Annotated in this window: 81 protein-coding genes, 1 rRNA gene and 1 pseudogene; 40 read left to right on the top strand and 43 right to left on the bottom strand. The window is 40.8% G+C overall.

The window, feature by feature from the left end; all coding sequences use genetic code 11:
- Positions 1-236 precede the first annotated feature (236 nt).
- From H6G75_RS18415 to H6G75_RS18405, 3 genes are all read right to left on the bottom strand, one after another.
- The gene (locus H6G75_RS18415) at positions 237-1829 is read right to left on the bottom strand and encodes a heme peroxidase family protein (protein ID WP_190981455.1); all 1593 of its coding nucleotides are present in this window, start codon (positions 1827-1829) and stop codon (positions 237-239) included.
- A gap of 209 nt (positions 1830-2038) precedes the next feature.
- Complete coding sequence (locus H6G75_RS18410) at positions 2039-2785, bottom strand: prolipoprotein diacylglyceryl transferase (protein ID WP_190981454.1); 747 nt, start codon at positions 2783-2785, stop codon at positions 2039-2041.
- A 93-nt stretch (positions 2786-2878) separates the two neighbouring features.
- A complete protein-coding gene (locus H6G75_RS18405) occupies positions 2879-3391 on the bottom strand; it encodes a hypothetical protein (protein ID WP_190981453.1) in 513 nt (170 codons plus the stop codon).
- Between the two features lie 889 nt (positions 3392-4280).
- On the opposite strand from H6G75_RS18405, the gene H6G75_RS18400 reads away from it, so the two are divergent.
- From H6G75_RS18400 to H6G75_RS18385, 4 genes are all read left to right on the top strand, one after another.
- Positions 4281-6263: an amylo-alpha-1,6-glucosidase gene (locus H6G75_RS18400; protein WP_190981452.1), complete on the top strand. Its 1983-nt coding sequence runs from the start codon at positions 4281-4283 to the stop codon at positions 6261-6263.
- 199 nt (positions 6264-6462) lie between these two features.
- Positions 6463-8088 carry an AAA family ATPase gene (locus H6G75_RS18395; RefSeq protein ID WP_190981451.1) on the top strand — a complete coding sequence of 542 codons (1626 nt, stop codon included), beginning with the start codon at positions 6463-6465 and terminating at the stop codon, positions 8086-8088.
- 110 nt (positions 8089-8198) lie between these two features.
- Positions 8199-8573, top strand: coding sequence for a DUF1257 domain-containing protein (locus H6G75_RS18390; RefSeq protein WP_190981450.1), 375 nt, complete (start codon positions 8199-8201; stop codon positions 8571-8573).
- Between the two features lie 340 nt (positions 8574-8913).
- Positions 8914-9321, top strand: coding sequence for a DUF1257 domain-containing protein (locus H6G75_RS18385; RefSeq protein ID WP_190981449.1), 408 nt, complete (start codon positions 8914-8916; stop codon positions 9319-9321).
- An 88-nt stretch (positions 9322-9409) separates the two neighbouring features.
- On the opposite strand, the gene H6G75_RS18380 is transcribed toward H6G75_RS18385, so the two are convergent.
- The 3 genes from H6G75_RS18380 to recN all read right to left on the bottom strand — a co-directional run bounded on the left by H6G75_RS18380 (position 9410) and on the right by recN (position 12722).
- Positions 9410-10198 carry a GUN4 domain-containing protein gene (locus H6G75_RS18380; RefSeq protein WP_190981448.1) on the bottom strand — a complete coding sequence of 263 codons (789 nt, stop codon included), beginning with the start codon at positions 10196-10198 and terminating at the stop codon, positions 9410-9412.
- An 8-nt stretch (positions 10199-10206) separates the two neighbouring features.
- The gene (locus H6G75_RS18375; RefSeq protein ID WP_190981447.1) at positions 10207-10809 is read right to left on the bottom strand and encodes a hypothetical protein; all 603 of its coding nucleotides are present in this window, start codon (positions 10807-10809) and stop codon (positions 10207-10209) included.
- Positions 10810-10976: 167 nt separating this feature from the next.
- Entirely contained in the window at positions 10977-12722 is a 1746-nt protein-coding gene (gene recN / locus H6G75_RS18370) for a DNA repair protein RecN (protein WP_190981446.1), read from the bottom strand.
- A 313-nt stretch (positions 12723-13035) separates the two neighbouring features.
- Here recN and H6G75_RS18365 point away from each other — a divergent pair, with 313 nt between their 5' ends.
- Complete coding sequence (locus H6G75_RS18365) at positions 13036-15027, top strand: AarF/ABC1/UbiB kinase family protein (RefSeq protein ID WP_190981445.1); 1992 nt, start codon at positions 13036-13038, stop codon at positions 15025-15027.
- A gap of 120 nt (positions 15028-15147) precedes the next feature.
- Here H6G75_RS18365 and H6G75_RS18360 read toward each other — a convergent pair whose 3' ends face one another.
- Positions 15148-15525 (bottom strand): colicin V family bacteriocin, encoded by a 378-nt coding sequence (locus tag H6G75_RS18360; protein ID WP_190981444.1) that lies wholly within the window; start codon positions 15523-15525, stop codon positions 15148-15150.
- Positions 15526-15540: 15 nt separating this feature from the next.
- Positions 15541-17115 carry a GMC oxidoreductase gene (locus H6G75_RS18355; protein ID WP_190981443.1) on the bottom strand — a complete coding sequence of 525 codons (1575 nt, stop codon included), beginning with the start codon at positions 17113-17115 and terminating at the stop codon, positions 15541-15543.
- Positions 17116-17796: 681 nt separating this feature from the next.
- Here H6G75_RS18355 and H6G75_RS18350 point away from each other — a divergent pair.
- Both H6G75_RS18350 and H6G75_RS18345 read left to right on the top strand, forming a co-directional pair.
- On the top strand, positions 17797-18702 hold the full coding sequence (locus H6G75_RS18350; RefSeq protein ID WP_190981442.1) for an SMP-30/gluconolactonase/LRE family protein: 906 nt from the start codon (positions 17797-17799) through the stop codon (positions 18700-18702).
- Positions 18699-19268, top strand: a complete 570-nt coding sequence (locus tag H6G75_RS18345; RefSeq protein ID WP_190981441.1) for a DoxX family protein — start codon at positions 18699-18701, stop codon at positions 19266-19268. The genes H6G75_RS18350 and H6G75_RS18345 overlap by 4 nt, the downstream gene beginning before the upstream one ends.
- Position 19269: 1 nt before the next feature.
- Here the strand turns inward: H6G75_RS18345 and H6G75_RS18340 are convergent, their stop codons facing one another.
- Positions 19270-20313, bottom strand: coding sequence for an AI-2E family transporter (locus H6G75_RS18340; protein ID WP_190981460.1), 1044 nt, complete (start codon positions 20311-20313; stop codon positions 19270-19272).
- A gap of 187 nt (positions 20314-20500) precedes the next feature.
- Here H6G75_RS18340 and H6G75_RS18335 point away from each other — a divergent pair, with 187 nt between their 5' ends.
- Positions 20501-20719, top strand: coding sequence for a hypothetical protein (locus tag H6G75_RS18335; protein WP_190981459.1), 219 nt, complete (start codon positions 20501-20503; stop codon positions 20717-20719).
- A complete protein-coding gene (locus H6G75_RS18330) occupies positions 20716-20985 on the top strand; it encodes a hypothetical protein (protein ID WP_190981440.1) in 270 nt (89 codons plus the stop codon). Before H6G75_RS18335 ends, H6G75_RS18330 begins: the two co-directional genes overlap by 4 nt.
- Before the next feature lie 196 nt (positions 20986-21181).
- On the opposite strand, the gene H6G75_RS18325 is transcribed toward H6G75_RS18330, so the two are convergent.
- From H6G75_RS18325 to H6G75_RS18300, 6 genes are all read right to left on the bottom strand, one after another.
- Positions 21182-22153, bottom strand: coding sequence for a VOC family protein (locus H6G75_RS18325; protein ID WP_190981439.1), 972 nt, complete (start codon positions 22151-22153; stop codon positions 21182-21184).
- A gap of 32 nt (positions 22154-22185) precedes the next feature.
- The gene (locus tag H6G75_RS18320; protein ID WP_190981438.1) at positions 22186-22854 is read right to left on the bottom strand and encodes a heme-copper oxidase subunit III; all 669 of its coding nucleotides are present in this window, start codon (positions 22852-22854) and stop codon (positions 22186-22188) included.
- Positions 22855-22984: 130 nt separating this feature from the next.
- Complete coding sequence (locus H6G75_RS18315; RefSeq protein WP_190981437.1) at positions 22985-24670, bottom strand: cbb3-type cytochrome c oxidase subunit I; 1686 nt, start codon at positions 24668-24670, stop codon at positions 22985-22987.
- Positions 24660-25604, bottom strand: a complete 945-nt coding sequence (locus H6G75_RS18310; protein WP_190981436.1) for a cytochrome c oxidase subunit II — start codon at positions 25602-25604, stop codon at positions 24660-24662. Before H6G75_RS18310 ends, H6G75_RS18315 begins: the two co-directional genes overlap by 11 nt.
- Positions 25605-25715: 111 nt before the next feature.
- Positions 25716-26321, bottom strand: a complete 606-nt coding sequence (locus tag H6G75_RS18305; protein WP_190981435.1) for a DUF2231 domain-containing protein — start codon at positions 26319-26321, stop codon at positions 25716-25718.
- Positions 26318-26812 carry a DUF2231 domain-containing protein gene (locus tag H6G75_RS18300; protein ID WP_190981434.1) on the bottom strand — a complete coding sequence of 165 codons (495 nt, stop codon included), beginning with the start codon at positions 26810-26812 and terminating at the stop codon, positions 26318-26320. The genes H6G75_RS18305 and H6G75_RS18300 overlap by 4 nt, the downstream gene beginning before the upstream one ends.
- A gap of 522 nt (positions 26813-27334) precedes the next feature.
- Here H6G75_RS18300 and H6G75_RS18295 point away from each other — a divergent pair.
- The 6 genes from H6G75_RS18295 (at position 27335) to H6G75_RS18270 (ending at position 35291) form a co-directional block, all read left to right on the top strand.
- Positions 27335-28147 (top strand): SDR family oxidoreductase, encoded by an 813-nt coding sequence (locus tag H6G75_RS18295; protein ID WP_190981433.1) that lies wholly within the window; start codon positions 27335-27337, stop codon positions 28145-28147.
- 105 nt (positions 28148-28252) lie between these two features.
- Positions 28253-30382 carry an amylo-alpha-1,6-glucosidase gene (locus H6G75_RS18290; protein WP_190981432.1) on the top strand — a complete coding sequence of 710 codons (2130 nt, stop codon included), beginning with the start codon at positions 28253-28255 and terminating at the stop codon, positions 30380-30382.
- A 115-nt stretch (positions 30383-30497) separates the two neighbouring features.
- Positions 30498-30968, top strand: coding sequence for a cupin domain-containing protein (locus H6G75_RS18285; RefSeq protein WP_242051565.1), 471 nt, complete (start codon positions 30498-30500; stop codon positions 30966-30968).
- A 416-nt stretch (positions 30969-31384) separates the two neighbouring features.
- Entirely contained in the window at positions 31385-32614 is a 1230-nt protein-coding gene (locus tag H6G75_RS18280) for a zinc-dependent alcohol dehydrogenase (protein WP_190981431.1), read from the top strand.
- Positions 32615-32832: 218 nt separating this feature from the next.
- Positions 32833-33645: an alpha/beta fold hydrolase gene (locus H6G75_RS18275; RefSeq protein ID WP_190981430.1), complete on the top strand. Its 813-nt coding sequence runs from the start codon at positions 32833-32835 to the stop codon at positions 33643-33645.
- A gap of 29 nt (positions 33646-33674) precedes the next feature.
- Positions 33675-35291 (top strand): alpha/beta hydrolase, encoded by a 1617-nt coding sequence (locus tag H6G75_RS18270; protein WP_190981429.1) that lies wholly within the window; start codon positions 33675-33677, stop codon positions 35289-35291.
- A gap of 85 nt (positions 35292-35376) precedes the next feature.
- Here H6G75_RS18270 and H6G75_RS18265 read toward each other — a convergent pair whose 3' ends face one another.
- A complete protein-coding gene (locus tag H6G75_RS18265; protein WP_190981457.1) occupies positions 35377-37968 on the bottom strand; it encodes a chloride channel protein in 2592 nt (863 codons plus the stop codon).
- A 1326-nt stretch (positions 37969-39294) separates the two neighbouring features.
- On the opposite strand from H6G75_RS18265, the gene H6G75_RS18260 reads away from it, so the two are divergent.
- Positions 39295-41547 (top strand): di-heme oxidoredictase family protein, encoded by a 2253-nt coding sequence (locus H6G75_RS18260; RefSeq protein WP_206757376.1) that lies wholly within the window; start codon positions 39295-39297, stop codon positions 41545-41547.
- 148 nt (positions 41548-41695) lie between these two features.
- Positions 41696-44077: a calcium-binding protein gene (locus H6G75_RS18255; RefSeq protein ID WP_190981427.1), complete on the top strand. Its 2382-nt coding sequence runs from the start codon at positions 41696-41698 to the stop codon at positions 44075-44077.
- 107 nt (positions 44078-44184) lie between these two features.
- On the opposite strand, the gene rppB is transcribed toward H6G75_RS18255, so the two are convergent.
- The 3 genes from rppB to H6G75_RS18240 all read right to left on the bottom strand — a co-directional run bounded on the left by rppB (position 44185) and on the right by H6G75_RS18240 (position 46974).
- Positions 44185-45513: a two-component system sensor histidine kinase RppB gene (gene rppB / locus H6G75_RS18250; RefSeq protein ID WP_190981426.1), complete on the bottom strand. Its 1329-nt coding sequence runs from the start codon at positions 45511-45513 to the stop codon at positions 44185-44187.
- A 5-nt stretch (positions 45514-45518) separates the two neighbouring features.
- Positions 45519-46253 carry a two-component system response regulator RppA gene (gene rppA / locus H6G75_RS18245; RefSeq protein WP_190981425.1) on the bottom strand — a complete coding sequence of 245 codons (735 nt, stop codon included), beginning with the start codon at positions 46251-46253 and terminating at the stop codon, positions 45519-45521.
- A 244-nt stretch (positions 46254-46497) separates the two neighbouring features.
- Positions 46498-46974: a molybdenum cofactor biosynthesis protein MoaE gene (locus tag H6G75_RS18240; protein ID WP_190981424.1), complete on the bottom strand. Its 477-nt coding sequence runs from the start codon at positions 46972-46974 to the stop codon at positions 46498-46500.
- A gap of 256 nt (positions 46975-47230) precedes the next feature.
- Here H6G75_RS18240 and H6G75_RS18235 point away from each other — a divergent pair, with 256 nt between their 5' ends.
- The 4 genes from H6G75_RS18235 (at position 47231) to H6G75_RS18220 (ending at position 53682) form a co-directional block, all read left to right on the top strand.
- A complete protein-coding gene (locus H6G75_RS18235) occupies positions 47231-49684 on the top strand; it encodes a PAS domain-containing protein (RefSeq protein ID WP_190981423.1) in 2454 nt (817 codons plus the stop codon).
- A gap of 300 nt (positions 49685-49984) precedes the next feature.
- Entirely contained in the window at positions 49985-50482 is a 498-nt protein-coding gene (locus H6G75_RS18230) for a response regulator (protein WP_190981422.1), read from the top strand.
- Entirely contained in the window at positions 50448-52376 is a 1929-nt protein-coding gene (locus H6G75_RS18225) for a response regulator (RefSeq protein WP_190981421.1), read from the top strand. Before H6G75_RS18230 ends, H6G75_RS18225 begins: the two co-directional genes overlap by 35 nt.
- Before the next feature lie 658 nt (positions 52377-53034).
- Positions 53035-53682: a TetR/AcrR family transcriptional regulator gene (locus H6G75_RS18220; protein ID WP_190981420.1), complete on the top strand. Its 648-nt coding sequence runs from the start codon at positions 53035-53037 to the stop codon at positions 53680-53682.
- 353 nt (positions 53683-54035) lie between these two features.
- Here H6G75_RS18220 and H6G75_RS18215 read toward each other — a convergent pair whose 3' ends face one another.
- The 6 genes from H6G75_RS18215 to H6G75_RS18190 form a co-directional block, all read right to left on the bottom strand.
- Positions 54036-55406, bottom strand: coding sequence for a cytochrome P450 (locus tag H6G75_RS18215; protein ID WP_190981419.1), 1371 nt, complete (start codon positions 55404-55406; stop codon positions 54036-54038).
- A gap of 479 nt (positions 55407-55885) precedes the next feature.
- Positions 55886-56077 (bottom strand): hypothetical protein, encoded by a 192-nt coding sequence (locus tag H6G75_RS18210; protein ID WP_190981418.1) that lies wholly within the window; start codon positions 56075-56077, stop codon positions 55886-55888.
- Positions 56078-56150: 73 nt separating this feature from the next.
- Positions 56151-56780, bottom strand: a complete 630-nt coding sequence (locus H6G75_RS18205) for a PAP/fibrillin family protein (protein ID WP_190981417.1) — start codon at positions 56778-56780, stop codon at positions 56151-56153.
- Positions 56781-56832: 52 nt separating this feature from the next.
- Positions 56833-57369 carry a bifunctional pyr operon transcriptional regulator/uracil phosphoribosyltransferase PyrR gene (gene pyrR / locus H6G75_RS18200; protein WP_190981416.1) on the bottom strand — a complete coding sequence of 179 codons (537 nt, stop codon included), beginning with the start codon at positions 57367-57369 and terminating at the stop codon, positions 56833-56835.
- Positions 57370-57415: 46 nt separating this feature from the next.
- Complete coding sequence (gene cbiB, locus H6G75_RS18195) at positions 57416-58375, bottom strand: adenosylcobinamide-phosphate synthase CbiB (RefSeq protein WP_190981415.1); 960 nt, start codon at positions 58373-58375, stop codon at positions 57416-57418.
- Between the two features lie 78 nt (positions 58376-58453).
- Complete coding sequence (locus tag H6G75_RS18190) at positions 58454-58897, bottom strand: RrF2 family transcriptional regulator (RefSeq protein WP_190590751.1); 444 nt, start codon at positions 58895-58897, stop codon at positions 58454-58456.
- Positions 58898-59333: 436 nt separating this feature from the next.
- Here H6G75_RS18190 and H6G75_RS18185 point away from each other — a divergent pair, with 436 nt between their 5' ends.
- Entirely contained in the window at positions 59334-59747 is a 414-nt protein-coding gene (locus H6G75_RS18185; RefSeq protein ID WP_190590752.1) for an AbrB family transcriptional regulator, read from the top strand.
- Between the two features lie 58 nt (positions 59748-59805).
- On the opposite strand, the gene H6G75_RS18180 is transcribed toward H6G75_RS18185, so the two are convergent.
- On the bottom strand, positions 59806-61704 hold the full coding sequence (locus tag H6G75_RS18180) for a chloride channel protein (protein ID WP_190981414.1): 1899 nt from the start codon (positions 61702-61704) through the stop codon (positions 59806-59808).
- Positions 61705-62292: 588 nt separating this feature from the next.
- Here H6G75_RS18180 and H6G75_RS18175 point away from each other — a divergent pair.
- On the top strand, positions 62293-62661 hold the full coding sequence (locus H6G75_RS18175) for a hypothetical protein (RefSeq protein WP_190981413.1): 369 nt from the start codon (positions 62293-62295) through the stop codon (positions 62659-62661).
- Between the two features lie 104 nt (positions 62662-62765).
- On the opposite strand, the gene H6G75_RS18170 is transcribed toward H6G75_RS18175, so the two are convergent.
- Positions 62766-64385 carry a glycosyltransferase family 39 protein gene (locus tag H6G75_RS18170; RefSeq protein WP_190981412.1) on the bottom strand — a complete coding sequence of 540 codons (1620 nt, stop codon included), beginning with the start codon at positions 64383-64385 and terminating at the stop codon, positions 62766-62768.
- 254 nt (positions 64386-64639) lie between these two features.
- On the opposite strand from H6G75_RS18170, the gene H6G75_RS18165 reads away from it, so the two are divergent.
- On the top strand, positions 64640-66217 hold the full coding sequence (locus H6G75_RS18165) for a hypothetical protein (protein WP_190981411.1): 1578 nt from the start codon (positions 64640-64642) through the stop codon (positions 66215-66217).
- Between the two features lie 577 nt (positions 66218-66794).
- Positions 66795-67592 (top strand): sulfite exporter TauE/SafE family protein, encoded by a 798-nt coding sequence (locus tag H6G75_RS18160; protein ID WP_190981410.1) that lies wholly within the window; start codon positions 66795-66797, stop codon positions 67590-67592.
- A gap of 42 nt (positions 67593-67634) precedes the next feature.
- On the opposite strand, the gene H6G75_RS18155 is transcribed toward H6G75_RS18160, so the two are convergent.
- Complete coding sequence (locus H6G75_RS18155; RefSeq protein ID WP_190981409.1) at positions 67635-68300, bottom strand: cadmium resistance transporter; 666 nt, start codon at positions 68298-68300, stop codon at positions 67635-67637.
- 23 nt (positions 68301-68323) lie between these two features.
- Between H6G75_RS18155 and H6G75_RS18150 the strand changes: the two genes are divergently transcribed.
- Entirely contained in the window at positions 68324-69007 is a 684-nt protein-coding gene (locus tag H6G75_RS18150) for a cadmium resistance transporter (protein ID WP_190981408.1), read from the top strand.
- Positions 69008-69224: 217 nt separating this feature from the next.
- On the opposite strand, the gene cysK is transcribed toward H6G75_RS18150, so the two are convergent.
- Both cysK and H6G75_RS18140 read right to left on the bottom strand, forming a co-directional pair.
- Entirely contained in the window at positions 69225-70175 is a 951-nt protein-coding gene (gene cysK, locus H6G75_RS18145) for a cysteine synthase A (RefSeq protein WP_190981407.1), read from the bottom strand.
- A 78-nt stretch (positions 70176-70253) separates the two neighbouring features.
- Positions 70254-70709: an Rrf2 family transcriptional regulator gene (locus H6G75_RS18140; protein WP_190981406.1), complete on the bottom strand. Its 456-nt coding sequence runs from the start codon at positions 70707-70709 to the stop codon at positions 70254-70256.
- Positions 70710-70940: 231 nt separating this feature from the next.
- On the opposite strand from H6G75_RS18140, the gene cysE reads away from it, so the two are divergent.
- A complete protein-coding gene (cysE, locus tag H6G75_RS18135) occupies positions 70941-71675 on the top strand; it encodes a serine O-acetyltransferase (protein WP_190981405.1) in 735 nt (244 codons plus the stop codon).
- A 136-nt stretch (positions 71676-71811) separates the two neighbouring features.
- On the opposite strand, the gene H6G75_RS18130 is transcribed toward cysE, so the two are convergent.
- Positions 71812-72819 (bottom strand): ferritin-like protein, encoded by a 1008-nt coding sequence (locus H6G75_RS18130; protein ID WP_190981404.1) that lies wholly within the window; start codon positions 72817-72819, stop codon positions 71812-71814.
- 208 nt (positions 72820-73027) lie between these two features.
- A complete protein-coding gene (locus tag H6G75_RS18125; protein ID WP_190981403.1) occupies positions 73028-73414 on the bottom strand; it encodes a hypothetical protein in 387 nt (128 codons plus the stop codon).
- A 174-nt stretch (positions 73415-73588) separates the two neighbouring features.
- On the opposite strand from H6G75_RS18125, the gene H6G75_RS18120 reads away from it, so the two are divergent.
- Positions 73589-74452 (top strand): Tab2/Atab2 family RNA-binding protein, encoded by an 864-nt coding sequence (locus H6G75_RS18120; protein WP_190981402.1) that lies wholly within the window; start codon positions 73589-73591, stop codon positions 74450-74452.
- 171 nt (positions 74453-74623) lie between these two features.
- On the opposite strand, the gene H6G75_RS33550 is transcribed toward H6G75_RS18120, so the two are convergent.
- Positions 74624-74752: a hypothetical protein gene (locus tag H6G75_RS33550; protein ID WP_256364362.1), complete on the bottom strand. Its 129-nt coding sequence runs from the start codon at positions 74750-74752 to the stop codon at positions 74624-74626.
- Between H6G75_RS33550 and H6G75_RS18115 the strand changes: the two genes are divergently transcribed.
- The 5 genes and pseudogenes from H6G75_RS18115 to H6G75_RS18095 all read left to right on the top strand — a co-directional run.
- Positions 74751-76064 (top strand): TldD/PmbA family protein, encoded by a 1314-nt coding sequence (locus H6G75_RS18115; RefSeq protein ID WP_190981401.1) that lies wholly within the window; start codon positions 74751-74753, stop codon positions 76062-76064. The two genes, H6G75_RS33550 and H6G75_RS18115, sit on opposite strands and share 2 nt — an antisense overlap.
- 128 nt (positions 76065-76192) lie before the next feature.
- Entirely contained in the window at positions 76193-76903 is a 711-nt protein-coding gene (locus H6G75_RS18110) for a class I SAM-dependent methyltransferase (protein WP_190981400.1), read from the top strand.
- A gap of 183 nt (positions 76904-77086) precedes the next feature.
- On the top strand, positions 77087-77926 hold the full coding sequence (locus H6G75_RS18105; RefSeq protein ID WP_190981399.1) for a TIGR02452 family protein: 840 nt from the start codon (positions 77087-77089) through the stop codon (positions 77924-77926).
- Between the two features lie 272 nt (positions 77927-78198).
- Positions 78199-80844, top strand: coding sequence for a chloride channel protein (locus H6G75_RS18100; RefSeq protein ID WP_190981456.1), 2646 nt, complete (start codon positions 78199-78201; stop codon positions 80842-80844).
- 3 nt (positions 80845-80847) lie between these two features.
- A pseudogene (locus tag H6G75_RS18095) lies at positions 80848-81393 on the top strand (DUF4351 domain-containing protein); the annotation flags it as partial.
- Between the two features lie 81 nt (positions 81394-81474).
- On the opposite strand, the gene H6G75_RS18090 reads toward H6G75_RS18095, so the two are convergent.
- Together H6G75_RS18090 and H6G75_RS18085 are read right to left on the bottom strand one after the other, a co-directional pair.
- Positions 81475-81639, bottom strand: coding sequence for a hypothetical protein (locus tag H6G75_RS18090; protein ID WP_190981398.1), 165 nt, complete (start codon positions 81637-81639; stop codon positions 81475-81477).
- Positions 81621-83624 (bottom strand): serine/threonine-protein kinase, encoded by a 2004-nt coding sequence (locus H6G75_RS18085; protein ID WP_190981397.1) that lies wholly within the window; start codon positions 83622-83624, stop codon positions 81621-81623. The genes H6G75_RS18090 and H6G75_RS18085 overlap by 19 nt, the downstream gene beginning before the upstream one ends.
- 343 nt (positions 83625-83967) lie before the next feature.
- Here H6G75_RS18085 and H6G75_RS18080 point away from each other — a divergent pair, with 343 nt between their 5' ends.
- From H6G75_RS18080 to H6G75_RS18070, 3 genes are all read left to right on the top strand, one after another.
- The gene (locus tag H6G75_RS18080; RefSeq protein ID WP_190981396.1) at positions 83968-85266 is read left to right on the top strand and encodes a PPC domain-containing protein; all 1299 of its coding nucleotides are present in this window, start codon (positions 83968-83970) and stop codon (positions 85264-85266) included.
- Positions 85267-85355: 89 nt separating this feature from the next.
- Positions 85356-85853: a hypothetical protein gene (locus tag H6G75_RS18075; RefSeq protein WP_190981395.1), complete on the top strand. Its 498-nt coding sequence runs from the start codon at positions 85356-85358 to the stop codon at positions 85851-85853.
- A gap of 6 nt (positions 85854-85859) precedes the next feature.
- Positions 85860-86342, top strand: coding sequence for a protein tyrosine phosphatase family protein (locus H6G75_RS18070; RefSeq protein ID WP_190981394.1), 483 nt, complete (start codon positions 85860-85862; stop codon positions 86340-86342).
- A gap of 56 nt (positions 86343-86398) precedes the next feature.
- Here H6G75_RS18070 and H6G75_RS18065 read toward each other — a convergent pair whose 3' ends face one another.
- Together H6G75_RS18065 and H6G75_RS18060 are read right to left on the bottom strand one after the other, a co-directional pair.
- Positions 86399-87244 carry a metal ABC transporter permease gene (locus H6G75_RS18065; RefSeq protein ID WP_190981393.1) on the bottom strand — a complete coding sequence of 282 codons (846 nt, stop codon included), beginning with the start codon at positions 87242-87244 and terminating at the stop codon, positions 86399-86401.
- A 44-nt stretch (positions 87245-87288) separates the two neighbouring features.
- Positions 87289-88113, bottom strand: a complete 825-nt coding sequence (locus H6G75_RS18060; RefSeq protein ID WP_190590353.1) for a metal ABC transporter ATP-binding protein — start codon at positions 88111-88113, stop codon at positions 87289-87291.
- Between the two features lie 89 nt (positions 88114-88202).
- On the opposite strand from H6G75_RS18060, the gene H6G75_RS18055 reads away from it, so the two are divergent.
- Entirely contained in the window at positions 88203-89252 is a 1050-nt protein-coding gene (locus tag H6G75_RS18055) for a metal ABC transporter substrate-binding protein (protein ID WP_190981392.1), read from the top strand.
- Positions 89253-89525: 273 nt separating this feature from the next.
- Positions 89526-89885 (top strand): hypothetical protein, encoded by a 360-nt coding sequence (locus H6G75_RS18050; RefSeq protein ID WP_190981391.1) that lies wholly within the window; start codon positions 89526-89528, stop codon positions 89883-89885.
- A 43-nt stretch (positions 89886-89928) separates the two neighbouring features.
- Here the strand turns inward: H6G75_RS18050 and H6G75_RS18045 are convergent, their stop codons facing one another.
- The 4 genes from H6G75_RS18045 to H6G75_RS18030 form a co-directional block, all read right to left on the bottom strand.
- Positions 89929-90192 (bottom strand): hypothetical protein, encoded by a 264-nt coding sequence (locus H6G75_RS18045; protein ID WP_190981390.1) that lies wholly within the window; start codon positions 90190-90192, stop codon positions 89929-89931.
- A 57-nt stretch (positions 90193-90249) separates the two neighbouring features.
- On the bottom strand, positions 90250-90795 hold the full coding sequence (locus H6G75_RS18040; protein ID WP_190981389.1) for an imm11 family protein: 546 nt from the start codon (positions 90793-90795) through the stop codon (positions 90250-90252).
- 469 nt (positions 90796-91264) lie between these two features.
- Positions 91265-94453 carry an efflux RND transporter permease subunit gene (locus H6G75_RS18035; RefSeq protein WP_190981388.1) on the bottom strand — a complete coding sequence of 1063 codons (3189 nt, stop codon included), beginning with the start codon at positions 94451-94453 and terminating at the stop codon, positions 91265-91267.
- 215 nt (positions 94454-94668) lie between these two features.
- On the bottom strand, positions 94669-96066 hold the full coding sequence (locus H6G75_RS18030) for an efflux RND transporter periplasmic adaptor subunit (RefSeq protein WP_190981387.1): 1398 nt from the start codon (positions 96064-96066) through the stop codon (positions 94669-94671).
- Positions 96067-96399: 333 nt separating this feature from the next.
- Here H6G75_RS18030 and H6G75_RS18025 point away from each other — a divergent pair, with 333 nt between their 5' ends.
- Positions 96400-97146, top strand: a complete 747-nt coding sequence (locus tag H6G75_RS18025) for a DUF561 domain-containing protein (RefSeq protein WP_190981386.1) — start codon at positions 96400-96402, stop codon at positions 97144-97146.
- A gap of 206 nt (positions 97147-97352) precedes the next feature.
- Here the strand turns inward: H6G75_RS18025 and H6G75_RS18020 are convergent, their stop codons facing one another.
- Positions 97353-98501 carry a DegT/DnrJ/EryC1/StrS aminotransferase family protein gene (locus tag H6G75_RS18020; protein WP_190981385.1) on the bottom strand — a complete coding sequence of 383 codons (1149 nt, stop codon included), beginning with the start codon at positions 98499-98501 and terminating at the stop codon, positions 97353-97355.
- Between the two features lie 491 nt (positions 98502-98992).
- Between H6G75_RS18020 and H6G75_RS18015 the strand changes: the two genes are divergently transcribed.
- Positions 98993-99769: an ABC transporter permease gene (locus H6G75_RS18015; RefSeq protein ID WP_190981384.1), complete on the top strand. Its 777-nt coding sequence runs from the start codon at positions 98993-98995 to the stop codon at positions 99767-99769.
- Positions 99770-99898: 129 nt separating this feature from the next.
- Here H6G75_RS18015 and rrf read toward each other — a convergent pair.
- Positions 99899-100015, bottom strand: a 5S ribosomal RNA gene (gene rrf, locus H6G75_RS18010).
- Positions 100016-100023 lie beyond the last annotated feature (8 nt).

The raw sequence follows: 100023 nt of genomic DNA, 5'->3' as shown, positions 1-100023 counted from the left end.
ATCAATTGAAGACCTAGAATATTTATTACATCAACTCTTAAATGAAGGAGCGTTAATTATTAAATGGGGACGAAAACTCAAAAATAAAGGCGATACTATTATCACAATTTAAATGCACAAGAGCTTAATCGAATTTGAGTAACAATTAATACTTATACTAAGTTGCTTTCAAAAATAGTATTCCTACTCCCACCCCAGCTACTATCTTGGGCTGCAACTTAGTATCAGCACTTTCTCTACTGTCCGCGATGAGCCGGGTCTACACCAGCAAAAGTCAGAAAGTCAATCATCCGAAAGTCTTCTGGTCTGCCCGTTCTAGTAGGTAGAGTTGGCACCCAAGAAGGATTAACATTCAAATAAGATTTTGGATCTACCTGAAGCAAACCAATAATCACTTCACCGATAATGCGGCTACCCAGAGGGCCTAGACGTAGACCTCTTTCCATCAGTTCAGCTTCTTTGAGAATGTAGTACCAGAGTGGTGTGGAGGTATCGAAGCCTGGATAGATGTTTCGGAGTTCTGCTAAGTCATTCGGGCTGAGGACAGATACACCAATTGCACGGGCTAGAGTCTGACCAGACGGTAACTGCCAAGTTACGTGTCGGAGCAAGTTGCGCTGTAAGAGTGAAGTCGGCGGTGTCCCTTCTACGATCGCCTGGAGTGGTAAGTTAAACAATGCGCTAGAAATTTTCGTATCGATTAACTTGTTGCGCCTGATTTGAGTGTCATTAAAGTCAAAAAATGTCTGCCAGCCAATAAAACGCCTCGGCGCTCTAGCACGACCACGCAAATCACCAGGATCAGCTTTTCCTTCTTGGGAAGGGTCGAAAATAAAAGCAAAGAAGGGTTGGCCATTGTCACCTGCCAAGTTAGCCCGATAAGACGGACGCACCATGCTGTGACCAAAACGATAGCCCACTTGAAATTCAACCGGAATAAAGCCTCTACCTGGCAAGGGGGTGTAAAATCTCCGACCATTCCTTAAAATTTCGTTCACCCGATCCTGACCAATAATTTGGGGGAGAAATTCGTGCAGAATGATCCATTGATAATGCCAAGTGGTCAGCCTGCGAGCTTCGTTAAAAGCATTCACGTTGTTGATGGATGGACTCTGGGATCTCACCAAATCAACTGCATGGTTGTGAAAGAGGTGAAATGCACTCAGCATTCCTGTGAGAATTAAGTGCTGGTCGTTACGTGGGTCAACCACGAGGGCGCGGTTGTTTGCGTCGCGGGGTAAGTCTTCAAACAAACCGCCATTTTCCAGTCTTAGTTTGATTGGGTCTGTTGGGTCATAAAAAGTAGGTGATGCAAACGGCCCATCACCGTAAACTGTATCCAGGTCAAAAGCCGGAGTCCGACCATTTGGTGCAGATACTGGAGGTGTAACCCTACCCAGCCGAGATGACAAATCAAATGTGATGTCATGATCCATAAACTGGCCAAAGAATGTTGTGCCAGCTGTATGGTTAGGGTTGTTGGGGTTATTAACATTGAGAGCCGGATCGACAATCAAGGCTAGAGGCCCTGCGGCTAAATTGTCTTTGGCATCTAATATCCCGCCTGCTTTGCCCATTTCTAAAAGAGCCGCTCTGACAGCATCGGTTGGTGGCGCAAAAGAAGGCTGATTCCGAAACATCCGACCAAATCTGCTGGGCAGAATTGCATCATTTGTATCTGCCTGCGCTACTCTATTCAGCAAGATACCTACCATTATGCCAACAATCATAATGGCAGTAGCAACAATAGCTAACAATGAAAGTACTCTTTTTTTCGAGATGTTTTTATGTTTTAAACTTCTCGTTTTTCCCCCGTTCAAAGCTTTCATAATATTTCCTTAAACAAGGCATTAGGTGTTAGTAAACTTGGTAATAAGCCACGAAAAGACTATACATGAATTCTTTAGCCGAAAAAATCATGTAGGGCTTTGATTTTTGTGAATGTGGTTATTAAAAGTAGATAATTATTTGGGAAAATTTAAAGTTGTGTGCAAATGAGTTAAAAAGTAATAAAAATATTTAAGAAAAAAATTAACTTTTATTTTTGGTCTGAAATATAAAACACCTGCGGAATGCTGGGCAAATAATATAGGATAGCCAATACACAAGCAATTTGAATTGCACTTAAACCAAATAAAAAATGAAAATCTGGTTTGAGAAAGTCAATAAAAAACCGAAAAATTACGTAGGAAATTAAATAAAATTTAAACAAGTCACCATTGCGATATTGATAACGGCAGCGAAGATTTAATAAGAACAATAAACAAACGCAAAATAATATTTCATATAATTGTGTGGGATGACGCAAAATCCCATCACCAAAATCCACGCCCCAAGGTAAAGTGGTGGCAATGCCATAGGTGCGATCGCTCAACCCAGTCAAAAAGCAACCTATCCTGCCAATTGCTGTACCAATAATCAAAGGATAAGCAAAAACATCACCTGTTGATTGATGAACACCAATAATTTTTTTAGTGATTTCTACACCGATTAAGCCACCTAAAAGTGCGCCAACTACGGTTTTACCTTGTAACAGCAGTAAACCTAATTGCTGGGGATTTTGCCAAATTAAATCTAGATGTTGCACAGCGACTAACAATTTAGCACCAATTAAAGCCCCCAGCATACCGCCAACGATGACAGAACTGCGTTGACGAGGAGCGATCGCATCTTTGCGGACATTGCACAATAGTAAACGGAAAGCCACAGCATAAGCTAAAGATTCAAATAAAATATGCGGATGAATCCGTAATGAGCCTAACCAAAAATATACCGGGAAATTCATAGTTTGCCTGTGGAGACAAGGGAACAGTAGGAGAACAAAATTATGCCTTCCCCAAGCAGTATTGGGAAAGGCACAAGAAAAAAGCTGGAATTATCAGTGTTTAATTTCTAAATTGAGGATGTAGCATCCTAGTTGGACTTTTTCTGCCCACAATTCATACTCTAGGCGTAAGTGTTCGGGGAATTGTTTACCCGTGAGTGTTAATGTTTTTGTAAAATTTCGTAAGCGAATCGGATTATTCGGTTGTAAAGATTCCGCAGGCAACCAATAACGGCTAACACCGTATATTCCTTTTTCCCAGAAGTGGCGGTAACTTACTTGACCATTCCCTTGCATAGTCATAATCACCCGATATGGAGAAATTTCCAGCCACAAAACTCTGGGACTACTGGGAACGTAGGCAGTGTTTGTTCTGTGCGGCAAAATTTCCTCTGTATTCAGGGAAGTTTCCACTTCACAAGTAATGAGAGGCGGTGCAGTTAACAGTAAATGAAATCGTTCCGTATCTTTCTGATACAATGTTCCGGCAGTTTCAACCACTGACCAGAACGGCAGGTCAGTGGAAATTAGTGATAAGCACACAGGCTTGCGATGATAGGTCAGCATGGGAGCAGTATGGGCTAACAACTATTGAATAACAAGATGAAATTAATCCAGGGAGTCTAGCAGTCCAGAACCAGCAACTAAATAGTAAAACATGCTTAATCTTAACTGAATATGCTAATTTGGTAAGCTAAATATCTCAACATAAAAATAAGTTAAATCTCAATTGAAGTATTGAAAACAACATTTTTTCCGATCAAGGTAACTTTAAACACAGTGAATAAATACTTATAGTTTGATGAATGTTATATTTTGCAACAAATCATGAAAATCCTACAGTCGTTCTGACAACAGTAGATACACTGTTTGGAATGGATTCTATGGTCATTCAGTGAGATTTTTGCAATTATTTGTCAAGGCTAGGAGTAGGTAGGGGTGGGTTGAGTCAATGAATCTGTCAGTTGACGAAATTCTTCGTCAACTCGCCAGTGTAGGAGTAAGAAGTAGGAAAGAGCATTTTTTGGGTTTTGTATTGTTTTCAGAAATCAAATAGGAGTCTTAATAGTCAGGAAGGATTTCTCTAGCCACGGAAAGAAGGGATTTGGCAAACTAAAGATGCAATCATGACGGCAGTTGGACACAAACAGCAATTGCCAATCCGTAAGAGAGAATGCTGTTACTTTGCATTCAAAAAAACACAATACATAGTTTGAGTATCTCTTAAAAAGGTAAATTTTCTCAAAATAAACATTGAAATTTATGATGCAACTGTTTAAGTAAATTTAATATGACAAAATAACGATGGGATACTAGAGAAAAATTACTTACAGTAAAATTCAGCATCAAAAAACACTAGAAATAGAGTTGAGACTTGTGACCCTGTTATCTGTCATGAAACAAATTTGTAGTCAATAGATTTTGGTGTCACCTCAAAAATCACGCAATTTGCCTTATGTGTATGGAATTTGGGCGGGAAATCTGCGGCAATCTCGACATCGCAGAAACACGGGAATGGTTAGTGACTAATGGCATCGGTGGTTATGCTTCTGGAACGGTGGCAGGGTTATTGACTCGGCGGTATCACGGCTTACTCATTGCGGCTTTACACCCACCTTTAGGTCGTACTTTACTGTTAGCAAAACTAGATGAAACTGTATTGTATGGCGATCGCACTTATCCCTTACATACAAATCGCTGGGCAAATCAAACTGTTAGTCCCCAAGGTTATCGACACATTGAATCTTTTGCCTTGGAAGGGACAATTCCTCTATGGCGGTTGGCGGTGGCTGATGCTTTGCTAGAAAAGCGCATTTGGATGCAGTTAGGCACAAACACCACATATATCCAATACACTCTGCACCGTGCAACCCAACCTTTGCAACTCACCCTCAAAGCAATGGTCAACTACCGCGATTATCACAGCGACACCCACAGCAACGGTTGGCAAATGTCGGTGGAAGCAGTCGAACAAGGAATTTGTGTGGCGGCTGATCCCAGTGCGACACCATTTTATTTGTTGAGTGACAAAGCCAGTGCCACAACCGTTCACAACTGGTATTATGACTTTGATTTGGCAGTAGAGCGTTATCGCGGTTTAAACGACAAAGAAGATCATCTCCACGCTGCCACCTTCGCTGTAACTCTCCATCCTGGGGAAGCAGTGACTTTTGTTGCCAGCACTGAAAAACAAATTGATTTGTCTGGTGAAACGGCACTCAAATTACGCCGCACTCAAGAACAGAAACTATTGGGAATTTGGCAGAGTAATCGACCCATTACAGCACAGGAGTCTCCCGCCTGGATTAAACATTTGGTACTGGCGGCTGATCAGTTTATTGTTGACCGTTCTGTACCAGAAGAATCTCACGGCAAAACCATCATCGCTGGTTATCCCTGGTTTAGTGATTGGGGAAGGGACACCATGATTAGTTTACCTGGGTTGACAATTGCCACTGGTCGCCAAGAAGTAGCACGGGCAATTCTCCGCACTTTTGCCAAGTATGTCAATCAGGGAATGCTACCTAATCGCTTTCCTGATGTGGGCGAAGAACCAGAATACAATACAGTCGATGCGACACTGTGGTATTTTGAAGCTATTCGCGCCTACGACAATGCCACAAACGACGATCATTTACTAAGTGAACTGTTTCCCGTACTGGCAGATATTATTTATTGGCACTGTCGCGGGACACGCTATGGTATTCATCTTGATCCCACCGATGGTTTACTTTATGCAGGTGAAACAGGTACCCAACTTACTTGGATGGATGCCAAAGTCGGAGATTGGGTAGTCACACCCAGAATTGGCAAACCAGTAGAAGTCAATGCTTTGTGGTATAATGCTCTTCGCACAATGGCTAAATTTGCCCGTCAACTGGGTAAACCACATCAAGAATATGAAGCAATGGCAGACCGCGCCTTAGCAAGATTTTCTCGCTTTTGGAACGAAGCTTTGGGTTACTGCTATGACGTGATTGATAGTCCTGATGGTGATGATCAGGCGTTGCGTCCGAATCAAATTTTTGCTGTATCGTTACCAGAAAGCCCCCTCACCCCTGCCCAACAAAAGAGCGTGGTAGATGTTTGTGGCAGAATGTTGCTGACTTCTCATGGATTGCGATCGCTCTCACCAGAACATCCCCAATATCAGGGAATATACGGTGGTAATCAGTATCTGCGGGATGGTTCTTACCATCAGGGAACAGTTTGGGGGTGGTTGTTGGGGCCATTCGTCCTCGCCCATTTACGTGTTTACAAAAATCCACAACAGGCACGGCAATTTTTAGAACCGATGGCAAATCATCTCACAGCATCCGGTGTTGGCAGTCTCAGCGAAATTTTTGATGGTGATGCACCAATGACTCCACGTGGCTGTACTGCCCAGGCTTGGACGGTGGCGGAGGTTTTACGTGCTTGGTTGGCGACGGAGGGGTAGGGGATGTGGGAGACAAGGGAGACAAGGGGGACAAGAGGAGATTGGGAGTAACAGAATCAAGCTGTTTGCTGTTTTTGTTTGTATAATCAGATACAGAGAAAATGCTATAATGAATGAAGGCTGGAAGATTTGAGGAATCAATTCAGTAATTAGCGTTTCATCCCCCTTACACCCCACACCCGAATACCCCTAAAGAGAGATGAGCAATTTTCAACAATCGGGAAATCATAGCAGCGAAAATCAGCAATACGCTTCTTTGATCGAACAGCTTGATTTGATGATTCGGGCGCGGTATCCCTTACTGTATGTGATTTCTGTGGAAGAAGAACCTGTAGAAGAAGTGCTGTTGCAAGTTGCAGCGCGTTCTGCGCCCCAGCGACAGGTGTTATTTTGGGATATTGTGCGGGGTTGGAGTGATAATGGTGCAGATAAAGGTTCTGTGATGGCGGCTTTATTACGCATTGCCAAAGCTGACTCGCAAACAGCAGCAATGTTTGTGCTGCGGGATTTGCATCCGTTTGTGAAAAATCCTACCACCGAGAAGAATGCGCCGATTGTTAGAGAATTACGAAACTTAGCACGGGAGTTAAAGCGATCGCGTAAAACTATCATCACCACCAGTCATACTTTAGAACTTCCCGATGAATTACTGCAAGAGGTGACAGTTGTTGATTTTCCCTTACCCAGCGTCAGCGAAATCGATTATTTAATTACTCAGCTAGTCGTCCCAGATAAATTAAATATTGCTGGCTTGGCGCGTGAACAATTAATTAAAGCCTGTCAAGGTTTAAGCCGCACTCGCATTTCTAGGGTTTTGGCAAAAGCTTTAGCCGCTAAACAGCAGGTAAATGAGTCTGATATTGATGGCGTATTAGAAGAGAAAAAGCAAGCAATTCGCCAAACCGGCATTTTAGAGTTTTTCACACCCCAAGAATCACTCAAGCGTGTCGGGGGATTAGATCAACTCAAACAATGGGTATTGATGCGCCAAGATGCTTTTACAGAAGAAGCTAGACGCTACGGTATTCCTAATCCCAAGGGGATGTTATTGGTGGGGATACAGGGAACGGGTAAATCTCTTTCCGCGAAAACTATTGCCCATGAATGGCGTTTACCCCTACTGAGGTTAGATTCTGGACGTTTGTTTGGTGGAATTGTCGGTGAAAGTGAAAGCCGTGTCCGCCAAATGATTCAGATAACCGAAGCAATGGCCCCTTGTGTATTGTGGATTGATGAAATTGACAAAGCCTTTGGCAATATTACCAATGGGGTTGACGGTGATTCCGGGACATCGCGGCGGGTATTTGGCAGTTTAATTACATGGATGCAAGAAAAAACCAGCCCAGTTTTTATTGTCGCCACCGCCAATAACGTACAGATATTACCAGCCGAGTTGTTACGCAAAGGCAGATTTGATGAGATTTTCTTTTTAAATTTACCGACAGAAACAGAACGCCAAGAAATTTTTAAAGTGCATTTGCTAAGGTTACGTCCCAACCGCCTGCGAGAATTTAATTTAAATTCCTTGGCGAAGCAAACACAAAACTTCAGTGGTGCGGAAATTGAGCAAGTAATTATTGATGCTATGCACCAAGCATTTTCCACAAGAATAGAAGGGCAAAGACGAGACTTCAATACTGAAGATATTTTACAGGCAATAGCCCAGACTGTACCCTTAGCTGCGATCGCCCGTAACCAAATTGAAGCCTTAAAGCAATGGGCAGCAGAAGCCGGTGCTAGGGCAGCTTCCAACGATATTCAATTAGTGGAGGAATTAAAACAATACTCAAACCAAAAAGGCATCGGCCCATTAGAGGTTGATTAAAATAGAAAAACTCTGCGTTCTCTGTGTCTACCCTTCGGGAAGCCGCTTCGCGTCTAAGGCGGTTCGTTTTTTCATCCAAAATCCCAAATCTAAAATCCAAAATTGGAATTATGTCTCATTTCACAACCATCAAAGTACAAATCAAACGCGGTGAAATTCTCCATGAAGTTTTGCAAGAATTAGGTTATCAAGTTGAGTGCAATACTAACGTCCGGGGATATGAAGGAAATACTACTCAAGCCGAGTATGTAATTCGCCAACAAAACGGTTATGATTTGGGCTTTCGCCGCAATGGAGAGAATTACGAAATAGTAGCCGACTTTTGGGGCGCAGAAATTAATCAACCACAGTTTGTTAACTCCATCAGCCAAAAATATGCTCATAAAACCTTGATGGCAACAGTCCAAGAACAAGGTTTTAATGTTGAAGATGAAGAAGTATTAAAAGATGGCACTGTGCGGGTAGTAGTTGGGCGTTGGGTTTAATTATATTCGTGAGAATCAAGATACCCGACTTCTCGAAAAAGTCGAGTATCTGAACCTCTACCAAATTCATCCGCGTCCATCTGCGGTTAATTATTTTGGCTCTCCTAGACTAGCTATAGCAAATTAATACTTAATATCAGGTTAAATCCTTACATAGTCTGGGATTCAGGAGTAATAAAGTAAATTTTTATTAAATCATTGTTTTTATATTAGCGAAACCTTGTTATATCAATCATTTGAGCCATTTTTTAGTGTTAATTTATCAACCCAAGTCTGGGAGAGCCATTATTTTTCCTCTCGCTGACTGTATTGAAAACTGCTATATATTCATCACAAACATATGTCACACTTTACTAGCATCAAAACTCAAATTAAAAATCCAGACGCATTAATTAAAGCCTTGGCAGATGTTGGCTTTAAAAATGTTGAACATCACCAAGTAGCACAGCCATTATATGGTTATCAAGGTGATGTGCGTCCTGAAAGTGCAGAAGTGATTATTCGCAAACAATATATTGGTTCTTCAAGTAATGATATTGGCTTTAAGCGGCAAGAAAATGGTCAGTTTCAAGCAATTATTTCTGAGTACGATCGCAGAAAATATAATGAGTCTTGGTTAAATACATTGATGCAGCGTTATGGATATCACGCCTTAATGGCATCAGCCGAGGCGCAAGGGTTTACGATTGAAGCAGATGAAGTGATGGAAGATGGAACAGTTAGAGTTGTTGTGGCAAGATGGACATAATTAAGACTTTACTCTGATATAGCCTACCATCACCACATCATATTGCTGGAATTATTTTTCCTCGACACCAATACCAGTGTTCCCAAATTCAGATGATGTTACAGCTGGCTAATTTCTCTGCAAGTGCAGACAAGGTTCTGCAACCTGTCCAAAAGTCACCTAAACCCCAACCAATAAATGCACCACCACGGGGTAAATGTCCGACATTAGCGTTTAAATCAAATTGCAAATCGTTCCAATAACGCCAATTACCTTGAGAAAACCATCCCACACCTTTACCAAAGCGACACCAAGCTTCCCAATCAGGATTAGCTGTACCGCCAACTTTTTGCCAAATATAAGCTTGGACTGCAAAGCCAAAGCGTCCTTGACTAGATTTTTGCCAGAGAGTTTCAATGGTGTTTAAGTCTGCACAGGGAAATTTTTCAATGTCTGTTGGATCTAAACATCCTTGTTGTGTGCGATCGCAAATTTGCAGCATCATGGCGGCAGTTTCTTGATCTGCATCTTGCCATTTTCCCGCAGCCAGCAATTTTTGTAAATTACTGTAGTTTACGCCAACCGCAGAGATTAAGGCTGGTTCTGTGTCTAAAGAAGATTGTAATTTTGCTAATGCTTGTTGTCCCAGCAGTGATGATATTGTTAATTGCAGTTTTTCAGATTCAGGATTGATAATTTCAAATACCAGCCTGATTCCCGCCTCACCATATTTTAAAGCTTCCGCAACAGCTAGAGTTTGTTCTTCTACAGAGACAGCACTAGTCAAACGCCGTTTCACACCTGCAATACCGCCTAAAACCACTCCATTTTTTGGCGGTGGGATTTTTCCACCCAGAACTGCATCATATTCTCGCGGTTGATTGAAATTTTCTGACATTGCGGTTGTTATTTGGAGAAGGCTTGCACTCTATCAATACAGCCCCGGCTTACTGCTTCTCGTAAAATATCTGTGATACCCCGTCGTTTAAAGTAAAGTGCTGCATAGTTACGTTGTATCTGTGTACCGTTAAACAGGTAATGTCGGATTCTGTCTTTACCTTCATGAGTATCAACTAAGCCAAGTGTAAAGTCAATTAACTTGCAAGTGGCGCTATTGCGGTCATGTTCCAAATTATCCATCAGTATATCAATATCAGACACGCCACCAGCACGCGCCATCGCCACAAACGCATTATATCTATCAAGTTTATGGTTATATTCCTGTAGTATTTTCTGCACTACAGGTTCTGGTCGAGAAGCAAGTAGGGAATAAGCTGCACAGCGTACTTTCCATAATCTATCTTCTAACGCCGAGATTACCAGTTCTAAACCTGCTTCGCCATACTTGAGTGCTTCTTCTAGTGCTGCAATTTTTTGTTCAATGATTGGACTTGCCAAACGTCTTTTGACACCTTCTATTCCTCCTAAGACTACAGCACCAGGAGGAGCTTTTTCTTGACCACCAAGAACAACATCATAAACTCTGGGGCGATTATTATTTTCTGTCATCAGGTTTTTAGTATTGAGCTTACTACTTAGTATTCCCAATCACTGAGGTTAGGCGATCGCAATTTTCAATATTATCCCCTTCCCATCATTCAGACCGCAGAGAAAGCAGATGAGATGGGTTGGGGATGAGGTCAAAAAGCACTCATCGAACTCACGTTAACCTCTAGTTAGGTTTCGCTGCGGCGGTGGTTGGCTGCTTGTAACAGCAGAGACTCCGCAAAAGCGATCGCCTCTGTTGCAGATTTACCCCCGGCTAATTGCGCTAGTTCTTCCCGACGTGTATTGATGTTATCTAAATAAGTAACTCGGACAACAGTACGTTGTTCTGTGCTGCCGTTGTTAGCTTTTTTACCTTTGCCTTGTGTAATAATTTGCTTGTCCACCCGGAAATGACGGTCAGCCATCGCTGCTACTAAAGGTTGGTGCGTCACGCACAATACTTGATGGTGTTGACCGAGTTGGTATAATTTTTCCGCGATCGCTTGAGCAACTCTGCCAGAAACACCGACATCGATTTCATCAAACACCAATGTCTCGGCGGAGTCTGCTTGGGAAAAACAAGCTTTTAAGGCTAATAAAAAGCGGCTCATTTCCCCACCAGAAGCGATTTCGGTTAATGGTTGCAATGGTTCGCCAGGGTTGGGACTGAACACAAAGGTAATTTTATCTGCACCCGCCGCCGTGGGAACGATGGGTACTATTTCCACTTGGAATTGGACTTTTTCCATCGCTAATGGTTTGAGTTCTGCAATCAACCGCGACTCTAAATTATTCGCAGCTTGACGGCGCAATTTAGTTAATTTTTGACAAGCTTGGGTCAGTTTATCAAAACAAGTTTTTTCTTGCTGTTCTAAACTTTCAATCGATTGTTCACTATCGTTGAGTTCGGCTAATTCTTGTTGGATACGTTGATAATATGCGATCGCTTCTGTGAGTGTCGGCCCGTACTTGCGGCAAATTTGCTTTAATTCTCGGATTCTTTCTTCTACTTCTTCCAATCTTTGCGGGTCAGCTTCTAAACTATCCCCGTAGGCGTTAATTTGTCGTCCAACTTCCACAACTGCCGTTTGAGCATCTCTGACCAATTCTAATAATGATTGCAGTTGGCTATCATATTCCACCATATCGTTTAAGGTGGCTTCACTATCTCCGAGTAAGTCGGCTGCGGCTGGTGTATCACCGTCGTTTTGATACAAAGCTTGATAGATTTTGTAACTCATCTGTTGCAAGTCAACGACGTGATTTAAACGTTCCCGTTCTTGGGTGAGTTGTTCTAATTCTTGCGGTTCGCTGAGGTTAGCGGTGGATAACTCTTGTACTTGATAAGTCAGCAAGTCGAGTTGTTGTAAACGTTCCCGTTCGGATGTGCGGCGTTTTTCTAAGGCGAGATGGGCTTGTTGGTAAGCATGATAAGCTGTGGCAATGACTTGACGCTGCTGAATTAAAGCATCGCCACCATACACATCTAACCATTCCCGAACTTGGGCTGGTTGTCCGACTTGGACTGTTTGACCTTGGGCGGTAATTTCCACGAGGCGATCGCGCAATCCTACCATGATTTGCCGATTCACTAATACACCATTCACCCGCGATCGGCTACGGACATTACTACCTGTAGCAGTAATTTCTCTACTAATTACTACTGAGTGATCATCAATTAAATCTATTTCCTGTTCCGTTAACCAAGCGGCTAGGGCATGATGAGATTTAAAAGTTGCTTCTACCATTGCGCGGGTTGTTCCTGTGCGGATAACTCGACTGGAGACTTTACCACCCAAGGCTGCATCAATCGCATCTAAAATAATCGATTTTCCCGCGCCGGTTTCACCTGTCAAAACATTTAACCCAACGCCAAATTCTAGTTCCAGTTGGTCAATCAGGGCAAAGTTTTCAATTCGCAGACCAAGCAACATCAAGCTTCTCCCTCTTTAGTGCTGAGTGCTGAGTGTGCTATTGAAAAAAGAATCTTGAATAGGGAGTACGGTAAGCACTCACTGTCTTGACTCAGCACTTTCAACTCAGCACTTAAAATGGAACTAGTACGTTTTCAGTGTAGCAAACCTAGCCTTTGCCTCTGCTGGTGTAAATAAATATTTTGAGTCTTAGTAGCCACAGCTATATTATGCGGAAAATGCTAATTAAGCTGATCCCCAATTTTAGGGATGTGGACAGCTAAACATATTGTTACAATACTTAACATGTTTCATTCGACTGGTGGCTTTCTTCATGATGGTTAAGACACTTCCCCCGACCTCCCAAACGATTGAGGGTGAAATATATAAGACTGAAGTAGTATCAGACAATGGTACATCAGCTTTAGTTGTGCGATCGCCCAATCGGCTGATTCCCAGCGCCGAACCTGAAGCAGTGAAATATAACGCCGCAGAAATAGCGGAACATTATCAAAGCCGACCTCTACAGGTTTTACAACGAATTATTACTGTACTGCGTCCGACCTTGGCTTTTTTCTTCGGTTTGTGGTGGGACAGCAAACGCGGAATTGTCGTCAAAAATGACCGTCGTCGCGCTGTGCAGTTACGGGAATTGTTAACGCGATTGGGGCCTGCTTACATTAAAATTGGTCAAGCCTTATCTACCAGGCCAGATTTAGTTCCGCCGACATATTTAGAAGAATTAACCAGACTCCAAGACCAGTTACCACCGTTCCCTAATGAAATTGCTTACCAGTTTATTGAAGAAGAACTGGGCGCACCCCCAGAAGACATTTATGTAGAATTATCAGCACAGCCCATTGCTGCCGCTTCCTTGGGACAAGTTTATAAAGGTAAACTGAAAACAGGTGAAGAAGTTGCTGTCAAAGTGCAACGCCCGGATTTAAGAGAAAGAATTACGATTGATTTGTATATTTTGCGCCGCATTGCTGGTTGGGTACAAAGAAACGTCAAACGAGTGCGGAGTGATTTAGTCGGTATTTTAGATGAATTAGGCGATCGCATTTTTGAAGAAATGGATTATATCCATGAAGGTGAAAATGCCGAGCGTTTCTTTCAGTTATATGGTCATATTAAAGACATATACGTCCCGAAAATTTACTGGGAATATACCAATCGTCGCGTACTGACGATGGAATGGATTAACGGCACAAAATTAACCCAAACAGCCGAAATTGCTGCCCAAGGTATAGATGCACGTTATTTAATTGAAGTTGGTGTACAGTGTTCGCTGCGACAACTTTTAGAACATGGCTTTTTCCATGCTGACCCCCATCCAGGGAACTTGTTAGCCACACCCGATGGAAAATTGGCGTATCTCGACTTTGGGATGATGAGCGAGATTAAGCCGCCCCAGAGATATGGTTTAATTGAGGCGATCGTTCACGTAGTCAACCGTGATTTTGAAGGTTTAGCGCAAGATTACGTCAAACTAGACTTTTTAACACCAGACACAGACTTAACGCCAATTATCCCCGCATTTGCCAGAGTATTTGCTGATGCTCAAGGTGCGAGTGTCGCCGAACTCAACATTAAAAGCATCACTGATGAACTCTCAGCTTTGATGTATGAATATCCCTTCCGCGTTCCTCCCTACTACGCTTTAATTATTCGCTCTCTGGTCACATTAGAAGGAATTGCAATCTTTATTGATCCTAACTTCAAAGTTCTCAGCGAAGCTTATCCTTACGTTTCCAAACGCCTGTTAACTGACCCCGCACCACAACTGAGAACATCATTGCGAGATTTACTGTTTAAAGAAGGCAAATTCCGTTGGAATCGCTTAGAAAATCTGTTACGAAATGCCCGCAATAATGAAGATTACGACTTTAATTTAGTTTTAAATCAAGGTTTAGATTTTCTCTCTTCTGAACGAGGCGCATTTATTCGTGACAGATTAGTAGATGAATTTGTCAACGGAGTTAACGCTTTAGGAAAAAATGTGCTGCACAACTTCACCTATTTACTGCGCGAACAGGTAGGTTTAACAGCAGTCAACGAAACACCAGCCGCCACCGTTGAACAACAGCAGACCTTAGAGCATGTCAAAAACATCTTGAAAATTCTACAAGAAACCCGTGGTTTTGACCCTGTACGTATGGCTCCTCAGTTGGCTCAATTATTAGTCAATCCTGGGGTGCAGCGTTTAGGTCAACAAATCGGGACACGTTTAGTTCAAAAATCTTTAGCACATCTAATTCGGGAGTTATTAGCAGCAGAAGATATCGAACAAATTAGAACACCAAGACAAGGAGTTCAAGCTTAATCCACATTTTGCATTTGCACCCAGCGACTTCAGTTTTTGGGTGCAATATATTTGTATAGCAATCTAAATGATGGACAAGCATCTCCCTTGTCTCTTTTGTTCACATATCAAATAATACTGCTACACATTGTTTAATTGCAGTTGAATCGCTCCACCTTCGGGTTTTGATAGTGCTTTGAGTTCTTCCCAACTGTAATGACGGGGTAATTCAACGGGCTTGTGATCTGCGCCTAATCCCAAGCCAGTTGTTGGTTGAAGTTCTTCAATAAATTCCCCTGCGTATTCTGCTAATTTATTACCTGCAACACCACCAGTAATTGCTCCTGCAACACCACCAATCGCCGCACCTACCTTACCACCAATTGAGCGACCGATCGCAGCCCCGGCTACACCACCACCCACAGCACCTAAACCTGTAGCTAAGGGATGAGATGTGGTTTGTGAATCATTATGTGAAGATTGCTGTTGGGGTGTAATTTGTCGTTCTTCGTTTGTCATGATTTTTATCCTATATCACTTCAATCGTTCAGCGAGATGATCGCCAACGCGCAAGGCATTCGCCATAATTGTGAGTGTGGGGTTAGCACCAGAATTGGACGGGAAAAAACTACTATCGACAACGTAAAGATTATCGATATCATGGGTGCGACAATTGAGATCAAGGACTGAAGTTTGAGGATCTGTACCAAATCGACAACTACCGCATTGATGAGCTACTGCTTGTTCTGGTAGATGAGTGCGGGGATAAATACTAAATGGTAGGACGTGTTTAGCAGAATGGGGAATTGATTTGAGTACAGATGTCCAACGATGGATGAGGCGATCGCTGGCTTCGGTATTATTTAAGGTATAGTCAATGTGAATCTTTTCACCCACTACCCGAATCCGATTATTGGGGTCTGGTAAATCTTCTGTTTGCAACCACCAACCAACCGACCTCTCGGCTAATAAATGACGCTCAAAATGAGGAATCAATTTCACAAAAGGAGCCATCAACGGCGGTGCTTCGGCGGGAATCATATCTGCAAGCACATTACCAGTATTCTGCACCATACCCATCGGATAAGGAAAATCTGGTTCTCCCCAGTAAAAATCGTTGACAGCGATGGTTTTTTGAAAGTTGGCGTGATTTACCTCTAAATGTATGGAAACTATCGCAGTTTCCAATTGTTTCATGAAATTCCGCCCTACCTGATCAGAACTATTTGCCAATCCATTGGGATGTTGATCGTTAGCGGAACGTAACAACAAAGCAGGTGAGTTGACAGAACCACAGGCAACTACCACAATATCACCAGCAAACCAATGTTTTTCGCCAGCAATTTCCGTTTCTACACTTGTTACCTCTCGTCCTGACTCACTGGTATGTAATCGCACAACTTTAGCATTGGTTTTGAGGGTGAGATTGCTATACTTTTCACGAGCCGGATGAATAGCATTCACCTCAGCATCAGCTTTGGCTTGTACCAGACAAGGATAGCCATCAAAAGTATCGCATCGAATACAGGGACTTTTGGTGCGATCGCTTTCATTCAGCTTTAACCCCAATGGTAAGTGAAATGGATAATAACCCAGTTCATGAATCCCATCAACAAGAGACTGCATATCCGGTTCATGACTCACAGGCGGATAAGGATAAGGTTCACTCCGGGGTGGTTCGGTGGGGTCTTCTCCTGCTTGACCATGCACGTCATACAGCTTTTCTGATTGGCTGTAGTACGGCTCAAAATCTTGATACTTCAAAGGCCATTCTGGCGAAATTCCTCCCTTGTGAATTACCTTTTCAAAATCTCGCTCTCGTAATCTGACTAAGGCTGCACCATAAAGTTTAGTATTACCACCCACCCAATAACCTGTTTGGGGTTGAAAAGCTTTGCCCTCCTTGTCATACCATTCTTCATCAGTGTGGTAGCGATGTTTTTGATAAACTTCTTTGGGATTCCAATTATCTTTTTCTCTCGGTAAAAAGTCACCTCGTTCCAAAACCAAAATTTTTTTACCTGTAGGTGCAAGGCGATAAGCTAACGTACCTCCACCTGCTCCGGTTCCGATAATAATAATGTCGTAATGTTCTGTAATTCTCGTCATAACTGCATACTTATTCCGAGTTCATCTCCGCAGATTTGCAGCTTCTAGAAAGTCCGATAACTCTAAAGATAGATTCTTATATTTAGGCTAAAACTAGAATTTAATTATTGCTTCTATCTAATGGTTTAGTAATTCCTCTACCTAAGGTTAGGCAAATTTTTCATCTTTTTTTCACATATTTTATGTTTATTATTATTTCTAAATTTCTGCATTATTTTCGCTACTATATTGTGCTGTAACTAAGAATTGGTATCATATTAATTTGGATAGTCAACTTCCCACAGAAATCAGTTATATTGTTGTTCACAAATAATTTAAAGCTTATTTATAAAATAAAATTGCCGTATGGTGCGTTAGGCTGAAGCCAAATAGTTTCTTAATAGTTCCACTAAATTAAGTGAGAAATTTTTTCTCGTAAAAACTTTAATTTAAAATTCATATTTACTCAAAGATGAATACAAATATATATCTTTGGTTTGAGGTAAATAACCACTATTGAAATAATAATTATTCCTATTCAAAGTTGTTGGCAAAATATTTAGTACAGCTTTATATGGCAGTCCTAAATTATTCACAAACAACAATATTTCTAAATAATCAAAAAACTTGGGATTTGAGCCAAATATTAACCTAGACCTGCAATTTTTCGTCAGCTGCTAAGTTAGATAATGGGAGAATCTGATGGCTGAAACTATAGAGATTTATGACGATCGCCTGCGTGCAATTGTACCAACTGATGCCTCACTGGAAAAACTAGCCAACGGTGCAGTTCACAGCGAAGGCCCTGTTTACATCCCCGAAGATGACAGCGTAATTTGGAGTGATGCACACGGAAACCGACTTCTGCGGTGGAGTCCTGCTGATCATGTATCCGTTCTCCGTGACCCATCCGATTACCAAAGCGGTAATTACCGCGACTTGGAAGGTCGTATAGTTGCTTGTTCCTCTGGTTTACGCGCCATCATTCGCCGCGAACACAATGGCAAATGGAAAGTTTTATGCGATCGCTACAATGGCAAACGCCTTAACAGTCCTAATGATTTGGTAGTCAAAAGTGACGGTACAATTTGGTTTACTGACCCGCCTTATGGAATCACCGAGCCAAATCAAGGTTATGGCGGTGAACAAGAACAACCGGGAAGCTATGTATATCGCTTTGACCCAGTCACAGATGAGATTTATCCTGTAGTTACAGACATGGTACGCCCTAATGGACTGGCTTTTAGTCCTGATGAAAGCCTTTTGTATGTTTCCGATACAGCTGCGTTTAATATTCCAGACGGGGTGCATCATATTCGTGTGTACGATGTGATAGATGGTCGAGAAACCAAAAATGGTCGTGTTTTTGCCATCATCGAACCGGGATTACCTGATGGATTGCGGGTTGATGAAGTAGGTAATATTTTTACGAGTTCTCAAGATAGTGTGCAAGTATATACACCGGACGGAACGCTGTTAGGCAAAATTCTTGTACCAGAAACCTGCGCTAACCTGACTTTTGGTGGTCAAGAACGCGATCACCTTTTCATCACCGCAGGTAAATCTTTATATGCTATCGACCTGAAAACTCGTGGTGTGCAGCTATGATTTATCAATTTGTGCTAGGTCTTGCGATCGCTGTATTAGTATTACCGCAGGTCATCAACTTTAGATTAGCTGTAGTTTATTATCCATTTTTGGGCTTTCATCTGGTGAGTTCTCTAGTTCATACATACCCTGGCGGACTCGCTGGATTAATACTTTTACTACTGAGAGTTAGCGTTGGTGGGTTGTTTTTAATTCACGGCTACCCCAAAGTATTGCATCTGAAGCGATGGGCTGACTCCATCAATACACCCGTGTTTCTTTGCTTTATCTCTGCATGGACGATGTTGGGTGGGGGATTTTTCCTCATTTTGGGATTTCTCACACTTTTAGCAACTTTACCAATTTTGGCTTCGATGTTGTTTGCAATTTTGTTGCACCTGATTCAAGGTAAGCCGTTTGTCGCCACAGATCCTTACTTAATTCCCGAAGACCAGTATAAAGGCCCACTCGGCAAAGCTGAACCACCTAGTTGGGAAAAAGCCTTTATGTATTGTGTCTTGCTAATTGCGATCGCAGTTTTAGGCCCTGGTGCTTATTCCATAGATGCAGCGATTTTTGGACGTTGATTTATGTAGGAGGTACTTCCGTTTCAGACTTAAGAGCGAACTCATCGATGAGTGTCACAATAATAGCGGCGGCTGGAACTGCAAGTAATACACCAATAAATCCGAATAATTTCCCCATAACCAGAAACGTCACAATTACCATCACAGGATGTATATTAACTTGCTGCCCCATTACCAATGGTTGCACAATATGAGCGTCTATTTGATTCATAACTAAAAATAGTATGAGAACAAATACTAATTTTATTGGTGAAATACTTAAGGCTACTAAGGCTGGTAAAAAAGTCCCAATAATAGAACCAAAATAAGGAATAATTTCAAATAAGGCTGCAATAATGCCGAAGGCAAAAGCTGACGGAATCTGCAAAATCCACAATCCCAAGGCAGCGCCTACACCAAGAAATATCATCGCAATTCCTGTGCCGAAAATCCAACCACGTAGTCTGGTTTGACAAGCTTTGAGGACTCGTATAAACCGTTGGTGGTGTCGGCGAGGAATTAAACGTAAAATGCCATTTACTAAAGATTTGGGGTCGTAAGCCATATACAGTGCTAAGATGACTGTCGCCACTAATTCCAGAGTAAAGTTAAAGGCTTGACCGAGAAAAATAGGTACTCCGCCTAGTAACTGGTTGATAAAGTTCCGTAATTGTATTAGTGATTGGGAGATATCAGGAATAAAGGGAAATTTATGGCGTAGTTGCTCAACATCTCCTGTCAATGTATTAAGATAAGCTGGCAGTGTAGTTAATAGATTTTGAACCTCAGATATAGCATTAGGGATAACTACAGTAGTCAGCAATACACCAAAGCCAATTATCAATCCAATTAATACAATAACTGCAACATCTTGTGATTTAACTAGCTTTTGCAAAAAGCGCAATAGGGTACGTAAGACTAAAGCAATTAATGCTGCAATAGCTATTAGTTCTAATACTGGTAGAAGTTGATATAAAATGTAAAGTCCGGCTGCAAGAATTACAGCTAAAGGTGCGCCACGAGTGAAGCGAGAACATTCATTGTCTCCATCTCTAAAATTTGCCATTTTTTGATCATCACTCATCTTCTATATGAAGATAAATATAGTTACAGATAGTTACTTGTAGATATCTTTGCTCTGTCGGTCATCCTCCTAAAGGTAGTAGTTTGTGTACGATAAAATTCTGGGATAATAAATCATAGGCAAATTAATGAGAGATAATTGGACATATCTCTTATTTATTGCATTCGTGATGACCGAATTACTCGAAAAAGCGATCGCTAAACTCAAAACTTTGCCTCCTAAACAACAGGATGCGATCGCGTCCTTAATTCTTGAAGAACTGGAAGATGAAAACATTTGGGATCAAGCTTTTGAACAATCTCAAGATGCACTCGCTAAACTTGCAGCAGAAGCAATGGCTGAATATCAAGCAGGTAAAACACAACCGCTAGATCCAGAAACACTTTGAAATCAAGGACAACAGTTAAGTTCCGTAAAGCTTTTGCCGATTTGCCCCAAGAAGTTCAAGAACAAGCACGCGAGGCTTATTGTCAGTTTAAGCAATATCCTTGGCATCCAAGTCTTCGTTTTAAACAGGTGCATCAGGAATTACCTATTTACTCTGCTCGTGTCAGCAAGAATTATCGAGCAGTCGGACAACGTGACGGAGATTTGATTGTGTGGTTTTGGATTGGTTCACACGCAGATTATGACAAATTGTTATATCAGTTGTAGGCGAAGTTAAGATTGTTCTCAAGTTGCTTGCTTGAGTTCATTAAATATGCGTTAATCTTTTATTTCATACGAAGCTCGCCTTATACTTCACACTCAGAGTATAGAAGCTATCATTGATGCTCTACTTGAAAAACAAGAGACGCTTTACTCACAATACTCAAAGGCACAAATAATTACAGTTGTATTATTTTGGATGTTATGATTTTGTAATTAACAATATTGCGTGTGCATCAGGATCTTTAACTAAACAACCCTGCTGGTAAGGAAATAAGTTATTTGTAAATTTTACAACTCCTGGTGATATAAGTTGCACTTGATTACGCCGTAACTTATCAACTAACAACTCAAGATTATTCACAACAAGCTGAATCTGCACGTTCGCAATATCGCAACTTTTCCAGTCACTCGGTATAGGACGACCTTTACCCGGCAAAATATAATCTAGCAGTTCAATTCCTACACCACCTTGAGTTGGTCGCAGTGCGGTAATTTGGACTTCGTCCCCTGGTAAATTATCCATACGCGCTTGAGTTGCACGCCAGTTGAGGCTGTGGCTATCAACTTGCATTCCTAAAAGGTCGCGGTAAAAGTGTAGACTTTGTTCAGTATTGGAAATTGCGATCGCACTATGGTCAATTCCCAAAAATAAGCGGTTTGTGTTTTGATGCCATTTATCTTGTCCCTTATCAGGCGGAAACCAAATTAACTCTAAATCATGTCCGTCAGGGTCTTTAAACTTGAAAGCGCGAACACCACCAGAGGCTTGATTATCGGCTGGTATTGTTTGTGGTGCAGATGATATCGGTTGAATTGGAAATGAACTTATATGTGCATAAGCCCTATCCATATCACTCACCACAATTGCTAGATGTTGAAACCACAAGTCATTACTTTGAGAATCTGGGGGAATAGGTTGAGAGTCAATGTTGATATATTCCATCAACTCAATGATTTCATCACCTAAACGTAAAGTTACAATGCGAATTTCTGCATCAATGACACCTTCTAAGTCGCTGTAATCTTTACCTGCAACAATCATGTCAGAAATAAGTTCAAAACCCAGGGCTTGCGTGTAAAAATTTAAAGAGCGATCGCAATTTACTACCGTTAAGCCAATAGCTCTAATTTTTTGCCCTTGGACTGTATGAGTATGACTAAAAGTATTCATAAATGATATTGCCTTCAATCATAGTTAAAGTTTTACGCCTGCCAAAGATAGAGAAGTGAGAACAGAAAAACCCAAATAATATCAACAAAGTGCCAAAACAAAGTAGCAGCACTGACCCCAAAGTGACCTTTTTCGTAGTTACCTGGAATGAAAGAACGAAACAGCATAGTAATTTGAAGAATTACACCAGTCAGAACATGTAGACCATGAAAACCTGTTAAAACATAAAACGTAGAACCAACTAGTCCTGTACTTAAGCCAAAATCAAGTTTGCTCCACTCAATTCCTTGACCAATTAAGAAATAACTGCCCATACAAATTGTGATCAACCATAGCCAACGAAATTTCTTGATATGATTCTGCTTGAGTGAATTTTCTGCTGGTTGAATTACAAAGCTACTGGAGAGTAAAACTACCGTATTAATAATGACAAAAGTAGACAATTCTGGCCCCGAAACACCAGACGGTAGCCAATTTCCTAAATGTGTTAATCGTAGACCAACGTATGTAAAAATAAAGCTCAAAAAAACTATACTTTCCGATAATAAAAATACAGTAAATCCAAAAATTGCTTTACCGTGATGGTCTTCAGAACGTCCACCACGAATTGGCAAATAACGCTTGAGCCAATTGGGTAGAAAACGCCGCCACCTCTCTAAAGGAACAGGACTTTCATCTACATGAATAACACCACGATTCATAGGCTGATTTTTATAGCAAAGTAATGAGTGCTGAGTACTGAGTAGAAATTAATTAGTCAAAATCGATAGATAACAAAACTTCACCCTGTAACCTGTAACCTGTAACCTACCACCTATCACCTATCACCTATCACCTACTATGATTTTCTTGTTGATGATAATCAGCAGGTTCAATCACTGAATATTTGGGATCGCCATAATCATAAGGTGGTCTTTTGACTACTGGAATTTCTTCAAAGTTATCTCGCGGTGGTGGTGAAGTTGTTTGCCATTCCAGCCCTGTAGCCAACCAGGGATTGTTACTGGCTCTTTGTCCATATAGACAAGAACCTACCATATTGGCAATAAAAGGCAGTATAGATACTCCCAACAAAAATCCGCCTAGACTAGCAACAATATTCCATCCTTGATAGCGTGGGTCGTAGGAAGAAATTCGCCGCACCATTCCCTGCAAACCAAGTGGTAACATCGGGAAGAAAGTCAGGTTAGCACCGATAAAAGTTAACCAAAAATGTATTTTTCCCCAGCCTTCAGCGTACATCCGTCCAGTTATCTTGGGAAACCAAAAGTAAATGGCGGCAAAGATGGCCATTGTAATGGTATTAAAGACAATGTAGTGGAAGTGTCCGACTATAAAGTAAGTATTGTGGACGTGAATATCAAATGGTACGGCTGCCAACATCACCCCAGTGACACCACCAAGTAGAAACATAGCTGCACCACCCATCGCAAATAGCATTGGTGTTTCTAGGTGCAGCTTGCTTTTCCAAATCGTAGCCGTCCAACCAAATGCCTTGACACCAGTAGGCACAGCAACCAACATTGATGTCACCATAAATAACATCCGCATCCAGCCAGGGGTAGCACTAGTGAACATGTGATGCACCCACACAAAGATGCTGACTACAGCGATGCCCAAAGAAGCAATAGCTAATGAGCGATAACCAAATAAAGGATTACGGGAAAAAGCAGGCAAAACCTCCGCAAAAATACCAAAAGCAGGTAGCGCCATGATATAAACTGCGGGGTGAGAGTAGAACCAGAATAAATGCTGGTAAATAATTGGGTCGCCATTTTCTAAGGGTTTAAAGAATTGCGTCCCAAAACTGAGGTCAAATAAAAGTAAGATTAATGCACCTGTAAGAGAAGGCAAATTAACTAGCTGCAACAACTGGGCGCTGAGAACAGACCAAACAAACACAGGCATTCGGAAAAATGTCATTCCTGGCGCACGCATCCAAAAAATAGTGGTGACAAAGTTAACAGCACCCATAATGGAAGAGATGCCGATGAGAACTATACTGATAATCCAAATAAATTCACCATTAATTGGCTGTCCAGGAGGAATTTGCAAACTAATAGGGGGATAAGACCACCAGCCAGATTGCGCTGTTCCATTGGGTAATAAGAAACTAGATATTAATAAAATCCCACTAGGGGGAATAATCCAAAATGAGATGGCATTGAGTAGAGGAAACGCCATATCCCGCGCTCCCAACATCAGCGGCACTAGGTAGTTAGAGATACCTGCATTGAAGGGGATAATCCACAAGAAAATCATGATTGTCCCATGCAAGGTAAACAAACCATTGTACAAGGGACGGTCAACTACATTTGATGGCGGCGTAATCAGTTCAGCACGAATCAGCATTGCCAACAGTCCACCAATCAAGAAGAAGATGAAAGTCGTCACCATGTACTGAACGCCGATTACCTTATGGTCGGTGCTGAAGCTGAGGTATTGTCGCCAGTTATTCTCCAACTCGTTGGATGTTTCTCGATTGATGATGATGTTTTCGCTAGATTCATGTGTCATTCTTTACTTTCCTTTTTTGTACGTTAGCCCTTTGGGCGGCTCCTTGGAGCGTCGCAGGCTGCTCAGGTGCGACAGTGTACCAGTTACTCTTAAATAATGTTTTTGGTGGTTGGTTATACTCGGCAACCGCCTGATTTTCTGCGGCTATTGTTTGGTTTTCTGCGGTGGTTAGCCACTGGTTATATTGCTCTGGAGATTCAATCTGCACCTTGGCTGTCATCAAAGCAAAGTATGTCCCACTAAACAAAGCATCTTTCAGCTGATATTCCCCTATCCGAGTGGGTGTAACGACAATATCAATGTCTCGTCCAGGGACAATATACTGCTGTAAGCGAAACTCTGGGACGTAAAAACTGTGGAGTACGTCTTTAGCATGTAGATTCAGACGAGTCCGAAGATTGACAGGTAAGTGTAATTCATTACTAGTAATATTATTGGGATAGCGAAAAGACCAATCCCACTGCTTCACAAAAACATCAATAGTTTCAGCCGCCGGTTTAGGTTGGTCAGCACTTAGTGCAGCATAGACTGGTTCTTCTAGAGGTGTATGCAAATGTACAATTTGCTGTAAACCGAGAATATCTAATTGCTGATAAATGTTGAAACCTTGAAAAGCCAGCCACAAAACTAACAAGGTGGGAGTCGCAGTCCATAAAAATTCCAGTCTTAAATCACCTCTTGATGGGTGTCCTTCGCTGTAGTCATTTTTAGGAGCGCGAAAGAATAGTACTGAGTACACCATCATCCCCAAAAGCCCAAGAATAATAAATGCCCCAATCGCAGTTAAAAAACTGAATAATCTATCTACCTTTTGGGCTTCTGCTGTAGCCTCAACCGGCATCCAAGAATAAGCTTGATCTCCAATCCAATGACTGACAACAAGCAAAACTACAATATAACCAGCTATTAGTAAATATTCTAAAAATCTCCACATAAAATCAGCATAATTGCTCGTTTAAGCTAACAGTCATTTAAATTTCACCATATTCATGGAGAGAAGATTGAAAAACTCTCCATTGCGGCCTCAATGTGCTTTCTTATATGCTTATTTGGGTAGTAAATTTGGGTTTGCGCCTTCTTGGAGTAATTTCGCAGCAGTAATGTGAACCCCAAATTCTGATCCTAATTGCCCGCCTAAAGTGCCGTGGACATACAAAATACCTAGCATTGCCAGTCCTACTAACAAGTAACCCCATTGCACTTGTCTGGAATCATCTTTGCGCCAATGATAGCGTTGCAAGCCTCGCCAGACAGTCATTGCCACAATCATTCCTAACAATACAACACCACCCAAACCATGTAAAAGCATTGTCCAAGAGGCTGTTAATCCCCAATCACTTTTTTGATTTATGGGTGGGTTTGCTAGTAGTAGTTCAAAAAAACCAAATCCAACAGTAAAAAAGGTGATAATTGATGCGCCTAAAAGATTGTACCAGCCAACATCAAAAAAGCCAGCACGAATGGCTGGAAGACCCAAAAATTTGAAGATGGGTCTTTCTATCGGAAAAATAGAGCCTGCTATATCAAACAAGATAGCAATAATGAATAAGCCTAATGTTATATGTACGAGGTTTGGGTGCATAGGAATTTCGTAGGGTAATCCATTAGCACCTAAACGCAATCCTAAAGAGTCAATGAGGAGCGAGTTCATGGGGAAACTCCCTGCTTCATAGCTTCTACGACAGGTTCAACGTGCAAACCATAAACCCAAAATAGTTTACTGCCTAGATATACTTGCAAGAAAACTAGACAGACTAAAAACGTTGCTGCACCCAGATAAGCAGGCGGTACTTTGAGGGGGTTGCGATCGCGGATGACAAACCGCCAAGCTGCAATTATGGACAAAATCGCCCCTAGTGACCAACCCATAACAGTGTGAAAATTCAGTGTAGACTCAACTGCTGGATATACTTGCGCCAGACCCGCTTCAAACTGTCCAAAAATTATGGCAACAAAAATTGCGATCGCAGCCACAAACATATTCCAAAAAGCAACCTCAAACAAACGTATATTGTGGGTAAAATAACCCAGCACATCGCAAATGAATGAGAAAAACACCATTGCAATCACGAAATGGACAACAATTGGGTGGATGGGGTCAGGATATGGGAGATTTTCGCTATTCAGAGGCAGAGAGAACATCGCTTGCTCCTGGCGATCGCTGGAAATTGTAATATAAAAAAATACAGTTCATAATTGTGTTTCAACTGTAAAATTACTCTCCACAAAAGTCTTCTTAACTCTTACCAACGAAATAGAACCATGAATACTATCGTTAGAGTGATTTCTCAAAAAATAATTTATTGATTTTTATCTTGCACACGTAGCAGATAATTATGAAAATCTAATGAAATTTTTCTCAACCTTTAGAAATAACTCTTAATTCCTCCACTAGCTGGAGGTAATTCTGGCTACAAAATTCTAAAGTAATGCCAGAATCGTCAGATAAAAATCAAATTTATCATAGGATGTGTTAAGCGCATATTTTGTAGCTCATTAATCACAAAAACTAGATGCGATCGCCTAACACACCCCACTTCAGATTTACTTGATAAATCATCTCCAAATTACACTTTGAATTGTATAAATAATTCTCAATAAAAAATCAGACAAAGCATATTTTTTAGCATTAGTTACAGCATTATATTTTTTAAAGGAAAAATTATGAGCTATTCCCCTTACCTGCTCAAAGGTCAAAAAGCAATTGTCACTGGTGCTAGTTCTGGCATTGGTGAAGCTATAGCTCGTTATTTGGCTTTGTCAGGTGCGGCAGTAGCTATTAACTATCATTCTGAAACTGAAGAAGCTAAAAAAATAGTTGATGATATTAGAGCAAATAATGGTGAAGCTTTTGCCATTCAAGCTGATGTCAGTAAAGAAGACCAAGTTAAGGCAATGTTTCAGCAAACACTCCAGAAATTTGGCACCATTGACATCTTAGTAAACAATGCAGGGCTGCAAAAAGACTCACCATTGATCGATATGACTCTCGATCAATGGAATACGGTCATTGGAGTTAACTTAACAGGACAATTTTTGTGCGCTAGAGAAGCTGCTAAAGAATTCTTGCGTCGAGGAGTGCAACCGCAGATTTCATCCGCCGCAGGTAAGATTATTTGTATGAGTTCAGTGCATCAGGTAATTCCTTGGGGCGGTCATGTTAACTATGCGGCTAGTAAAGGCGGTATTAATATGATGATGCAAAGTATTGCCCAAGAACTTGCACCCCATAAAATTCGTGTGAATAGCATTGCCCCTGGTGCAATCAAAACTCCTATCAATAAATCAGCTTGGGATAACCCCCAAGCCGAAGCAAAGTTATTACAACTGATTCCAGCAAAACGAGTTGGTGAAGTAGAAGATATTGCCAAAGCCGCAGTTTGGTTAGCTTCAGATGACTCTGATTATGTTAACGGTACAACTCTGTTTGTAGATGGTGGTATGACTTTATATCCAGGTTTTACGAATAACGGCTAGAAAGTGCTGAGTAAAAATGCTAGTTACACTTTGTTATTAGATCCCCGACTTCTTTAAGAAGTCGGGGATCTGACCACCACTTCTGCCTCCTGCCTCCTACTTCTTATGCCCACACAAGTTACTGTTAATCCTGGTTTAATCACAATTAACGATGGTTCCTCATTTCTGGTGACAGCTAGTGATGGTTCCATTGATGATAATCAAGCACAAGGTTTTTTTGTGCGGGACACACGTCTCATTTCTTACTACGAAATTTCTCTCAACCGCTACCAATTGGTGCTGTTAGCTTCTAGCAATCTCGATCATCACACTGCCCTTTATCAATTTACCAATCCGCAAATCCCCACACTTAATGGCAACGTTCCTGCTGGTAGTTTGCTCGTAACCATTCGCCGCGACATTATCGGAGGAATGCACGAAGATATCGACATCACCAACTATCACTCAGAAACGGTTGAATTTCAACTTATGTTGGCGATTCGTTCTGATTTTGCAGATATCTTTGAGGTAAAAGCCAAGAACATCATCATTAGGGGTGATACTGAAACGGTCTGGAAAGATCATGTCCTCACTACTAAATATCGTAGTGGCTCTTTTGTCAGAGGCATCGTCACTGAAACAGTTTGTTCAACTTCTGGGGCAAGCTATGCCAACGGTCGTTTGATGTTTAATGTGGTGATTACTCCTGGCAAAACGTGGCATACCTGTATTAACTTTACAGCCTTAGCCAATGGAGATGTCCTCATACCTCAACAAACCTGTGCTGTATCTCATACTACAGATGCCGGAAAAGTAAGAAATGAATTTCTCAGTAATGCGACACAACTGCAATCTTCCAATGCCGAGATTAGAGGATTTTATCAGCAGGCGCTTGTTGATATGGCAGCGTTACGGATTGAGGTAGATGACAACAGTCATCAATTTTGGATGCCTGCGGCTGGTATACCTTGGTTTATGGCTGTTTTTGGTCGTGACTCTGTAATTACCAGTTTGCAAACAATGGCGGTTTATCACGAATTTGCCCGTGGTACGCTGTTAAGATTGGCGCAGTTACAAGCAAAACAGTTAGATGACTGGCACGATGCTCAACCAGGCAAAATGCTGCATGAATTACGGCGTGACGAATTAACCAAACTCAATCAACTGCCATACAATCCCTATTACGGTACGGTAGATACTACTATTTTGTGGATTGTTACGTTAGCTGAGACTTATAACTGGAACGCTGACCTCACTATGCTTGAGGAGTGTCGATCGCCTCTAGAAAAAGCCCTAAATTGGATTGATAAGTATGGCGATTTTGATGATGATGGGTTTGTAGAATATTTAACTCTTTCTAGTCATGGATTACGTAATCAAGGCTGGAAAGATTCGGGAGACTCAATAGTTTACCCTAATGGCAAATTAGCTGAACCGCCAATTGCTTTGTGTGAGGTGCAAGGTTACGTTTATGATGCTTGGCTAAAAGCAGCTTTAATTTATGAAGTGTGGGGAGAACAGGAACAAGCGGACAAGCTACGTCAAAAAGCAGCAGAACTATATCAACGCTTTAACGATCGCTTTTGGATGGAAGACGAAGGCTTTTACTGTCTTGGCTTAGATAACCACAAACAACAAATTAAATCTATCGCCTCTAACCCTGGTCAATTGCTCTGGTCTGGTATTGTACCCCAAGAAAGAGCGAAAAAAGTTGCAGAGCGACTTTTTGATGCAGATATGTGGTGTGGTTGGGGTATACGGACTCTTTCATCGCAAAATCAAGGCTATAACCCCATTAGTTATCAACGCGGAAGTGTTTGGCCACACGACAACTCAATTATTGCGGCTGGGTTAAAGCGATACGGCTATCACAAAGAAGCCAATCATATTGCTGAAGGAATTTTTGCAGCTGCTAGTTATTTCCAATCGGGACGAATGCCAGAATTGTTTGGCGGAATTGAACGCCGAGATGATAACTTTCCCGTCCCTTATCCAGATGCAAATATACCCCAAGCTTGGGCGGCTGGTTCGATTTTCTTACTGATTCGCAGCATACTAGGACTCGAAGCCGATGCACCAAAGCGAAAATTAAAGGTACAGCCAAGTTTACCAGAATGCTTGCCAGATTTGGAATTGCTCAATTTGACTGTGGGAGACGCGAAAGTGTCATTGCGTTTTTGGCGCGAAGGAGAACAAACCAAATGGCAAGTTACCCATACTGATGGCGAAGTACAAGTAATTGACGGGGAAGAGTAAACAATGGCTTCAGATTTATCGGAAAAAACTTATTTAGAGGTTTAATCTATGTAAGAGAGTTGATTTAAAAAGATGTTCTATCCCTCTGGCCACTAATTTAGGATTTACGCAGGAAATGTTGGGTACAACTCAGAAAACAATTTTTATGCACAATAACCAATCACAAAAACCGACCCTTGCTTATTGGTATGTTTGGACTGATCAAAATGGTGTAAGTCACCAGTCTCGTCGTCAAATTGAGGACTTCAATCAAAAAGGTATTGCACCAGATACCGCTCCTCAATGGATGTCTAAATTAAAACAGTCTGGTGCTACTATCTCGTATACAGTGTTACCTGTTGGATGGATTGGAGAATGGCATGAAAATCCCAAGCCTCAATGGATTGTTCCTCTGTCAGGACGCTGGTTTGTAGAAACTATGGATGGTCAGAGAGTAGAGATGGGTGCTGGCGAGATTTCTTTTGGAGGCGACCAGGGAACAAAAGAGGATGGACAAGGCCATAAAGGTCATCTGTCTGGAACAGTAGGTGATGCGCCAGCTGTATTAATGATGGTGCAATTTGATGAGAAACCAAGTATGGACTAGTTTTCCTATGTAAGAATTCAGGAGCCAGAATTCAGTAGTCAGAAATGATTGAAAAATTAGGAAAAAATTTGTTGAAGAAGAATGCTGGCTTCTGAATTATTCTTCAAGGTAATGCTTTAAATTTATTCATTTTACATTATCTATCTACACTCTCCATAATTTATATCTTTCTAGAGGACGATTAGAAACTATAGTAATGTCGATACTATAGTTTCTAATTGCAAATGTGTTTTTTTTAATTCCATATTTTACTGATTTATTCTTTTATAAATCAAAAATAAAGTTTTAGTTGATCCAGGTTTCGGTAATTATTTGCATAATTATTTATTTTCATTTGTGAGGTGATTTATAGTAGCTAAAGTTTACAGCTACTAATTTTTTTGAAATGCGAACTTTAACAGCCAGGAGCATTTAACATGAAAGCAGTAGTTTTCCACGGAATAGGAGATATTAGGTTAGATAACGTACCAGAACCAAAAATTAAAGAACCAACTGATGCCATTATTAGACTGACTTCTAGTGCAATTTGTGGCACAGATTTACACATGATTCGGGGAACATTTACAGGAATGAAACCTGGTACAATTCTGGGACATGAAGGTGTTGGAATAGTTGAAGAAATTGGTTCTAATGTGCGAAATTTAAAAGTAGGCGATCGCGTTGTTGTTCCCTCTACAATTGCCTGTGGCTATTGTTCATATTGCCGTACAGGTTATCATGCTCAATGTGATAACGCTAATCCTCATGGACATAACGCCGGTACAGCTTTTTTTGGCGGCCCAGAAGCAGCAGGCCCCTTCGATGGCTTGCAAGCAGAATACGCACGGATTCCTTATGCCAATGCAGGACTAGTTAAACTACCAAAAGAAGTCACCGACGACCAAGCAATTCTTTTATCTGACATCTTTCCTACGGCATACTTTGGAGCCGATATTGCAGAGATCACACCAGGAGATACAGTCGCTATCTTTGGTTGTGGCCCTGTTGGTCAGTTTGCCATTGTCAGTGCCAGACTTTTTGGCGCTGGACGCATCATTGCAGTAGATACCATTCCCTCACGCTTAGAAATGGCGCGTGATTTGGGTGCAGAAGTTATAGACTATAATGCCGAAGATCCAATTGAAGCGATCCGTGAATTAACTGGAGGTATCGGTGTAGATAGAGTAATTGAAGCTGTTGGCGTAGATGCTAATGCTCCAGACAGTGGCCCAGCCGCCGCAAAAGCACGACAAGAAGCACAACAATTCCAGCAGCAATTACAACAGATTGCTCCTCAAACTAATCCGCAAAATGGCAATTGGCATCCTGGGAATGCTCCTTCTCAAGCACTAGAATGGGCAGTACAAGCATTAGCAAAAGCTGGGACACTCTCAATTATTGGGGTTTATCCACCAACTCACAATTTCTTCCCCATTGGTATGGCAATGAACAAGAATTTAAGCATCAATATGGGTAATTGTAATCACCGAAAATATATTCCGATGTTGGTGGATTTGGTTCGCAACGGCACAGTAGACCCAACTAAAGTTTTAACCCAAGTCGAACCTTTAATGTCAGTAATTGATGCTTACAAAGCATTTGACAAACGGCAACCTGGTTGGGTGAAAGTTGAATTAGTCCCAGGAGCAACATTAGCTAACGTCTAGAGTTTTTGATAATACCATTGCTTGATGAAGATGTAATTGATCAAGCAATGGTATTAGTTTGTCCTATTAACTGAAAATTTTATATCAGCAAGTAGGTTAACTTGCTGATAGTTTTTACTTTTCATGATAGGAGACTGCACAGGAGAACTGAAGCTTGTTATCGCAGAATATTTGCAAATTACTATTTTGATCGCTTGGTTAATAAGATTAGGTTAATTATGACATCCAAAACAAGCAGTCATCCTTATTTTTTGAATCCTCAACCATCTAACTTTAGTTATCCACTTTTTGTATTTCTGCCAGGGATGGATGAGACTGGAAAGGAATTGATGTATATTCAAACACAAGGCTTAGAGGCTGCTTTTAATGTACGTTGTTTTGTGATTCCAGCCGATGATTTAACAAGTTGGGATGAAATGACAGAAGAATTAGTATATTTAATTCAGAAAGAATTAGCTAAATTACCCCTTAGACAAGAAGTTGCTTGTTGTGATACATCGCCTGTCTATCTCTGTAGTGAATCATTCGGTTGTTGCTTGGCGCTTAAAGTTCTAGAAAAATTTCCGCAACTGTTTACGAAGATTATTTTGATTAACTCTGCTTCTTCATTTCATCGAGTACCTTGGTTAAATTTAGGTTCGTTGTTATTTCCTTATACACCCAATTTATTTTATAAAATTTCTTCGTTATTATCTTTGCCTTTCCTCGCTAACTTAAAGCAAATTTCACCTGCGGCTAGTCAAGCTCTTTTAAAATCAACTAGCTCTGCACCCAAAGAAACTGCTAGTCAGCGACTAGCTTTGATGAGAGAATTTTATATTGATGAAAAAAAATTATCTCAAATCACTCAACCTGTCTTACTTATTGCTGGTAAAAATGATCGCCTTTTGCCATCAGAAGACGAGGCAAAACGTTTAAGTAATATCTTTCCTAATTCTCAGTTAATCACTCTACCTCATAGTGGTCATGCCTGTTTAGTTGAAAAGGATGTAAATCTTTATCAAATTTTATCATCAGTTAATTTCATTTAAAGTATATAAAATATTTAATAGGTAAACAAATGATTTTGCTCAAAAGAGCTTGGAGTATTTTTAGTATAAGTTTATTATCTACACTCACCGCTTATCCCGTGTTAGGTGCAGAAAGAATAAAATTTAACTATGGTCTTTTAGAAGAGTCTATACCTATTAGTTCGTTAGAAAGCTATGTGAAAACAGGCAGATTAGACGATAATTTAGCTTCATACAGTAGATACATAGGCAAAAAGCAACTAACTCAACTGCGGAAATCTTTAATCACTCCTATTCCTTTGAATCAAATAGAAGTTTCGCAATTTTTATATACACCTATTGGGGAAAGATTATTAGAAAAATTAGGAAAGGTTATTCAGACAGAATCTAACTTATCAGGATTCTATGCAATTCGCGCTGCATTGATTTTATCCGCATCCGAGCAACAAAATTTTACACTTTTAAATGTATTACAAAAATTTCCAGCAAGTGCAATTTCTATTAATTTAAGTCAAACCTTAGAAATCGTAGATGCTTTACAAGATTTAGTTAATCAAACTCAAAATGCAGTAGCTCTTGTTAACCAACAGTCTCAGCAACAGCTAATAAATACTTCTACTCTTAAAGTTGCGCCATTGCAGGACTTGAAAAACCCTGGAAGCTTTAGGTTTACAAAACAAACTATTCTACTTAACGATTTCTCGCGTCTTAGACAATTTCCGGCTGATATTTATCTACCAACTACTCAAAATCCTCGCCCCGTAATTGTCATCTCACACGGACTTGGCTCTGATAGAACCAGTTTTGCATATCTAGCTGAACATTTAGCTTCTTATGGTTTTGTTGTTGCTGTTCCTGAACATCCTGGTAGTAATTCAAAACAAATACAAGCCTTATTATCAGGTACAGCAGATAAAGTTACTAATCCTAGAGAATTTATTGATAGACCTTTAGACATTAAATTTTTACTAGATGAATTGACTCGTTTATCAAAATATAATTCAAAATTTCAAGGGCATTTGAATTTAGAGCAAATTGGCGTAATAGGACAATCATTTGGTGGATATACAGCATTAGCTTTAGCAGGTGCAGAAATTAATTTTAAGAAATTAAATGCCGATTGCCCAGCTTTACAAGATACATTAAATGTTTCCCTATTACTTCAATGTTTGCTAGTCAGCTTACCACATACTGAATATAGTTTATCTGATAGCAGAATAAAAGTAGCAATTGCAATTAATCCAGTTGATAGTAGTATTTTTGGACAGGAGAGTCTCAGCAACATTAAAATTCCCTTGATGATTGTGTCTGGTAGTGATGATACAATTGCTCCGGCTTTGCCAGAACAAATTCAGCCTTTTACTTGGTTAACAACACCAAATAAATATTTAGCACTTATCAATGGTGGTACACATTTTTCTACAATTGCCGAATCATCTAATGAAGTTGTATCTGTACCTACAGCAATAATCGGTTCTAATCCAGCTTTAGCACAACGCTATATTCGAGCTTTGAGTGTTGCTTTCTTGGAAACTTATGGTGTTGATCAAGAAAATTTTCTTCCATATTTGAGTACAGATTACATTAATACAATTAGTCAGCAACCACTTCCATTAAGTTTAATTAAATCTCTAACTCCTGAGCAATTACAACAAGCAATTCAATAATAATTTTGTCAAATTTATGAAGAACAGGTACGAGGTGTTGCTCGTACTCCAGTCAAACAATCATCCTGAGAAACATTTGTAGATTTTACGTTTTGACCATAATGACTGTGCAATTACTATTCCGCGCAATCTTTTCGGGAATATTTCCTTGAATTGCTTGTTGTAATAAACCTTCACGACTAGCGCCTAAAATAATCACATCGGTGTCGTCTTGTGCGGCACAATCAATGACAGCCTCACAAACAGAATTGGATTTAACTGAAGTAGCGAGTACTTTACCATTAACTCGGCGTTGGAGAAAATGAAGAGATTTTTTTAATAATGTTGTGTCAGGTGTGAAATTACTCGGCTGAAAAACTTGACACAGCTTGATTTTAGGGGATGAACTTAAGGAACTCAAGGCAGGTAATAATTTAATTGCTTGGCGAGAGTTAGGCCCGCCGGCAATTGGCAATAACCAACGGTCGAAGGCTTTCTTGTCATCTAATTTAGCTAAGACAACATCACAAGGAGCTTGTCGAATTATTGTATCTACTATTCGGCTGAAAACTCTACCAGGCGTTGATGTAGTGCCTTTCCAACCCATTAATACTAAATCAATATGTCGCTCTTTCACTGTTTCCAAAATTGCTTCAGCTACATTATGGGCAACTCGTATCTGGGTATGAATAGGAATACGCTGTTTTTGACCTAATAATATTGCTTCTTCCAGAAGACGGTGACTTTTGGTAGTGTCTACTGGTGTTTCTGATGGGATACGCCTTGGTGAGACAATAATTACTTGTAAGCATTCTATTTCATAGTTGCGTTGTTTGGCGATCGCAACTGCCATATCTAATAAAGTCTTGGCTGTCTGTGGATGTGAAAGCGGTACTAGTAGTCTGCCTTTGCCTGTAGCCGGAGTGCGAGTTTGATAAATTACATAAGAAGGCGCTGATTTTGGTTCTATCCCTTGAAGCTGGCCACTTAACCTCTCTGCTTCTACACGGATAATATCACTACGAGTAATGATTCCTACTAGTTTTCTGCCTTCGGTTACAGGTAAGCAGCTGAGATTATGACGATTAAGTATATGTAAAACATAGGCTAGTGTGGCTGTAGGGCTGACAGTCACTGGTTCAGGTGTCATAATCTCGCTGATAGTTGCATTTCCCTTTATCTGTTGTGAAGCGTTGTGAACTAAATCTTTCTGCGTGATAATGCCTACAACTTTACCATTTTCTAAAATTGGGAAATTGCGATGGTGAGACTGAGAAAATGCTTGCACTGCTTCATCAATACTCATCTGGCTAGAGAGAGTTTCAACACGTCTTTGCATCACCTCTGCGGCGCTGATTTGTGCTAACAGTCCATCTGTAGTTGGCTCTTTTTGAATGTGAATACCTTTTCTTTCGAGTAAAAGGTCATAGAGTGACCTGTGATCAATTCTTTCCGCTACTAAATAGGCAACTACAGATACAATCATCAAAGGTAGCACCAGATTGAAATCTGTCGTCATCTCAAACACAATGATGACTGCTGTAATCGGTACTTTAGAGACAGCACTAAAAAATGCTGCCATCCCCACATGAGCATAAGTTGTTGCCGCACTCATTCCCAACCAACTTTGTTCAGCAGCACCCACCAAATAACCAAGAGCCGAGCCTAACACTAAAGTGGGAACAAGTAAACCCCCAGGCGCTCCAGAGCCATAAGTTAAAAGAATTAAGGTAAATTGGACTAAAAGAGCGATCGCAGCAAATAACCAATGAGCATCACCCATCAATATAATTTCTCTTAGCCCAGCATTATTGCGAAAAGTTACAGGCAACAAAGCGATCGCAATTCCACTAACTAACCCCACAATTCCAATTCGCCAAGGTAAACTCAGGTGTAGTAAACGCTGATTCATCTCCAAACTAGCAATCACACCTTTATTAAACAAAATCCCTAATAATCCTGCTAATCCACCCAAAATCAAGTAAAAAGGGATTTCCTGAGCAAAGAAAGTTGTATGCCCAGATACTAAATTGATTTGACTCAAATCAAAGCTGTGACTACCATAAAGGCGAGAAATCACGGAAGCGATAAAAGAAGCCAAAATAGCTGTGCCAAGAGTAATACCTGACACATCTTGAAGTAACTCTTCTACAACAAACAGTACACCAGCGATCGGTGCATTGAAAGCAGCCGCTAACCCGGCTCCTGCACCTGCGGCAATTAGTTGACGGCGATGCTCAGGAGAAGTCGGTACCCAATTACTCAGTTGATTTGCCAAAGCTGCCCCAATCTGCACAGTTGGCCCTTCTCGTCCTAAAGGCATCCCAGAACCCAGCACCAATGTAGCACTAACCAACTTGACCAAAGCAATCCGCAGATTTAACGGCATCGGTACGCGAGCCAACACCGCCTTTACTTCCGACATTCCGCTTCCAGATGCTTCAGGCGCAAAACGCTCAACTAACCAACCAGCTAAAATACCTCCGACTAGACCAATGCCCGGTAGTACCAAATAAGCAGGCCATAAGTAAGAAACATGCACTCGCCACGCCCCTGCCCAGTCTACAGCTTGTCCTAATAAAACTGCCGCTAGGCCAGAAACTAGACCAATCAAGCACGCTTCAGCAAACGCCAAGCGCCTGGGTTGGAGCATTTGTCGAGCAAGCCTCAACCAGAGAATTTTCCCTCTGACGAACATATTCTTAGCAATCACTTGTCATCAGTGAAAGTCAGTAAAAGTCTGAAGTTTTTTACAGTTTATCTCATCAACAACTACTTTCAAGAAAATGAAATTTAAATGAAATCCTCATCAACCGAAAGATAGATATATAAAACAGCAAGTTTTTATTGCTGTAATTCAATTTAAATGCCAACAAAAATGAAATCTAAATGAAATTCTTATCTACCGAAGGTTAGATGATGAAAATGCAGTTTTTTATTGACACCAACAATTCGAGCGCCGATAAAAATGAAATTTAAATGAAATCCTTGTCTACCAAAAGATAGATTATAAAATTGCAGGCTTTTATTGACACCAACAATTCGACTGCCGATAAAAATGAAATTTAAATGAAATCCTTATTTACTCAAAAATAAGCTAAATTATTAAAATCTCAATGAAATACCAAACGAATTGAATATGAAGTATAAAGTAGTGTCAGGAATTGACAGAGTATCCCGCTTTTTTACATAATATGTAACTAGTCAAACCCTGAGTATTATTTGGTTGTCATGCCAGTATAAAGCTATGACTGGTACAATTTATGCTTGAAATTAAACCGCATTGCTTGATTTTATTCCGTAGTTTATCTAGCTTATAAATATGATTGGTTTTCCCTGAAAACCTTCCTTAGCAAGCTTTTTGCCTATATATAGACTCTAAGTATCTAACCAGATTATTAGTAAATAATCATAATATTTGATGCTAGTTTGAACTTATGCCATTGAGAGCTAATCGAAATAGCAGTAGCAAGCATTTCAGAAAAAAAAGGTGATTGCTTATTATCCAGCACTCACCTTTAACTTAGTTAATGCGAGTCTTAATTATGGCACAAAAGACAAACAATAATCTAGATTGCCGAAATCTAATTAATAAAATTTACTAGTTTTAATTAAATCCATAAGCTCTTAAGGGGATAAATTATTTGCTGTTATCATCCCTTGCCAGAGTAAAAGGTAAAAACATAAGTTAACACTCGGTCAATACGCATACGCTTGAGTAAAATTTTCCTCTTGTTGCCATATCCTAGTTTGGGAAAGTTTATTCACTTCTCTATCAGTAAATTTTTCTAGAGTATATGAAGCGATTATTAAATTATTAGTAAAGACATGCAGAATTTACTAGTTACATACTGTATCTTTTATTTATGTTGAAATAGTGTATGTTTCTGATAGGGCAGCAGTACAAATCATCACGTAGTTGATGATTGACCCCCTTGTAACAAACAACTTTCCTATGAAAATCTAGAAACTTATGAGAGAGCGAAACATCATGAGGTTTACGCGTAAGCGTAGGCTTCCAACTTTGTTATTAATAGTATGCTGTTCATTTGCCCTGGCCATATCTTCGGCAGCACTCTTCCCAGAAGTCGGTTTGGCAGGTATTTTCTCTTCTGCTCCTATTGGTAGTAATATCCCAGACGATGCGACGTTGTTAGCTCAAAGACAAACCGAGCTTGGTAATGGAATCAATAATGTATTTGATGTAGCAGAGCCAGCACCAGGAATCGCATTTACTCCAGCAGAACGTGTTCCCCGACAAAAATTTGGTGTAGTTGGGGCATTTCCTTTGGGATTGAAAGACCTTGATGCCTTGGTCTATCCTTCTGCAACTCCCACACAAAAAGAGGCCTTGGTAGAAGGGATACAATTCTTCACAACACCCCACCTTGCTGTAGAAGGTGCAGGGCCAATTGCTAACCAGCAGATGTGCTTAGGTTGTCACTTGAGTTCTGCTGAAGCAACTCCTAATAGCCGAGTTGTACGTGACGTTTCTAACGTATCTAGAGCTGCACGCTCGTCACCAACAAACTTTAAGTTTACAGCCCTCGATCCTGCTACTGGTGGTGGAAGAGCCGCTGATAACCTTGATGCTATCAATAACACTGGCAGGACAGCTGCTTTTACAACCTTCGGCGACTATAATCCTGCACAGAACCTCTTTGATCCTCTTGATGGGGTGGCCAGGGGCGGACTTTCACCACGCCTCGGTGGCTTTGTTCAACACACTCGTCCTTCCCTCCCTGAGTGTTTGCCTGAGCGCATTCCAACAATTGCTGAAGACCCGAACTTGCCCAACATTGATCCGGTAACAAAACTTAGTTCTCTTGGTTTCCGACGAAGTGTGGTTGAGTTTGCTGGGCCTCCATATATTGGTCGTGGTTTGATGGAAGCAATTCCGACCAACGACATCCGACGCTTTGAAGATGAAGGTTCTGATACTCAAAGTATCCCCTCATCTCTCAACAATGCAGCTATCTTCGCTTGTATAGGCGATTGTATTACTGGTAAAACCAACACTATTCCTACCCCTACAGGCACTGCTATCTCTGCCGGTTCAGCTTTTACTGGTGGTGTAGGACGCTTTGGGTTGCGGGCTAATGGTGCAGAAATCCTCCAGTTTGTTGCTGGTGGTCTACAAGGGGAAGTTGGGTTTACAAGTATTCTCAACCGTAATGAACCAACAGACTCTCCTACTAACATTGGTCGTCCAGGTTGTGTTGACCCATATCCCAACACATTAGAATCACACCTCAGTGTGCCATTAAGTGAACGGAATTTCTTGCGGATGACCGCTCCTCCAGAATTTGGTGACACACTTTTGGCAGTGTTGAATAATCCCACAAGGTCTCGTTCTCCACAAAGTCCTGAAGGTCAAGTTAAGCGCGGTGCAGAGCTTTTTGGTATTGACTTAGTAGCTTTCTCTAACCGGATGATTCCAGGCCGCTTCCCAGCAGGTGGTGACGATCGCGATCCTAATGCTATTAACCGTAAAGATTCTATGGTGAGCTGTGCCAGCTGCCATATCCCTGTTCAAAGAACCGGTCAGTCACCAGCAGCCACAACCAGAGATGGTGCGATCGTTGCTCAACATTTGAGCTATAAATGGGCTCCAATTTTCTCTGATCTACTTCTGCACAACGTACCTCAAATCGATGCAGAGCGTTGGGCTTCTTTACCTCGTGATCCATTAGTTGTTAACAGACAATATCAACCAACTCTTTCTAAGGAACAAGGTGCTACTACATCTGTAGGTCGTTCTTTTGCTACCTTTGATCTTCCTCGTAACCTTGCTGGTGACGTATTTAGCAATGTGCAAGGCACTGCTTTGGGTGATGAGTTCCGTACAGCACCACTCATGGGTTTGGGTAGAATGGGCGCTCCATTCTTACACGATGCTCGTGTGTACTTAAGCCGACTCACCGTTAACAGTAATCCTGCTGGTACTGTATTTACTAACAGTCAAGTTACTAATGCACCATTAGTTGTGCGTACTTTAGATGATGCTATTCGTGCAGCTATTGAGTTACACGACTTACCAGCCCCCGATGATAGTCGTACGCCTACTAACGTCCCCGGAGCAGGATGTCCAGTACCACCAGGGGGAGCCATTGGCAAAATTTCTTATGGCTCTTCACCAGCAGACGTGATTTGTCCTCCTTACAATAGCGAAGTTTCTAGAACCCATCGCAGTGATGCACGGGAAGTCATTCGTCGCTATCGTTCTTTGAGTCCTGCTGACCAACAAGCCATGATTGAATTCCTCAAAGAGTTATAACTTGACGACCACTAAATATTCCTAGCTCTCAAGGAATTTCATCATTGTTCATTTTGATAACCAAAGGAGAGATGAGCAATGCTCACCTCTCCTTTTTTGTATGACACAGAATTTTCAGGTAAATCATCGATTTATTTAGGTAAAAGTTATGGTGAATATCAATGGTACAAATGGCAATGACAACCTCATTGGCACAGCTGGCGATGATATTATTAGAGGCTTTGCCGGGAATGATACTTTATTGGGCAATGGTGGCAATGACATTTTAGATGGTGGCGCTGGAAATGATAGTCTGAATGCCGCCACAGCCGTTGCCAGTTCCACAGGAAACAGTATCCTCAGAGGTGGAATAGGAGATGATTTTTTAGATATTACTCGTTCTTCTGGAAACAACGTTTTAGAAGGAGGTGATGATAATGACACTTTACTAGCTATCTTTTCTGTTGGAAATAACCTCCTCAGTGGTGGAGCAGGCGATGACATAATAGATATTAGTACCTCCACAGGTAATAACCTTGTGGATGGTGGTGATGGCAATGATGAGATTTATGCCGAACGTGTCGCCGGAAATAATAGCCTCTATGGTGGCGCAGGGGATGATATCTTTTATCTCAGCAACATCGTGCCACAAGAACCAAGTCCTACCACCATCGCGACGCAAACAGTAGATGGTGGAGATGGGGAAGATTCTCTGTTTGTTGATTACAGTGATGCTGATGCCCCCATCTCATCAACTTTTAATAGTGCCAGAAACATTGGCACCATCACAGCCGGAAGCAATGAAATAAGTTACAGCAACATCGAACGCTTGAACATTATTGGTACAGAGTTCGATGATTTCATCACCATTAGCAATGCACGTTTAGATGACAGTATTGATGTGAGCGATGGGGACAACAACATCGCAGGTGAAGGTGGAAATGATGTCATACTAGCTGCTTTTACAACCGGGAATAACACCCTCAGTGGTGGAGAAGGTGATGACATAATAGATATTAGTACCTCCACAGGCAACAACCTTGTGGATGGTGGTGATGGCAATGATGAGATTTATGCCGAACGTGTCGCCGGAAATAATAGCCTCTATGGTGGCGCAGGGGATGATATCTTTTATCTCAGCAACATCGTGCCACAAGAACCAAGTCCTACCACCATCGCGACTCAAACCGTAGATGGTGGAGATGGGGAAGATTCTCTTTCCATTGATTACAGTGATGCTGATGCACCCATCTCGTCCACATACAATGCTTCAACTAACAGTGGCAGAATCACCGCAGGCACAAATCGAGTTAGCTACAGCAACATCGAAAGTTTAACAATCATTGGTACAAGCTACAGTGACAACATTGTTGGCAGCAATGGCGATGATACACTTTTTGGTGGTAGTGGTGGTAATGATCGAATCAATGGTGGTGCTGGTAACGATACATTAAATGTTAACTATTCAACAGGCAATAACCTACTGAGTGGTGGTGCAGGGAATGATACGCTTTCCGCTATTGGTGCTGCTGGTGATAATACCCTAGATGGTGGAGTAGGTGACGACAAGCTAATTACAGATGATTCTACAGGTAATAACTTGCTGAATGGTTACAACGGTAATGATGAGCTTTATGCTGTTGGTACTTCTGGTGTTAACACCCTCATTGGTGGCGCAGGTGATGACACATTAAACGTTGACTATTCAACAGGCGATAACCTGCTAGATGGTGGTACTGGTGAGGATTATCTTTCTGCGGTTGGTTCGTCTGGAAACAACACCCTCAATGGTGGTGCTGGTAGAAACACATTAATCGTTGATGATTCTACAGGCGATAACCAGCTGAATGGCGATAATGCTGATGATGTTTTCTCTGCTGTTAATTCATCTGGGAATAATACTCTTAACGGTAGAAATAGTAACGATATATTAATTGTGGATGGTTCTAGTGGTACTAATGTACTGAATGGTGACAATGGTAATGACTATCTTGCTGCTGTTAGTTCATCTGGAAATAACACTCTCAATGGAGGCAATGGTAGCGACACATTGACTGTGCAGAATTCCAGTGGTACTAATGTACTGAATGGTGGTAGTGGGAATGATTATCTTTCGGCGGCGGGTGCTTTAGGTAATAACACCCTGGATGGCGGTAGTGGAAACGATACCTTGATTGGTGGTAATGGTAATGATTTTCTCATTGGTGGTACAGGTAACGACTTGATTACAGGAGGTAGTGGTGCAGATACCTTTGTCTTTAATCATTTTAATGAAGGTACTGATACGATTACTGACTTCAGTATCAGTAATGACACCATTCAGATATCTGCGGCTGGTTTTGGTGGCGGTTTATTGGCTGGGGCGCTATCGATTAGTCAGTTTACCTTGGGAACATCGGCAACCACAGCTGATCAAAGATTCATCTATAACAACATTACTGGTGCGTTGTACTTTGACCAAGATGGTAATGCTGGTGGATTTAGACAAGTACAACTAGCGCAACTGTCTGGTGTGCCGGCGCTGAATGTCAGCAACTTTGTGATTGTTTAGATACTGTCGCAAAATAAACACAAATATACGATCGCCTATAGATACCCAACTGTCAACAGTTGGGTATCTGAACACCTGTAATCTGTGAACATGAATTGAGTAGAGTACTACAGAGGAATTCGGACTGTAAATGTACTACCCAGTCCGATTTGACTTTGAACGTAAATCTTGCCTTTGTGTGCTTGAGCGATCGCTAAAGCAATGGCTAAACCCAAACCAGAACCACCAGAACTCCGAGAGCGATCGCGATCTACTCGATAGAACCGATCAAAAATTCGCTGTTGATGTTCGATGGCAATACCAATTCCTGTATCTTGAACTTTAATAATGGCATAAAGCTCATTAATTTCTAAAAAAACAGTGACTTTTCCGCCACTTGGTGTTGCCTGAATTGCATTAATAATCAAGTTAGAAATTAAGCGATAAAGCTGTTCTTCATTTCCCTGGACATAAACTTTTTTGATCACTGACATCTGTCCAGCAAGATTGACTTGATTTTCTACCGCTAAAAATGCTAATTCTTCAATTAAATCGCTAATTAAATCATTCAGACAGCAAGGCTGATGTTCTACTGTTATTTGTTTTTGATCTATCCTTGTTAACAACAATAAATCACTAACTAATTGTGATAAGCGATGATTTTGGCGTTTCAGGACATCTAAAGTGCCATGATTTGCTTTTAGTTCTAGCTGTAACTTGATCGCGGCTTCAATAGTAGAGTGCATTGCTGCTAAAGGGGTGCGGAACTCATGGGCAGCATCAGCAGTAAATTGTTGCATTTGTTGATAGGAAAGATACACAGGTTGCATTGCTCTTTCTGCCAACCACCAACTAGACAAAGCCACAAAAACCATCGAAATTGGCAGTCCCAAAATTAAAGTTAATCTCAAATAAGCCAAATGTTGATCTAAATCAGTAATACTACGTGCGACTTGTAAATAACCTGAAATTTGGTTTTGAGTATACAAAGGTAAAGTTATTTGGCGGTATCGCGTACCAAAAGCATCAGTAATTATTTGCCAAGGTTGTGATGATACAGTAGGGTTTAAATTATCAAATTCTATACCTGTGCTTGCAAATACTTTTTCTGAACTATCTAATAAGCGCACATAGTAATTCACCTGATTACCTGTCTCATTTATTGGTTGTTTGATAATAGTTGTTTTAGGTAAACAGCTTGTAGAAGCTACACATAATTCTAAGGAAAGTTCTTTAGCTAGTTCTTGTAAATGTCCTGGTTGTTGCCAAGCTGGTTCAACACTTTTATGAAGTGCCTTTGCTACTGATTTTAATCCCTGGTCAATAGTCTCATAATAAGTATGGGCAACTACAGTATAGACTCCAAAACCAGATAGCCCTAAAATACTACCCATCACTAGAGTATACCAAGCTGCCAATCTCAACCGAGTTTGGTAAAAAATATGATTACGTTTCATATAAATCAACTACTTATTTCTGTAGTCTGAATATTAAGACGATAGCCTACACCATAAATAGTTTCTATCAAAGCTTCGCTGTCTTCTTCTCCTAATTTACGTCTCAATAAGCGAATTTGCGCTGCTACGACATTGCTGACTGGTGCTGTACCAATTTCCCAAAGTTGATTAATAATTTGGTCACGGTTGATAATTTGGTTAGGATGTCGCATAAAAAACTCTAACAATTGAAATTCCTTAATTGTTAAAGTTAATACTTGCGTTTCTCCGTTAGTATACTGCCGAGTCAGTTCATGAGTGTTGTAGTTAAGCGCCAGATAACCTACTTCTAAACGTCGAGGTTTGACTTGGGGTGTAAACGTTGCGCCTGTGTAAGCAGCCCGCCTATGCAATGCTCGTAATCTGGCTAGTAGTTCTGCCATATCAAAAGGTTTAATTAAATAATCATCTGCGCCGCTATCTAAACCAATAATTTTTTCTTCCATACGGTCTTTAGCCGTTAGCATTAACACAGGTAGGGTTAACTGGCATTTTCGTAACCATTTACACAACTCTATTCCAGAGACCCCAGGCAGCATCCAATCAAAAATCGCTAATGTGTACTCAGTTGAGCTATTTTCGAGATGTTGCCATGCTTGATTCCCATCTAAAAACCAATCTACTACATACGCCTCATGGCTGAGAACTTGCTTGATGGCTGCACCTAAATCTGTTTCATCCTCAACTAATATCAGTCGCATAGTGAACTCAGTACCTAAAAGCTGCTGAAAATTTCTGCTTCCACAGCAGTCCTATTTGATATACGCACAGAACAGGCAAGGAAGACAGGGGAGAGATATTTGTACATCATTGAGGACTGCTGCTATACACGGATAATATCATTCCGCACCAAGACTAAATTTAGGTGAGCTAAGGTAAGCAATATATTGGCAATTTTTTGTTCTAAATACTCTTGCATAGCCAACAGAATCAACCTGTGTTACCTCAGCAGTTTTGCTCGCAAGCGCCAATACTTACCCAAGTGGTAGAACCATTTTGCCAGTGTTCTTTTTTCCAAATTGGCGCGTTATGCTTGAGGGTATCAATAGCATAGCGACAGGCTTCAAACGCCTCACTACGATGGGGACAACCTACGGCAACTAAAACGCTGATTTCTCCTACTTGTAACCGTCCAATGCGGTGATGAATCACAACTCGCTGGACATCAGGCCAAAATGTGCGAATATCAGCCGCAATTTGATAAAACACCCGCATTGCCATTGGTTCATAGGCTTGATATTCTAGGGCGACTACTGGTTGTCCATCAGTATTATTTCGTACCATACCACTCATCACCACTACAGCGCCGTTAGCTGGAGCATCTGCTTTAGCGTAGACTTCCTCAAGGGATAAGGGAGCAAAGGTAATTGCAAAACTATCTTCGACTCTTGGTTTAATTGGTGCGGTAAATGTAGTGGTCATATAGGATACTTGTTGAGTCAGGGAGTGGGGAGTAGGAAAGAGGCTTTATCTAGGTGTAATGATTTTGTTCAGAAATCAAATTACGTAGTGGCTACTTTAGTGTTGGCACGCTAATAAACATACTGAAATTTTTTCATAAATCAAATCGGTTTCCTATATGAGTCCCATCACAGAGTCGATAATAATTTGTATAAGTCATACCATTTTGAGTTTCTGATTTTCAATTCTGAATATTAATCAAGAATTACTAATCAATATGACTAATCAAGATTCGGCGCTGATTCTGATTGTCGATGACGATGATTTAACCAGAATTCAACTGCGTCAACTGATGGAATATGCAGGATATCGAGTAGTAGAAGCCAGTAATGGTTGCAAAGCAATTACTACCTACACTAATTTACATCCCGATATGGTAATTATAGATGCCATTATGCCCGTTATGGATGGGTTTACCTGTTGCAACGAATTACAAAAATTACCAAATATTCAAGATACACCAATATTAATGATTACAGCGGCCTATGAGCCAGCATCTGTAGAGCGAGCTTTTGCTGTGGGTGCAACTGACTACATTACTAAACCAATTCAATGGGTGGTATTATCCCACAGAATTCGCCATCTATTAGCAGCATCTCGCGCCATCAAGGAATTACGTCAGCAAAACCAACAGGCGCAATTACGAGAAGCTCAAATGAAAATTGCCTTGGAAGCTGTCCGGATGGGAACTTGGGACTGGGATATCATTACTAATCAAGTTAGTTGGTCAGACAGTCAAGAAGCACTGTTTGGTTTAGAATCTGGTGGTTTTGATGGTCAATATGCAACTTTTCTGCACTATGTTCACCCCCAAGACCGTGATTTTGTCAATATCTCAATCATGCAAGCAGTTCACACAGATGCCGAGTATGATGTAGAATTTCGCATTGTTTTACCTGATGGTAGTATTCGCTGGTTAGTGAGCAAAGGTGTAGTTTTTCGCAACACGTCTGAGGAACCCGTGCGAATGTCGGGGATAGTGATAGATATTACCAAGCGTAAACAAGCAGAAGCAGAATTACGCCAAAGTGAAGAGCGATTTCAAATTATTACCCGTGCAACTAATGATGTGATTTGGGATTGGGATTTGCTCACCAATCAAGTGTGGTGGAATCAAGCTGTACAAACACTGTTTGGTTATCCATTGGCAGAATTGAATGCTGATTTAAATTGGTGGTATGAACGCATACATCCAGAAGATCAACAAAGAATCGAGACTGATATGTGGGCTGCAATCAATAGCGGGCAACAATTTTGGTCACATGAATACCGCTTTCGTCGTCATGATGGTTCCTATGCCTACATTTTAGACCGAGCTTATGTTGTCCATGACCAAGCAGGTCAACCAGTGCGGATGATTGGTGCTATGATGGATATTACCGAACGTAAGCGAGTACAGGCACAATTGCAATGGCAAAACTTGCGATCGCAGTTATTTGCTGATATCACTTTAAAAATTCGCCAGTCTCTCCAAATTGACAAGATTTTACAAACTAGTGTCACAGAGGTACAAAAATTACTACGTGCAGACAGAGTTTTGATTTTAAGAATCCGTTCCAATGGCTCAATCTTCATTTTGAAAGAAGCTGTAGTTAATGGTTTACCAATGGCCTCAAGTGTGGAATTTAACGAGCCAACGATTGGACAAATGTGTCTTTTAAAATACACTCAGGGAACAATTATTGCCATTAGTAATATAGACCAAGAACAAGCACAAATCTCACAACCACATCTGGAAATACTACAAAAATTCGGTGTCAAGGCCATTGTTTCGGTGCCAATTTTTCTGCAAAATCAAATCTGGGGCTTATTAGTTGCCCATCAGTGTGTATATCCCCGACAGTGGAATAACTGGGAAATTGAACTTCTGCAACAACTCGCAGATCAAATTGGCATTGCTTTAGCCCAAAGCAAAATTCTGGAAACAGAAACTCGTCAACGCCAAGAACTCAGTCGTTCTAATGAAGAACTGCAAGAATTTGCCTTCGTTGCTTCCCATGATTTACAAGAACCGCTACGCAAAATTAAAACTTTTAGCGAACGGCTGATGACTACTTGTGGTGATTCTTTACCAGAAGCTGCATCTGATTATTTAGAAAGAATGCAGAATGCTGTTTTAAGAATGCAAACTTTAATTGAAGGTTTGTTAACGCTCTCACGGGTAACAACCAGAGCGCAACCTTTTGTATCTGTAAGTTTAGCTCAAATTACCCAAGAGGTATTGTCTGATTTAGAAGTTTTAATTCAACAAACAAGCGCAACCATAGAAGTGGCAGATTTACCCACAATCAAAGCTGATCCCTTGCAAATGCGCCAATTAATGCAAAATCTGATTGGTAACGCCTTGAAATTTCATCGTCCACAAGTGACACCTATTGTCAAAATATATAGTCAAGATTTAAACAATCAATCAGCGCAATTAGCTGTGGGTTTGGAATATTGTCAAATTATCGTCGAAGATAATGGTATTGGATTTGAACAAAAATATTGCGATCGCATCTTTCAAATTTTTCAAAGGTTACATGGTCGTCGAGAATATGAAGGTACAGGCATAGGCTTAACTATTTGTCGCAAAATCGCCGAACGGCATTTTGGCACAATTTCTGCCCAAAGTATCCCAGGAAAAGGTACAAAATTAATTGTCAATTTGCCAATTAATTCTCCTCCATGATTTTTATCCCTCCAGAGGTATTCCTCTAGCCTTCAAGAATAGGTTTGCTTGGACAAATCCATCCAGAAAACCCAGCACAACCATAGGAACTGATGACTTGAAAGCCAGAATCTAGAATAGTTAATATAAGCTCAAGCATAAATCAAGGAGGCGAATATCTACTTTAAATCAGAAGTTTAGCAATTTAACCTCAAATCATGGTTTAAATTTGGACAATCTGTCGAAGATATCAGAATATTTAGATTTTTTCTCCAGCTTTAATACATACTAATAACTATATATCTCAGGAGAAAATTCAGAGTGAAGGGTCGGCAACCAACCGTGACTATCTTAATGGCTGATGATGACGAAGATGACAGTATGCTAATCCGTGAGGCAATCACGGTTAGTCAATTGTCAATCGATTTACATACAGTCAGCAATGGTGAAGAATTGATGGATTATCTCCATCGTCGTGGTCAATATGCTGACAAAACACTTGCGCCACGTCCCGGCTTGATTTTACTGGACTTAAATATGCCCAAAAAAAATGGCTTGGAGGTACTAAAAGAAATTAAAACTGACCCAGAACTACGAACAATTCCGGTTATTGTCCTGACTACCTCAAAGGCAGAAGAAAATATCCATCATACCTACAGTTTGGGTGCTAATTCTTACATAGTCAAACCAATGACATTTTCTGCCTTAGTAGAACTAATGGAAACATTTGGGAAATACTGGTTTGAAATTGTGGAATTACCACTAGCAGTAGTGAGAGGAAAAAATGAAGAAAAACCCAATCAGAGTTCTACTCATTGATGATGACGAAGATGATTATATTTTGACTCGTGATTGGTTTGGGGAATTTCAAGTAGCAAGCTGTGAGTTGTCATGGATAGATAATTATGCAGATGCAAAACAGGCGATCGCCCAAAATCAACATGATATATATCTAGTAGATTATCGTTTAGGCATCCACAACGGACTCGAACTTTTACGCCAAGCAGTCGCTCATGGCTGTGCTGCACCAATTATTTTGCTCACAGGCCAAGGTGATAGAGAAATTGATATCGAAGCCATGAAAGCCGGAGCAGCTGATTATTTAGAAAAAAGTCAGTTAACTGCACCTTTATTAGAGCGTTCCATTCGCTACGCCATCGAACGCAAACAAACAGAACAAAAAATCCGCGAACAAGCCGCATTGCTTGATGTCGCCACCGATGCAATTTTTGTCCGCGATTTAGAAGACCAAATTTTATTTTGGAATAAAGCCGCTGAAACTTTATACGGCTGGCAAAAAGAAGAAGTAATTGGTAAAAAAACACCAGAATTGTGGCACGAAAAAGACTTATCTCGCTTGCAAGAAGCACTGCGGTTATTAATGAAACATGGCTCTTGGCAAGGAGAATTACACCAAACCACAGCAGCTAATAAAAAAATTATTGTCGAAAGCCGTTGGACACTGGTGCGTGATTTTGCCCAACAACCCCAAGCAATATTAGTAGTCAATACAGACATTACTCAAAAACAACAGCTAGAAGCCCAATTTTTGCGGGCGCAAAGGCTAGAAAGTATTGGCACATTAGCTAGTGGTATTGCTCATGACTTGAATAATGTCTTAGCACCAATTTTAATGACAGCCCAACTTTTAGAAGCACAATTACAAGATGAACGTTCTCGGAGATTATTACCAATATTAATCACTAACGCTAAACGCGGAGCGAATTTAGTCAAACAAGTCTTGTCTTTTACGCGGGGAATGGAGGGAGAACGTACCCTTTTACAATGCAAACATTTAATCATTGAAATTCAGCAGATTATTAAAGAAACCTTTCCGAAAACTATCGAAATTACAACTCTATTAGCGCAAAATCTTTGGGTGATATCTGGTGATGCTACGCAATTACATCAAGTGCTGATGAATTTGTGTGTAAATGCCCGTGATGCGATGCCCAACGGGGGAACATTGAAAATTACTGCCGAAAATTTCGTAGTAGATGAAAATTATGCCAATATGCACCTTGATTGTAAAGTTGGCCCGTATATAGTTATTTCTGTAATTGACACTGGTTTGGGTATTTCCGCAGAAATATTAGACCGCATATTTGAGCCATTTTTTACAACTAAAGAACTTGGTAAAGGCACAGGACTAGGACTTTCGACAGTACTAGGAATTGTGAAAAACCACGGTGGTTTTATCAATGTCCACAGTGAACAAGGGCAAGGTAGTCAATTTAAAATATATTTGCCAGCACAGGAAATCACCGCAACTTTAGAAGAAGTAGAATCAGTATTTCCTAGTGGTAATGGAGAATTAATTTTGATTGTTGATGATGAAGCGGCGATTCGGGATATTACTAAAACATCTCTCGAAAGTTATAACTACAAAGCAATTACCGCCAGCGATGGCATTGAAGCCATTGCTTTATATGCTGAACATCGAGATGAAATTTCTTTGGTATTAACTGATATGCTAATGCCTTCGATGGACGGTCTAACTACTATTCGCACATTGCAAAAAATTAACCCAGAAGTCAAAATTATTGCTATCAGTGGGCTGGCTTCTAGTGATAAGGTAAATGCCGCTTATGATGCGGGAATTAAAGCTTTTTTGTCGAAACCTTATACAGCTAGTCAGTTATTAGAAGCGATTAGTTTTATCAACCCTTGCTCCCCCTGCTCTCTGCCTCCTTCCCCTCCGCCGCTTCGGTGATGGTTAATCATGGCAGACAAAGTTTGATCTAACAGTGCGATCGCTTTTTGGTAGCTTTGATTGTGAGTGGTTCTTTCTGTACGACAAAGCATCAATCTAGGGCGATCGTATCTGTCTTCTTTGATCACCGTCACAAATTTGGAATGAGGTAGAGTCTGTAAATCTTGGCTCATGGCAACATTACTCCATCAAAATCTGCACTATATATGAGCAATCCTCATATTTAAACAATATGAGCAGAAATTACTTATGTCAAGTAAAATATGAGTATTACTCATTTATTTAAACAGTCCTTTGGAGCAATACGGTTCAGATAAGAAAACGAAATTACGACAAAACCAGCAAATGATAACTCAACAAAAAACGAAAAAGTGATTTTGGAGGGGGTTTGGGGGACGCAACCGTCCCCCAATCGGGGGCGTGGGGGAGAATCCCCCAAATCTTATACCAATTCACAATTCGCAAGTCGCAATGACGCTCGCAGGTTCGCTACCGCTTCGCTAACGCAATTAAAAAACTTAGATACAGTAAACCTTTCAGGGTTTACATCTGTATCAGATTTTTCGTGAAATGGTATTACTCATTATTTGATAGCTAGAACAGAAATTAAGAAATCAACTCTCATCACTTTAACTATATTGATTTATGGAGGTAATTTATGACTGAAAGCCAATCAGCAGGTGGAATGCGCCGCAAACCCCGACAAGCACGCAGTCAAGAGCGAGTCAATCGAATTTTGGATGTAGCGGAAGAACTCTTTATTACTCAAGGCTATGCGGCAACCACAACCAATGCGATCGCTTCTGGTGCTAAAGTCCCGATTGGGTCACTCTATCAATTTTTTCCTGATAAGTCTGCAATCATGCAGGCGATCGCTTTGCGTCATGAAGAAAATATCCATCAAAAGTTGGCGGTACTTGATAATCCTGAATTAGCAAATCTGCCCTTAGATGTTCTGGTAGAAAAATTAATTGATATCACCGAGCAGCATTTCTCAGAGAATCCTGGTTACTTCGCCATTTTTATGGAACTACAGGGTACAATGCCCGAATTACAAGCCGTCGAAGAGGTGATGGATACTCAACTAATGCAAGATTTAGCGAGTCTATTAGCTAAACGTACAACAGGTTTGGAGACGGCAGACTATGAAGCGATCGCCTTTATTTTAGTCAAAGCGATCGGCACATTACTATGGCTATCCCTCAGTCAAGAAAAAACATTTCGACCGCGATTGGTCGCAGAAACCAAACGATTGGCGTTAAGTTATCTGCACAGCTATTTTCCATCTGATATTATGTCCGGTTAATCAGTGATGATTCCATAAATCTGTGCAGAAACCTTAAAACCCTCTCCTCTGCTTCCTCTGCGGCCTTAATGATATTCAGTACCAGCTAAAAATAATGGAGCAGACTAGCAAAAAAGCTATCTCTCTACCTTCTTTCTTGCATCCAACACCCGTGGCGTATTGAGTTGAATCCAGTCTGCTAAAGCAGCAACGAGATTCGGAATTATTTTGATTGCTTGAAATAATCTTATCTTGCTCGATTAATTCCTTCATCATTGCATCTCCTTCACAACATTAGAGGGAAATAGATACCCAATTTCTTCAAGAAGTCGAGTATCTGACCGCAACCAACTTCTCATAACTTAAAGTAAATTCTATGCAGCGTCTTGCAAGACAAATTTAATGCCGTGTCTAGCGCGGAGTGTAATCGAAGGCTGAAGTTCAATGTGCTGATCACTAACGAGATCCAGTTGAAATTTTTGGGCGATGGTTGCTAACAATAACACCGCTTCCATCACGGCAAAACTCTTACCAATACAAACGCGAGGCCCATCACCGAAGGGGAAATACACACCACGGGGTAACTGTTTTTCTAAGTCATTAGCCCAACGTTCTGGTTGAAACAATTCTGGTTCAGAAAAATAACGCGCGTCTCGGTGCATCGCCCATTGACTAGCAATTAAGGTTGTTCCTTTGGGAATAAAATAGCCACCAATTTCGCAATCTTGGGTTGCTTCCCGTGAAATATCGGTAGCAGGGGGATACAACCGCATAGATTCTTTAATCACCCAATTGGTGTAAGTTAACTGGGGTAAATCAGCCAAGGTTGGTGTGCGTCCGTTCAAAACTGTTTGCAGTTCTGCATTGAGTTTTTCCCGGATATGGGGATTTTGGGCTAATAGCATCCATGTCCAAGACAGGGCATTGGCGGTGGTTTCATGTCCTGCCAAAATTAATGTTGCGGCTTCATCTCGCAATTGTTTATCAGTCATACGGCTACCATCATCTGCATCCTCCACCTGCATCAACATTCCTAATAAATCTTTGCCGGTTGTGCCATTGGCGCGACGCTGCTGAATGATTGCATACACTGTTTCGTCAAATAGAGCGATCGCTTCTTGCAAACGTTGATCTATCTCCTCATGAGGCATATCTGCACTGAGTGATTGCAGTTCTCCAATTTCCGTTAATGCCCCCATCACATTCTTCGCTTCTTGATATTCAACCCAGTTCATGGCTACATCCAGAGTATGGGCAATACTTCCTGCGGCGGTATCCTCTACATTCTGATCAAACAGGGTTTTCATCACGATGTTAAGCGTCAAGCGCATCATGGCTTCATGGACATCATGCACCTCTCCATCTTGCCAAGTTTCTAACATTCGTTGGGTATATTCCACCATTACCGCAGCATAGCTGTGAATCTGCTGTTGATGGAAGACGGGTTGGGCAAGTCGTCTTTGCCGTAACCAAAAATCGCCCTCACTGTTCAACAAGCCATTACCTAAAATACCGCTTAGTTGTTGTATGTCTTTGGCTTTGATAAACAACATCCGGTCTTTTAACACTTGAGTAATGTAGTCGGGATTAGCCAACAGACAAAACCATTCATCACCAAATTTCAAAGGTACGATGCCTTGATATTCTTGGGTACAGCGTTGCATAAATCCCAGGCGATCGCGGCTGTATTCTTCCAAAGCTTTTACAGGATGGGGATGGGGTAGAGTCAGTAAATCTTGGCTCATTGTCAGAGACTCCATTAAGTTGACTATTTATGTGAGCATCGCTCATATTTAGATAATATGAGTATCATTCATATTTTGTCAACAAAAATGTGAGTAATCCTCGTTTATTTATTTCTGCTCTGGAGATTATGTATGAGTCATATCATTTCTGGGTAATCACTTATGATTCGGTCAATCTGTGCAGACACTTCAAAACCCTCTCCCCTGCTTTCGGTCGCCGAGCGAAGTCGAGGTGCTGCTCCCTCTGCGGATGATATGAAGCGATTCACCCTCAGTTACTTGCAAAGCTATTTAGAGTAGACAGTTTTGTAATATAATTGTATTATATAAGTAATACTAAAAATCCCAAGATTACAAAAATCAATGATTTACAGATTTTCTCTCAAGAACACAGTGCAGAATCTACCTGCTAGGGGTTCAGGTAGAGCTATTGTTCTGTTTGCTGTTGAGACTGGGTGTAGAGTGTAAGGGTTTCTGGATTAAGAGCCTTGTTGAATCCACTCCCGCCCTGCTTTCTCCGCCGCTTCGGGTGTAAAGTAAAGTTTGCGCTCACCAAAAACTGCTCCACCAGGACTAATCAACCGAAACTGCCAGGAATCAATCTCTGTGTAAAACACCAACAGAATCATCTGATGAATGGCAACAACTAAATGAATTTTGGTAGTAGTCATTAGTGGTAGCTCGAACTCTACCTTTGTTTTATCAAACTATTTACAGGCAAAAATGCGATCGCTTCTACAAAATTCAATCTCCTGAGCCTTCTGGTAAATGCTCAGATTTAGTCAGAATAAACAAACTACCATCACCGCCACGTCCAATTCTTAAGGTTTCATCCAGGTAAGTAATGTCAAGGGTGGCGACTCTACCAGCAGGATTGTTAGCGGGAATCACCTTAAATGGATTGAGTTGCGGAGTGTTAATACCAATAATCTTCTCAACTGATAGGTAGCGTTTGTCAAAATAGACGTTGATGCGTTTGTTGTCTACAGGCTCGAAATTAGCTGTGACTCTTACGTATCCCGATACTACCCCCAGAGAATGTTTAACTTGAGCTAAATTGAAAAATCTTTGATTGGCAACATCAATCACTTGATAAACTCTACCTACCTTTAAGCCTAATGGTAAGGAAGCTAAAGAACGAATTTCTCTGGCGGTGGAGTATTGCAATTGCCAAGCGCCATCTAGCAAAGAAATCGCAGATACAAGCGGATGAGGGTAAGGATTAACGCTTTCTAGTTCTGTGGTTAATTGTTCAATTTCTGCGGCTGTAGTTTTGTCTAGCTGCAAATTGGTTATGGGAGAGCCATCACTGTTGGTTTGGATATTCTGGAGTGATGCTTGCAATTTTTCTTTTGATAAGAGTTGATTAGTCAAGGGTTACAACCTTCCTTTACTTGATACTTCGACTCCACAGTACAGAACTGACTTAATCTCCAATTAACTCCACTGCATCTCGCCCATCTAAATCTTGTAAATAAACTTTGACGACTTCTTCTTTAGCGGTGGGTAATTGCTTACCAACAAAATCTGCTTGAATTGGTACTTCTCGATGACCCCTGTCTACTAACACTGCTAAACGAATAATTTCCGGTCTACCATATTCAGTCACAGCGTTTAAAGCAGCGCGAATAGTTCTACCTTTGAAAATGACATCATCTACCAAGACGACGGTTTTTCCAGTTAAGTCAAAGGGAATGTTGGTTTTAGCGGGAGTCCGCAAGCCAATTTTGTCAAGGTCATCTCGATAAAAAGTAATATCTAAGGCTCCTACAGGTACGCTTACACCTTCTAGGATTTCAATTTGCCGTGCTAGTAATTCTGCCAAGGGTACGCCTCTAGTATAAATACCCATAAGTACCAATTGCGATAAATCGCGCGATCGCTCGACAATTTGGGAAGCCAAGCGAGTTAAGGTACGCCGTAAATCTTCTGATGAGAGAATTTCAACTACTTTTGCACACATAAAAAGTTTGGTTAATAGTCAATAGTCAATTGACTGATTACTTCTATCATGACCTGTTTGGCAGCAAGAATAGTATAGCGATCGCTATTCCTAACCACAATAAAAAGCTGTAGCGCGTTAGTTGCAAAGCTTGATCAATGCTAGTCGGCGTAATTGGGTAAATGGCATCGCCTAACAAGGGTTTTGATTTCGCCACACCCCGATACCAATTTATCCCACCCATCTGCACACCCAAAATTGCCGCATAAGCACATTCACTCCAACCAGAATTGGGACTGGGATCTAAAACAGCATCTCTGCGACATATCCGCCAAACATGCAATGGTTTACGCGATAACAGTGCCAAGGTAATTACAGTTAAGCGACAAGGTAGCCAAGTTAAATAATCTTCTAACCGGGCGCTAAACCAACCTATATAAGTGTAAGGTGCTTCTTTATAACCCACCATTGAATCTAAGGTACTGCTGGCTTTGTAGGCTAAAGCCAAAGGAACTGCACCTAAATTCGGCACGCAAGCACCAACAGCAGCATAAAACAATGGAGCCATGACTCCATCGGTGGCATTTTCGGTGACTGTTTCTAACACAGCCCGCAAAATTTCTGCTTCTGAAAGGTTTTGGGTATCTCGACCAACATAATTACTTAAAGCTTGACGCGCCTGGGATAAATTACCCGCAATTAAAGGTTGTAAAACATCGGTGGCGGCGGTTCGTAAACTTTTCAAGGCAAAACAACTAGCCAAGATAATACTTTCTATAACTATGGCCAATATTGGATGTAACCAGTGAGCAACTCGAATCATTAACCAGCCGATGCCGCCACTACCAATAATTAAAATCATCGCCAGGACAATTCCCGCGATTCTTTGTGTTATGGAATTTTGACATATCGATAATGCAAATTTTGTGAACCGAGAAATTATCCATCCCATGACTTGGACTGGATGCGGCCAACCCCAAGGATCACCTATTAAGAAATCTAAAATTGCGGCGATGATTAATGTCATTTGTTGTTTGTCCTTTGTCCTTTGTCATCAGTCATTTGTCTGGAGTGTTGCCAATGACTAATGACACATGACCATTGACTAAACCACAAAACTTGCTTCTTCTCCTAAAGATGCTTGCCAACTGCGGGCATCGTAATAAAGATCAGCCAAGGTAATACTGTATAAAGCTTCTTTAAGTTTTTGGTTAAGTCTTTGCCAGAGAGTGTATGTTACCCAATCTTCTGCTTGTATTGGTGTTGGGTGGCGATCGGGAATATGGGTAATGGTTTCACCGACGGCTTCTAATATTTGTCCGATGGAGATTTCTTTGGGTTCTCTTGCTAGTTGGTAGCCACCAATGCTGCCCCGAATTGATTTAACTAACCCCGACCGACGCATTTCTATTAGTAACTTTTCTAGGTATGGTGCAGGAATATCTTGACGTTGAGCGATCGCTCTGACAGATACCGGCCCATAATCTGGCTGTAAGCTTAAATCTAGCAATGCTTTGACACTGTAATGTCCTTTGGTAGTTAGTTTCATTATTTTTTAGTCAAGCGTCAAAAGTCAATAGTCAATGGTCAATGCTCAATAGTCACAAGTTAGAAAACTACTAATAAATAGATTTTGCCTTTGACTGTGGACTATGGATTATTGACTAAAAATCAGGGTTGCTTATCATCTTATGTTCCCAGAAGCAAGCTGACTGAGTAGATAAACTTTTTTGCCTTAGTTTAAAAAACTTAAACAATTATAGTTTAGCAGTTTTTTCCAAACTATATATATCCATCAGCATTGTCGATATATAAACAATAGATTGTCTTGACATTATTGATAATTGTGCAACAATTCTGGCTAGGATTGTAATATACTTGGCTAGGTTGATATAAAAACGAATGAATTTTGTTCCTATCAACTCAACCTCAGCTAAAATAAAATCGATTCAACTACTTCAACCATTCATTTTCAACCTAAGTTGATGCCTAAACAGAAAAAAATTGAACCCCTAGTTGGGGAGGATCTGCTCAAAAAAGTCAAAGAGCTAGAGAACCTTAGCAAAGAAGAAAAAGCTAAGGAGTGCGGCTACTATACCGTGACCAAAAATGGTATAGAGCGTGTCAATATGATGAAATTTTTGAATGCTCTCATTGATGCTGAAGGCATTCAATTAGATAGTGCGCCGAATGCAAATGGACGAGGCGGACGCAGTGCCAGCTATCGGATTAGTGTGCAATCCAACGGTAACTTACTGATTGGTTCTGCTTACACAAAACAAATGAATCTCAAGCCTGGTGATGAGTTTCTGATCACTTTAGGTAAGAAACACATTCGCCTGCGTCAAGTAGATCCAGAAGACAGAGAAGGTATTGAGGAAATCGAAGCCTCAGCATAATAAATAGTCAAGAGTGCAAAGTCAAGAGTCAAGAGTCAATAGAAATCATGACTATTAACTATTGATCATTGACCATTGACTTTTGACTAAAAATATATTGGTGGAGTGTTTTGCGGGTGACGGCTAAATTGCAGGTTAAGGCAATTTGCTCTTTTTCTAATAAACCCAAAATGCGCTCTTGGTTGTCTCTAGCTACCACTGGTAACTGATGCAAACCACGCAAAGCCATCCGATCTAAAGCTTCAGATAAAGGTTCATCCCGCCAAGCATAGAGAATTTCCGTGGTGCAAATATCCATGAGAGTTTGATTGGATAATTCATCAGTATTTTCTGTGGCAGAATTTTGGTAATTTTGCCAGCGAGTTAGAGCGCGATTAATATCTTCTAGAGAAATAATCCCGACTAATTGCTCGGCTTCATTAATTACTAAAGCACTGCGTATGCGATCGCGGGTCATTTCTATCGCGGCTTCTAACAATCCTAAAGTTGCAGGTAATTTTTTTGGGCAGGAAAGTACAGCATCTTCCACTAAAATTTCCTGCACAATTTCTGCTTGCTCATCTTTTAAATCTGCTAAACCAAATTGTTGCAGCTTCGAGTTAGAGTTAACATTTGGTTTAATTTGATCTATTAACCACACACTTAAACCCACCGCAGCCATTAACGGTAAAACAATGCGGTAATCACGAGTTAATTCAAACAGCATAATAATCGCAGTTAATGGCGCTCTCACACTAGCAGCCAACACCGCCGCCATCCCTACCATTGCATAAGCTGGGGGTGCAGCCATGTATGCGTCAATTCCTGGCACAATCAGACATAAAATTTTGGCATAAGCCGAGCCGAAAGAAGCGCCTAAAAACATGGCTGGGGCAAATAAACCACCCACAAAACCACTCCCAGCACTAATGGCTGTCATGAATAATTTCACTACCAGCAAAGCCAGCAACAGATTTAAAGAAAATTCCACATCTTGCAGCATGGCTTGGACAGTGCCATAACCAATGCCTAAAATCTGGGGGAATTGCAAAGCCACAATGCCTAAAATTACCCCCCCGATAATTGGGTGAATTGATTTGGGGATACTTTGAAAAAATTCCCAGCCAGGAATTGTGCCGGCAAAGCAGGCTTTAGCTAAACGAATTAATTCGGTGTAAAACAAAGAAATTAAACTCGCACCCAAACCCAAGCCGAGATACAAAGGTAATTCAAACGGGCTACGAACTTGGTATGCAGGTAAAGTAAAGGCAGGTTGCGTCCCTAAGCCAATTTGGGCAATTAACGCCGCCACCACCGCCGCAAGTAACACCACACTCACCGCCGAAGTGGCAAAAGATGTTGCGCCCATAACTACTTCTAGGGCAAAAAATACCCCAGCGATTGGTGCATTAAATCCGGCGGCTAAACCTGCGGCTGCACCAGCACTTAAAAGCAAACGCTGACGTTCTTGGGAGACTTGGAGAATCAGAGACAACAACATCCCAAAGTTAGCGCCAATTTCCACACTCGGCCCTTCTGGCCCCAAAGAAGCCCCACTTCCCAAAGAAACAGATGCGGCAATCATTTTGGTGACAGGCCTTAAGGGACGCTGAACTGCTGTTCCTTGGGAGGCGGCGATTAAAGTAGACAAACTAGGGCCAAAATCTTGGGTGTGCCAGCGCATTAATCCGACAATTAATCCACCCAGAATGGTGACACAGGCTAAAGTCCAGCCACCCCAAGCGCCAATTACACTCATCAAATCTTCTAGCATCAGATGGTGAATTAGCTCAATTAAATAGTGGAATGTCACTACACCCATGCCAGTACCACCACCAATTAATATGGCTAAAAACAGCACAACTGTTTCCGGTGTGGGTTGAAAACGGTTAATGAGATGTGTTAGGCGGTTAGTAGGTGGAGGAAGTGCAGGTTGTTCCGTTACCTTCCTGACGTTGGTGGGAGGCAAGAGAGTCATTGAACGGTTGGGGTAAATGTAAGAAAAAATTTAAATTCTTCTCTGTTATTTCTCATTGTGAGCCATTATTTATCAACCAGACAAGTAAGTGAGATTAGCTGGATTTATAAAGCTTTGATTAAAAAAATGTATTGGGTGAAAGTTTTCTAGGAGAACAGCCAGATGAGAGAAAATTAATATTCAATGGTCAGCGATCGCTGGTATGGTACAAATTAGCAGTTTCGCAATTTTCTTCCGATAAAATACATTATTAATGTATTGAGTAGATGTACCATAAGTGAGCAGCAAACAGCAGTCATCCTCACTCAAATCTAGCTATACTCGTGTTGCGACCATTGAGTTATCCCTAGTAGAACGCTTAAAGGATGATTGACTGTGCCGATTTGAGATTTTTTTGGTTCATCTGTCGTCATTAGTCGACAGAACGTATCCAAAATTTTCAATTTCTGTACCCCCGCGTTCAGAATCAATCCTAAATCACTGGCTTCAGGTCATCATCTTCAACTAGCAAAACTACTATTGCGTAACGCAGAAATTCAATATACCTATCTTTATCGAGCAAGTAGATGGACTAGGCGGACAAGGTAAATGAACACACCCATATTTGATAATCATTATGTTACTTGCCCAATTTGCCAAAGAAATGCTAGACCCAAACCAATCAAGGCTTACATAGGTTTATTTACCTGTCCTTATTGCCAAGAAAGATTAGTTGTCTGTCGTAGCGGTCATTATGTCCGCGATCCTTTTACTTTTAAGCATATACTTCTAGCTTCGGCATTGCGTCGCCAAAGTAGCCCCTTGGCCAGAATTATCCGGGATTTTCTACCATTAAAGCGACCTTTGCTTACTCTAGCACTTGGCGGTGCAGTTTTATTCAGTGCGATCGCCATTATGCAGCAAAACACCAACCACGATGAGTTGGCATTGCCGAAAAACGAAAGAATTCAAGACTAAATTCTGTAGAGACGTTGTATACAACGTCTCTACAGAATTTATAGGTGCAGCTTCATATTTAATTGTTATGAAGTATAAATTCCGGCAATTTCAGACTTCATACTTCATAACCTTGGTGTTTCTTTTGTCACTAATTTCCAGCCTTCAGCTTGATCAATGATTTTCATTGATTCTAACTGGAGGTTATTGAGTGCGGCAGCATTGAGTAAAAAGTAGGGTTTGCTGCTGTATTGCCAATAATATTTTAGTTCGTCCGCCGGAGCCGGAATAATAGTGCGATCGCTGTAAAAATCTAAAGACGAACGATGGTAAGGAAACGATGTATAAATCTTTTTGACAGCAGGATTCACACGGGATATCATCGTCGCCACTGGTTTAACTGGATAAGCTGCGGATAATTCCCAAGCCCAATAGTTAGATTTGACTAATAAAAATAACGCAATATAACTTCCCCAAAATAAAATCCTTAAAAATTGTCCGTCACCGCGTTCTGCTAAAATTGCTGCCAAAATCATGGTAATAGCAACTGCGGCAAAAATCAGTTGTAAATCTGTTCTGGGTGGTATACCCCAACTAAAATACATACTACTAGCAGAAGCCAGAACCGCCAGTACAGACAATCCCACTACCCAACTCCGGGGATAAGATGACAATAAAGGTAAGTTTTCTGTCTCAGCTAATAACGCCCCAAAAGCTAACGCTAAAGCTGGATAAATTGGCAAGATATACCAAGGTAATTTAGTATCTAACAAAGAAATACTTACTAAATAAAAGCCACACCACACCTGAATTAATTTCGCCCAACTGAGGTTGCGATTTTCCCAAACGTAACGCCCAGTTTGGGGTAAAAATAGTAACCAAGGCCATGTCCACTTTAAAAGCTCAATTATGTAATACCAAGGTACTTGATAACTGTTGATGACAAATGTATCAACTTGGCTACGAGATTGATTTTGTAAGCCTATTTTGACAACAGCATAACCATAGTGCGAAATTTGGGCAGCATACCAACCCACAGCCGGCAAAATTCCGATCAAGATACCTGTCCAGAAATAGTAACTTGTGAGCAATCTGGGGGTATCCCAAAACAAAAATATTATAGCGATCGCACCCAGGAAAATGCCGAAAAACCCTTGTGTGAGGCAAATCAAGCCAAAACTAATCCCGACTCCCAAGCAATAGCGTAAATCACGGCGCGATCGCAATACACACAGCATCATCACTAGCAAAAAGCAGACTAACACGCCATCGCTCATCGCTAATCTGCCATAACGTACCACAGGCAGCATTGTCAGATAAATTAAAGCACTGTAAACCGCCGCCCAACGTTGACGAAAGATTTCTCGCCCAATGCAGTAAAGCAAAGGCACAGACAAAGCTGTTAAAATTGCTCCTGGCAAACGTGTTGTCCACTCATTCACACCGACAACAGCGTAAGTTCCCGCAATTAACCAATGGGCTAGAGGTGGCTTGTTATAGTAGGGTTCGCCGCCTAAAGTGGGATAAAGCCAACGTAGAGAACCTGCGGGTGCATTCCAAATTTCACGGGAAATTTGAGCGATCGTTCCTTCATCCCAATCTCGTAGCGGTAAGCTTCCCAGATTGATACTAAATAATAGCACCGCCGCCAACAGCAATACTAATATCCAAACCCGATCAATCCATTTTTCCAGCGCCCGATGCTGCTTTTCTCGATGACCCCAAATAAAGCTTCCTTGTTGCATATTCTACGATCATCATTTTACTTGCTAGTTTGACTGCGTAGAGACCAAAGCGCATCTCTAATTAATGTTGCACCCTGTTACAACATTTGTCTTTACAATTACTAGATTCCCAGGTTAACTCAATTTTCTCTGATTAGCGATAAATTTTTTGAGCAACCCTACTATTATTTTTCATTTTATTTAACACTCATTGATTGATAAAAATGATACAACTGTTACCAACTAGGTGTGTATTATTTGTTGGGAAACAATCGATGAATCTACCTTTTATACTAGATATAACAATTGGATTAGTCTTTATTTACTTAATATTAAGCTTATTGGCTTCAGAAATCCAGGAACTAATTACTACAATCTTGCAATGGCGGGCTGTTCACTTAAAAAAATCCATTGAAATTCTGATTGCAGGTGATGTCAGTAAATCAGATGATGATAATGTTATTCAACTAGTCAACGATATATATAATCATCCATTACTGCAAAGTGTTAACCAAGAAGCTAAAGGGTTTTTAACAACCTTACCACGGAAGTTTGTTTGGTTATTATCTTCTATTCTGAATAAAATTTCTCTACCAGGAGAAAAGAGAACAAAAAGTATTTTTGGGTATGTCAGAAATGGCAAAGATGAGGCGAGAAAGCAGAAACATAGTGCGCCTTCTTACATCCCGGCGGAAACCTTTGCGACAACCTTGATGGACACATTAGGCTTACCTAAGCTCGTCCAAAAGTTAACAGAATCAAGATTGATAAATTTTACACATCAGCAATTAGCAGAATTTGAAATTATCTTATCTCGGATAGCAGCTAGGGTAGATAATACTGATGCTCATATTCAGCAGTTTTTAGCAAATACTCGTGATGAGTTTAATCAAACTGTAGCTGAAAGTTTTAAACTAATTATTGCTGATTTCCAGAAAGATAAAATAGATTTATCTACAAGCCTGAATCGTATGGCTAAAAGTGTCGATAGATATATCGGCTGTTTTGCTGCTGATATGCCAGAGCATGAATTATTAAATAATGCTCTTGGGCGGTTAAAAGTTTTAAGGGCAGATACTTTTGATGATATTGAACAGACAATTTGTTTAAAAGGATTACGCCCTGGAATTAACGAAGTTGTGCAGTTAATTAGTGTTGGTAGTGAAGTTCAGCAAGAGTTTATCAATGAGTTTCAAGATAAAGATAGCGAAGCATACCAAACATTTCAATATCTCAGCCAAAGATTAGAACAGTTCAGTCAAAAACTACCACCATCTGTGGTAGGTAACATGGCAACATTAGCCAAACGCGCTCAACTGAAAGCCAAATCAACAGAGGATGGCGTTAATATATTACGCCGCGAAATTGAGCAAACCTTCAATAACTCAATGGAACGCGCCTCTGGTGTTTACAAGCGGAATGCCAAAGGTGTAGCGTTGCTAATTGGTTTTGCGATCGCTATTATTGCCAATGCAGATACATTCCATATTGTCAGCAGATTATCGAAAGATACAGCAATTCGCACAGCAATTGTCAATAGTGCTGGTCAAATAGTCGAAACTAATACCGCTCAAGATTTAAAACAACTCAAAGAAGCAACCGACCAAGTTCTGACAGATATTTCTCTCCCAATTGGCTGGAACCAAGTCAACCTCGACCAACAAATACCAAAAGCTACTAGAAATAATCAATTTACAATCGCCTTCATCCAACACTATTTCACAATGGTTGCTGGCTGGTTGGTCAGTGGAATTGCTATTTCAATGGGTGCGCCTTTTTGGTTCGACTTACTGAGTAAGGTTGTTAATGTCCGTAATTCTGGGAAAAAACCCGCAGTTCCTAATCGTGAATAAGTTAAGACTTACACCTTATACCAATTCACGAAATTACTGATACAAATCACTTCTTCTGCAACTCGGCTTCCGGTCGCCGAGCGAAGTCGAGGCGATGCTTTCATATCTGTATCATTTTTAAAGTGAAATGGTATTAAGACGAAAAATTAAAGGTTTGGGGTAAGGTGAAGGGGTACTAAAAGGTTTAGGTTTTTGAAGTTCCGCTTACACCCCTATACCCCATCTCAACACCCCTGACAAAAAGTATTTAAAAAACATAAATTCCCCTCACATTAGTGAGAATTGGACAGACATAATACCAAAAATTTTGGTAATTATAAGTTTAGCCTTAGTAAATTTAGTCTTTTCGCTACATCCAATCAGATTAGGCTAGACGTTTTGTCCTATTTATAGGTAAAATACGGTAAACCAGTCGGCTTATAGTTCTTTGCTAAAAGCACTGTAAAAAAACTGTTCTTCATCTTCAACAAGGATCATCTTTTACCACCAAGAGCTTCCCCTAGCACTTGGCGGTAGTTCTTCTTGCTTTGCTGTAGACAGATTTGACTGTACGAGAAATCCGCATTTTGGAAGGAGTATGGATTATTTATTATTGCCAGTATTAAGCTTCTTGGTGGGCATTATCGTTGGCTTAACAGGAATTGGTGGAGCTTCTCTTATCACCCCAATGTTGATATTTGTTTTTCAAGTTCCGCCATCAATTGCTGTCAGTTCTGATGTTGTAGCCGCCACCTTAATGAAGGTAGTTGGCAGCATCAAGCATTGGCAACAACAAACCCTAGACACCGAAGCAGTCAAGTGGCTGGCTTTGGGTAGTGTTCCTGGTTCAATGTTGGGGGTAGGAATACTGCACTATATCAAGCACTCTGGAGAATATAGCCTAGACAGTATTTTGCTGCGCTTGCTAGGTGGGACAATTTTACTCATTACTGTACTGGCACTAGTACAACTGTTACTCTTGACTTTCTTTCCTAAGTTCAGTTTGCCAGAACTACCAAAAATCGACTTAACTACTCATTTAGGTCGTTTCTACACAATGCTTTTGGGGGCAGTTTTAGGCTGTTTGGTTGGGCTGACAAGTGTTTCTTCTGGTTCTATGTTTGCCTTAGTACTAATAGCATTTTTCCGCCTTGATGCACGCAAGTTAGTAGGAACAGATATTTCACAAGCTGCAATTTTATTATTCTTTACCTCCCTCGGACACCTCAGCTTAGGCACAGTGAACTGGAATTTGGTATTACCGATATGGTTAGGTTCTGTTCCGGGAGTATTGTTAGGTGCAAAAATCTGCCAAATTGCGCCACAACGCCCACTGCGGTTTATTATTTATGCAATCTTGATGATGGTAAGTTGGAAGTTAGTTTATCAAGCGTAGTGAGAGGTTAGAGGCTAGAGGTTAGTGTTTATAGCAAATGAACTATTGACTATTAACCCAAGGTAGTAGGTTGAATGTACCTCTTTCGTACATAATAAATAAACCTAAACCAATTAATACGAAAGGCACAATAATTTTTCCGTAGCGACTTAAAAGATACGCAATGGTAGTGTGTTGGCTCAAAAAGTACGCAATAGCACACCAAACTCCGACCATAATTAAAAATACACTTAAAATTACTCCCAAGCTGACAAGGGTTTGACCAGCAAATAAGGGAATATAAATACTAATATTATCCCCACCATTGGCAATTGTGACTGCTGCAACTTTATAAGTTTGGGGATGCAAAATACTCAAAATTAAAGATAATAATGAATTAACAGGTGAATGCTGTTTAAAATCAGTGTTTACTTCCTGAATAGCAATAGTTTCTTGTTCTTGGTTGAGCAATTGCATCACACCGATCGCAATTGGTAATATTCCTAGTAATCCTATCCATTCACGCTGTACAACCAACCCACCAAAAAACCCTGGTAAGCTGGCAATGATGATAGCTAAAAACCCAAGATATTGACCAAATATAATATGCCGCCGCCGAAACTGGCCATCTACCTGAGAAAATAGAAGTAATAAAATTATGATGTCATCAATATTGGTAGCAGAGAAAGCAATGATGCCTTCAATAAAAGATGTAGCTAGATTATTCATACCGAAGTTTCAGCCCCAAGGAAATGAATGATTTAATTAGTGCAATTAGTACAGGTGTTGTTGCCTTTATCGCCACTAATATTGATGATATTGTGATTTTGCTACTTTTTTTTTCGCAAATCAATGCTGATTTTCGACCGCAACATATTTTTATGGGACAGTATTTAGGTTTTATTGTCCTAGTAATCTTAAGTTTATCTGGTTTATTTGGTGGTTTTGTTTTAGGGGCAAACTGGTTGGGTTTGTTGGGGTTGATTCCTATTGCGATTGGTATTAGTAGTTTGATTAATCCAGAAGATGACAATCAAGAAGAATTTTTATCAGAAAATCTCACATCTTCAGGAGGAGATAATATTAGTTTTATTGCACCCCATACTTATAGTGTAGCGGCGGTAACTATTGCTAATGGTAGTGATAATGTGAGTGTTTACATACCATTATTTGCTAGTAGTAATTTAACTAGTTTTTGGGTAATTCTTGGGGTATTTTTTTTATTGTTGGGTGTTTTATGCTACGTTGCTTATAAATTAACGGAACAAAAGGCGATCGCAGATATTTTGACTCGCTATATTAATCAGCTTGTACCTTTTATTTTAATCGGTTTAGGTGCTTTTATTGTCTTAAAAACCGGAGCTTTAAGTTTAATCAAACTAGCTGCTAGTTGTTGTTGTTTATTAGTATTGATGAGAAATAACGTAGATAAATAATTTGTGAATATAGCAATCTTATTTGATAGGTGGGCAATTATATCTTCTTTTGGGAAAAATGTAATTAATCCTTGGTTGTGGAGACGTTGTATACAACGTCTCTACGGGATTTAGAGGGTGCAATTGTGTAGGATGAAATTCATTATCAACAAATGCTTTGTTGGGTTTCACTGTCACCTGTCACCTGTCACCTGTCACCTGTCACCTATCCCCTGCTTTACCATTCAGTATCATCCGGTTGTTTGAATAGGGGAGTGCTGAGGTAACGTTCACCAAAGCTAGGCTGTACCAAGACAATCAAGCGTCCGGCGTTTTCTGGTCGTTTTGCCACTTCCAGGGCCGCATATAAAGCAGCACCAGAAGAAATACCAGAAAGTAATCCTTCTTCTTTGGCTAAACGTCGGCTATAAGCCATCGCCTGATCATCGGTGACTTGAATAACTTCATCTACGAGTTCTAGACGGAAAATTGCTGGGATAAAACCAGGGCCGATACCTTGAATTTTGTGTGGCCCTGGTTTTCCGCCGATGAGTACGGGGCTATTGCTGGGTTCAACTGCGATCGCCTGAAAAGATGGCTTGCGTTTTTTAATTACTTCTGTAACGCCGGTAATTGTCCCACCAGTACCAACCCCCGCCACTAAGATATCTACTTTTCCGTCGGTATCAGCCCAAATTTCTTCGGCTGTGGTTTCGGCATGAATTTTGGGGTTGGCTGGGTTGCGAAATTGCTGCAACATATAAGCATCGGGGGTTTTAGCCACAATTTCCTCAGCCCGTGCGATCGCGCCGCGCATTCCTTCTACACCAGATGTTAACTCTAGTTGAGCGCCATAAGCCCGTAGCATTGCCCTTCGTTCTTGGCTCATCGTGTCGGGCATCGTTAAAATAAGATGGTATCCCTTAGCAGCCGCCACCATTGCCAGTGCAATGCCCGTATTACCAGAGGTAGGCTCGACTAAGGTTGTCTTACCAGGGTGAATTAAGCCTGATTCCTCTGCTGCTGTTACCATACTGATGCCAATTCGGTCTTTCACCGAAGAAGCCGGATTCATACTTTCTAGCTTCACTAAAATCTCTGCAACCGCCCCTTCAGCCTGGGGAATCTTATTCAATCTAACTAAAGGTGTTCGTCCAATTAATTCTGTAATGTCTTTTGCTATTCGCATCAGAGGACTCCTAGGTGTTGATATTGTCTTGGTAAAAGCTGGATAGTTAATAATTTCAGACTTCAGATTTCAAACTTTCTAGATGTAATACATCGGACTCTGCTGTAAACGAGCTTCTCTTTCTTGACACAAGTCTTGGAGAGTGTAGCGATTCAACACTTCCATCGAGGCCACATTGGCTTGTTCCCAAATTTCGTGAACTAAGCGCCTTTCTAATGTGGGAGCCTCGGATTGTTCTTTCTCTTTGCGTTCACCTTCTACTAAAGTGACAATCTCCAACACCGTAATTTGCCAAGGCTCACGAACCAAGATAAAACCACCTTTCGAGCCGCGTTGACTTTGAACTACACCTGCACGCCGCAAATTGGTGAGAATTTGCTCTAAATATCGCTCAGGTATAGGTTGCTTAGAGGTGATTTCGCCCATAGTCAGAGGTACTTTTTTTTCGTGGTGGCTGGCCAGTTCTAAAAGTGCTAAGAGTGCGTATTCAACTTTAGAAGACAGATCCAGGAGAGCGTAATTTTGGCTATTCAAGATTTGTACTCAATCAAAATACTACGGTTAATCGACTGCTTTTTCGCATTTTATGCGAAATTAATTTTGTCTTGCTGTCGAATGTGTTAGCATCCGACTTATCAAGAGCTAATAACTATAAGCCTATCGTTTTACCGTAGATTATCCTACAAAATGTTCCAAATGAGTTCATCTTTTACAGGAATTATTTTGATTTCGTGATTTCCCAGCAAAAACAACCACAACAAAGTTATGTTACTAACTGACTTGCAAACGATTTATGAGCGCGACCCCGCAGCCCGTAACTGGCTGGAGATTTTATTTTGCTATCCTGGATTCCAAGCCTTGATTTTGCATCGTTTAGCACATTGGTTGTATAAAAAAGGTGTGCCTTTTTTTCCCAGGTTTATATCCCACATCAGCCGATTTTTTACAGGCGTAGAGATTCATCCAGGGGCAGTAATTGGTCAGGGAGTATTTATCGACCACGGTATGGGTGTGGTAATTGGCGAAACAGCAATCGTCGGTGATTATGCCCTAATTTATCAAGGTGTTACCTTGGGTGGGACTGGGAAAGAAAGCGGTAAACGCCACCCGACATTGGGTAGTCATGTAGTAGTGGGGGCTGGCGCAAAAGTTTTAGGCAATATTAATATAGGCGATCGCGTCCGTATTGGAGCCGGTTCTGTAGTCTTACGTGATGTGCCGAGTAATACTACTGTTGTGGGTATTCCCGGAAGAGTGACTCGTCAAAACAACATCAATGTTGATGTGTTAGCCCATAATAAAATTCGAGATGTAGAAGCAGAAGTTATCAGGGCGCTATTTGAACGTGTCAAAAACCTCGAAAAACAGCTAGAACAATTAGAAACTCAGTCTCCATTAGAATTACCGACTGATATCCACAGCGAACTCGAAATACTCTACAACAGTAAAGTCAATAGTAATGCTGTGATTGAAGACTTTCTTGATGGTGCAGGAATTTAGTTATCTCAGGTGATAGGTGACAGGTGACAGGTGGTAGGTTACAAAGTTAAGTGACAAAAAATAAGGATGGGTTTTATCACCCATCCAATGAAAATCATGCCTGAATTGTGCGTTACCAGATTTTGATATCTAAATGTTAATAAATTAGAAAATCTGGGCCATAATTACCACTACCATCAGGTAAAGGAATTTGCATAAGTTGAATAGCAGGTGTTTTCAAGCTAAACATCAATCCAATTGCACTACCCAGCTTATCTTGATTACCAGTAGTCCAAGCTAGTTCGAGTTCATCTAAAACTGCTTTAAAAGCACTATTAAATTGATTTAACAATGCGCTGACTTCTGGGGATGGATTTTGCCAACCACCTTCAGGAACTTGTGCCATTGGATATGTATCAGGGAAGGGTACAACATCACCTGCATATCGCCAAACACCATCGACTTGAATTAATTTCCGACCATGAGAAATCTCATCAAATTTGTAATAATGAGCAAGTTCACCACCAAATCCTTCTGCATCTGGGGATAGGGCAGTTCCTTCTCCTTGTACCTTAATTTCTGTAATCGCTTTTTCGACATCAGCTAGTGTATTGATAGCATATAACTGATGTCCACCGACTGAACCATCAGTTAGCTGATTAGCACCAGACATTGCTGGTTTGAGTTCTTGAAATGCCACTAGAATGGCATCATAAAAAGCGCCAATGGTAGGATAAGTTTCACCACCAAAAAACGCAATCGGCCCACTTTCAGGATATTCAATTTGCTTACAAACTTCGTCTAAATAAGTTTTACTTAAACCTGCTAAATATACCGTTAATTGAGGTCTGACTCCTCCTGGTAAATTACCGGGATAGCTTGGTAAAACACTATTGATTTTTGGTGTACCACCAATAGTTGTTAGCATATTAGCAACTAATCCCATGTGCAGCATTTCTTCCATCAGCACAGTACGAATTAACTTAGCAGCAGTTTCTTGATCATTTTTAATTGACCACCACGCGCAAAGATATGGCGGTAAAGTTGCTAACTCTAGTTCTATTGCTGCATTTAAACTATCTTTAAGCCAGTCAATATCTCTATTTGCACTTTCCGTTCTTAATAAATCACTAATTGCAGTGTTCTTAGTTGTGGTGAAACTCATAGATGTACCTTGACTATTTTTGAAGGAATCAGTCAATACACGGAAATGACCGTATATTTCCGGTACAAGATAGCTTTAGCTTGATAATTCAGCCTTCCGTGATATTACTGATAAAACTGCGAATTATAGTCAAGATTTATTTACGGAGCATTTTCTAAAATGTTAAGTTATGGCAATTTTTCAGAGCGATCGCTTTAACCTCATCTTCTTAGCTCAACTGAGCAGACCGCAATATTCCTTTGATTTCTGGATTGCTAGGTAGATAACTGCGAAAATTTTGAGACTTGGCATTTTCCTGAATAAATAAGCGTCCACAGTTTTCACACTCATAGATATAAGGAATATACTTCAAATAATACTGAGTAATAATTCCCCAAACTACGGCACGATGGTCTTTACCTTGCAGCCAGGGAAAGCGGTTAAGCCACTCTTCTTGATTTTCTGTAAGCAGTGATTCAATGTATAAATTTACATCAGACGCAATCCCTTCAAAGATAACGTCTTTATCTTGATCTTTAATCAGATGACCTTTGTATGGTATGTTATCCGTCCGATCAATAATGCTGTGACCACAAGTGCAACCCATTTTGCTCATAAAATTCACACTGGTCGTTAGTCATGATTTGTTCTCAATTATCTACCTGACATAATTGAAGCGCCACAGTTTTGAGCTATGGTGCATCAGAGTTTGTAGTTTCCCTACTGCCCTAAGCCTCGTATGATCAAGATATAAGCAAAATATAAACTCGCCAGATTTTGACGGCATAACATGGGCAGTATTTGGGAACTCGATTTTTACTCTCGTCCAATTTTGGATGAAAATCAAAAAAAAGTTTGGGAAGTTGTCATCTGTGAAAGTCCCTTGGATATTCGGACGCAAACAGATTCGTTATTTCGCTACGCTCAATATTGTCCTAGCACCCAAGTCAATTCGGGCTGGTTGCGGACAGCATTGCAGGAAGCCATTGACAAAGCCGGAGAAGCACCAATTAAAGTCCGCTTTTTCCGCCGCCAAATGAACAATATGATTACGAAAGCTTGCCAAGATTTGGGTATTCCAGCCCAACCCAGTCGGCGCACTTTGTTGCTGAACCAATGGCTACAACAGCGAATGGCGGAAGTTTACCCACAAGAACCTGGTTATCAAGGCGGAACAAACCCTTCTGTGCGTTTAGACAGTCCTTTACCTCAGCGTTTACCTGATGCTTTAGAAGGACAGCAATGGGTGTTTGTCAGCTTATCGGCGGCGGAATTAGGAGAAATGCCAGAATGGGATATTGGTTTTGGTGAAGCTTTCCCCCTAGAAATGGCGCAATTATCTCCAGAAACCCGCATTCCGGGAGTTTTAATTTTCTCACCCAGGGCTTTACCTTTAGCTGGCTGGATGTCTGGTTTAGAGTTAGCGTTTTTAAGAGTTGATGATAGTGCTGGTACAAGGTTGATTTTAGAAACTGGTGCTACAGAAAGTTGGATTTTGGCAAATATCAAAAATCCCAAAATCTTAGCAGAAACCCAAGGTTTTGCCGAAGCGAAACAAAAAGCCAATGGAGTGCATTTTATTGGTATACAGTCAAGCCCTCAAGCAGAATCTTTTGCTGGGTTTTGGCTGTTGCAAGAGATGAATTTGCCTTAAGAGTGCTGAGTGCTGAGTGCTGGAGTTGTCAGCAAGTTATTCTCCCTTGTCCACCTTGTCTCCCTAACCTCTAGCCTCTAGCCTTTCAGTAAAAACTGATACATACCGATGATTTTTTGGGGAATTCTCTGCATCGATGGCACGCTGATAGATGCCCATGATTTGGGATAATTATCTGCGTCCATCTCCGTTGTCAAAAGCAAATTGCTGATTTGCGCGGATATGCACCAATGATTTGGGATAATTATCTGCGTTTGCTTGCAGTTCAAAATCCGAAATCCACAATTCACCAAGGGTCATGGGTTCTGAAAATTTCTCACACGATACACTAGCAGAACAGCTGCTGGAACTAGCCATCAAATCGGGAGCGGAAGCAGCTGAGGTGTATCAGTCGCACTCGCTTTCTCGTCCGGTATTTTTTGAGGCTAACCGACTCAAACAGCTAGAAACCAGCCAATCTGAAGGTACAACGCTGCGGTTATGGCGCAATGGTCGCCCTGGACTGACGGTAGCTTATGGTGATGTGTCACCGCAGGCTATGGTGGAACGGGCTTTGGCTTTGAGTGAACTAAATCAACCAGAAACAATCGAGTTAGTCACGAACTCCAAGCCTGCTTACCCAGATTTGGGGAAAAGCGTACCGATAGAAGTTTTAGTCAACTGGGGCAAAGAAGCGATCGCTATTATCCGCAATACTTACCCAGATGTACTATGTAATAGTGACTGGGAATGTGATGTGGAAACTACTAGACTTGTGAATAGTCAAGGTCTAGATTGTCACTACACCGATACTACCCTCAGCTGTTATATGTCAGCCGAATGGGTGCGGGGTGATGATTTTTTAAGTGTTTCCGATGGTCAAACCCAACGCAATACCCTAGACCCAGAAAAGTTAGCTTATCAAATTTTACAGAGGCTAGTCTGGGCGCAAGAAAATGTTGCACCGCCTAATGGTCGTGTGCCGGTTTTATTTACTTCTAAAGCAGCTGATATGCTGTGGGGAACTGCCCAAGCTGCTTTAAATGGGAAACGTGTCTTAGAAGCGGCTTCACCTTGGGCAGAACGGATGGGAAAACAAGTGGTTGCACCTAGTTTGACACTTTATCAAGACCCGGAAGCAGGCCCTTACAGTTGCCCATTTGATGATGAAGGTACACCGACCAAGGCTTTAGTGTTCGTCAAAGATGGTATATTACAGCATTTTTATGGCGATCGCACCACAGGCCGTCAACTGGGTAGCAGTTCCACTGGTAATGGTTTTCGTCCCGGTTTGGGTAGCTATCCTTCTCCTGGGTTATTTAATTTCTTGATTCAGCCTGGTACAACCCCACTACGAGATTTAATTCGCAAATTAGATAATGGTCTAATTGTTGATCAAATGTTAGGCGGTAGTGGCGGGATTTCGGGAGATTTTTCCATCAATATTGATTTGGGCTACCGTGTGCAGAACGGTCAAGTTACTGGCCGTGTGAAAGACACAATGGTTGCAGGTAATGTTTACACAGCTCTCAAACAAGTTGTAGAATTAGGTAATGATGCGGATTGGAATGGTTCTTGTTATACCCCATCTTTGACAGTTGAAGGACTATCTACTACCAGTAGAAATTATTAAACAACTAAAATTAAGTAGGTAGGCACACATAGACCCAAGTATCTAAAGAAAAATCAATCGGATTAAAACCCTTCTGCCTCCTGCCTTCTGTCTTACCCGAGCGATAAATTTTCCCACCCACCTAACTTATGAACTTTGCCACTAGCATAAATGATGCTCTCCAACTGGATAGAGTTGTATTTCTAGGACGTACTTTATCGGAGTACGTGAAATTTTTTGACCTAGATTTATCCCAGTGGCAAACAGCGAAAATTTTAGATTGTCCGGCTGGTGCAGCTTCCTTTGTGGCGGAACTGCATCAAATGGGTATTGATGCTGTGGCTTGTGACATTGTGTTTAATTTCGATGCAACAACTTTGCAAGCTAAAGGACAAGCCGATTTAGCTCACGTTATGGAAAGATTGGCGGATGTCACCCATAACTATAATTGGGATTTTTATCAAAATATTGCCAAGTTAACTGAATATCGCCAAATAGCATTAGAAAGATTTTTGGCAGATTATCCCAGTGGTCGCCAAGCAGGACGCTACATTCACACTGTATTACCAAAATTACCCTTTGGCGATCGCAGTTTCGATTTGGTATTAAGTGCTAATTTGTTGTTTCTCTACAGTGACTGCTTGGATTATGCCTTTCACTGGCAAACAATTTTAGAACTTTATCGAGTTTGTTCTCAAGAAGTCAGAATCTACCCCTTGCAGGGTAAAGATGCTCAAACATATCCTTTGTTAAATAATTTACTCAATGATTTAAATCATGCGGGAATTGCCGCAGAAGTTGTCAATGTACCTTGGGAATTTCTCAAAGGTAGCAATCAGATGTTACGTTTGCGGCGCTGATGAATCAGATGTTAACCACCATATCATCTCAGCTTGATTACTTTGGATTCTGATCCTAGTAAGCTTCCACTCTCAAGTGAAAAAAGTTTGTAGTACAGGCTTACCTTATTGTATTATTAATGTAATACATAATAACAGCCTTTCTAAAAACCATATCTGCTAGAAGTGGAAAAAATAACACCAATGAGACGAATTACCATTGCCAAAAGTACCTTAGAAATTCTGGAAATTGGTAGCTACATTAGTCCTAATGGCAATCAAGTTCATATTCATCAAGAAGTACAGTCTTGTTTAGATTCGACAAAATGCTATAGTCCTGAAAATCTATGCAACATTGAATCTGAAGTCATCAAAAGCGTTCCTCCTTTCTCAGATACTGAATTTCAAGTGAGAAATGAGACAACGCTGATGGGATCTGAACGCATAGCCAACAGCGGAAAATTCCAACAAATTGGTGTTTTGAATTTTGCTTCCGCAAAAAACCCTGGTGGTGGATTTCTCAATGGCGCACAAGCCCAAGAAGAAAGTTTAGCCAGAAGTTCTGCGCTTTACCAAAGTCTGTTAAAATGCCGTGAATATTATGATTTCCATCGTTCTGAACGGTCACTTTTATACTCAAATTGGATGATTTATTCTCCGAGTTGTCCCGTTTTCAAAAACGATGATGGAGAGCTATTAGAACAGCCATATTTTGTGAACTTTATCACCAGTCCAGCGCCAAATGCTGACATGATTCAAAAAAATCAGCAGCACCTTAGTGGACAAATACCTGAAGTTCTGATGAGTCGTGCATCAAAAGTCTTGAGTTTAGCAGCCGAATGCGGTTGTGATGCGTTAATTTTAGGCGCTTGGGGATGTGGAGTCTTTAAAAATGACCCAGCGATAGTTGCCCAAATTTTTGCAGATATCTTATTACCAGGGGGTCAATTTTGGGGCAGATTTAAAAAAGTAATTTTTTCTGTGCTTGACAACAGCAAACAGCAACAAACTTTTGCAGAGTTTAACAAGCGATTTTCTAGGTAAATTGCATAAATTTTGAAGAAACTTTGTTAAAGAATATTCTCCCTGATGTTTGTTAAATAATAACCCTTTGATGATATGTGTTTTGTCTACAGATTGCTAATCTTACGTTAAGCAAACGCATTTTTCTATAATGTTCATACCGATTTGATGCAAAGGAATTGTGAAATAAATCAAACAATTGCTAGAAAAATAGCCATACCTTTAGTCCCTTGTCCCTCTTTTCAAGTTATAACTATGAACAGAAATCATAAATAAATTATTAAATTTATATGATGTTGCTTCCGGCTCTAAATCAACGCTTGCGTCGTTGGTGGCAGCCAAGAAAAGGTTTAGCGATCGCTGAAGCTTCTGTAATTGGGATTGTAGCGGCTTTATCTGCGGTATTTTTAAAATTTGGAGCAGGACTCTTGGGTGCATGGCGGGTGCATACTTCCCATGTTTTCCCGGCATGGATAGCTTTACCAACAGTCGGTTTAGTGTTTGGCTACATGGCTGGCTGGTTAGTGCAGCGGTTAGAGCCAGAAGCATCTGGTAGTGGTATTCCCCAAGTCAAGGCTAACTTAGCTAATGTACCCATCAAATTATCTTGGCGGGTAGCGGCTGTGAAGTTACTCAGTGCCATGATTGTGATTGGTTCGGGGATAACTTTAGGTAGACAAGGCCCGACTGTGCAAGTTGGTGCAAGTTTAGCGGCGGGGATGAGTCGCTTTGTTCCCACTTCCCCAGATCATCGACGACAAATGATTGCTGCGGGTGCAGGTGCTGGTTTAGCTGCCGCTTTTAATGCCCCCTTAGCAGGTGTCATATTTATTGTTGAAGAATTACTGCAAGATTTATCTGGGTTAACTTTAGGAACCGCCATTATCGCTTCATTTATCGGTGGTGTTGTCTCACGATTATTGGGTGGTGGTAGTTTGCACTTAAATCTGCGAATGATCCAATCTTCAAGCCAGTTTTCTCTGCCAGAAATTCCGTTTTTTTTAATCTTGGGTATTGTCGCTGGGTTATTAGGGGCGTTATTTAATTACGGTTTAATTTTTAGTATCAAATCTTATCAAAGATTACATATTAGTTTGCCCCTCAAAGTTGCTTTGGCAGGATTTGTTTCGGGAATCATCGTAGCTATGCTGCCCGAATATTTTCGCAATAATACTGGCTTACGGGAATATATAATTACTAGCAGTTCTAGTGGTTCTGTTGCTGCGATCGCATTTATTGCTCAGTTTGTCCTCACCTTAATTGCCTTTGGTTCTGGTGCGCCGGGAGGATTATTTGCACCCAGCTTAATTTTAGGTTCTTGCTTAGGGCATGTTGTTGGTGTTTGGGAAGGTCATTTATTGGGAGTAGGTTCTCTACCTACTTATGCTTTGGCGGGAATGGGGGGATTTTTTAGCGCCGTTTCTAAGGTTCCCATCACCGCAATTGTGATTGTCTTTGAAATGACTACAGATTTTAACTTGGTTTTACCTTTAATGATTGTGGCTGTAGTCGCATACTTAGTGGCAGATAAAGTTATGCCCGGTTCACTTTACGATCGACTGTTGCAATTAAAAGGTATTACCCTGAGCAAAGTCGAGCCCACAGAAGCTATTTTAACCACATTAACAGCTAAAGATGTTATGCAAAAGCAAGTGGAAACTCTGGATGCAGACATAACTTTAGAAGAAACAAAACAGGCATTTTCTAGTTCCCATCACCGGGGGTTTCCCGTAGTCAAAAATAGCAAATTAGTTGGTATTGTCACCCAATCAGATTTAACAAAATTGGCTAATCGCAACTTGCCAAACAATACCTTATTAAAAGAAATTATGACTACTGCACCAATAACGGTCACACCTATACATAACTTGAGTAATGTATTGTATTTACTTGACCGCTATCAAATTAGTCGTTTACCTGTAGTAGATAAGCGAAAATTAATTGGAATTATTACCCGCGCCGATATTATTCGTGCTGAAGCTGACCATCTCAACGGTAAAAATATTACCCCAGCACCACAACCAGAACCATCTTATGTAGTTTATCAGACGCGATCGCCGAGTATTGGCAGAGGTAGATTATTAGTCCCAATCGCTAATCCTGAGACTGTGGGTACTCTGCTGCAAATGGCTGTGGCCATTGCTCAAGAACGCCACTATGAAATAGAGTGCGTCCAAATAATGTTAGTATCGCGCCACAGTTCCCCAGCCGAAACACCAGTCAGAACTGCCAAAAGTCGGCGTTTACTAAGACAAGCCGAAGTTTTAGCTAAAAAATGTCATATTCCCTTACATACACAAATTCGTGTTGCCCATGATGCTTCTCAAGCCATCTTAGAAACTATCCACGAACGCCACATAGACATGATTTTAATGGGCTGGAAAGGTAGCACATCCACCCCAGGGCGAATTTTTGGCAATATTGTAGACACCATCATTCGCCAAGCCACTTGTGATGTAGTGCTAGTAAAACTAGGTAATTATCAACAGTCAACTGTCAATAGTCAATTGTCAAAAATTTCTCCCACTCTCCAATTCAACCGTTGGTTAATTCCAATGGCGGGTGGCCCTAATTCTAAATTTGCGCTGAAATTAATCCCGGCATTGGTAACATTAGGAAACGAACCAGAAATTCACTTAACACAAGTATTCAAGCCATCGGAATCAAAACCAGATATCCAAATTTTAGACAAAGCCATTCATCAATTGATGCGTCATCGTCACTTATCTAGTACTGCATTTGTCGCTACACCAGTACAGGCTGATTCCGTGGCTGAGGGTGTAATTCATTTAGTAGAACAAGAAGGGTTTGATGTTGTAGTTTTGGGTGCTACCCGCGAAGGCTTACTACAACAAGCAATTCAAGGTAATATTCCAGAAGCGATCGCCTCTAATGTAGAAAGTACAGTCATTTTAGTACGCGGTGCAATTAATAATTAAATTGGTGCAGCAGTAAAATCAGATTGGGTAGAAGGAGTGTACTTTCTCCCAGAATATTTGCGAACAGCGATAGTGGTGATTCATCAGTTACCAGTAACTCCCGAAACACTATGGCTGAGAATACTAGGACGTGGAAAAGTCCAGCAACAAGCAATTGATGAATTAGCTGTATTACCAGTGAATCACCCATTTGTGAAAGTAACGCTAGAATTGCTTTATAACTTGCAACAAAACTTGCGAATCAATCAAAATACAGAAGTAGATGATCGGGAGTTAGTGATGAGATTAGCACCACTGTATCAACAAGACAGAGAACAAGCTCGACAAGAAGGTTTGCAACAAGGTTTGCAACAAGGTTTGCAACAAGGTTTAGAGCAAGGAGAACAACAACTAATTCTGCGCCAGTTGAATCGAAGATTGGGAACAATGGATTCATCTCTTATCGAGCAAGTTAAAAGATTATCTGTTGAACAGTTAGAATCTCTAGGGGAAGCATTGTTAGATTTCACTACAGTTGGCGAGTTAGAAGTTTGGTTGAGTCAACAATAGGTATAGCAGGTGACAGGTGACAGGTGACAGGTGACAGGTTTAAAAGCTTTTGGTGTCTAAATTTTATTATTTATCGATGTCCTAACCAACTTGGCTACTGCTATAAATATTGAGAATTATTTGATATGCGATCGCCATCATCCAACTACTCATAAAATATGTGCGATCGCCCAAAAATAAATTTATCCTTGATGTTTGCTGTGTTCTAGACGCAAAATCTCGCGTCTCTAAGGTGATATTGGCCAAATTTTCATGATGTTTTCTGCACTACCACCACTAGCTATCGCTTTACCATCTGCACTAATAGCAACAGAATATATATAACCAGAATCACGTTTTAAGGTGCGAATTTCTTTACCATTCGCCGGATTCCACAATTTAATTGTATTATCACTACTGCCACTCGCAAGTATAGTACCGTTGGCAGTTTTTCCATAAGCAACAGAATTGACTTTATCAGAATGTTGTTTGAGAGTGCGAATTGTCTCGCCTGTTGTCACATCCCAAAGTTTCACTGTTTTATCTTTACTACCACTAGCCAAAGTTTTACCATCAGGGCTGAAGGCTAAAGACAGAATTAATTCTGAATGACCTTCGAGAGTCCGAATTTGTTGACCAGTTGCCACATTCCAGAGTTTAATTGTTTTGTCCCAACTACCACTAGCTAAAGTTTTGCCATCGGGACTAAAAGCGATAGTTGCAACAGCTTGGCTATGTCCTGAAAGAGTACGAATTAACTTACCAGTTGCTAGGTTCCACAATTTGATAGTCTTATCTAAGCTTCCACTAGCCAAAATTTTCCCATCAGGACTAAAAGCAACAGCAGTTACGCCGCCAGTATGTCCTTTGAGAGTGCGAATTTCTTCAGTTGTAGCCAGATTCCAGAGTTTAATTGTTTGATCTGCACTACCACTGGCGAGAATTTTACCATGCGGATGGAAGGCGATCGCCCAAATCCATTTCAAGTGTCCTTTGAGGGTAGAAATTTCCGTTCCCGTCGCTAAATTCCACAATTTGATTGTTTTATCATCACTACCACTCGCTAAAATTCGCCCATTAGGCGCAAAAGCCACCGAATTAACATCACTCGCATGTCCTCTAAAAGTTTTGGGTTGATCAACGCTTTCTGAAACTTCACTAGTATTGATTTTGGAGAAATACTGAAAATACAAAATTCCGCCTAATCCTAACAGTAATATGACAAAATTAACGAGCAACAATCTTTGAAAATTGTCCTTGAGTTTGAATGTCAATAACCTCTGCTGACTTCCTGAAACTGTTAGTAAAGTTGGCGCAGATGCAAAACTCGTTGATGCTGAAGATTGTTTTTTCAAGTCTTGCAGGACTTGTTCGGCTGCTTGATAACGTTGTCTGATATCTGTAGTCAGCAGTTTATCCAAAACTTGCCCTAACTTTAAATCTATAGTTATCGTAGTTGTATTTGCGTTTGGTAGATATTGTCGCCAAGATTTCACCCAGCTATAGCCTTGCTGCATCCATAATTTTGACGGTGCATTTCCCGTCAGCAAATAAAAGCAAGTCACCCCCAAACTATACAAATCACTGGCTGGATAAGCTTGACCATCTTGCATTTGTTCAATGGGAGTATAACCATGTGAACCAATGGTTGTGCCTAATTTAGTATGCACTGTGGCTGTTAACTGTTTGGATGCACCAAAATCAATTAATATTAATTTGCCATCACTGCGACGACGAATAATATTTTGTGGTTTAATATCTCGATGAATTACGCCGCGATCGTGAATAAATTTCAGTACAGGTAGTAAATCAAGCAAAACTCGCATAACTTGGTTTTCGTTATACGTTACTCCTTGACGTAATTCCTGGAGTAAATTCTGTCCATCAATAAACTGTTGAACTAAAAATAAATAACTATCTTGCTCAAAATAAGCTAATAAAGCAGGTATTTGGGGGTGTTCTCCCAAATGCTGTAATCTTTTTGCTTCTTCTTGAAATAATGCAATTGCCTTCTTAATAGCAGCAGCTTCCTGAACTTTAGGTGCAAATTGTTTCACTACACACCATTCATTCAATTTATCTGCATCTTCCGCAAGATAGGTTCTGCCAAATCCACCTTCATCTGATAGTACTTTAATGACACGATAATGCCCTCGCAACAATCTGACTAATGGTGTATTGCAACTTTGACAATACTGATTTTCATCTGGATTTAAAGGTTCAGGGCAATCGGGATTCAAGCAGCAGACCATACTGGGAATCCATTTTCTGTTTGTATCTATGTTAGAGGATGACGTATAATTTGGCTATGAAGTTGCTAGGAAACTTCTGATGATCAAATAATTAATATACACTTGTATCAGTAATTATAAATTGACAAGAATCGAATTTTCCTGTTTATTGGTAGTATTATAACTACAATTGAGAGATTGTTATATCTCAATTGTATATTATCTATCAATGACCAAGATATTGCTGAGTATTGAGTGCGACCAATAGAATTTAAATTATTTTTTGATTCCTGATTATACATTTAAAAACGTATCTATCTACAGGCAGAGATAATTTAATAAACATCAAAAAGAGGAGTTTAATATGGCAGAAAAAAGCAATCAAAAATTACGCAAGAGGATAAATGTAACTTTATTTATTTCTGTTAGTAGTGTAGCGATCGCCAGTCATATTCTGCCAATCTCTGCTTTAGAAATTCCTACCTTTTCTCAACAATTCCAACTTGCTAAAACACCCGATGAACGACAGCCAGAAGCAGTACAACAAGGAATTGAACAAATTCCGGCGGCGGAACCGCCTGTAACACCACAGCGCACTCAATCTATTGATTCACCTTTACCAGTAAGTGTCCCACCACCAGAAAGTAATCCAACTCCGCAACCATCGCCAACTAATTCTACTCCCGAAGCATCTCCACCAGAAAGTAATCCAACTCCACAACCAGCACCTGTAAGGTCAAATCCTGGAGAAACTAATTCCTCACCGCAACCAGCGCCTATTAATTCTCCACCCAGAAACAGTAACCCCACACCGCAACCAGCACCTGTAAGGTCAAATCCCAGAGGAACTAATTCCCCACCGCAACCATCACAAAATCGTTCTGTATCTCCAACTCCAGGTAGAAGACAAACACCAAATACTAACTCAGGGAGAAGTAGAAACTCTAGAGGTGTAGCTGCGGCTAATTCTCGAACACCTAATTATAGAAACATTAACTTTGTTGATATTGCCTTCGGTATTCTGGATAAAAGAGATTTTCAATCACAAGGTAGACCATATCATTTCTATCAATTTGAGGGAAGAGAAAACCAACTAATTCAAATTCGCCTTTTGGGTAGTGCAGATCAAAGACGTTCTAATAACTTAAGTTTACGTCCTTATATGTTTCTCCTCGACCCCAATAATAACGTCATCCTCAAACGAGGCGGTGGCGAAACAGAACGAGATGCTTTTATCTTTGCACGCTTACCTGTAGCGGGTATATATACAATTGCTGTGACTAGCCAAAACCCTGGAGATACAGGCCGCTATAGTCTGGCGATTCGAGATGATCGAGCCAGCTATATTTTAGACGAAACCGGAGAATTGAGTCAGCAAAACTTAGTCTTGAAACAAAATGGTACTCCCTACAATGTGACACAATTTCAAGGAACAAAAAATCAATTGGTGAGTATTCGTGTAGATAGTGTAAATGAAGAGTTTTCGCCTTATATCGTTTTACTCAATTCTCAAGGACAAAGAATTGCTGCAAATAGCGATCGCGATGGTAAATATAGCACCCTCATTGACCGAGCCAGATTACCTGAAGATGGGACTTATTATATAGTTGTCACCTCTAGCAGACCTAACCAACGCGGTAATTACCGATTAACTTTATTTTAAAATTGGTTACAACTTAATCAAGGTTGACAATATCTCTGAATCGGGAGATATTGTTAACTTTGTTTAACCATCAAATAATTTTAAAAAATATGCGATCGCAACATGAAACAGAGATTTTTGCGACATTAATTAAAAATTATAGTATAGCAGGAGAATATCTTTTAGAAGAGTCCGGTTCGGTGATTACTAAAACTAGTCTTAAGGATATTACTTGGGAAAATCTGCGGATAAGAGAAACAGAGATGTATGGTATGAGAATTTTTGGGTTTCCTGATTTAAAAAAAGAGACTTTTGATAATTGGATATCGATTAACAGTCAACCTTCCTTATTAAGTTCATGTATTAATAATCCCAAAGTTAATTTACTGTCTAGTGCAGAGTATGACAACCTTTTTAATCAAGATGATCATAGATGGTCTATGTTCTATACATTCACTCGTCCAGGTTTTTCGGATGATTTTTCTCAAGCGTTAATTCAGATGACTGCTTTTTGTCCCATAACACCACAATATGGCAATTTGCTATATATGGAAAAAACTGGCAATAAATGGGAAAATAAATTATCTTATGGGCTATTTAATCAATAAAGATTTATGTCTGCCAAAAATCATCTTGCAGAAATCTACAACTTCCTCCAAATATCAGATACAATTGCTACTTCAGGACAACCAACCGCCGAACAATTTGCAGCTATCAAAGCAGCAGGCTATCAACTAATAGTTAATCTAGCCTTACCAACATCAAGCAACGCTTTATCCAATGAACAAGAAATTATCGAATCTCAAGGAATGCAATATGTCGACATTCCAGTAGAGTGGGAAAATCCGACGCTGGAAGATGTGATAAAGTTTTTTAGTGTCATGGAAACAAATTCAGATAAAAAAATCTTTGTTCACTGCGCTGCTAATATGAGAGTATCGGCTTTTATGTATCTTTTTCGCCGCATACATCAAGGTTTAAATGATGCAACAGCCGAACAAGACTTACATAAAATTTGGGTTCCGAATGAAGTATGGCAGAAGTTTATTCAAGAAGCATTAAATACCTATCAACAAAAGTCAGAAAAACTAACTTGAGAAACACTCTGTGTCTCTTTGCGTTAACCTTGGCGCACCTCCGCATTAAAACAAACTCACTTCCGATTCACACTTGGCATCAACACCCCATGCTTCGGACTAAATAACAACGCCAAAATAAATAAACCTGATACTACCAAAACGATCGCCGGGCCAGAAGGCAAATTATAAAAGTAGCTGAGATACATACCGCTAATACTCGAAAACACCCCAATTCCTGCGCCTAAAATCATGACTTCGTGTAAGCGTTTGACTAATAAATAAGCCGTCGCACCAGGAGTAATTAACAGTGATAAAACTAAAATTACGCCGACGGCTTTCATACTGGCGACAATTGTTAAAGCGATGAGTAACATTAATCCGAAGTTGAGGCGATTGACTGGTAAACCGGCTGCGTGAGCGCCTAACGGATCAAAGGTGTAAAATAATAGTTCTTTGTAGATTAAAATTACTACTACTAAAACAATGGTAGCGATGATGGCTGTGTCTCGCACTTCATCAACGGTAACACCGAGAATGTTGCCAAACAAAAAGTGATTCAGGTCGATTTTGTTATCTTTTTGAACAACTGTAATTAAAGTAATACCAAGGGCGAAGAATGCAGAAAAAACTATGCCCATTGCTGCATCTTCTTTAATTGGCGATCGCGTCCTAATCCAGGCGATCGCCATTGTACTCACAACTCCGGCGATAAATGCGCCAACAAAGATATTTGCGCCTATCATGAAGGCGATCGCTAATCCTGGTAAAACAGAATGACTGATAGCATCACCTAAGAGTGCGAGTCGTTGCACCATTAAGTAACTACCCACAACTGCACACAACAAACCAACTAAAATCGCAATCACTAGCGATCGCTGCATGAAGCCGTATTGTAACGGCTCGATTAGTGCTTCTAACATAGATACGAACCGCAAAGGGCGCAGAGGACACGGAGAAAGAGAGTTTAAGCTGCGTCGGAGAAGTACATTACTTTACCGCCGTAAGCCAGATGTAGGTTTTGTTCGGTGAGGACTTGTTGTCTAGAACCTGTGGCGACTAATTCGCGGTTGAGTAAAATCAAGTCATCAAAATGGGTAATGGATTCGCCTAAGTCGTGGTTCACAACTAGGACGATTTTGTTTTCGGCGGCGAGTTCTTGAAAGACTTCAAAAATTACTGCTTGGGTTTTTTGATCAATCCCTACCAATGGTTCGTCAAAACAAAAGATGTCTGCTTGCTGTGTTAAGGCGCGGGCTAAAAAGACTCGTTGTTGTTGTCCTCCTGATAATTGTCCTATGGGGCGATCGCGGAATTCACTCATTCCGACTCTTTCTAAGGCGCTATTTGCTATTTGACGACTCACTCCCGAAAAGCTACGCAACCAGCCAGTTTTCTTGACTCTTCCCATCATCACTACATCCCAAACCGTGGCGGGATAAGTCCAATCAATTTGGCTACGTTGAGGGACATAAGCCACCTTTGACTTTTGTTGCATCAAGGGTTGGTTTTGGTACTTCACCACACCACTACTAACAGGAACCAAGCCCAACATTGCTTTCATCAGTGTACTTTTGCCAGCACCATTCGGGCCAAAAATCCCTGTTAATCTCCCCGGTTGAATCACACAGTTAATATCTCTCAAGGCTTCTTGAGTCCGGTAATGTACTCCCAAGTGGGCAATAGAAATTGCATCTGTGGAATTCATATCAATAGCTTTGATATACGATGCAGAACGTTCACCAATTTTCTGGGTATGTCCCAAGTTGGCGTAAAAAGAAACGTTTTCCATAAGGGTATTTTCATATTTATTACTTGAGCTTACTACAAAAATGAGAAAAATATGAAAAAATCTATAATAAGCAGTAATGTCACAGATAAATGAGCGTAATACCTGAGATAGAGGGCGTTTTCGTCCAACAAAAGCCAACCATCCCTAGGCGGAAACCAGAAATTTTTAGCTTGATTTTTCGGCTGTGTCTGGGAATGCTTTTACCATTGACTTTGTTTAGTTGTAGTCAAAACAACACCAACTCCACAACTGCCAAAGGTAGTGATAAACCGAGGGTTGTGGCTACTAGCACAATCATTGCAGACTTAACCCAAGAAGTTGGCGGCGACGAAATTCAACTCAAAGGAATCCTCAAACCCGGTGCTGATCCCCATGTTTATGAACCAGTCCCCGCCGATAGCCGATTTTTGGAAGAAGCAAACTTAATCTTGTATAACGGCTATAACTTAGAACCAGGATTAATTAAGTTAATGAATGCAGCTGGAAAAGGAAAGAAAGTAGCCGTAGGGGAAGTCGTTAAACCTTTGGAATTAGATAAAGGTAAAGGTGAAATTGTACCAGACCCCCATGTTTGGGGAAGTGCGGAAAATGCAGCCGCGATGGTTAATGTGATTCGAGATGCGTTGATTGAGTTATCGCCAGCAGATAAAGCAGAATTTACTCAAAACGCAGCCGAATTAACCGATGAATTAAAACAACTGCATACCTGGATAAATCAACAAATTCAAACTATTCCGCCCGATAAACGCAAACTAATTACAACCCATGATGCTTTTCAATATTATGGACGTGCATATAGTATTGCGATCGCCGGAACTTTAATCGGTATCAGCACCGAAGAACAACCAAGCGCCCAAACTGTACAAAGATTGGTAGAATCAGTCAAAAAAACAGGCGTACCCGCAATTTTTGCCGAAACTACAATTAATCCCACCTTGATCAAAACCGTAGCTCAAGAAGCAGGCGTGCAACTAGCGCCTCAACAACTTTATTCTGATTCCATTGGTGCCAAAGGTAGCAATGGAGAAACATACATCAAAATGATGGAGGCAAATACCCGCGCTATTGTTGAAGCTTTGGGGGGTAAATATACACCCTTTCAACTAACTAAAAAGATAGAAACAAAACCGCAAAAATAAATATTGTCTACTCCCTACTCCCTACTCCCTACTCCCTAATATCTATAGCAGTCCTAAATCATTTGTAGAATTTCTATATCTTTTTCTTCCTTCTTACCTTTGCGTCCTTGGCGTTCTTGGCGGTTCGTTTCCATATCTATGTTTCTCACGACTCATTGAGGATTGCTATACCTTAAAATTTCATCAGAAAGTCTCTCTGAAGGAAGACAGCATCATGGCTTTAATTTTATAAATTGAGTTAGTGAATACATAGTTTTAATTTGTGAACTAGCCATGACTAAAGAATTAGAAAATCAAAATAATCAACCAGAAAATAATCAAACCGAAATTGAACAGCCCGTCAGCAAAGATTGGCATTCACGGGAAGAACCCACAGCCAAAGAAAGAAACTTAACGGCAAATCCCGGAGATAGAATCTCCGATAAACCTGAATCTATTGAAGAGAAAGCAAAACAAGTTGCTGTTGATTCACCAGATATTACAGGCGACCATATTACAGTTCCCACATACTTCGTTGTGGAAGAACCCAACGGTGAGAAAAAAGCCCTGCACCATGTTAAAGATGCAGAAGAAATCTCTGATGTAATTCGTCAAGCCAGAGTTGACGAAAATGGTAATCGAATCTGGTGGTAATAGTTGACGCTGTTAACTTGGTAGAGACTAAAAATTGAGAGGCTTAGATCCCCGACTTCTTGAAGAAGTCGGGGATCTTTTTATTCACAAATGATTTAGGATTGCGATCGCCTCTTCTGTAGGTTGGGTGGAGGCGCACGAGAGATATTGAAAACAACATACTAAATCTAGATCGCGCCGTAACCCAACACCAAATCATCATATTTTGAGAGAATATTACAACAGGTAAAATAACTGTGGCGTGAATTTTACCGTTGGAATTGAGATATTTTGGTAGTTGAAAGTTTTGCGGTTTTCTTCGTGGCATTTGTTGGGTTCCACTTCGTTCCACCCAACCTACAAGATCAGGTGATCATACTTAATCCTAAGCCACTTGCTTAAAATTCAGTCCTTCCAATTGATTCTGCTCTATTAAGTCCTTAAATTTTTGAGATACTAATATTACGAATTTACATTCTGGGATGGCAAAAAAATGCTGATCTTGAATTAACTCTTCTTTAAAAGCATACTTTTCTATGCCCAAAACTCTACCAGTTTCTTCAAATATAAACAAATCCGCCTTTGAACGATCAAGGCAATCAATAATATTGATTACTTTTAAAATATTAAACTCACCTTCATCGCATTGTAATGGCAGCAGTTTAACGCTATCACCAATTAAAGGCTCTAAAATTTTCCAAGCCCTATTATTACAAGCAAAAGTCCATCCAGTAACTCCAAGGAAATCACCTCGTTTAGTACCGAATGATTCAATTCCCACTGGTAAAGGAATCCATTCACTCTTTTCTTCAATATCTTGATACATTGCAAAATTAAGAAACCTTGATAAAATATCATGTGAATTTTCTTGATCCAGATAATAGAAGCCATCATAATTATCGCTATCAGGAATAGGAATATAAATATTCATATAAATCTATCTCCATTAAGTTTTTGAAATATATTATGAGGGGAAAGTTTCAGCCTTAATTCTAGCAGCAATACTTTGAAGTATAGCTTCAGCTCCTGCTTTATTTGTAGCTTTGCCTAAGTTCTACATTAATAGCCTCATCAGTGCTTCCACGATGTAAACCTTGACCATTATGCTGACTTACTGGTAATTTCACCCCATTGATAGTACGGTCTACTACTTCTCTCAATATACATACAAGGTTGGGTGGAGCGAAGTGGAACCCAACAAATGCTATGAAGAAAACTGCAAAACTTTCAACTATCACAATATCTCAATTCCAACGGTAAAATTCACTCCACAATGATTTTACCTGTCGCAATATTTTCTCAAAATCTCATAATTTGGTGTTGGGTTACGGCGCAATAAAGATTTGCTGTGTTGTTGCCAATATTTCTTGTGCGCCTCCACCCAACCTACTCACTAAATTTTACACTGCATGAGAATCTGATTGTTTGCGCCATTGGCGTTTTTTCATAAAGCTTTGCCAAGATTCCATGTAGGTATAAAACACAGGTGTTAAATACAGCGTTAAAAATTGGGAAAATAGCAATCCCCCAACAACGGCTAAACCAAGGGGACGGCGTGTATCTCCACCTGCACCCAACCCCAGGGCGATTGGTAAAGTTCCCATCAAAGCGGCCATTGTGGTCATCATGATGGGGCGAAATCTGACGACACAAGCCTCATAAATGGCATCGTAAGGAGTTTTACCACTTTGTCGGGCTTCTATGGCAAAGTCAACCATCATAATGCCGTTTTTCTTCACAATCCCAATTAGCAGGATAATGCCGACAAAGGCGTAAATATTCAAATCAACTTGGAATAGCAACAAGGTTAACAATGCGCCAAATCCGGCTGATGGCAAACTCGAAAGAATTGTCAAAGGGTGGATAAAGTTCTCATAGAGAATTCCCAACACAATATAAATTACTAAAACTGCCACCAATAGCAATAAACCCAACCCTTGCAAGGAAGACTGAAACGCTTGGGCGGAACCTTGGAAACCTGTAGTAATGCTGGCGGGTAATGTTTGACGGGCGATTTGTTCAATTTTGTCAGTGACGCTACCAAGAGATACTCCGGGTTTGAGGTTAAAAGAGATAGTTACAGAAGCTAACTGTCCTGAGTGGTTGATAGTCAAAGGCCCTACACCTTTCGAGATGGTGGCGACAGCATTTAATGGTACTAGTTGTCCAGTAGGGGAGTGAATTGACAGCAATTCTAAAGCACTGGGATCTCCCTGATATTTGGGTTCGACTCCCATAATCACTTCGTATTGACTATCTGAGGCGTAAATTGTGGAAACTTGCCGTGTACCGTAGGCATTACTCAGCGCAGTTTCTATCTGTTCGGCTGTTAGCCCCATAGATGCCGCTTGATCACGATTAATGTCAACTTGCACTTGGGGGTTTTTGATTTGCAAATCACTATTGACATCTTGTAAATCAGGTAGCCCCCGGAGTTTTTCTTCTAAAGTTGGCGCATACTGATATAACTCTTGAATATTGGGACTTTGTAATGAGAATTGATACTGAGCTTTGCTTTGCTGTCCACCAATATTAATGGCTGGTGGGTTCTGCAAGAAAACCTTCATCCCTGGAATACGCGATAGTTTTGGACGCAGTTCTTGGACAATATCATCGGCACTCAGTTTGCGTTCTTCGCGGGGTTTGAGGCTGATAAATAAGCGCCCGGTATTACTGGAAGCATTTGCCCCACCTGCACCGACGCTGGAGTTAATTGCTGCTATATTCGGGTCACGATATGCGATCGCTGCAACTGCCTGTTGATGTTTTACCATTTCATCAAAGGAGATATCCTCGGCGGCTTGGGTAGAGGCGGTGATTTGTCCTACATCCGCAGTCGGAATAAAGCCTTTCGGCACAACCATAAATAAATAAACTGTGGCAACTACGATTGCCCCAGAGATAAACATTGTCGTGCGATGATATTTGAGCGATCGCTTTAAACTCCACTCATAGCCACCCAAAATCACATCGAAAAATTTTTCGGAAGTATTATAAAGTCCCCGGTTAAATCTTTGAATTTTGCCTTTAAAACCTCTTTTCACTGGTTCTGCTGCATCTTCTTGCTGGTGATGCGGTGGACGCAAGAAGCGAGAACACAACATAGGTGTCAAACTCAGAGAAATTATTCCCGATACCAAAATCGCCACGCTGATAGTTACAGCGAACTCGCGGAATAATCGCCCTAAAATCCCACCCATAAACAGCACCGGAATAAATACGGCGACCAAAGAAATCGTCATAGAGAGAATTGTAAAACCAATTTCCCGTGAACCATTCAACGCAGCCTGCAAGCGACTTTCACCCATTTCCATGTGGCGGACAATATTTTCTAGCATCACTACCGCATCATCCACCACGAAACCGACGGAAAGAGTCAACGCCATCAACGACAGGTTATCGAGGGAGAAGCCCAACAGCAGCATTACACCAAAGGTAGCAACCAAAGATAAAGGTACTGCCAAACTCGGTATAATCGTCGCCCGGAGGTTGCGAAGAAATAGGAAAATTACTAACACAACCAAACCAATAGTCAGTAACAGCGTAAACTGTACATCATCAACCGATTCGCGGATGGCTTGGGAGCGATCGTAGAGAATTTCCATATTCACGGCTGCGGGGATTTGTTCGCGGAATTTCGGCAGCAGTTTTTTAATTGCTTCCACGACTTCGACGGTATTAGTTCCCGGTTGCTTTTGAATTGCTAGAACAATCGCCCGTACACCAGAATTAGATGTTTTGTTCTGTTTTGCTGTTTTCGTAAAATACCAACTCGCAACTTTGTCATTTTCTACACTATCTAAGACTTGGGCAATTTCTCCGAGTTGGACTGGCGCACCGCCTTGATAACTCACAATTAAAGAACGATAGGCAGCCGCATCATTAAGTTGACCGTTAGCTTGAATTGTATAATTTTGCTCTTGACCGTAAAGTGTCCCCGTAGGAATGTTGGCATTACCTTTACTAATAGCATCTGCAACTTCATCAACACCTATACCTTTAGCACTGAGAGATTCGGGATCAAGCAAAACTCTCACGGCGTACTTTTGGGAACCGTAGACTTGCACCTGGGCTACGCCGTTCACCATTGATAAACGTTGTGCCAGTTGTGTTTCTGCATACTTGTCTACGGTGGACAGGGGAAGAACAGCAGAGTTTAGGGAGATGTAGAGGATGGGCTGATCTGCCGGGTTCACCTTGCGATAGGATGGGGGGCTGGGCATATCCGCAGGTAATTGCCGTGTGGCTTTGGCGATCGCAGCTTGCACGTCTTGGGCTGCTCCATCAATATCTCGACTCAAGTCAAATTGCAGTGTTACCTGACTACTGCCCAAGGAACTAGTAGAGTTCATCGAACTCAACCCAGCAATACTCGAAAATTGCGCTTCTAGAGGTGTTGCCACCGATGCCGCCATTGTCTCTGGATTCGCCCCAGGTAAGTTAGCACTCACCTGAATTGTGGGAAAATCCACATTTGGCAAGTCACTTACAGGTAACATTCGGTAACTCATCAGCCCGAAAATCAAAACGCCAATCATTACCAAAGTCGTCATGATTGGGCGACGAATAAATAACTCGGAAATATTCATAGATTTTCCTATTTTTTATAGCCAACAAGACTTACGCAAAAGTATAAAAAAACGTAGACGCGCAAGCGGCTTCCCGAAGGGTACCGCAAAGGACGCATAGACACGAAGTGGCTTCCCGAAGGGTAGGACACGAAGTTAAAGAGTTTGAGAGAGTTATTGCGTAATTCCTAACCAAGAGCATCTGGGTGGAAAGTATGAATGCCAGTAAGAGTTTTTTACCTTCTGCCTTCTGCCTCCTGCCCTCTGCCTCCTGTCAATCCCTGCTTAACCTGCACTGCTGCCCCAGGTACAAGGTTGAATTGTCCATCGATGACTACTTGCTCACCTGGTTTGATGCCTTGAGCGATCGCAGTTTCATTATTGACTGCATCTCCCACAACTACCGGACGCATTTCTACTGTTTTGTCTGGTTTGACAACATACACAAATTGCTGTTGCTGTCCGGCTTGGATGGCTTTGGTTGGTACAGTCACAGCATTGGGTATCTCAGATAATTTCAGCACGACATTCACAAATTGCCCTGGTAACAATCGCTCGTCATCATTGCTAAATGTACCTTTGAGTTGAATTGTGCCAGTTTGAGTATTTACGCCACTGTCAACAAAAGTTAAATAGCCATGTACAGGATTTCCTGAATCTTTGGGGGGGATGACATCAACTTCTAATTTGTGGTTGCTGGTGTACTTTTTCAAGTCTGGCAAAATTCGCTGCGGAATCGAGAAGTTTACATATATCGGGCGAATCTGGCTGATGGTAATTAAGGGATCTGTGGAATTGGCGGTGACTAAATTACCTTGATTTAACTTGAAACTGCCAGTACGTCCTGTAATGGGCGAATAAATAGAACTATAAGAAAGTTGAACTTTGGCGCTATCAATTGCGGCTTCATCTGCGAGGACTGTTGCTTGAGCATTTTTTACATCTGCCTTGGCGGCTTCTACTGCTGCTTGGGCATTAGCTACTGCATCTTGGTCTGCTTTGACGGTTGCCTTTTGAGCCGTGGCACTGGTTTGATATTGTTCTGCCTGTTCTTTACTAATCGCTCCCTGTTGTAGCAATCCGGTATAGCGTTGTGCCTGGACATTGGCATTATTCGCCTGGGCGACATCTTTGAAGACTGTGGCTTTGGCTTGGTTGACTTGAGCGATCGCTTTGTTAACATTAGCCTCAGACTGCTTGACTAATGCCTCATCTTTGGCTTTCGCCGCCATTGCTTGCATCAATGCTGCTTGCTGGGGACGAGAATCAATTTGAAACAGCAAATCTCCCTTTTTGACGTTCTGTCCTTGGCGGAAATACACTCCTGTTAACTGTCCCCCAATCTGTGACTTGACAGAGACAGTAGAATATGATTCTACTGTCCCCGTAGCTTTAATTAAGATGGGTATAGTTTTTTGAGTAGCAGTTGCAACCATCACAGGTACAGGTCGTTTTTTCCCTGCATCTTTGCCTGTTGATTGGGCTTCCGAAGCTTTAGCACAAGCAGAACAAAGACAAGCTAAACCTAGTATCAGTAGCCATAACCGCCTTGTGGGCAGTAAGCTGCGATCGCTCAAACTTCTGGGTAAAATTTGCAACACAGGATTTGTAATCAAGACAGAAAAACGGCTCATATTCACACAGAGTAGCTGGTGTTTTTCGTAAAAATGTTTAGTTTACTTAGTTAAGCATTATGTTAGTTTATCTAAACATTAGAATGCTAACAATTAATCCTAAGTAATAGACTAGATGTAAGTATTAAAACTTTCCAGACATTTGGAAAGTGAAGATAGATATATTTTTTATTCTCTGAAACTGTTACTCAAACCATCTCCCTACACCTTGACACCCCTGCACCCCTGCGATCTCAACTGATAAACTCAGGGCTTAACAACCCACTACCCCCTAGCCGCAAACGCGCAGTAGTGTAAAAATATTCCTACCTTCGTAGCTGCAAAAGACGAACTATGACAATACATTCTGCTCTAGAACGTGCATTTATCAACCGTCGCGTTTTGAAAGTAATTAGCGGGTTGCATAACTTTGATGGCGATCGCGTGGCTGCTATCATTAAAGCTGCTGAAATTGGTGGTGCGACTTTTGTTGATATCGCTGCTGATCCAGCAATTGTGGCAATGGCCAAAAGCTTGATTAATTTACCAGTTTGTGTATCAGCAATTGAACCAGAAAAATTTGTCCAAGCTGTAGCGGCTGGCGCAGACTTAATTGAAATTGGTAATTTTGACTCTTTCTACGCCCAAGGACGCAGATTTGAAGCTGAAGAAGTTTTAGCACTGACTCAGCAAACCCGCGCACTTTTACCAGAAATCACCTTATCTGTGACAGTTCCTCACATTCTGGAACTAGATCAGCAAGTACAACTGGCAGAAGAACTAGTCAAAGCTGGTGCTGACATCATCCAAACCGAAGGCGGAACCAGCAGCCAACCTGCTCACTCCGGCACTTTGGGATTAATTGAAAAAGCTGCGCCTACTTTAGCCGCAGCTTACGAAATTTCTCGCGCTGTATCTGTACCAGTATTATGCGCTTCCGGCATTTCTAACGTTACTGCACCTTTAGCGATCTCAGCTGGTGCGGCTGGTGTTGGTGTTGGTTCTGCCATCAACCAACTCAACAGCGAAGTTGCCATGATTGCTGCTGTACGTGGTTTGGTAGAAGCATTAGAGACTGCCAACAACCGCGCAGTTGTCTAAGGAGTAGGGAGTAGTAAATCAATAATTCTCAGTTTACTGTTGTGAGTTTTTATTGATCCCCCCAACCCCCCTTTTTAAGGGGGGCTATTTTTTCGTTTACCCCCTTAAAAAGGGGGTCGCCGCAGGCGGGGGGATCTTAATCTAGGATGATCCAACTTTATATTTGAAAAGTGTTGATGACTAGTACATTACTTTCCCCACTCTCCTTAAACCAAACAATCCTTCAGCGCATAAATCACCTGATCTTGCTGCTGGGTTGTGAGTTCTGGGAACATTGGCAAAGATAAAACCTCATGACAGGTTTGCTCGGCTACTGGTAATTGTCCTGGTTGATAGCCTAAATGTTTATACACTGGCTGCAAATGAAGTGGGTAAGGGTAGTAAACCATTGAATTTACACCCCGTTCTTGCAATTGATTTTTTACCCAATCTCGACGAGACGCACTAGCACCATTGCGTGATTCACTGACTACGCGAATTGTAAACTGATTCCAGACACTCTCGCCGCCAGGAAGTTCTTCCGGTACGACAATCCCAGAGATTTGACTGAGGAATTGTTGGTAGTAAGATGCGATCGCTTGTCGTTTTTGATTCCAATGATCGAGATGACGAAGTTTAATTTGCAGAATTGCGGCTTGGATGGCATCTAAACGACTATTTACCCCAACTTCCTCGTAGTAATAGCGATTTCTTTGCCCATGCTCCTTTATTACCCGCATCTTCGCAGCTAATTCTGGATTATTGGTTGTAATTGCTCCACCATCACCACAACCGCCGAGATTCTTGGTCGGGTAAAAACTAAAGCAGCCAATATGCCCAATGCTACCAACTTTTTGATTCTCCCAAACTGCACCTGTAGATTGAGCGCAATCTTCAATCACTGCTAAATTATGATTGTGTGCGATCGCCATTAGCTCTGTCATATCCACAGGCTGTCCGAATAAATGCACCGGAATAATTGCCTTGGTTTTAGGAGTAATTACCGCAGCGATTTGTCGCAAATCTAAGTTATATGTATTAATGTCTATATCTACAAAAACAGGCTTGGCTCCCACCGCACTGATCACCTCGGCTGTTGCAATAAAGGTAAACGGTGTAGTAATCACCTCATCACCTGTACCAATTTCTAAAGCTCGTAAGGCTAAGTAGAGCGCATCAGTTCCAGAGTTACAAGCTATACAATTAGTAACACCATGATAGGCCGCAAATTGTTGCTCAAAGCTTTCAATGATCGGGCCACCAATATAACGTCCAGATGCTAACACTTCTAGCACTGCTGCACTTACTTCTGCTTCGATAGTGACGTATTGCTGCTTGATATCAAAAGCAGGAACAGAATTTACGCTTTGGAACATGAGTTTTTATGTTATTTGAAAATACAAAGGATGCAATTCGACAGTCGAGTTTAGCTACTTGACTTTTTGTCAAAAAGCTGATTGATAGACTGTCGCCCTGGATACGCATCAAAGAGGGTTATTACTGAAATTATTGTATGGGTAAAAATATCATACTAATTTGTAATTCGTAATTTGTAATTCGTAATTAGTCCACTCTGATAAAGTGTCAATACACAAGACTGGCAAGCACTCGTTTTATGAGATATGCCAATCCTATTTAATTTACAAACTGATTCGTCAAGAGAAGGAACAGCCAACAGGAAACAGAGAACAGATTTATTTGCTTCTCATTAAGGATGGCTATATGGCAATCCTATTTGCTTTACAAAAATCTCTCCCTTATCTTCCCTATCTACCTTGTCTACCCTAGCTCCCTTGTTCATCTATCAAATATGACTGCTATATGATATTAGGTTTATACTCAGCACTTTCCCAGGAGGTAAAAAACTGTGCAGGAATTAATCAAACTAGATTTAGCTGATTTAGGCTTTGCTGTGGGGTTAATGGCGATCGCTATTGGTTTATCTGCCTGGGAAAAATTAGGATTAGAATTAAACTTGGCAATTGCTACTGGCAGAACCATCTTACAATTGCTTGTCTTGGGATATGTGTTCGATTTTATCTTTGCTGTCAATAATGCTTGGACGGTTTTGGTGATTTTAGCAATTATCCTGACAATTACAGCTATTGTCGCCCGCAATCGCATCAGCCAGAAAATTCCCCTCGTCTTACCTGTGGTTTGGGGAGCGATTTTCATCAGTACAGCTTTCACACTTTTTTACACTTATTTATTAATTCTGCAACCAGACAGATGGTTTGAAGCCCGTTATATAATTCCCCTAGCAGGAATCATCATTGGTAATGGGATGAATGCAGCTGCGATCGCAGGTGAACGTTTAGTTAGTACAATCAATTATTCTTCTGGAGAAATTGAAACTCACTTGAGTTTAGGCGCAACTCCCCAACAAGCAGTTAGTCAATACCGTAAAGAAGCTATTCGTGCTGCATTGCTTCCCACAATTAATCAAATGATGCTGATTGGGATGGCGATTCTTCCCAGCATCACTGCCGGACAGTTATTAGGCGGAGTCAACCCTTTAGATGCAGTGTCTTACGAAATTTTGATTGTGTTTATGGTTGCATTAGCTAATTTGCTAACAACAATTTTAGTTACCAGAGGATTGTGTCGTCAGTTTTTTAATTCGGCAGCACACTTAATTAGATAATTGAGGAAATAAAATCACTGCCAATCACTACCATACATTAACTGAAATGTAAAAATATAAGCAAATCAATACGTTCTGCTGAAATTAAAAACACCCTTTCATGTGAAAGGGCGTTTTTTAGAAGAAGAGACCTGGCGCCGAGCAATTGTGGCAGGAGGCGACCCTCCAACTATCGTAGCCGCAGCAGCGTTTCACCTCTGAGTTCGGGATGTATCAGTGTGGTTCCACCGCGCCATAGGCACCAGGAAAACTTG

This window comes from Nostoc sp. FACHB-280 (genome assembly GCF_014697615.1).
Classification (GTDB): domain Bacteria; phylum Cyanobacteriota; class Cyanobacteriia; order Cyanobacteriales; family Nostocaceae; genus Nostoc_B.
The sequence above is the reverse complement of the archived record's forward strand: the minus strand, read 5'-3'. Positions and strand labels throughout refer to the sequence as shown.

Excerpts from the sequence above, each read along its gene's own strand:
- H6G75_RS18415 (WP_190981455.1), bottom strand. The coding sequence starts at position 1,829 with ATGAAAGCTTTGAACGGGGGAAAAACGAGAAGTTTAAAACATAAAAAC.
- H6G75_RS18410 (WP_190981454.1), bottom strand. The coding sequence starts at position 2,785 with ATGAATTTCCCGGTATATTTTTGGTTAGGCTCATTACGGATTCATCCG.
- H6G75_RS18405 (WP_190981453.1), bottom strand. The coding sequence starts at position 3,391 with ATGCTGACCTATCATCGCAAGCCTGTGTGCTTATCACTAATTTCCACT.
- H6G75_RS18400 (WP_190981452.1), top strand. The coding sequence starts at position 4,281 with ATGTGTATGGAATTTGGGCGGGAAATCTGCGGCAATCTCGACATCGCA.
- H6G75_RS18395 (WP_190981451.1), top strand. The coding sequence starts at position 6,463 with ATGAGCAATTTTCAACAATCGGGAAATCATAGCAGCGAAAATCAGCAA.
- H6G75_RS18390 (WP_190981450.1), top strand. The coding sequence starts at position 8,199 with ATGTCTCATTTCACAACCATCAAAGTACAAATCAAACGCGGTGAAATT.
- H6G75_RS18385 (WP_190981449.1), top strand. The coding sequence starts at position 8,914 with ATGTCACACTTTACTAGCATCAAAACTCAAATTAAAAATCCAGACGCA.
- H6G75_RS18380 (WP_190981448.1), bottom strand. The coding sequence starts at position 10,198 with ATGTCAGAAAATTTCAATCAACCGCGAGAATATGATGCAGTTCTGGGT.
- H6G75_RS18375 (WP_190981447.1), bottom strand. The coding sequence starts at position 10,809 with ATGACAGAAAATAATAATCGCCCCAGAGTTTATGATGTTGTTCTTGGT.
- recN (WP_190981446.1), bottom strand. The coding sequence starts at position 12,722 with ATGTTGCTTGGTCTGCGAATTGAAAACTTTGCCCTGATTGACCAACTG.
- H6G75_RS18365 (WP_190981445.1), top strand. The coding sequence starts at position 13,036 with ATGATGGTTAAGACACTTCCCCCGACCTCCCAAACGATTGAGGGTGAA.
- H6G75_RS18360 (WP_190981444.1), bottom strand. The coding sequence starts at position 15,525 with ATGACAAACGAAGAACGACAAATTACACCCCAACAGCAATCTTCACAT.
- H6G75_RS18355 (WP_190981443.1), bottom strand. The coding sequence starts at position 17,115 with ATGACGAGAATTACAGAACATTACGACATTATTATTATCGGAACCGGA.
- H6G75_RS18350 (WP_190981442.1), top strand. The coding sequence starts at position 17,797 with ATGGCTGAAACTATAGAGATTTATGACGATCGCCTGCGTGCAATTGTA.
- H6G75_RS18345 (WP_190981441.1), top strand. The coding sequence starts at position 18,699 with ATGATTTATCAATTTGTGCTAGGTCTTGCGATCGCTGTATTAGTATTA.
- H6G75_RS18340 (WP_190981460.1), bottom strand. The coding sequence starts at position 20,313 with ATGGCAAATTTTAGAGATGGAGACAATGAATGTTCTCGCTTCACTCGT.
- H6G75_RS18335 (WP_190981459.1), top strand. The coding sequence starts at position 20,501 with ATGACCGAATTACTCGAAAAAGCGATCGCTAAACTCAAAACTTTGCCT.
- H6G75_RS18325 (WP_190981439.1), bottom strand. The coding sequence starts at position 22,153 with ATGAATACTTTTAGTCATACTCATACAGTCCAAGGGCAAAAAATTAGA.
- H6G75_RS18320 (WP_190981438.1), bottom strand. The coding sequence starts at position 22,854 with ATGAATCGTGGTGTTATTCATGTAGATGAAAGTCCTGTTCCTTTAGAG.
- H6G75_RS18315 (WP_190981437.1), bottom strand. The coding sequence starts at position 24,670 with ATGACACATGAATCTAGCGAAAACATCATCATCAATCGAGAAACATCC.
- H6G75_RS18310 (WP_190981436.1), bottom strand. The coding sequence starts at position 25,604 with ATGTGGAGATTTTTAGAATATTTACTAATAGCTGGTTATATTGTAGTT.
- H6G75_RS18305 (WP_190981435.1), bottom strand. The coding sequence starts at position 26,321 with ATGAACTCGCTCCTCATTGACTCTTTAGGATTGCGTTTAGGTGCTAAT.
- H6G75_RS18300 (WP_190981434.1), bottom strand. The coding sequence starts at position 26,812 with ATGTTCTCTCTGCCTCTGAATAGCGAAAATCTCCCATATCCTGACCCC.
- H6G75_RS18295 (WP_190981433.1), top strand. The coding sequence starts at position 27,335 with ATGAGCTATTCCCCTTACCTGCTCAAAGGTCAAAAAGCAATTGTCACT.
- H6G75_RS18290 (WP_190981432.1), top strand. The coding sequence starts at position 28,253 with ATGCCCACACAAGTTACTGTTAATCCTGGTTTAATCACAATTAACGAT.
- H6G75_RS18285 (WP_242051565.1), top strand. The coding sequence starts at position 30,498 with ATGTTGGGTACAACTCAGAAAACAATTTTTATGCACAATAACCAATCA.
- H6G75_RS18280 (WP_190981431.1), top strand. The coding sequence starts at position 31,385 with ATGAAAGCAGTAGTTTTCCACGGAATAGGAGATATTAGGTTAGATAAC.
- H6G75_RS18275 (WP_190981430.1), top strand. The coding sequence starts at position 32,833 with ATGACATCCAAAACAAGCAGTCATCCTTATTTTTTGAATCCTCAACCA.
- H6G75_RS18270 (WP_190981429.1), top strand. The coding sequence starts at position 33,675 with ATGATTTTGCTCAAAAGAGCTTGGAGTATTTTTAGTATAAGTTTATTA.
- H6G75_RS18265 (WP_190981457.1), bottom strand. The coding sequence starts at position 37,968 with ATGTTCGTCAGAGGGAAAATTCTCTGGTTGAGGCTTGCTCGACAAATG.
- H6G75_RS18255 (WP_190981427.1), top strand. The coding sequence starts at position 41,696 with ATGGTGAATATCAATGGTACAAATGGCAATGACAACCTCATTGGCACA.
- rppB (WP_190981426.1), bottom strand. The coding sequence starts at position 45,513 with ATGAAACGTAATCATATTTTTTACCAAACTCGGTTGAGATTGGCAGCT.
- rppA (WP_190981425.1), bottom strand. The coding sequence starts at position 46,253 with ATGCGACTGATATTAGTTGAGGATGAAACAGATTTAGGTGCAGCCATC.
- H6G75_RS18240 (WP_190981424.1), bottom strand. The coding sequence starts at position 46,974 with ATGACCACTACATTTACCGCACCAATTAAACCAAGAGTCGAAGATAGT.
- H6G75_RS18235 (WP_190981423.1), top strand. The coding sequence starts at position 47,231 with ATGACTAATCAAGATTCGGCGCTGATTCTGATTGTCGATGACGATGAT.
- H6G75_RS18225 (WP_190981421.1), top strand. The coding sequence starts at position 50,448 with ATGAAGAAAAACCCAATCAGAGTTCTACTCATTGATGATGACGAAGAT.
- H6G75_RS18220 (WP_190981420.1), top strand. The coding sequence starts at position 53,035 with ATGACTGAAAGCCAATCAGCAGGTGGAATGCGCCGCAAACCCCGACAA.
- H6G75_RS18215 (WP_190981419.1), bottom strand. The coding sequence starts at position 55,406 with ATGAGCCAAGATTTACTGACTCTACCCCATCCCCATCCTGTAAAAGCT.
- H6G75_RS18210 (WP_190981418.1), bottom strand. The coding sequence starts at position 56,077 with ATGACTACTACCAAAATTCATTTAGTTGTTGCCATTCATCAGATGATT.
- pyrR (WP_190981416.1), bottom strand. The coding sequence starts at position 57,369 with ATGTGTGCAAAAGTAGTTGAAATTCTCTCATCAGAAGATTTACGGCGT.
- cbiB (WP_190981415.1), bottom strand. The coding sequence starts at position 58,375 with ATGACATTAATCATCGCCGCAATTTTAGATTTCTTAATAGGTGATCCT.
- H6G75_RS18190 (WP_190590751.1), bottom strand. The coding sequence starts at position 58,897 with ATGAAACTAACTACCAAAGGACATTACAGTGTCAAAGCATTGCTAGAT.
- H6G75_RS18185 (WP_190590752.1), top strand. The coding sequence starts at position 59,334 with ATGCCTAAACAGAAAAAAATTGAACCCCTAGTTGGGGAGGATCTGCTC.
- H6G75_RS18180 (WP_190981414.1), bottom strand. The coding sequence starts at position 61,704 with ATGACTCTCTTGCCTCCCACCAACGTCAGGAAGGTAACGGAACAACCT.
- H6G75_RS18175 (WP_190981413.1), top strand. The coding sequence starts at position 62,293 with ATGAACACACCCATATTTGATAATCATTATGTTACTTGCCCAATTTGC.
- H6G75_RS18170 (WP_190981412.1), bottom strand. The coding sequence starts at position 64,385 with ATGCAACAAGGAAGCTTTATTTGGGGTCATCGAGAAAAGCAGCATCGG.
- H6G75_RS18165 (WP_190981411.1), top strand. The coding sequence starts at position 64,640 with ATGAATCTACCTTTTATACTAGATATAACAATTGGATTAGTCTTTATT.
- H6G75_RS18160 (WP_190981410.1), top strand. The coding sequence starts at position 66,795 with ATGGATTATTTATTATTGCCAGTATTAAGCTTCTTGGTGGGCATTATC.
- H6G75_RS18155 (WP_190981409.1), bottom strand. The coding sequence starts at position 68,300 with ATGAATAATCTAGCTACATCTTTTATTGAAGGCATCATTGCTTTCTCT.
- H6G75_RS18150 (WP_190981408.1), top strand. The coding sequence starts at position 68,324 with ATGAATGATTTAATTAGTGCAATTAGTACAGGTGTTGTTGCCTTTATC.
- cysK (WP_190981407.1), bottom strand. The coding sequence starts at position 70,175 with ATGCGAATAGCAAAAGACATTACAGAATTAATTGGACGAACACCTTTA.
- cysE (WP_190981405.1), top strand. The coding sequence starts at position 70,941 with ATGTTACTAACTGACTTGCAAACGATTTATGAGCGCGACCCCGCAGCC.
- H6G75_RS18130 (WP_190981404.1), bottom strand. The coding sequence starts at position 72,819 with ATGAGTTTCACCACAACTAAGAACACTGCAATTAGTGATTTATTAAGA.
- H6G75_RS18125 (WP_190981403.1), bottom strand. The coding sequence starts at position 73,414 with ATGAGCAAAATGGGTTGCACTTGTGGTCACAGCATTATTGATCGGACG.
- H6G75_RS18120 (WP_190981402.1), top strand. The coding sequence starts at position 73,589 with ATGGGCAGTATTTGGGAACTCGATTTTTACTCTCGTCCAATTTTGGAT.
- H6G75_RS18115 (WP_190981401.1), top strand. The coding sequence starts at position 74,751 with ATGGGTTCTGAAAATTTCTCACACGATACACTAGCAGAACAGCTGCTG.
- H6G75_RS33550 (WP_256364362.1), bottom strand. The coding sequence starts at position 74,752 with ATGACCCTTGGTGAATTGTGGATTTCGGATTTTGAACTGCAAGCAAAC.
- H6G75_RS18110 (WP_190981400.1), top strand. The coding sequence starts at position 76,193 with ATGAACTTTGCCACTAGCATAAATGATGCTCTCCAACTGGATAGAGTT.
- H6G75_RS18105 (WP_190981399.1), top strand. The coding sequence starts at position 77,087 with ATGAGACGAATTACCATTGCCAAAAGTACCTTAGAAATTCTGGAAATT.
- H6G75_RS18100 (WP_190981456.1), top strand. The coding sequence starts at position 78,199 with ATGTTGCTTCCGGCTCTAAATCAACGCTTGCGTCGTTGGTGGCAGCCA.
- H6G75_RS18085 (WP_190981397.1), bottom strand. The coding sequence starts at position 83,624 with ATGGTCTGCTGCTTGAATCCCGATTGCCCTGAACCTTTAAATCCAGAT.
- H6G75_RS18080 (WP_190981396.1), top strand. The coding sequence starts at position 83,968 with ATGGCAGAAAAAAGCAATCAAAAATTACGCAAGAGGATAAATGTAACT.
- H6G75_RS18075 (WP_190981395.1), top strand. The coding sequence starts at position 85,356 with ATGCGATCGCAACATGAAACAGAGATTTTTGCGACATTAATTAAAAAT.
- H6G75_RS18070 (WP_190981394.1), top strand. The coding sequence starts at position 85,860 with ATGTCTGCCAAAAATCATCTTGCAGAAATCTACAACTTCCTCCAAATA.
- H6G75_RS18065 (WP_190981393.1), bottom strand. The coding sequence starts at position 87,244 with ATGTTAGAAGCACTAATCGAGCCGTTACAATACGGCTTCATGCAGCGA.
- H6G75_RS18060 (WP_190590353.1), bottom strand. The coding sequence starts at position 88,113 with ATGGAAAACGTTTCTTTTTACGCCAACTTGGGACATACCCAGAAAATT.
- H6G75_RS18055 (WP_190981392.1), top strand. The coding sequence starts at position 88,203 with ATGAGCGTAATACCTGAGATAGAGGGCGTTTTCGTCCAACAAAAGCCA.
- H6G75_RS18050 (WP_190981391.1), top strand. The coding sequence starts at position 89,526 with ATGACTAAAGAATTAGAAAATCAAAATAATCAACCAGAAAATAATCAA.
- H6G75_RS18045 (WP_190981390.1), bottom strand. The coding sequence starts at position 90,192 with ATGCCACGAAGAAAACCGCAAAACTTTCAACTACCAAAATATCTCAAT.
- H6G75_RS18040 (WP_190981389.1), bottom strand. The coding sequence starts at position 90,795 with ATGAATATTTATATTCCTATTCCTGATAGCGATAATTATGATGGCTTC.
- H6G75_RS18035 (WP_190981388.1), bottom strand. The coding sequence starts at position 94,453 with ATGAATATTTCCGAGTTATTTATTCGTCGCCCAATCATGACGACTTTG.
- H6G75_RS18030 (WP_190981387.1), bottom strand. The coding sequence starts at position 96,066 with ATGAGCCGTTTTTCTGTCTTGATTACAAATCCTGTGTTGCAAATTTTA.
- H6G75_RS18025 (WP_190981386.1), top strand. The coding sequence starts at position 96,400 with ATGACAATACATTCTGCTCTAGAACGTGCATTTATCAACCGTCGCGTT.
- H6G75_RS18020 (WP_190981385.1), bottom strand. The coding sequence starts at position 98,501 with ATGTTCCAAAGCGTAAATTCTGTTCCTGCTTTTGATATCAAGCAGCAA.